Origin of the sequence: Methylosinus sp. LW4, from assembly GCF_000379125.1 — a bacterium.
Taxonomy (GTDB): Bacteria; Pseudomonadota; Alphaproteobacteria; order Rhizobiales; family Beijerinckiaceae; genus Methylosinus.
Genome location: NZ_KB900626.1, coordinates 649,433 through 764,775, shown reverse-complemented (window position 1 = coordinate 764,775; position 115,343 = coordinate 649,433). Strand labels below are relative to the sequence as shown.

General features: G+C 62.8%; 77 protein-coding genes, 1 tRNA gene, 5 pseudogenes and 1 other annotated feature (1 of these 84 cut by a window edge). Of the genes and pseudogenes, 55 read left to right on the top strand and 28 right to left on the bottom strand.

The features are described from left to right. The 4 genes from METLW4_RS0103820 to METLW4_RS27615 all read left to right on the top strand — a co-directional run. On the top strand, nucleotides 1-452 hold the 3' end of the coding sequence (locus tag METLW4_RS0103820) for a pyruvate kinase (protein WP_018264878.1). Its footprint begins 1,039 nt before the window's first position; only the last 452 of its 1,491 coding nucleotides appear in the window; its start codon lies off the left edge, out of view; it ends in the stop codon at nucleotides 450-452. Nucleotides 453-531: 79 nt separating this feature from the next. Continuing rightward, nucleotides 532-606, top strand: a tRNA-Gln gene (locus tag METLW4_RS0103815). 97 nt (nucleotides 607-703) lie between these two features. Then, nucleotides 704-2,839, top strand: coding sequence for a DUF6538 domain-containing protein (locus METLW4_RS0103810; protein WP_157234876.1), 2,136 nt, complete (start codon nucleotides 704-706; stop codon nucleotides 2,837-2,839). Nucleotides 2,840-2,918: 79 nt separating this feature from the next. After that, nucleotides 2,919-3,602 carry a hypothetical protein gene (locus tag METLW4_RS27615; RefSeq protein WP_157234874.1) on the top strand — a complete coding sequence of 228 codons (684 nt, stop codon included), beginning with the start codon at nucleotides 2,919-2,921 and terminating at the stop codon, nucleotides 3,600-3,602. A 204-nt stretch (nucleotides 3,603-3,806) separates the two neighbouring features. Here METLW4_RS27615 and METLW4_RS26965 read toward each other — a convergent pair whose 3' ends face one another. The 4 genes from METLW4_RS26965 to METLW4_RS0103790 form a co-directional block, all read right to left on the bottom strand. Then, nucleotides 3,807-4,562, bottom strand: coding sequence for a DUF4274 domain-containing protein (locus METLW4_RS26965; RefSeq protein ID WP_083919213.1), 756 nt, complete (start codon nucleotides 4,560-4,562; stop codon nucleotides 3,807-3,809). A 370-nt stretch (nucleotides 4,563-4,932) separates the two neighbouring features. Next, nucleotides 4,933-6,189, bottom strand: coding sequence for a C2 family cysteine protease (locus METLW4_RS0103805; RefSeq protein ID WP_018264876.1), 1,257 nt, complete (start codon nucleotides 6,187-6,189; stop codon nucleotides 4,933-4,935). Between the two features lie 391 nt (nucleotides 6,190-6,580). Further along, entirely contained in the window at nucleotides 6,581-7,711 is a 1,131-nt protein-coding gene (locus tag METLW4_RS23935; protein WP_018264874.1) for an NAD(P)/FAD-dependent oxidoreductase, read from the bottom strand. 5 nt (nucleotides 7,712-7,716) lie between these two features. Then, nucleotides 7,717-8,373, bottom strand: a complete 657-nt coding sequence (locus tag METLW4_RS0103790; RefSeq protein WP_018264873.1) for an NAD(P)-dependent oxidoreductase — start codon at nucleotides 8,371-8,373, stop codon at nucleotides 7,717-7,719. A gap of 229 nt (nucleotides 8,374-8,602) precedes the next feature. On the opposite strand from METLW4_RS0103790, the gene METLW4_RS0103785 reads away from it, so the two are divergent. Together METLW4_RS0103785 and METLW4_RS0103780 are read left to right on the top strand one after the other, a co-directional pair. After that, on the top strand, nucleotides 8,603-8,989 hold the full coding sequence (locus tag METLW4_RS0103785) for a winged helix-turn-helix transcriptional regulator (protein ID WP_018264872.1): 387 nt from the start codon (nucleotides 8,603-8,605) through the stop codon (nucleotides 8,987-8,989). 391 nt (nucleotides 8,990-9,380) lie between these two features. Continuing rightward, nucleotides 9,381-11,444, top strand: a complete 2,064-nt coding sequence (locus METLW4_RS0103780) for an ATP-dependent helicase (RefSeq protein ID WP_018264871.1) — start codon at nucleotides 9,381-9,383, stop codon at nucleotides 11,442-11,444. A gap of 238 nt (nucleotides 11,445-11,682) precedes the next feature. On the opposite strand, the gene METLW4_RS27610 is transcribed toward METLW4_RS0103780, so the two are convergent. From METLW4_RS27610 to METLW4_RS0103750, 4 genes are all read right to left on the bottom strand, one after another. Further along, nucleotides 11,683-12,282 carry a hypothetical protein gene (locus METLW4_RS27610; protein WP_157234872.1) on the bottom strand — a complete coding sequence of 200 codons (600 nt, stop codon included), beginning with the start codon at nucleotides 12,280-12,282 and terminating at the stop codon, nucleotides 11,683-11,685. Between the two features lie 1,060 nt (nucleotides 12,283-13,342). Beyond that, nucleotides 13,343-15,223 (bottom strand): AAA family ATPase, encoded by a 1,881-nt coding sequence (locus tag METLW4_RS26960; protein WP_157234870.1) that lies wholly within the window; start codon nucleotides 15,221-15,223, stop codon nucleotides 13,343-13,345. A 548-nt stretch (nucleotides 15,224-15,771) separates the two neighbouring features. Next, nucleotides 15,772-17,730, bottom strand: a complete 1,959-nt coding sequence (locus METLW4_RS23920) for an AAA family ATPase (RefSeq protein WP_018264867.1) — start codon at nucleotides 17,728-17,730, stop codon at nucleotides 15,772-15,774. After that, on the bottom strand, nucleotides 17,727-18,608 hold the full coding sequence (locus tag METLW4_RS0103750; protein ID WP_245258403.1) for a hypothetical protein: 882 nt from the start codon (nucleotides 18,606-18,608) through the stop codon (nucleotides 17,727-17,729). Before METLW4_RS0103750 ends, METLW4_RS23920 begins: the two co-directional genes overlap by 4 nt. Nucleotides 18,609-18,710: 102 nt before the next feature. On the opposite strand from METLW4_RS0103750, the gene METLW4_RS0103745 reads away from it, so the two are divergent. The 4 genes from METLW4_RS0103745 to METLW4_RS0103725 all read left to right on the top strand — a co-directional run bounded on the left by METLW4_RS0103745 (nucleotide 18,711) and on the right by METLW4_RS0103725 (nucleotide 25,632). Further along, entirely contained in the window at nucleotides 18,711-18,959 is a 249-nt protein-coding gene (locus METLW4_RS0103745) for a helix-turn-helix domain-containing protein (protein WP_018264865.1), read from the top strand. 82 nt (nucleotides 18,960-19,041) lie between these two features. Continuing rightward, nucleotides 19,042-20,580 (top strand): type I restriction-modification system subunit M, encoded by a 1,539-nt coding sequence (locus METLW4_RS0103740; RefSeq protein WP_018264864.1) that lies wholly within the window; start codon nucleotides 19,042-19,044, stop codon nucleotides 20,578-20,580. Then, a complete protein-coding gene (locus METLW4_RS23915; protein ID WP_018264863.1) occupies nucleotides 20,577-21,740 on the top strand; it encodes a restriction endonuclease subunit S in 1,164 nt (387 codons plus the stop codon). The genes METLW4_RS0103740 and METLW4_RS23915 overlap by 4 nt, the downstream gene beginning before the upstream one ends. Nucleotides 21,741-22,182: 442 nt before the next feature. Beyond that, nucleotides 22,183-25,632, top strand: a complete 3,450-nt coding sequence (locus METLW4_RS0103725; protein ID WP_018264861.1) for a DEAD/DEAH box helicase family protein — start codon at nucleotides 22,183-22,185, stop codon at nucleotides 25,630-25,632. 374 nt (nucleotides 25,633-26,006) lie between these two features. On the opposite strand, the gene METLW4_RS27605 is transcribed toward METLW4_RS0103725, so the two are convergent. After that, nucleotides 26,007-26,486, bottom strand: coding sequence for a hypothetical protein (locus tag METLW4_RS27605; RefSeq protein ID WP_157234868.1), 480 nt, complete (start codon nucleotides 26,484-26,486; stop codon nucleotides 26,007-26,009). A gap of 153 nt (nucleotides 26,487-26,639) precedes the next feature. On the opposite strand from METLW4_RS27605, the gene METLW4_RS0103715 reads away from it, so the two are divergent. The 4 genes from METLW4_RS0103715 (at nucleotide 26,640) to METLW4_RS0103700 (ending at nucleotide 30,086) form a co-directional block, all read left to right on the top strand. Then, nucleotides 26,640-27,257 carry a hypothetical protein gene (locus METLW4_RS0103715; protein WP_018264859.1) on the top strand — a complete coding sequence of 206 codons (618 nt, stop codon included), beginning with the start codon at nucleotides 26,640-26,642 and terminating at the stop codon, nucleotides 27,255-27,257. Then, nucleotides 27,244-27,618 (top strand): transcriptional regulator, encoded by a 375-nt coding sequence (locus METLW4_RS0103710; RefSeq protein ID WP_018264858.1) that lies wholly within the window; start codon nucleotides 27,244-27,246, stop codon nucleotides 27,616-27,618. Before METLW4_RS0103715 ends, METLW4_RS0103710 begins: the two co-directional genes overlap by 14 nt. A 208-nt stretch (nucleotides 27,619-27,826) precedes the next feature. Continuing rightward, complete coding sequence (locus tag METLW4_RS0103705; RefSeq protein WP_157234866.1) at nucleotides 27,827-29,569, top strand: linalool dehydratase/isomerase domain-containing protein; 1,743 nt, start codon at nucleotides 27,827-27,829, stop codon at nucleotides 29,567-29,569. Between the two features lie 10 nt (nucleotides 29,570-29,579). After that, nucleotides 29,580-30,086, top strand: a complete 507-nt coding sequence (locus METLW4_RS0103700) for a diacylglycerol kinase family protein (protein ID WP_371212317.1) — start codon at nucleotides 29,580-29,582, stop codon at nucleotides 30,084-30,086. A 73-nt stretch (nucleotides 30,087-30,159) separates the two neighbouring features. On the opposite strand, the gene METLW4_RS0103695 is transcribed toward METLW4_RS0103700, so the two are convergent. Next, nucleotides 30,160-31,260 (bottom strand): hypothetical protein, encoded by a 1,101-nt coding sequence (locus METLW4_RS0103695; protein ID WP_018264855.1) that lies wholly within the window; start codon nucleotides 31,258-31,260, stop codon nucleotides 30,160-30,162. Between the two features lie 205 nt (nucleotides 31,261-31,465). On the opposite strand from METLW4_RS0103695, the gene METLW4_RS0103690 reads away from it, so the two are divergent. From METLW4_RS0103690 to METLW4_RS27600, 3 genes and pseudogenes are all read left to right on the top strand, one after another. Beyond that, on the top strand, nucleotides 31,466-34,084 hold the full coding sequence (locus tag METLW4_RS0103690; RefSeq protein WP_157234864.1) for a MobA/MobL family protein: 2,619 nt from the start codon (nucleotides 31,466-31,468) through the stop codon (nucleotides 34,082-34,084). A gap of 707 nt (nucleotides 34,085-34,791) precedes the next feature. Further along, nucleotides 34,792-35,796: pseudogene (locus METLW4_RS23910) on the top strand (aldo/keto reductase). A gap of 75 nt (nucleotides 35,797-35,871) precedes the next feature. Then, a complete protein-coding gene (locus tag METLW4_RS27600; protein ID WP_157234862.1) occupies nucleotides 35,872-36,126 on the top strand; it encodes a hypothetical protein in 255 nt (84 codons plus the stop codon). Here METLW4_RS27600 and METLW4_RS0103680 read toward each other — a convergent pair. Genes METLW4_RS0103680 through METLW4_RS26270 form a run of 5 tightly spaced genes read right to left on the bottom strand, consistent with a single transcriptional unit; the run spans nucleotide 36,121 to nucleotide 46,086 of the window. Continuing rightward, nucleotides 36,121-37,872, bottom strand: coding sequence for an SWIM zinc finger family protein (locus METLW4_RS0103680; protein ID WP_043331680.1), 1,752 nt, complete (start codon nucleotides 37,870-37,872; stop codon nucleotides 36,121-36,123). The two genes, METLW4_RS27600 and METLW4_RS0103680, sit on opposite strands and share 6 nt — an antisense overlap. Continuing rightward, nucleotides 37,869-39,020 carry a VWA domain-containing protein gene (locus tag METLW4_RS0103675; protein ID WP_018264852.1) on the bottom strand — a complete coding sequence of 384 codons (1,152 nt, stop codon included), beginning with the start codon at nucleotides 39,018-39,020 and terminating at the stop codon, nucleotides 37,869-37,871. The genes METLW4_RS0103680 and METLW4_RS0103675 overlap by 4 nt, the downstream gene beginning before the upstream one ends. After that, nucleotides 38,999-41,362 carry a DUF5682 family protein gene (locus METLW4_RS23905; protein WP_018264851.1) on the bottom strand — a complete coding sequence of 788 codons (2,364 nt, stop codon included), beginning with the start codon at nucleotides 41,360-41,362 and terminating at the stop codon, nucleotides 38,999-39,001. The genes METLW4_RS0103675 and METLW4_RS23905 overlap by 22 nt, the downstream gene beginning before the upstream one ends. 9 nt (nucleotides 41,363-41,371) lie before the next feature. After that, on the bottom strand, nucleotides 41,372-42,466 hold the full coding sequence (locus METLW4_RS0103665; RefSeq protein WP_018264850.1) for an ATP-binding protein: 1,095 nt from the start codon (nucleotides 42,464-42,466) through the stop codon (nucleotides 41,372-41,374). After that, nucleotides 42,466-46,086: a DUF4132 domain-containing protein gene (locus tag METLW4_RS26270; RefSeq protein WP_157234860.1), complete on the bottom strand. Its 3,621-nt coding sequence runs from the start codon at nucleotides 46,084-46,086 to the stop codon at nucleotides 42,466-42,468. The genes METLW4_RS0103665 and METLW4_RS26270 overlap by 1 nt, the downstream gene beginning before the upstream one ends. Nucleotides 46,087-46,568: 482 nt before the next feature. Here METLW4_RS26270 and METLW4_RS0103650 point away from each other — a divergent pair, with 482 nt between their 5' ends. Then, nucleotides 46,569-48,590: a tyrosine-type recombinase/integrase gene (locus METLW4_RS0103650; RefSeq protein WP_083919209.1), complete on the top strand. Its 2,022-nt coding sequence runs from the start codon at nucleotides 46,569-46,571 to the stop codon at nucleotides 48,588-48,590. A 398-nt stretch (nucleotides 48,591-48,988) separates the two neighbouring features. On the opposite strand, the gene METLW4_RS23890 is transcribed toward METLW4_RS0103650, so the two are convergent. After that, nucleotides 48,989-49,678, bottom strand: coding sequence for a TetR/AcrR family transcriptional regulator (locus METLW4_RS23890; protein ID WP_018264847.1), 690 nt, complete (start codon nucleotides 49,676-49,678; stop codon nucleotides 48,989-48,991). 172 nt (nucleotides 49,679-49,850) lie between these two features. Here METLW4_RS23890 and METLW4_RS0103640 point away from each other — a divergent pair, with 172 nt between their 5' ends. From METLW4_RS0103640 to istB, 5 genes are all read left to right on the top strand, one after another. After that, nucleotides 49,851-50,513: an outer membrane protein gene (locus METLW4_RS0103640; protein ID WP_018264846.1), complete on the top strand. Its 663-nt coding sequence runs from the start codon at nucleotides 49,851-49,853 to the stop codon at nucleotides 50,511-50,513. Between the two features lie 287 nt (nucleotides 50,514-50,800). Next, nucleotides 50,801-51,478, top strand: a complete 678-nt coding sequence (locus tag METLW4_RS0103630; RefSeq protein WP_018264844.1) for a DUF3313 domain-containing protein — start codon at nucleotides 50,801-50,803, stop codon at nucleotides 51,476-51,478. Between the two features lie 124 nt (nucleotides 51,479-51,602). Then, the gene (locus tag METLW4_RS0103625; protein WP_018264843.1) at nucleotides 51,603-52,439 is read left to right on the top strand and encodes a TauD/TfdA dioxygenase family protein; all 837 of its coding nucleotides are present in this window, start codon (nucleotides 51,603-51,605) and stop codon (nucleotides 52,437-52,439) included. A gap of 292 nt (nucleotides 52,440-52,731) precedes the next feature. Beyond that, nucleotides 52,732-54,261, top strand: coding sequence for an IS21 family transposase (gene istA, locus METLW4_RS0103620; RefSeq protein ID WP_157234838.1), 1,530 nt, complete (start codon nucleotides 52,732-52,734; stop codon nucleotides 54,259-54,261). Beyond that, a complete protein-coding gene (gene istB / locus METLW4_RS0103615; RefSeq protein WP_018264842.1) occupies nucleotides 54,251-55,033 on the top strand; it encodes an IS21-like element helper ATPase IstB in 783 nt (260 codons plus the stop codon). The genes istA and istB overlap by 11 nt, the downstream gene beginning before the upstream one ends. A gap of 952 nt (nucleotides 55,034-55,985) precedes the next feature. On the opposite strand, the gene METLW4_RS0103605 is transcribed toward istB, so the two are convergent. Genes METLW4_RS0103605 through METLW4_RS0103595 form a run of 3 tightly spaced genes read right to left on the bottom strand, consistent with a single transcriptional unit; the run spans nucleotide 55,986 to nucleotide 58,158 of the window. Then, the gene (locus METLW4_RS0103605) at nucleotides 55,986-56,318 is read right to left on the bottom strand and encodes a DUF3325 domain-containing protein (RefSeq protein WP_018264840.1); all 333 of its coding nucleotides are present in this window, start codon (nucleotides 56,316-56,318) and stop codon (nucleotides 55,986-55,988) included. Next, nucleotides 56,315-57,829 (bottom strand): PepSY-associated TM helix domain-containing protein, encoded by a 1,515-nt coding sequence (locus METLW4_RS23885; protein WP_198290172.1) that lies wholly within the window; start codon nucleotides 57,827-57,829, stop codon nucleotides 56,315-56,317. The genes METLW4_RS0103605 and METLW4_RS23885 overlap by 4 nt, the downstream gene beginning before the upstream one ends. A 20-nt stretch (nucleotides 57,830-57,849) precedes the next feature. Continuing rightward, nucleotides 57,850-58,158, bottom strand: a complete 309-nt coding sequence (locus METLW4_RS0103595) for a DUF3649 domain-containing protein (protein ID WP_157234856.1) — start codon at nucleotides 58,156-58,158, stop codon at nucleotides 57,850-57,852. A gap of 329 nt (nucleotides 58,159-58,487) precedes the next feature. Between METLW4_RS0103595 and METLW4_RS23880 the strand changes: the two genes are divergently transcribed. Beyond that, a complete protein-coding gene (locus tag METLW4_RS23880) occupies nucleotides 58,488-60,725 on the top strand; it encodes a TonB-dependent siderophore receptor (RefSeq protein WP_157234854.1) in 2,238 nt (745 codons plus the stop codon). A 45-nt stretch (nucleotides 60,726-60,770) separates the two neighbouring features. On the opposite strand, the gene METLW4_RS0103580 is transcribed toward METLW4_RS23880, so the two are convergent. Continuing rightward, entirely contained in the window at nucleotides 60,771-62,144 is a 1,374-nt protein-coding gene (locus METLW4_RS0103580) for a sensor histidine kinase (protein WP_018264835.1), read from the bottom strand. Then, the gene (locus tag METLW4_RS0103575; protein ID WP_018264834.1) at nucleotides 62,141-62,818 is read right to left on the bottom strand and encodes a response regulator transcription factor; all 678 of its coding nucleotides are present in this window, start codon (nucleotides 62,816-62,818) and stop codon (nucleotides 62,141-62,143) included. Before METLW4_RS0103575 ends, METLW4_RS0103580 begins: the two co-directional genes overlap by 4 nt. A 528-nt stretch (nucleotides 62,819-63,346) precedes the next feature. Here METLW4_RS0103575 and METLW4_RS23870 point away from each other — a divergent pair. Continuing rightward, on the top strand, nucleotides 63,347-65,356 hold the full coding sequence (locus METLW4_RS23870; RefSeq protein WP_157234852.1) for a TonB-dependent siderophore receptor: 2,010 nt from the start codon (nucleotides 63,347-63,349) through the stop codon (nucleotides 65,354-65,356). Between the two features lie 483 nt (nucleotides 65,357-65,839). Here METLW4_RS23870 and METLW4_RS0103560 read toward each other — a convergent pair whose 3' ends face one another. Beyond that, a complete protein-coding gene (locus tag METLW4_RS0103560; RefSeq protein WP_018264830.1) occupies nucleotides 65,840-66,553 on the bottom strand; it encodes a FadR/GntR family transcriptional regulator in 714 nt (237 codons plus the stop codon). A 242-nt stretch (nucleotides 66,554-66,795) separates the two neighbouring features. On the opposite strand from METLW4_RS0103560, the gene METLW4_RS0103555 reads away from it, so the two are divergent. The 17 genes from METLW4_RS0103555 (at nucleotide 66,796) to METLW4_RS0103470 (ending at nucleotide 94,488) form a co-directional block, all read left to right on the top strand. Beyond that, complete coding sequence (locus METLW4_RS0103555) at nucleotides 66,796-67,545, top strand: class I SAM-dependent methyltransferase (RefSeq protein ID WP_018264829.1); 750 nt, start codon at nucleotides 66,796-66,798, stop codon at nucleotides 67,543-67,545. Between the two features lie 13 nt (nucleotides 67,546-67,558). Next, nucleotides 67,559-68,860: an MFS transporter gene (locus METLW4_RS0103550; RefSeq protein ID WP_018264828.1), complete on the top strand. Its 1,302-nt coding sequence runs from the start codon at nucleotides 67,559-67,561 to the stop codon at nucleotides 68,858-68,860. 349 nt (nucleotides 68,861-69,209) lie between these two features. Beyond that, on the top strand, nucleotides 69,210-69,509 hold the full coding sequence (locus METLW4_RS0103545; RefSeq protein WP_157234850.1) for a hypothetical protein: 300 nt from the start codon (nucleotides 69,210-69,212) through the stop codon (nucleotides 69,507-69,509). Beyond that, nucleotides 69,506-70,111 (top strand): RNA polymerase sigma factor, encoded by a 606-nt coding sequence (locus tag METLW4_RS23865; protein ID WP_371212313.1) that lies wholly within the window; start codon nucleotides 69,506-69,508, stop codon nucleotides 70,109-70,111. Before METLW4_RS0103545 ends, METLW4_RS23865 begins: the two co-directional genes overlap by 4 nt. A 161-nt stretch (nucleotides 70,112-70,272) precedes the next feature. Continuing rightward, the gene (locus METLW4_RS0103535) at nucleotides 70,273-71,217 is read left to right on the top strand and encodes a FecR family protein (protein WP_018264826.1); all 945 of its coding nucleotides are present in this window, start codon (nucleotides 70,273-70,275) and stop codon (nucleotides 71,215-71,217) included. Between the two features lie 224 nt (nucleotides 71,218-71,441). Then, complete coding sequence (locus tag METLW4_RS0103530; protein WP_018264825.1) at nucleotides 71,442-73,904, top strand: TonB-dependent siderophore receptor; 2,463 nt, start codon at nucleotides 71,442-71,444, stop codon at nucleotides 73,902-73,904. Nucleotides 73,905-74,143: 239 nt separating this feature from the next. Beyond that, entirely contained in the window at nucleotides 74,144-74,353 is a 210-nt protein-coding gene (locus tag METLW4_RS0103525; RefSeq protein WP_018264824.1) for a hypothetical protein, read from the top strand. A 128-nt stretch (nucleotides 74,354-74,481) separates the two neighbouring features. Further along, nucleotides 74,482-74,715 carry a hypothetical protein gene (locus tag METLW4_RS27590; protein WP_198290171.1) on the top strand — a complete coding sequence of 78 codons (234 nt, stop codon included), beginning with the start codon at nucleotides 74,482-74,484 and terminating at the stop codon, nucleotides 74,713-74,715. A gap of 433 nt (nucleotides 74,716-75,148) precedes the next feature. Continuing rightward, entirely contained in the window at nucleotides 75,149-81,838 is a 6,690-nt protein-coding gene (locus METLW4_RS0103515) for a two-partner secretion domain-containing protein (protein ID WP_018264822.1), read from the top strand. Between the two features lie 31 nt (nucleotides 81,839-81,869). Further along, the gene (locus METLW4_RS0103510; RefSeq protein ID WP_018264821.1) at nucleotides 81,870-83,597 is read left to right on the top strand and encodes a ShlB/FhaC/HecB family hemolysin secretion/activation protein; all 1,728 of its coding nucleotides are present in this window, start codon (nucleotides 81,870-81,872) and stop codon (nucleotides 83,595-83,597) included. Between the two features lie 67 nt (nucleotides 83,598-83,664). Further along, a complete protein-coding gene (locus METLW4_RS0103505; protein WP_018264820.1) occupies nucleotides 83,665-84,327 on the top strand; it encodes a CDP-alcohol phosphatidyltransferase family protein in 663 nt (220 codons plus the stop codon). A 170-nt stretch (nucleotides 84,328-84,497) separates the two neighbouring features. Continuing rightward, complete coding sequence (locus METLW4_RS0103500) at nucleotides 84,498-84,899, top strand: hypothetical protein (RefSeq protein WP_018264819.1); 402 nt, start codon at nucleotides 84,498-84,500, stop codon at nucleotides 84,897-84,899. Nucleotides 84,900-85,006: 107 nt separating this feature from the next. Beyond that, on the top strand, nucleotides 85,007-85,510 hold the full coding sequence (locus METLW4_RS0103495) for an RNA polymerase sigma factor (RefSeq protein WP_018264818.1): 504 nt from the start codon (nucleotides 85,007-85,009) through the stop codon (nucleotides 85,508-85,510). A gap of 96 nt (nucleotides 85,511-85,606) precedes the next feature. Next, the gene (locus tag METLW4_RS0103490) at nucleotides 85,607-86,542 is read left to right on the top strand and encodes a FecR family protein (RefSeq protein WP_018264817.1); all 936 of its coding nucleotides are present in this window, start codon (nucleotides 85,607-85,609) and stop codon (nucleotides 86,540-86,542) included. A 196-nt stretch (nucleotides 86,543-86,738) separates the two neighbouring features. Then, nucleotides 86,739-89,312: a TonB-dependent siderophore receptor gene (locus tag METLW4_RS23860; RefSeq protein WP_018264815.1), complete on the top strand. Its 2,574-nt coding sequence runs from the start codon at nucleotides 86,739-86,741 to the stop codon at nucleotides 89,310-89,312. Between the two features lie 476 nt (nucleotides 89,313-89,788). Beyond that, nucleotides 89,789-91,033 carry a metallophosphoesterase family protein gene (locus METLW4_RS0103475; protein WP_018264814.1) on the top strand — a complete coding sequence of 415 codons (1,245 nt, stop codon included), beginning with the start codon at nucleotides 89,789-89,791 and terminating at the stop codon, nucleotides 91,031-91,033. Beyond that, nucleotides 91,030-94,488, top strand: coding sequence for an ATP-binding protein (locus tag METLW4_RS0103470; RefSeq protein ID WP_018264813.1), 3,459 nt, complete (start codon nucleotides 91,030-91,032; stop codon nucleotides 94,486-94,488). The genes METLW4_RS0103475 and METLW4_RS0103470 overlap by 4 nt, the downstream gene beginning before the upstream one ends. 225 nt (nucleotides 94,489-94,713) lie before the next feature. Here the strand turns inward: METLW4_RS0103470 and METLW4_RS0103465 are convergent, their stop codons facing one another. Then, the gene (locus METLW4_RS0103465; RefSeq protein ID WP_018264812.1) at nucleotides 94,714-97,032 is read right to left on the bottom strand and encodes a TonB-dependent receptor; all 2,319 of its coding nucleotides are present in this window, start codon (nucleotides 97,030-97,032) and stop codon (nucleotides 94,714-94,716) included. An 86-nt stretch (nucleotides 97,033-97,118) separates the two neighbouring features. On the opposite strand from METLW4_RS0103465, the gene METLW4_RS27585 reads away from it, so the two are divergent. From METLW4_RS27585 to METLW4_RS26260, 7 genes are all read left to right on the top strand, one after another. Continuing rightward, nucleotides 97,119-97,616 carry a hypothetical protein gene (locus METLW4_RS27585; protein ID WP_157234848.1) on the top strand — a complete coding sequence of 166 codons (498 nt, stop codon included), beginning with the start codon at nucleotides 97,119-97,121 and terminating at the stop codon, nucleotides 97,614-97,616. Between the two features lie 849 nt (nucleotides 97,617-98,465). Continuing rightward, nucleotides 98,466-98,963 carry an RNA polymerase sigma factor gene (locus tag METLW4_RS0103450; protein ID WP_018264809.1) on the top strand — a complete coding sequence of 166 codons (498 nt, stop codon included), beginning with the start codon at nucleotides 98,466-98,468 and terminating at the stop codon, nucleotides 98,961-98,963. Nucleotides 98,964-99,105: 142 nt separating this feature from the next. Then, nucleotides 99,106-100,062: a FecR family protein gene (locus METLW4_RS0103445; RefSeq protein ID WP_026191214.1), complete on the top strand. Its 957-nt coding sequence runs from the start codon at nucleotides 99,106-99,108 to the stop codon at nucleotides 100,060-100,062. Between the two features lie 177 nt (nucleotides 100,063-100,239). Next, nucleotides 100,240-102,756 carry a TonB-dependent siderophore receptor gene (locus METLW4_RS0103440; protein ID WP_018264807.1) on the top strand — a complete coding sequence of 839 codons (2,517 nt, stop codon included), beginning with the start codon at nucleotides 100,240-100,242 and terminating at the stop codon, nucleotides 102,754-102,756. 94 nt (nucleotides 102,757-102,850) lie between these two features. Then, nucleotides 102,851-104,071 carry a PepSY-associated TM helix domain-containing protein gene (locus tag METLW4_RS0103435; RefSeq protein ID WP_018264806.1) on the top strand — a complete coding sequence of 407 codons (1,221 nt, stop codon included), beginning with the start codon at nucleotides 102,851-102,853 and terminating at the stop codon, nucleotides 104,069-104,071. A gap of 655 nt (nucleotides 104,072-104,726) precedes the next feature. Then, nucleotides 104,727-105,983, top strand: coding sequence for an IS110 family transposase (locus tag METLW4_RS26955; RefSeq protein ID WP_018264804.1), 1,257 nt, complete (start codon nucleotides 104,727-104,729; stop codon nucleotides 105,981-105,983). Between the two features lie 140 nt (nucleotides 105,984-106,123). After that, nucleotides 106,124-107,116 carry a right-handed parallel beta-helix repeat-containing protein gene (locus METLW4_RS26260; protein ID WP_018264803.1) on the top strand — a complete coding sequence of 331 codons (993 nt, stop codon included), beginning with the start codon at nucleotides 106,124-106,126 and terminating at the stop codon, nucleotides 107,114-107,116. A gap of 218 nt (nucleotides 107,117-107,334) precedes the next feature. On the opposite strand, the gene METLW4_RS0103415 is transcribed toward METLW4_RS26260, so the two are convergent. Next, complete coding sequence (locus tag METLW4_RS0103415) at nucleotides 107,335-108,255, bottom strand: hypothetical protein (protein WP_157234846.1); 921 nt, start codon at nucleotides 108,253-108,255, stop codon at nucleotides 107,335-107,337. A 383-nt stretch (nucleotides 108,256-108,638) separates the two neighbouring features. Continuing rightward, nucleotides 108,639-108,914 (bottom strand): hypothetical protein, encoded by a 276-nt coding sequence (locus tag METLW4_RS0103410; protein WP_018264801.1) that lies wholly within the window; start codon nucleotides 108,912-108,914, stop codon nucleotides 108,639-108,641. A gap of 213 nt (nucleotides 108,915-109,127) precedes the next feature. Here METLW4_RS0103410 and METLW4_RS0103405 point away from each other — a divergent pair, with 213 nt between their 5' ends. From METLW4_RS0103405 to METLW4_RS23840, 4 genes and pseudogenes are all read left to right on the top strand, one after another. After that, entirely contained in the window at nucleotides 109,128-109,592 is a 465-nt protein-coding gene (locus METLW4_RS0103405; RefSeq protein ID WP_018264800.1) for a hypothetical protein, read from the top strand. Next, complete coding sequence (locus tag METLW4_RS0103400; protein ID WP_018264799.1) at nucleotides 109,589-110,308, top strand: hypothetical protein; 720 nt, start codon at nucleotides 109,589-109,591, stop codon at nucleotides 110,306-110,308. Before METLW4_RS0103405 ends, METLW4_RS0103400 begins: the two co-directional genes overlap by 4 nt. Nucleotides 110,309-110,479: 171 nt before the next feature. Continuing rightward, nucleotides 110,480-110,842, top strand: a complete 363-nt coding sequence (locus METLW4_RS0103395) for a hypothetical protein (RefSeq protein WP_157234844.1) — start codon at nucleotides 110,480-110,482, stop codon at nucleotides 110,840-110,842. A 259-nt stretch (nucleotides 110,843-111,101) separates the two neighbouring features. Beyond that, nucleotides 111,102-111,462: pseudogene (locus tag METLW4_RS23840) on the top strand (GDP-mannose 4,6-dehydratase); the annotation flags it as partial. 61 nt (nucleotides 111,463-111,523) lie between these two features. Here METLW4_RS23840 and METLW4_RS23835 read toward each other — a convergent pair. The 3 genes and pseudogenes from METLW4_RS23835 to METLW4_RS28490 all read right to left on the bottom strand — a co-directional run. Continuing rightward, nucleotides 111,524-111,916, bottom strand: a pseudogene (locus METLW4_RS23835) (transposase); the annotation flags it as partial. A gap of 290 nt (nucleotides 111,917-112,206) precedes the next feature. Further along, complete coding sequence (locus METLW4_RS0103380; RefSeq protein WP_026191213.1) at nucleotides 112,207-113,424, bottom strand: IS256 family transposase; 1,218 nt, start codon at nucleotides 113,422-113,424, stop codon at nucleotides 112,207-112,209. A gap of 58 nt (nucleotides 113,425-113,482) precedes the next feature. Next, nucleotides 113,483-113,617: pseudogene (locus tag METLW4_RS28490) on the bottom strand (IS110 family transposase); the annotation flags it as partial. A 187-nt stretch (nucleotides 113,618-113,804) separates the two neighbouring features. On the opposite strand from METLW4_RS28490, the pseudogene METLW4_RS23830 reads away from it, so the two are divergent. Continuing rightward, nucleotides 113,805-115,038 (top strand): annotated as a pseudogene (locus tag METLW4_RS23830) (IS3 family transposase). After that, nucleotides 114,095-114,211 (top strand) — a sequence feature (AL1L pseudoknot). Its footprint overlaps the pseudogene before it by 117 nt. Nucleotides 115,039-115,048: 10 nt before the next feature. Next, a partial coding sequence (locus METLW4_RS23825; protein WP_018264791.1) for a transposase occupies nucleotides 115,049-115,343 on the top strand: 295 nt, incomplete at its 3' end.

The following is a 115,343-nucleotide window of genomic DNA, read 5'->3' as shown; positions in this document are numbered from 1 at the left end:
ACCATCTCGCCGCGCGCCGCGGCGCTCTGCCCAAGCAGACGATCGTGCTGAAGATCGAAACGCCGCTCGCCGTGCGCAATCTGCCGCGGCTCATTCTGCGCTCAGCGCAGCATCATCCGACGGCGGTGATGATCGCCCGCGGCGATCTCGCGGTCGAGCTCGGCTTCGCCCGCCTCTCCGAAATGCAGGAGGAGATTCTCTGGCTCTGCGAGGCCGCCCATGTGCCGGTGATCTGGGCGACGCAGGTGCTCGACCAATTCATCAAGGACGGCGCGCCGAGCCGGGCCGAGACCACGGACGCCGCCATGGCGCAGCGCGCCGAATGCGTGATGCTGAACAAGGGGCCGTTTCTCGCCGAGGCGGTGACATTCCTGCGCGACGTGCTGGCCCGCATGGATCGCCACCAATCGAAGAAATTCGCCCGCTTCACCCCGCTGCGCGCCTGGGACTGAAGCGCGCGAGACGGTTGCGGAGGCGACGCCGGGGCATTATGGGATAGCCGCCGCCCGGCGACTCGGCCGGTCGGCGCATTGGGGCGTCGCCAAGTGGTAAGGCAGCGGATTTTGATTCCGCCATACGGAGGTTCGAATCCTCCCGCCCCAGCCAGAATTCCGCAAATCATTGGAATCGCTAGAAAGTCGCCTCAGCTGGGGCGCGTTTCCACATCCGTGTGACACATGGCTGGTACACCACGGAGATTTTCGTGCCCGCCATACCCCATGTCGTGCGTCGCGGAGCGTTCTATTATTGGCGGCGGCGACTGCCATCGGCGCTTGCCGAATCGAGAAATTCTGCGACGCTGATTCTCGGCCTGCGCACCAGCAACCCCGGGAGAGCGCGCTTCCTCGCCGGCCAGATTTCCGCGCTCGCCGATCGTTGTTTCTTTCCGGCCGCCATGACCAGTCGCCTCTCACAGCAGCAAATTCAGAAGGTGTTCCGCATCGTCTTCACGCAGCACCTCGACAAGCTCGAGGCCGTGGCGGCGCGCGAACGCACGGAGAACGATTTCGATCCCGAGAAAAGCCGCCGCAGCGAGCGCGTGATGGGGCACGTCTATCGCCTGCTCGAGACGCGCGGACGCGCCGCCGCCGTCGACGAGCGCTCCGCCGCGCAAATGGCGGCGCAGGGCATGAGGCCGGACGAGATCGCCGAGATCGCCTTCATGCTCGATCTCATGCAGCGCCAAAACGTCTCCGCCGAAAAGCAGGAGCGGCTCGCGACGCTCGTCGCGGAGGTCGGCGGCGAGCCCAATCCGATGAATCTCGCGCTCGCGCAGGAGACGGTCTACCGGGCCTTCGCCGAGGCGAATTTTCAGTCGGAGCGCCGGCATGACGGCGTGCGCGTCGAGATCGAGAAGACCATCGCCGACATTCTGAAGGATCACGCCAAGGCGCCCCACGACTCGGTCGGTCACGCCGAGACGAGGCCCGTCGTTGCGCCCCTCGCCTCATCCCCGATTGTCGTCCCTCGAGAAGCGACCGCGACGGTCGAAGGCGCCCGAAACGAACATGCGCCGCCGTCTGCCGACCCCGCGCCCACGCCGAGTCCCGCCAAGGCGGCGCGAACGAAGCCGTTGTCGCTCGACGAGCATCCATTCGTCGTGCTCGCCGAGGGGGTCATCCAGAAGAATGCGGACGCCAAGGCCTGGGACACGAAATCCCAGCGTCAGGTGCGTCAGATTTCGCGGCTTTTCGCGAGGCTCCTCCTCGAGCAGGGCGTCGTCGAGTTCGAAGACATCCACCAGAAGCACCTGGGCGATCTCGACGACCTCTTCGGCGCTGTCGCCAAGAGCTACGGCCGCAGCCCGCGAGACAATCACAGGACGCTCGACCAGCTTCGCGCGATCGGCGCGGCCAAGCCGCCATCGGAGCGCGGCTTGGTCGCCGGAACCGTCAATCGGCATTTTTCATTTCTGGGCCAAGTCCTCGCCCATATTCGAAGCCGCGGCCACAAGCTCGACCGGGACATCGACATGACGCTGATGCGTCGCAAGTCCACGGAACGCGGGCGCAAGAAGCGTGGACTCCTGACCGAAGCCGACGCCGGCGCCATCTTCCGCCTCGCCTTCTTTATCGGCTGCGCCGGTTGGAAAGACGACGAGATATTGATCCCAGGCCCGCACGTCTTTCACCGCGCGCTGTATTTCGCGACGCTCATGCTCCACTACACCGGAGCGCGGCGCGAGGAGATCTGCGGCCTCTCCGTCCGTGACGTGGCCTACGTCGACACGGTGATCGACGGCAAGTTACAACGCCTCCACTATATAAAGATCAGAACGAGCGAAATTCGGCGCATCAAAAATCTGTATTCCGAACGCTCGGTCGTTCTGCACCCGGAGCTCATCCGCCTCGGCTTTCTCGATTATGTCGCGGCCGTGAGAGCACTCGGCTATGAGATGGTCTTCCCCGATCTCAAATCGCCGACATCCTCGTCACCTCTGGGCGATCGGCTCTATGACGAGCTGATCGACGGGCTGCACCAAGCCATTCCCGACGCCAAGGAGCGCAAGAAGGTCATCCATTCGATGCGCAAATCTTTCGGCAATTCATTGAAGCAGAAGGGGATTCATAGCGAGATTCGGAGCGACATCATGGGGCATTCGGGCGCCACCCCGACCGAGGAAATCTACTGCGACGCGATCGCGCTCGCCAACATGCTGCCGAGCATCATGAAGATTCCGATCGTGACGGCGCATCTACAGCCTCACCCGATCCGCCTGCTGCCATGGGTGCAGGACAAGCTGCGGCCGCCATTCTCGCGGAAGCGGAGGGGGACGGATGGCGCGGGTCCGGGACGCAGGCGGGCGAGAAAAACGAAGGGAGCACCGGACCGCTCGTGACCCGAAGCGGTCATTGTCACGGCTAAGATCGAGCTGGACTCCCGAAGAGTACGACCGATAAATTCATGTATGATGAAATATGATTGCGCTTCTGACATTGAATGGCATCCCGCCCCGTATTCTCGGCTCGTTGACTGAAGAACAACGAAAAGCCGTGGCTTCTTACGCTTCCAGCGATCGGCGCGAATCTTACGATAGTTGGTGGCAAAACGGCGTCGCAGAACCAATCCGCCCATTTGCAAAATTTGTCAGTGGCGCAGCAAATAGTTTTATACGTTGGGGAGCGACCATCATCGACAATAACAGAATCGGTATTATTTCGTCGCGAGTCGGAATTGGTCAATCAACATTTGACGGCCTCGATACAAAACTGCACTCGGATATAGTGGGTGCCTCAGAGTGGCTTAGAGAAGAGCGAATTATTTGTTTGCGATTGCTCTGCGTTTCCAGCGCAGCAGCAACTTTTATCGATTTGACAGATAAAGAAGATATGGAATCTATTCTCGATTCACACAGGATCGACGATGGCCGCACTTATAAGACCGAGCTGCTAAGTCTATCGCAGAAGAATGGATGCACCGTAAACCAGAAACCTTGGGATGTTATCGTGTTCGACGCAAACACGCCACACATTCCTCCGGGCGCGCTCGAATCCAATCGGCGTGTCTTTCAGCAGGCGTGGATAGAAATGCAGTTGCCTCCAGATTGGCGCCCGCGCCTGAGAAGCGATGATAGACCTTTGTTTGTGTTTCCTAATTTTTGATCTTCGCAACAGTCTGCGCCGTGCGAGCCGAACTGAAAGTCGCCTTCGAGGCATCGGGCGAAGGTCGGCCCGTGGCGCGACCTCCCCGTTCAGGACGGCGAGCGTGAAACTATGACCCATAGCGACGTTCCCATCCCTGCGGCCCGAGCTATAACGTGACATAGCTCTCAAGCTCGCATGTGTCGGCCAGAGCCATAATCGTGCTTAAGTTACTTTTTCCATTAGGTTATCTGTCAATACAACCTCTGTGCCATTATCCAGCAGCACCAAATACAATACTTTGGATACGCCGTCGTTCACATTGAGTATTGTCCCAGTGCCATTATAAATTTTGTTTGCTTGATACCATATGTTGGTCACGCGCTCGCCGATCTGAAATTTTTGCGGTCGCGGCGGTGTTGGTTCCGTGGAGACGTACGTGCCTAGTGCGGCAAGAAGGGCTTGAATCTCGGCACCTTGCTCAGGGTCTTCCTCAGAGGACATCAAAGGTGCGCGACCCGGAATCGGCGGTGTCAAAACAATTGGAAGTTCCCACGGGAATGATCCTGAACATTTTTCTTTGAAGCGGCGCTGCGCCTTCTCCACACTGAATTTCAGATGATAGTCGACTCCTCCAATCATGTTGCAAGGATCACCTGCGAAAGCCAGCTCTTGTCGATTATAGAGCCCAGATTTAGCTCGGTTCACTATGAGTGCAGATATATTGAAGTATTCAATAGCAAAATCAGGAATTGTGTCTTTTGTCTGATATTTAAGCCACTGTTCTGGATCTCCAGTCCAAAATAGAAGCGCCGCTGTAGCCAAATCACATTGAGGTTGGGACACGATCCATTCGAGAACATCGATGGCGAAATCCCAATTAAGATGCCCTGCAACAACGTGCCACACGTCCGGCGAACGGCGTTGTAGCCACGAAATCATGGCTTTCTGCTCTTTTTCATAATCTTCAAAATTTGACATGCGTGCTCCCGTCGGTTTGTCCGTTTCCCAACCTCGAGACAAGATCCCGGTTCGTAGAGTGGCTGAATAGGAAGAGACGGTAGGCCGACAATCCGGGCGTGACCAATACTACGCATGAGCGATCAAGCTTTGCCAGCGAATGTCCGTTCCTGGCGCATCCGCCCCATAGGCGAACGTGAAATTTCGACCCGACGCGACCCTTCCAAATGCAATGCCGAGCGGGCGAAACCGACTGGTTTCTGCAATCTCTTGCATCGCGAGGGCCCGGAAAACCATCGGTCGACGCTTTATCGAAGCGCGAGGTCGACCGAATCGTTCGCCGCCCCGGCGCAGCAGATGGGCGGGATTGCGACCCCGTTCCGCGAAAGCTTCACTCCTCGCCGACGATCAATTTCGTCGACCCATGCGTCACTGTCTCGAAGTTTTTGGTGAAATCGCCGAGCTCCAACACAAAGCGCGGCTGGGCGCAGGGGACGGGGCGCAAATATCGCTTCCCGGCCTTGAGCCCGCTCGCATGGACGCCGCGTTCGTATTTGACGCCGTTCATATTGTGGGGGTTGTGCAGCTTGATCCAGCAGAGGTCGACGCCGTGCTCATGCGTTTCCTCGACGCCCAGCACCGCGTAGCAATGGTCGCGCACGAGTCCCATGGAGGCGATGCCTTCTCCCGCCGTGCCGAGATTTTTGGTCATGATCGATTTGCCGAAAGGCTTCGTCTCGGCCACGATCGGATCGCGCTTGGAAGGATCGCCTTTCGGCAGGCACAAATTTCTGATCGCGTAGAACACCTCCAATTGTTTGCGGGAATAGACGCCGCTGGACCGTTTGCCGGGAAGGATGGAGTTTTTTGCCGCCCAGGACAATATCTGGTCTCTCGTTCCCGCGTGAAGGCCGCTCTTCTTCAAGAACTCTTCGAAATGCTCATATTTGTATTGACGATGCAGGCTGTAGTCGTTGGCGTACCAATTGCCGAAGCGAGTCTGCGTCCACCAATTTGTCCAGTGGTTGAAGAGAGTGGCGTCGTCTTCGAAAACCATCGTCTCGATCTTGGCCTTGATGTCGGGCTTGCTATTCGCGAAACAGGCCATCAGGCACGCCTCGCCTTTCGTGTTCAAGAAGGCGACGTCGTCGACGTCGGCGTTGTTCAGGATGGCCGTGGCCTGCGCGCCGAGCAGCATGCCGAACGCCTTGTCGGCGTTGACGCCGCCTTTTCCGAGATTTTCGTAGCTCGAGCTTCCGTGCAGCGCCGCGGCGGCTTTTTCGATGAGCTTGACCCAGACGAAACTATGCGCGCCGAGGCCGGAAACGACGCTTTTCGAAATTTTGACGTAGTGAGGAACCCCTCCTTTGTATAGCCGCACGACCACCGATCCCAATCCGACGTCCTTCATGGACCGCTCGATCAAGTCGGGTCCATTCGGCAATTCGAGGATGGAGATGAGCGCGGAGAGCAGCCAGCAGTCGCCGATTCCGCCCTGCCGAACGTCATAGGCGCTCGGCGGCGACGGAAAGAGGTCCTTGAACGTGCGGTGATGGAAGTCATTCCAAGCCGGCGTGCTCGGATTTCCGCAAGCGACGATCTGGGCGCTTGCCGGAATGGTCAGAAGTCCGTCCTTGTGATGAGCCATTTTCGCCTCCCGTGGATCAACGTCCATTCGACATAAACCCGACGGCCGGCCGTGTTTGTGGCGAATCCCACAGGGCACGCAGAGCGACAGCTCTTCTGGCGCGGCTGGGATGAGGCATTCGAATGCGGCGTCATCGGCGCGAGGAGCGACGCGACGAAGCATTCCAGAGCCGAACTCCGAGCTTCGACAGCGTATGGCGCGGCAATCTGGATGAGATTTTTCGGTCGCGGTGACAAGGTGTCGAGCCGATTCGCACCGGTTTGCTTCGCAAAATTCATCGACGACTCGACGTCGGTATGTGAGAGCCACGAGGTTCGAGCTTCGTGAGCATGAACTTTCAAGGCATGGACATCCTTACTGCACATAGGCGAAGCTGGAATCGGTATGGATCCTATAGCCCAAAAGCTTTGCGAAAGCGGGGCACGAGCATATCGCGGGTCTTGATCATGCGGTTCAGCCAGCCGGCCTTGACTACGCCAAAGATCGGCAGATGCGACACGCCGGTCTGTCTCCCCAATGCCAGCAGCATCATCGGGTTGCCCGTCTTGGCTTTATAGGCGGCCAGCGCGCCGCGGCCTGTCAGGATTGCTCTGATATTGGTTTCAGCGGTCTTGGCCTGGCCGAGGATGTGCACCGCCATCTTGTTCTCCGCCACATCGTTGATGTCGCCTACCGCGAACACATTGGTCAGGCCCTTGACCCGCAACTGCGGATCGACCCTGAGCCGGCCCGCCTCATCGAGGAGCGCGGCATAATGCTCCCTCATAAATGCGGTCTCCGGCTGTCCTCCTGTCGCCCAGATCAAGAGGGCATAATCAATGACGCGGCCCTTGTTGGTCATCACTGCGCCGCCCTCGGCGAAAGGATCGGTGGATGGCTGCGAGGTAAGGCTCTCGCCGGTGATGACGGTGACCCCGCGCGCCTCGAGAATGCGCGTTGCCTCACACGCCAGTTCTTTGGAACTGCCCTTGAGGAAACGTTCTCCCCGTTCGATCAGCGTGATGGACTTCTCCGGCCAAGCCTCGCTGATCTCGCCGGCGATCTCGACGCCTATGGGACCGCCCCCGACGATCAGTATTTTTTCAGCCTCCATAATCCGCACATTGTATCGGCGATAGAGCGTCCGGCGTTCCTCCATCGTGCCCGCGGATGCGCGCATGAGTGGATTGGCGTGGCGACTACCTGTGGCCAGGACCGTCACATTTCCGCTGATCACGGCCTGTGCGCCATCCGCGAGCTCGACGCGTCCGCCGTCTCGCGTCCATTCCGCAAGGCGGCCTTGCACATGACGGACACCGACCAGCGCTTCAGCGAAAGCGATCGTTGCCGGCCCCGCCAAATCCGGATCAACGATCACACGCGTCGCCGCCATAGGAACCTCGATGAAATCTCGAGGGTCGACCAGCATGACCGAAAAGTTTCTGACGAGGGATTTCGCGAGTGTCGCTCCGGCGATGCCGCCGCCAAAAATGACGACAGTCTCATGCGTGTCGATGAGGTTGGGTGTGGGGGTCGCGCTCATGCCGGTTAATAGGCCACGCCGATCTGCGCCCTATGGCGTGTCGGGCGTTCGATCTCATCGAGCACGGCGCGGGCAAAATCGATGCCGCTGATTGCCGATTTGCCGTTCTCGTCGAAAAGCGCAACTTCATCGCCGATACGATAATGGCCGAGATCCTCGCCCGGCGTCCAGGCCGAGAATTCCAGACCGGGAGAGACGAACAACCAGTCGACGCCGGTCGCGTCGGTGAGAAGGTTGTTCAGAACATCGAGATTCTCCTTTGCTTCGGCGACGATCTCGGCCGGAATTTCGGAAGAAAAGCTCTCAACCTCCAGCATGCGCGGAGCGCCGGGCGTACGTCGCAGACACGAGAAGCCGCCGATCAGAATGAGACGCGCGCCTGCATCGGCGACTTGCCTCGCGAGCTGACCATAGGTTTTGGCGAGAGCGCCGACGTTGGCGCCTCGCGGCGATAGCGCGCCAACGACGACATCGGCTCCGACAATCGTCGAGCCGATATCGGCCACGTTCGACGTGAAATATGCGACGCCCTCTATCCGTTCGACCGGGTTCGAGCGGCTGACCGAGCTCACTGTATGGCCGCGCTTCGCGCCCTCCCGCGCGATGGCCGAGCCAGCATAGCCGGTGCCGCCGATGACGATGATCTTCTTCTGTGTGGTCATGCAAATATCCTTGCTCTCGAGCCGAATCCGCCGCCCTCGCCCGGTGACTGGGCAATTTCAATGCGTACGGAAAGGCATATGCGGTGGAGGTCCCAACTCTGATCGTGGTCTGCATTTGTCACTTAGTCTAAAAATAGATGACAGAGCTCGCAAGGAGGCATATTATTCTGACCAGGTCAGGACAAAGTGATCTACGGCGGAAAGGGCTCGGATGACAGGATCGCGAGGATTGTTGCCGCCCGACGGCGTGGATTTCAGTCAGCCCTGCGTGGTGCGGGATGTGGTGGACCGAGTGGGTGACCGATGGAGCCTGCTGGTGCTGGCTCATTTGGCCGACATGCCGCAACGGTTCAATGCGCTGCACCGCGCCATCGGCGATATCTCGAAACAGGTGCTGTCGCGGACGTTGCGACGACTGGAGGAAGACGGGTTCGTCAGTCGCACCGTGCATGACGTGACGCCCCCGCAGGTCGAATATGCGCTGACTGAAATGGGATCGTCCTTCCTGGAACCGTTGAGGGCCCTGATCGGCTGGGCCGAGGCGCATCATCGAGCGATTGTCGGGGCCCGTGAGAAATTTGGCTCCGCGCAAAAGGCTGGAGCCGCTCGCGCATGAGAGAGGGCTGCTCGGACACGCGTCCTTGGAGGTTCCTTCTCACGAAAGCATGACCCTGGGCGGCGGCGCAACGTTCTGGGTGCAGTTTTCGCTTTGCGAGGCCTCGACCGCTCCGCGCGGATATCGCCCGCAGAACGAACAAGTGCATCGTGATCGCTTGGTCGGCGCGTGAGATTTTCTAAATTTGACCGATCCTGGCGCGGCGAAGGTCCGCGAAGTCGAGGGAAGGCAGACCTTCTCGACGCCCAGACGAATGGCCGCTCCTGGCGCTCACGGAAATTCGAACCGGGCCGCCAGCTTCGCCTTCCCCTCCCCCGAGACACGCCGCCATTGCGAACAAAACAAGAATTATGGTTCAGTCTCCGGGCCCGCTCACCCTGCCGATTCGCCCATGACCGCCGTCGCCTATCTCGAAAAGCTCAACGCCGCACAGCGCCGCGCCGTCGAGCACGGGCTCCATGACGGCCTGTCGGCCTCCGTCGGCGGTCCGCTGCTCATCATCGCGGGCGCCGGCTCCGGCAAGACGAACACGCTCGCCCATCGGGTCGCGCATCTCATCGTCCGGGGCGCCGATCCGCAGCGCATGTTGCTGATGACCTTTTCCCGCCGCGCCGCCGCCGAGATGGCGCGGCGGGTCGAGCGCATCTGCGCCGAGGCGCTGGGCGCCACAGGCGGCGGCGATGTCCTCGCCTGGGCGGGCACGTTTCACGCGATCGGCGCCAGGCTGTTGCGCGAATATGCCGGCGCCATTGGCCTCGATCCCGCCTTCACCATCCATGATCGCGAAGACTCCGCCGATCTGATGAATCTCATCCGCCACGAGCTCGGCTTCTCCAAGACCGAGAGCCGCTTCCCCACCAAGGGCACGTGCCTTGCGATCTACTCCCGCGCTGTGAACGCCGAAACTCCGCTCGAGCAGGCGCTTCTCGGCGCCTTCCCCTGGTGCGCACGCTGGCACGAGGAGCTGCGCCGCTTATTCGCCGCCTATGTCGAGGCGAAGCAGGCGCAGAATGTCCTCGATTACGATGATCTCCTGCTCTATTGGGCGCAGATGACGCAGGACGACGCGCTCGCAGAGGAGATCGGCGGCCGCTTCGATCACATTCTCGTCGACGAATATCAGGACACCAATCGCCTCCAGGCCTCCATCCTGCTCGCCTTGAAGCCCAAGGGCCAGGGGCTCACCGTCGTCGGCGACGATGCGCAATCCATCTACTCCTTCCGCGCCGCCACTGTGCGCAATATTCTGGAATTTCCGAAAAGCTTCACGCCGCCGGCGGAGGTCGTCACGCTCGATCGCAATTATCGCTCGACCGAGCCGATCCTCGCCGCGGCCAACGCGGTCATCTCGCTCGCCGCCGAGCGCTACGCCAAGAACCTCTGGACCGAGCGTCGCTCATCGGAACGGCCGCAGCTCGTCGCCGTGCGCGACGAGAGCGATCAGGCGCGTTTCATCGCCGAGCGCGTGCTCGAGGCGCGCGAAGCCGGTATGACGCTGAAGCAACAGGCGGCGTTGTTCCGCGCCTCGCATCACAGCGCCATGTTGGAGCTGGAGCTCGCGCGCCGCAACATTCCCTTCGTGAAGTTCGGCGGGTTGAAGTTCCTCGACGGCGCGCATGTGAAGGATCTTCTTGCCCTGCTGCGCTTCGCGCAGAACCCGCGCGATCGCGTCGCCGGCTTTCGCATTCTGCAAGTCCTGCCCGGCGTCGGCCCTTCCTCCGCGCAGAAGATTCTCGACTTCCTCATCGAGCGCCCGGACCCGCTCGCCAGCCTCGCCGAGGCGCCGACGCCGCCGCGCGCTGGCGAGGAGTGGCGCGGCCTCGTCGCGACGCTGCAAATGCTGCATGCGAGAGAGGGCTGGCCGGCGGAAATGGAAGCGGCGCGCCGCTGGTATGAGCCGCATCTCGAGCGCCTGCACGAGGATGCGCCGAGCCGCCTCGCCGATCTCGTCCAGCTCGAGCAGATCGCCGCCTGCTATCCCTCGCGCGAGCGCTTCCTCACCGAGCTGACGCTCGACCCGCCGGACGCGACCAGTGACGAGGCCGGCCCGCCTCTGCGCGACGAGGATTATCTCATCCTCTCGACGATCCATTCCGCCAAAGGGCAAGAGTGGAAGTCGGTCTTCGTGCTGAACGCCGTCGACGGGTGCATCCCCTCCGATCTCGCGACGGGAACAGCGGCGGAGATAGAGGAGGAACGCCGGCTGCTCTACGTCGCGATGACGCGCGCGAAGGACAGCCTGCGGCTGGTGACGCCACAACGATTTTTCACCCGTGGCCAGCCGGCGCAGGGCGACCGGCATGTCTACGCCGCGCGCACGCGCTTCATTCCGGCGGAGCTGCTGCGGTTTTTCGAATACGTGAGCTGGCCGGCCGCGGCGGCCGTGGGCGAGCGGCTCGCCGAAGGTGAGCTACGAGTCGATGTGCGGGCAAAGATGCGGGGGATGTGGGGATGAACGATGAGGGAAGCTGTAGATGAAGCGCGACGTCTATGCCGCCTGACGGAAAAAGGATGCGGTTGGAAAGGCTCTGCTCGCCGTGGGCTTCTCACGTCGAAAGGAGGCGCCGCCGGTTCCAAGGTTACGCTCTCTCGTCATCTCGGCTGAACTCGGCCCCTGAAAAAATCGGGTCAGAATATTGGAGTTCGCCTGATTTTCTTGGCGGCCCCTCCGCTCCTCAGCGCAACAAACGCCATCATATTTTTTGGCCTAATTCGTATAAACTACGCATCGTCTCCGAAATTGTATCAAGAACGACCTGCTCAAGCACTCCAGTTGACTTTACGATCACGACCCCCAAAGCGTTTGAGCGCACGAACATCCCGTAGCGCTCACCGAATATTATAACCTTTCTAACTGTTTCGGTCGACAACTCCGTCGCCATAAATCTTGCAATATTAGACTGATCAATAGAGTATGAATATTGATTCCACGTGAAAGCAAGCCTGGGCATAACGTCAGATGTAAATATAGAACGAAGCAGAGCCTCGCGCCTTGCTGTATGAAAATAAATCTTATTAGACAGCAAATCAGATACACGCGAATTATGTGATTCAGCAAACGACTCAATTGAAAAATGCTCATCCTTAGTTGCAGCAAATAGCCTAAGATAGAATATCGCTAACTTATATAGAGATTCAATACTCACATCTGCCATATCAGAGGCATTTATGCAAAATTTATCTACAATTTTGTTTCTAAAAACGTAAATATTTCTGCTTATGATGTCATTAGCTTCCAACGCCAGCGCTAGAACACCCTTGGATTCTGTTTCATCGACACCATAAAGCGGCATTGCCCTACTCCATCGGAGGAGCCACCTTACCAAAGGACCGCCATACATTCAATCAGATTGGAGGCCTCCAAATAAATTGAAACGTTTGCGACTCGGCGAGGGGGTAGTAGTATCGACACTGAAGCAGGAAAGCGGTCGGGCTAGGGGAGTGTTACGTCACACTTGAAACGATTGTGGTCAAAAAAAGAGGCCACGTAAAAAAAGAGGCCCCGTAGGGCCTCTTAGCAGTCAGAGTTGGATGGCGAGTAGGATGTGAGCCACTGCCAAACCAATGTAAAGGGCTGCGATAAGGTAGTGCATAACACGCTCCTTCCTCTAGTGGGAAGTGTGCGTGTTTTACCATGTCAAAATTTGACCGTCAAGGCAGCGCCCCTCCTCACCCCTGACCCTATGGGGCAAGCGACGGCCGAGAGTTGGGAGGCTTCGGTTTGTCGTTCGAACCGAAAGGATCTCCGAAGATGCGCCCGACTGTTTATCAAGCGCCTGCGGCCGCTGCTCTGGTTTATGTAGCACGCTGATCGGAGCATGAGCCGAGTTCGAAGAATTGGGTCGTCGCGGTCCAAGTCCCGGGCTCGCGGAAGCACTCGAAATATACGGGGAGCCGAACGAGCGGCTCTGGCGCGCTGCTTGAGACGATCAAGGCGCGCCGCGGCCGGCAGGCCGATCGCGCGGGTGATCGGCAAGCGTTGTCCGGGCGCCCTGCTGCCGACGAGCCCATTGGGCCCCTCGGCGTTAAACGCAGCACCCAGTCGCGAACGACCTGGCGAGTGACGCCGCCGATCTTCGCCGCCTCGCTGCGAGCGGTGCCGTCGTAGATCGATGCCAAGGAGAGGAGACCGCGCGCTTGCTGGACGTCCCTCGAACGCTTCGCGATCGCCCGCAAGGAGCGCGCATCGTAATCGACCCGAAGCCCAATCGCTGCCGCCATCGCGAACCTCCTAAAGTTCCCATGTCGAATTAAATTTCAGCCGATTCTGGAAATCCCTTGACTTGAGTCGGCCTCTCAGAGGGTTGGTATTACGTGAATGGGGCCATCCTAAAAGACGGCCTATTTGCAGGCTTAGATTAGACGCGCTTTCAAGGCACTCAACACGGCTTTACCGTTCATGACAAAGCCGCTACTTAGGGCCTCAACCTTATCAGCAGCTAAGCGCTCTTGAAAGAATCGCTTAATTTGGCTCTTGCTCGGAGCCTTTGGAAGCCCCAACTCCTTCTGAATGAAACTCAGCGCTTCGCTGTCAAGCATATCTTCAATAACCGTGACCGTAGGAACAAGGTCGCTCAGCGTAAAGATTTGACTGATAGGTATTCCAAATTCCTTGACATAACGGTCGCGTTCCTCTTGCCCTTGGCCATCACCGTCCAAAACAAAAAGGAAACGCAAATTCCAACCTATATGTAAAGCCGCAAGCGCCCCGAACGTCCCCGCACCTAGCGCAGGAAGCAACGGAAGCTCCTTTTCATTACAAACTTTTACAATATATCGCAGAATATAATAATCTGACCTCCCTTCTAATATAATAGAGTTCTTATGCAGGTCAAATTTTGAAGGAACAACCTCAAGCCTGTCAATAATTGGCTGAAAATAGCTTGTTTGATTTGGATGCTCGTTGACGAACGAGCGATATGTCGTAACCTTGATATCGAGCGACTCATCATCAAGTGAAATATCATCAAGAATAGATGTTAGCGGCGTATCAGCCCGATTGGTCACAATAAAAGTTTGCTCAAGCCATTTCGGCTCGATCATGTAGTGACTATGGGTCGAATACGCCAAAGTATGATCACCAGTGGCTATTTCTGGAAAGCTATCGATTAGCTTCTGCTGTGCGGCAGCGTGTAGATTTGAAGCCGGTTCATCAAAAAGGAAAAGCAGAGGCCTCGTACTCCTCCTGGCGACCCTAAATTGAGTAAACAACATGAATGCGAAGAACCAACGAAACCCAAGCGAGCGATCGTTAACAACAAACCGACGCGTCCCATCCCTGATTTGAAATTTTATGTATAAATCATGCTCATTTGTCTTTGTTACAACACCCCTCTCGTCTTTCTTTTCGCCTTCAACGACCTCATACGAAACCTCAACCTCTTTACCCTTAACATCTTCTCCAAAAATTCTATTCCATCGCCCGAATACAAGCTCTGTAACTGCGGCGCTCGCCCTATCCATTACATGCTTTATTTTATCACGGTCATCATCCTTTATCCAAAGCTCAAAGAAGCTGGGCCAAGGCAATACCTTCTTTTCTCCACGGATACGCCTAACGATATCTTTTTCGATTGTATTACCTTTTCCATCGTAGTCAAGAATATCTTGGAATACGCGCCTATAAAAACGATCGATCTCGTCACCTCGTTCTGTCAAAAAGATCGTCTTGGGGAAGTCAAAAACGAATGTAGGAAAATATGCTATGTTCGGCGTGTAACCATAAACGATATCTCGAACAGCTACTCGCTCGTCACCAACTAGATCCCGAAATTTTCTCTTTGATTTCTCACGCACTGACGGCTGAGTCAACAATGAAAAATACATGCCTTTTAAATCGCCATCTTTAAACGATTGCTTTCTTTCAAAAATGATTTCATCTGGGATCGACGCGTCATCGACAATAAGTTTTGTTGCGCTTTCAATTGCGCGAATTATCGTCTTTTTCTCCTCTTCTGACAACGACAGTGTTGCGATAACAGAAACATCACCAGTAAATGTGGATATTAAATGCCGCGGAACACGCTTGTTTATTGCTCCGGTTGACTCGCCTCCTACCAGCTCCTTCGTTGCCGCGTCGGGCGAAAAACTGTGGATCGCCTCCAGGATCGTGGTTTTCCCGCTCTCGTTCAAGCCAACGAAAGCAAACACAGATGCTCCAGCAACTGCTGTTAGGTCTACCGTCGTATCTTTTATGCCCTTGAAGTTTTTAATTTGGAATCTTTTGTATCTCACTTCCCACCTTCCATATGAGGCGATAGCCCCGTAATTGTCCAGCGATTGACCTTGTGGCTGCGCCGCATCTCAGCGAAGGCTTCCTCGGGATCAATGCCAGAGGCGTCTTCGCACTTCTCAAACCCCGAAAACTTGCGTCTGATTCGACTTGTCCGCCGACACGAGATGAAATTAAACGATGCACGTGCGGCACGCCAGAGCATCGATCAGTTGACAGTGGCCAAAGCGAAACAGACGAGCCAATAGGCAACTAACAAACGGCAAGCGCCCGAAACGTTCAATTCCAAGCGACGCCAGCCACCAACTTCGCGCATCAGTTAAGATTTCAAGGAAACCGCCGCTCTTGAGTCTGCGGCCCGGCCGGAAACACGATCACGAAGCATCGGTGGCGACGGCGCAAGCCAGCGCGAAACTCCGCCTCGTTGAGAACAGCCCTTGCGATCACAAGTAACGCTTCGCGCGTGGCGGCGCGGCAAACGTCGGGTCCCAGCCGCTTGCGCATCCGCCAAGGCGCGCGACGACGTAATCGAGAAGGTCGCCGGCTTCGCTCATGCGTCCCTTCCGCGCGTTTTCGGGCCGCGGCCGCGACCTCCAGAAGCCGTGACGAGGGCCGCGACATCCTCGCCGCTGAGAAATCTCCGCGCGAGCAGCGCCTCGGCGATCCGCTCGACGTCGGCGCGCCGTCTGCGCATCAGGGCGCGCGATCGCGCATAGAGACGGGAGAGGTCGGCCTCGACGATGTCGCGCAGCTCGCGGTCATAAGCCAGTGATCCGGCCACGTCGTTTCGATGCAGCAAGGTCTCCCCAAGCCCATGCGCGGCGTGGCCCTCGGCGAGCGCGCGCGTCGCCATGGCCAGATCCGCCACCGCGCCAGTCGATGCCGCGCCGAGAATGGCTTCTTCTGCCCCCCGCCCGGCGAGCAGGATCATCACGCCGGCGTCGAGATCGGCCCTCGTCGGGAACGCTGGTCGTCGCCCGACGGCGCGCGTCTCCCCTCCCGATGCGCCGCGCGGGATGATCGAGGCCGAGGCGATTTGCATTCCGGCTTCCCCATAGGCGACGCAGTGACCCGCCTCATGAATGGCGGCGACTCGGCGATCCGCCAGGGTCCGTTCGTCGGGCGGCGCGATGATGCGCAGCAAATCGTCCAGGGCCGGCGCACGCCCGGCCTCGCGGGCGGCCTGGAGCATGTCGCGCGCCCAGTCGGCGGCCTGCGCAGGCGTCGCGGCCGGCCCGGCGAGGCGAAGGACCGCAAGGAGGTCCGCATCGGCGACTGTCGAAAGCGCGCCGCCGAGCCGCCAGCGCAGCACGCGCATGAGCGATTCCGCGCCCGGCGGGCCGACGTCGACGCGTCTCAGCCGCCCGGGCCTGGTGGCGGCGGCGTCGATAGCGTCGCCGCAATTCGAGGCGGCCACGATGATCACGCCCTCGTGATTTTCGAGGAGAGTCAGAACAAGAGTCACCAGCGGCGCCCAAAAGTCTCGCGCACGGCGGTCCATCGACGCTCTGTCCGGACAGGCCGCGTCGAACTCGTCGATGCTCAGAATGCAAAGGCCTGAAATGGCGGCGGCGGTGCGCGCCGCATCGAAGCAGTCCTGCACCGCGCGGGCGATCGTGCCGAGATGGCCGGCCTCGCCGCTTCGCGCGAACATTTTCCCGCAAGAATCGGCGACCAGCGGCGCCCCTAAAGCGCGAGCGAGGACGGAGGCGAAAGTCGTCTTTCCGGCGCCGGGCGGGCCGGCGAGCAGCACGGCGGCCGTCGGCATGTCGCGCCAACGGATGCGGCCGGCGCGATAGTCGGCGACGCCCGAGACTATATCCTGCGCCAGCCGGCGAAGATCGGCGGGAAGGCAGTCGAGCGGCGGAACGTCGGCAACGGCGCCGCCGACGTGCGCTTTCTTGGACTCCGCGGCGCGGAGGAGATTGGCGACGACATCGCGTGCGGATGCGCCGGCGCGGAAAGCGCTGACCGTCTCGGCGAAAGTCAGCGCCGTCGCGGCTCCGTCGGGAATCTCCGTCGGCGCCTTGCCGCGCGCGTGCTTTCTCAGGAGCCGGCGGAGCACATTCGCATCGGGCGGCGCGACGGAAATGCGCGCGTCCGCCGCGGATAAAAGCGCGGACGGCAGGAGCGATTGCGGATTCTGCGAGACGCCGATGACGGGACGCCCGCCCGCGAGGGCCAAGGCCACTTCGTCATTGCCTTTCGCCTGGTCGTGCTCGCGACGGGAGGAGCCGTCGCGCGACACACAGAGGATTCGCGCCGAGTCGCGCCGCAGCGCGCGCGTCAGCGGGCCGCACCATTCGGCGCCGGGCGCCTGGACAATGATGGCGACCGGGTCGCCGCGTCGGATGCGCCGGCGCAGGTCGGACGGCAGCGCCGCCCGCAGACATTCCCATGCGAGCGCATCGGCGACGGAGCCTGCCTTATTCGCCGACGCCTCGTCGGCGTCATCATCGGCCGTGTCGAAAATGTCGCCGTCGTCGTGAAGATTGCGCAGCCCGCTCATTGCTCGCTCTCCTCGGAGGACAGGCTGTCGAAGGGGCGGCCGCTCATCGGCGGCTTCACCGGGACGCCCTCCCGGCGGCGGCGCGAATGCGCATGGAGCCCGAAGGGCGTCGGTCGGACCAGGGCGACCGAACGCTTCGGCAAAACGGGCCTTTCCATGCCGCGAACGACCGGCGCGAGCAGGCGCGCCAACTCGGCGTCGAGCGCAGCCTTCATCGCCTGCGTCATGGCGTCGATCGACGCCATGATCGGGAGGCGGAATGTGTCGTCGATTTTCTCGCGGGTCAGCGTGATCGCTTTCGAAAATCCCGCCGATCCCAGATAATCGACCACGAAGGCATGCGCCGTCGTGACCCGCGAATAGCCCTGCTGACGCAGATAAGACGCGAGATTCAGCCTCAGCGCCATGAGATCGCGCTCGATCGCGCGTCGCTTTTTCGTCTCGGTGGCGCCGCCGCCGCGCTTGATCGAGAGCGCCCAGGCGACCTCACGCTCTTCATCGATCGCGAGAATGTCGATATCGACGAAGCTCGCGATCTTGCCATCGACGAATCGGATCTGCTGCGTCGCCGTCGTGGCGTATTCATGCGATTCCGCGAGTTCCAGCGCGCCCTGCGTGACGGGAACGCCGAGATTGCGGAACACAGTGCAACCGGCGCTCTCGAGGCAATCGCCGATCGCGCGCTCGATGAGCGGGCCATGCCTTTTGGCGGCGGACGCATAGGCCGAGACCAGCCTCGACACCTCGGGGCGGAACAGCGGATCGACCGCATGATCCGCCTCGATCGCCGCCTTCACGGCCTCGCGCGCCGCCTTGTTCAGCGAGTCGTCGATTTCGGTCGCGCCCGAGCGGCGCATCGTCATTTTTGTCTTACGCATTCAAAACACTCCTCACAGGAACAACGTTGTCCCATGAGCGGATATTGCCATTCTATGATCGTATTGCTACTAGATGATAAGACCATGGTTAATGGAGACTGAATGATCACCCCCGCCCAATGCCGCGCGTCGCGCGCCTGGCTGCGCTGGACGCTGGACGATCTGGCTGCGAAATCCCGCGTGTCGAAGGCGACCCTTCACAATTTCGAGCGGGAGACGCGCGTTCCGCACGATCGCACGCTCGCGGATATTCGCCGCGCGCTCGAGGAGGCCGGCGTCGAGTTGGAGTTCGACGGCGCCGCCGGAATCGGGATACGAGTCGCGCGGCCGGGCCAGCCGATCGGCGGCTAGACTTACGCAGACGCGCCGGCACCTCCGCCGATTGCTCGGCGCGGAGCGGCCGGCTACTCTGCCGCCGCTTTCGGGGGGAGATATGCTGACAGGCGAATTACGCGGCAAGATCGACGGCGTCTGGAATGATTTCTGGTCTGGCGGCCTCGCCAATCCGCTCCAGGTCATAGAGCAGATCACCTATCTCATTTTCATCAAGCGCCTCGACGAGATGCAGGAGCTCGAGGAGCGCAAGGCGACGACGCTGAAACGCCCGCTCGAGCGGCGCATCTTCCCGGATGGCGCGGACGCGCGCGGCGAGCGATACGAAAACCTGCGCTGGTCCCGCTTCAAACATTTCGCCGGACCGGAAATGTTCCGCATCGTCGACGAGCATGTGTTTCCCTTCATCCGCTCGCTCAATGGCGACGGCGGCGCCTATGCGCGGCACATGCGCGACGCGCGCTTTCAAATCCCGAGCCCGCAGCTTCTCGCCAAGGTCGTCGACAAGCTCTCACAGATCGACATGGGCGATCGCGACACCAAGGGCGACGTCTATGAATATATGCTGGCGAAGATCGCCTCCGCCGGGCAGAACGGCCAGTTCCGCACGCCGCGCCATATCATCGCGCTGATGGTGGAGCTGACCCAGCCCAAGCCCGAGGATGTGATCTGCGATCCCGCCGCCGGCACCTGCGGCTTTCTCGTCGCCGCCGGCGAATTTTTGCGCAAGCATCATTCCCGCCTCTTCCGCGACGAGAAGCTGCGCGCGCATTTTCACGAAAAGCTGTTCAACGGCTTCGATTTCGATCCGACAATGCTGCGCATCGGCGCGATGAACATGGCGCTGCACGGCGTCGAGAACGCCAATGTCGCCTACAGAGATTCGCTGGCCGAGGATCATTCCGAGGACGCCGGGCGCTATTCGCTGGTGCTCGCCAATCCGCCCTTCGCCGGCTCGCTCGATTATGAGACGACGGCCAAGGATTTGCAGCGCATCGTCAAGACCAAGAAGACCGAGCTCTTGTTCCTGGCGCTGTTCCTGCGGCTGCTCAAGACCGGCGGGCGCGCGGCGGTGATCGTGCCGGACGGCGTGCTTTTCGGCTCCTCCAAGGCGCATAAGGATTTGCGCCGCCTGCTGGTCGAGGAGAACAAGCTCGAGGCGGTGGTGAAGCTCCCCTCGGGCGTGTTCCGCCCCTATGCGGGCGTCTCGACGGCGATCCTCGTCTTCACCCGCACCGGCGTCGGCGGCACGGATCATGTGTGGTTCTATGACGTTCAGGCGGACGGCTGGTCGCTCGATGACAAGCGCCAGCCGCTGCTCGCGCCGGAAAAGCTCGGGCCGACGCCGGAGGCGACGCTCGAGGAGAGCGAGGAGGAGAAGAACAATCTTCCCGATGTGCTGATGCGCTTCGAGGAGAGGGATGGCGCCGAGCGCGAGCGCCTGCGCACGGCGCAGAGCTTTTGCGTGCCCAAGGCGGATATTGCGGCGGCGGGCTATGACCTCTCGCTCAATCGCTATCGCGAGGTGGAGCATGAGGAGATCGAGCACGAGAGCCCAGCGGCTATCCTCGCCGATCTGCGGCGGCTCGAGGCGGAAATTGCGGAGGGGATGACGCGGCTCGAGGAGATGATGGGGTGAGAGTCGCTTCTATCGGCGAGATCTGCGAATTTAAATACGGAGCATCACTTCCCGACCGCCAACGTGCGCCTGGGGACATTCCTGTCTACGGCTCCAACGGAGTCGTGGGGCGTCATACTGCTTCGCTGACCGTCGGGCCTACGGTCGTCATCGGTAGGAAAGGATCGATCGGAAAAATCAATTTCTCGGAACATTCCTGTTGGCCGATCGACACGACCTATTTCGTCGATAGCTCCAGCACGAAAGAGGATATCCGTTGGCTATCCTATGCTCTCGCGAGCATTGGGCTCGAGAGCCTAAATAAAGCCACTGGCGTCCCTGGGCTTAACAGAAATGATGCATACGCTAAACTCCTGAGGGTGCCGCCCCTCGACGAGCAGCGGCGGATCGCGGCGATCCTCGATCAGGCCGACGACCTGCGGCGCAAACGGTTGGAGGCCATCGCTAAACTCGCCAAGCTATCAACCGGACTCTTTGTCGAACTTTTCGGAACACCCTGGATTTCCTCTGCTTCCTCGTCCATCAGCGATTTGGGAAGCATCTCCGTGTTTGAAAACGGGGATCGCTCAAGCAATTACCCAAGCGGGGACGACATATTGACGAGCGGGATTCCATTTCTGAGCACAAAAAACATTGTCGATGACAAACTCGATCTCGGGAGCCTTCTTTTTATTTCGCCGAGCAAATTTGTATCTTTATCCAGAGGCAAGGCGCGCCCTCATGATCTCATCATCACGCTTCGAGGCACTCTCGGAAATTGCTGCATATTTGACGGTCCATTTTCGACGGCTTTCATCAATGCACAAATGATGATCATAAGGGCGAAGCCAGATATTTCCCCGGTATTTCTTCATGCATACCTGACATTGCCGGCGACCAAAGAGCATCTACAGCAAATAGGCAACGGCGCTGCGGTTCCTCAATTGACCGCCAAACAGCTGGCAGGACTGCCTATTCCTCATCCCCCTCTCGACCTCCAACGCGCCTTCGCCGCCCGCGTCGCCGAGATCGACCAGCTCAAAGCCCATCACCGCGCCCATCTCGCGCGGCTCGACGCTCTGTTCGCCTCACTGCAACATCGCGCCTTCCGCGGCGACCTCCGCGCCCCTTCCTTCTCCCGCGCGCGGGAGAAGGTGGCCTCGCGAAGCGAGGTCGGATGAGGGTCCCGGTAGAAGAGGCGAATTTTCAAGCCATTGTATCGTCGCGAGCCCTCATCCGACCCGACTTCGTCGGGCCACCTTCTCCCACAAGTGGGAGAAGGGGACGCGCCCGGTCGGGGTCGCTTATTCGACGAGTTACAGAGACTGAAATGACAAAGGTCATCCGTATCGAACGTGTCTCGCCTCGGCCCTGCGGCGTGGGAAGCCCCCATCGGTCGAGACGCGGCTTTCAGCTCGACGATCCCACGATCGGCTCCGACAAGCATCATGCTGAGCACGCCCATTACGTCCGAACGCTGGACGAGGCCGCCGAACTCGTCGAACGCGGCTTTTCCCTCTGGATGTCCCGGCGCGGCAAGAGGGCCTCGCTGATCTCGCCCGGCAGTCTTCGGATCGTGAGGGCCTAGACACGAGCCGAGCAATATCGTCGAATTGACCCGCCATGTCCCAATTTACATTCCTCCAAGCCGAATTTCCCGAGGTCTTCGCCCACGCCTCCCGCGCGGAAGCATTGGCGCGCAGCGACTCGCGCGGCGCCGCCTTTTATTGCCGGCTGGCGCTGGAGACCTCCGTCGAATGGCTCTATCGGCATGACGGGACGCTGCGCAGCCCCTATGAATCGACGCTCGCCGCGCTGATCGCGGCGCCGAGCTTCCAGACGCTGCTCGGCCGCACGCTCTGCGTCAAAGCCCGCTTCGTGAAGGATGTCGGCAACGCCGCCGCCCATGGCAAGCCGGTCGCCCCGACGCAGGCGGCGACGGCGCTGCGCGAATTCTTCGACATCGCCTATTGGCTCGTCCGCACCTACGCCCGGGACGAGAAGCCAGCGCCGGATGCGGCTTTCAGCCTGGAGGCGCTGCCGAAGCTCGCGCAGGTCCAGCAGACGACGCTGGCGCAATTGCAGGAGGCCGCGCGGCGCTTTCAGGCGAGCGTCGAGGAGCGCAAGGCGGTCGAGGCCGCCCTCGCCGCGAGCGAGGAGCGCCGCGCCGCGATCGAGGCGGCGCATGAGGCGCTGCAAGCGGAAATCGCGCGCATCAAGGCGGCGAACCAGGCGATCCCCGACCGGCGCGACTATCGCGAGAGCGAGACGCGCGATCTCTTCATCGACACGCTGCTGCGCGAGGCGGGCTTCGATCCGCAGGCACCGGATGTCGCCGAGGTGGAAGTGCGCGGCATGCCCAATGCGAGCGGCGTCGGCTTCGTCGATTATGTGCTGCCCGGCGCCGATGGTCGGCCGCTCGCGCTGATCGAGGCCAAGCGCAGCCGCCGCGACCCGCGCGACGGGCAGCAGCAGGCCAAGCTCTACGCCGATTGCCTCGAGGCGCGATATGGCCGGCGGCCGGTGATCTTCTATACGAACGGCTACGAGCATTGGATCTGGGACGATACGCGTTTCTCCCCGCGCCCGATCCAGGGCTTTCTGAAGCGCGACGAGCTGGAGCTGATGCTCCAGCGGCGCGAGACGCGCAAGACGCTCGCGCCGGAGAATATCGACAAGGCGATCGTCGATCGCGCCTATCAGCAGCGCGCCATCCGCCGCGTGACGGAGGCCTTCGAGCGCGACCATGCGCGCAAGGCCTTGCTGGTGATCGCCACCGGGGCCGGCAAGACGCGCACGGTGATCGCCCTCTGCGATCTCCTGATGCGCGCCAATTGGGTGAAGCGCGTGCTGTTCCTCGCCGATCGCAAGGCGCTCGTGACTCAGGCGACGAACGCCTTCAAGAAGCATCTGCCCGGCGCGGCGACGGTCAACCTCGTCGACGACAAGACGCAGGAGGGCCGCGTCTATGTCTCGACCTATCCGACCATGATGCGGCTGATCGACGAGGCGGACGCCGAGGGGCGGCGCTTCGGCGTCGGCCATTTCGATCTTATCGTCATCGACGAAGCGCATCGCTCCGTCTATCGCAAATACAAGGCGATCTTCGATTATTTCGACAGCCTGCTGGTGGGGCTGACGGCGACTCCGAAGGGCGAGGTCGATCGCGACACTTATCGGCTGTTCGATCTCCAGACCGGCGTGCCGACCGACGCCTATAGCCTGGACGAAGCCGTGCGCGACGGCTTTCTGGCGCCGCCTCGCGCCGTGTCGCTGACCACTGATTTTCTCGACCGCGGCATTCGCTACGACCAGCTCTCCGAGGACGATCAGGAGAAATGGGACGCCATCGAATGGGAGGAGGACGGCGCCATACCCGGCGTCGTCGAGGCGCCGGCGATCAACAAATGGCTGTTCAATGCCGACACGGTCGATCGCGTGCTCGCCCATCTCATGGAGAATGGGCTGAAGGTCGCGGACGGCGACCGGCTCGGCAAGACCATTATTTTCGCGAAGAACCGCGACCACGCCAATTTCATCGCCCAGCGCTTCGACGCGCATTATCCGCATCTCGCCGGCCATTTCGCGCGGGTGATCGATCATTCGATCTCCTATGCGCAGACGCTGATCGACGATTTCTCCGACGCCGATAAGGCGCCGCATATCGCCGTGTCGATCGACATGCTCGACACGGGGATCGATGTGAAGCAGATTGTGAATCTCGTCTTCTTCAAGCCCGTGCGCTCCAAGACCAAATTCTGGCAGATGATCGGCCGCGGCACGCGTCTTTGCGAAAATCTCTTCGGAGATAAGCAGGACAAGGAGTTCTTCTATATTTTCGATTGGTGCCGGAATTTCGAATTCTTCAATGAGCGCCCGAATGTCGCGGACGGCAAGGCGGGCGACTCGCTGGGCAAGCGCCTGTTCGCCGCACGCGTGGAGCTGATCGGCGAAATAGACCGCTCCGCGCCACAGACGCCGGGCGGCGACTATGCGCAACTGCCGCCGGCAGTGCTGCATGTCGGCGAGAGCGGATCGGACGCCGATCGCGACGCCGCCATCGCCGAGATCCGCGCATCGCTGGCCGGCGCGCTTCGGTCGGAGGTCGAGGGGATGAGCCTCGACAATTTCCTCGTCCGCCCGCATCGTCGCTCGGTCGAGACGTTTTCATCGAGCGCCGCCTGGGCGCGGCTCGACGCCGACGCGCGCGCCGAATTGATCGAGCATGTCGCCGGCCTTCCCTCGTCGGTCGGCGACGATGATCTCGCGGCCAAGCAATTCGATCTCCTTCTGTTCCGAACAGAGCTGGCCCTGTTGCGTGTGGAGCCCTCTTTCATTGGCCTCGCCACGCGCATTCGCGAGATCGCCGCGCTGCTCGAGCCGCTCGCCAATGTGCCGATGGTCGCGGCGGAGATCGCGCTGATCGAGGAGGTCCAGACCGACGCCTTCTGGCAGGATGTCACGCTGCCCATGCTCGAGAGCCTGCGGCGACGGCTACGCGCGCTCGTCAAGCTGATCGAGCGCGAGAAGCGGCCGATCGTCTATTCCCATTTCGAGGATCGCGCCGGCGCCGGCGCCGAGGTGGCGATACGCGGCCTGCCACTGGGGGATATGGACGCCTTTCGCCGCAAGGCGCGCGTCTTCCTGCGCCCTCATGAGAACCATATCGCCGTCCTCAAATTGAAACGCACCGAGCCCTTGACCGCGACCGATCTCGCTGAGCTCGAGCGCATCTTCAAAGAGTCCGGAGCCGACGACGCCTCCCTCGGCCTCATCCAGTCGGAAGGCGGCCTCGCGCGTTTCGTTCGCTCGCTGGTCGGCCTGGACCGCGAGGCGGCGAAAAGGCTTTTCTCCGAATTCGAGGATGGAAGGCGACTGACCGCGGACCAGCACGAATTTCTCAATCTCGTGATCGACCATCTCACCGAGCGCGGCGCGATGGACCCCGCGCTCCTCTATCAGACCCCTTTCACCGATTTCGACGCCAAAGGCGTGGAAGGCGTTTTCGAGACCGCCGATGTTCTGCGCCTCGTCGACATTCTCCGACGCGTGGACGAGCGAAGCGCGGCGTGAGCAGTGGCGGCCTTCCAACCGGCCGTCCCCGAGCCGAGGCGGTCCCACGGTTCCGACTCGACGCAATTCAAGGCACTCGAAATGGATTGGCCCGCGCTCCGCAGAGCGAACGCGAAACGAGAGCCGAGTGAGCACGATCAATGACCGAGAATGCGTTCTCCCGCTATGTTGGCGTCGACTATTCCGGCGCGAGGACGCCGACCGATAGCCTGCCAGAATTGCGAGTCTATCTCGTAGATGAATGCGCACCGCCTCGCGAGATCACGCCGCCGCCGTCGCCACGAAAATATTGGACGCGGAAGGCGCTCGCCGAATGGCTGGTCGAACTTCTGGCGGAAGATCGCTCGACATTGGTCGGCATCGATCACGGCTTCTCATTCCCGCTGTGCTATTTCGAGCGCTACGGGCTGTTGCCGGAATGGCCGCGATTTCTCGAGGGTTTCTGCCGCCATTGGCCGACCGACGAGGATCTCGTCTATGTCGATTTCGTTCGAGACGGCCTTGCCGGAAATGGCGCCGCTCGGACAGGCAATTCCCGCTGGCGCCGTTTGACCGAGGAACGTGTCGGCCGCGCGAAGTCCGTCTTCCATTTCGACGTTCAGGGTTCGGTCGCAAAGTCGACCCATGCCGGAATTCCCTGGCTGCGGTTCATTCGCCGCAGCCTGCCGGATCGTGTCCACTTCTGGCCTTTCGACGGTTGGAGCATCCCGTCCGGCAAATCGGCGATCGCGGAGGTCTTTCCCGCGCTTTGGAGCCGCGGCTTCGCTCGCGAGGACCGAACAGGCGATCAGCATGATGCGTATAGCATAGCGGCCTGGCTCGCCCGTGCGGATCGAGCGGGCAAGCTCGCTCATTATCTACACCCCCGCTTGGCGCCACCGGAGCGCGTCGTCGCAGAAGTCGAGGGATGGATTTTAGGAGTCCCGGGTTCGTTCGACTGAAGGGAGACGCCCTTGACATGGTCTCTCGAACGCCACATACTTTGTATTGCAAAGTATGAGATCCCGATGACAGACCTGGACAAGGCCCTAGCCGACATCGCCGAGATGCGCGAACGCGTCGCGCAATCTTTGGAGTTTCACGGATATGGACCGCAGGCGCTCGCGGCGACCGCGATTCTTGCCGGCGCCGGCGGCATCACGCAGATTTTCCTCGTCCCCGCGCCAGACGCTGAGCCTCTCGCCTATTTCACTGTTTGGACGATCGTCGCCGCCTGCGCGATCGCAATCATCGGCGTCGAAGCGGCGCGCCGCGTGGGGAGGAGCCATGGCGGCTTGGGCGGAGAAATGCTCCTTTCGGCAGCGTGGCGTTTCGCGCCCGCCGGTCTCGCGGGGTTGCTCACGAGCCTCGTCATTCTTCGCCATGCGCCGGAAGCAGCCTGGATGCTTCCCGGCCTCTGGCAGATCATGCTGAGCCTTGGCGTATTCGCCGCGGCCCATTCTCTGCCGAGAGCGATGATCCTCGTCGCCGCATGGTATCTTTTGACCGGGCTCGCCTGTCTCGTCTATGCGTCGGGGCCGCACGCCTTCTCTCCTTTCGCAATGGCTCTGCCATTCTGCGGCGGCCAGCTTCTCGCCGCCGCCGTAATGGGTCTCAGCCGAGGAGGCGATCATGACGAAGAGTGAGCAATCCGCCGGGCGCTTCGCCTATGAAGGGCTCGACCGCGTGATCCATGAGAAAGCGCGCCTCGGACTGCTGACCTCGCTCGTCGCCCATCCAAAAGGACTTCCGTTCGGCGAATTGAAGCGACTGTGCGGCCTGACCGACGGAAATCTGAGCCGTCATTTGCAGGTGTTGCAGGAAGATGGGCTCGTCGCCATCGACAAGCGGTTCGAAGGGCTTCGTCCGCTGACGACGTGCCGGATCACACCCTCTGGACGGAAGCGTTTCCTCGGCTATCTCGAAGTGCTCCAGCAGGTCGTCGAGGACGCCAAGAGCGATGCTCGGCAAGACGGCGAGAAGATCGGCCGCCTATCGACGGCCTGAGCGCTCTCTTTTTTTTGTCGCCATACTTTGTATTACAAAGGTATTTGCATTGAGAAACACAACATCCTCAATACCTCCCCTCCTGCTTCCGGAGCGAAACCATATTTGGAGCCCGACGCTGCGGCGGCGCCTGCTTCGGACATCGGCGGCCTATGCAGGCGTGCTTCTAGCGGCTGTCGTTCTCGCTTCATTCACGCATGACGACAAGATGCACGCGTTCGCTCTCGGCCTCATGGGACCCGGCTTCGGCTTTCTGATGTGGGCGACGCCCGGCACACCATCCTTCGCGCCTCATCTCGCTCTATGGATCGCCGGCATGGCCGCCTTCGCCGGCGCCGTGGTCTTCTGGTTCGCGACCGGCGCCATCGTCGCGCCGATCCTGATCTGGGTGGCCGAGGCCGTGCTCGCAGCCAATTGCGGCGACGAGCGCGCTTGGCCGACGGCCGTGTGGATCACGCCTGTCGGCATTATCGCCGCGCTCGATGTCGCGCTCGTCCTCGCTGTCGTATCGGGCCAGCATGCGACAGCCGAGCGGCGCCGCGCCAACGCTTATCTCGCAGGCTGCCGCTGTGAGCCGAGCCCTGTCTCGCCGCCGCCCGCGGGGGAGCTTTCGCGCGACGATCTGCGCCGTATGCGCCTCCTCCTCGATCGCGCCTTGCAGCCGATCGACGACTTCGAGGGGTTCGAGTGGATCGATCAATTCCAGACCGCGGCGATCCGCTATCAATCGAATTTCATCTCCTATGCTCTGTCGATCGCGCAGGCCGAGCGGCTTCCGGCCTTTCAGGCCTACCTCTCGAAGGCGCAGGAGAATCTCGTTCTCAAGCAGATGGACCACCGAGTCTGGCGCTATTGGCGGCTCGAAAGCCTCTGGGGAAATCTGCGCGACGACATCGATCCCGTTCCGCGTGACAACATCATGTTCACCGGCTTTCTCGCAACGCAGATCGCGCTCTTCCAGGCAGCGAGCGGAAGCCGACGCTTCGATGCGCCGCGCAGCCTGTCCTTTCGCCATCCGTCTGGACGCGTCTTCACCTATTCCCTGCCGGAGCTCGTCGACGTGCTGGCGGCTGGGTTTCGCCGAGCCGAGCTCGGCCTCCTCGCCTGCGAGCCCAATTGGGTCTACCCACTCTGCAATATGATCTCCGCCTGTTCGATACGCGCCTACGACGCGGGCTCCGGCGGCGCTCATTGGACGAGGATCGCGCCCACATTCCGCGAAAGCCTCGAAAGCGATTTTCTCTGCTGTGATGGGCGGATCGTTCCCTTCGTGTCGAGCGCCGTCGGATTGGCGCCAACCGTGGGCGGCGCGGTCATGCAGTCATTTCCCTGCTTGTTCCTCGACGCGCTCTTTCCTGACATCGCGCGGCGGCAGTGGCTTCTCGCCCGCCGCGAGCTCACGCCGGCACGCCTGCGCCGCGCACTCTGGCCGATCGACGTCGGCAACTATCGTCTCACGCGTGCGTCGAGCTATGCCGCGAGCGCAGCCGCCGCGACCGAGATGGGCGACGAGGATATCGCGACGCATCTGCTCGACGTTCTCGAGCGCGATTGTCCCGAGACGACCTGTGAGGATGTCACTCATCGCCCACGAGCCTCGCTCTGGGCGCATGCCGTCGAATTTCTTGCGCGCGCGGGACGCGAAGGATCATTGCATCGTCTCGTCGTCCAGCAGCCACTCACCGCGCGCGGTCCTTTCATCAGCGAGGCGGCCTATCCGGACATTCTGCCCGCGAGCGCTCATACGAGCGGCGGCGCCCTTCATGCCGTGCTCTATCCCGGCCGCGGCGCCGGCATTCGGATGCTCACCATCGGCGGCCTCGACCCCGGACGTTCTTATTTCGTCCGGGCCTGCGATGAACGGCGGATCATAGCGGATCATTCCGGCGAAATGCGGATCGACATTGCGCTCGAGAACAGAACCGAGCTTCACGTGGCTCCATCCGACTGAGGGAACATCCATGATCTGCTGCGCTCTTATCGCGTTCCTCTTCGCGCCTCTGCTCCTTCTGGCGCGCGCTTGCCGTGGGGCTTCTCGCGATCCTCTCGCTTGGCGGTTCCATGCGCCTATCCGCCCTGCTCTCTCATCGGACGCGCTCTCATGGCGCGCCCGGATGCGGAGCTTTTCTTTCGCCTTCGCCGGCCTCGCCTTCATGTTGCGCACGCAGCCCAATGCATGGGCTCACCTCGTGGCCACGCTGCTGGTCATCTGCGCCGGCCTCCTCCTGCGCGTGAGCCTATCCGATTGGCGCTGGCTGATCGCCGCCATCTCATCCGTCTGGATGGCGGAGGCGATCAACACCGCTATCGAACATGTCTGTGACGTCGTATCGCCTGGGTTCGACCTGTCTGTAAAGCGCGCCAAAGACATCGCCGCCGGCGCCGTCCTCGTAGGCGCGATCGGCGCCGCGGCAATCGGAGCTACAGTCTTTTTGCCCTATCTCGACGGATCGACCATGGTCCGATGAAGCGCCGAGGCTTTTGCGTGACGTCGATCGCCGCCGCCATACACGAAAAGCCCCACAATGATCCTCCGTCGGCTTAGGTCGACGCCTGCGGCGGCCCCTTGACCATGGCTGCATCATGTGGCGCATTTTCCGGCGCGGGCGAAACTCGGGCGGCTTCAGCAGCGGCGGCACGAGCTTTCCCAAATGCAGCGTGGTTAAACCTAGCCCCCTGCCGCAGGAGAGGTGCGCTCGAAGCCGCGGCTGCCTCGTTTCCGCCGCTCACGTTGAGTGACGCGGGCTCGGAGCGACAGTCGGGCTCTTCCGAACCTATGTCGGCAGCGAATAGCGCCGCCGGTGGATCGATTTGCTTTTCATCGCCGCTCAAATCGGCAAATCCACCCGCGCCCACGACAGGCGCGTCGAGGTTCGCATTCGTTTCGCCGTTTGTCTTTTCTGGATCGCCGTTCGGAGCATCAACTCCGGCCCTCTCCAACGAAGCGCCCGCGTGTTCCGCCACGCCGAAGACGGCGCGTAGATCGCTTGACGCGGAGAGCATGTTGTCGGCCGACTTTTCCGATGTCGGCTCTTCGTTCAGCACAATCGCCGATATATCAGGAGGAGCCGCGTCGACGAGCGACGACGAAACTCTCGTATCCTCCAACGGGGCGACATCCTCGATCGTCACACGGTCGCCAAAGCGCCCTCGGAGGATCAACGCCGCGTCACGGCTCACCTTGCCGCACCAAATCCCTTTGCGACCGTTCTTCGTCAAACCATAGGTCCTGAGTTCCTCTTTGACCACAATCGTCGGATTGGTGAGACGATGGATCGTGACGAGACAATGATCCACGCCACCGAAATTCGCCAGCGGCTCGCCGGATCGTGGATCGCCGTCCTCTCGCTGCGCCGGCGCGTGTAATTCGCCGCGCCCGGTCAACGTGGACTCAGAATGCCTCAACTCGCGATCCACGCGACCCAACATCTCGAAAAATGCCTCAGGCGCCGCAGAGAACATCCCGCGCCTCTCGTACATCGCCACGATCAGCGCCTCTTTTTCCCGGCGAAGCATCTGCGCCTTCGTTCGCAGGCGATCTTCCAGAATCTGAATTTGCGCCGCATCGGCGTCCACGCGTTCCTGCTGCTGCTGAATCCCGCGCATCATCGCGCGAATGTCCTTGTCGATTTCATCAAACATGGATGACGGCTCGCTGCGTTCGACACCTACGCACAGAGCATGTCATGACACCACACATCGTTCTACGATAAAGATTCCTGGACATTTTCTGGCGTCATGGCAATGCTCAATATGCAATGTGAATTTTCTCCCAAATTCGGAACGAACGGCCATGGCGATTGCGTATGTACGGGCGCGTCCAATGCGCATGCGGCGGCAGGTAAGCATGAGTGCGCTCGTGTCCTATTGCGGGCGCGGCGCCGTCGTCGACCCACGTTCAAATCACAGCTGGGAGTTCCGAGGCGACGGCTCCGATATGGTGCATGAGGAAGTCGTGCTGCCAATAGGCGCGGCCCCAGATTTATCGACTCCGGCCGCCTTCGCGCTCGCAATCGATTATGCCGAGGCGCGGCGAATGCGCAAAATGGACGGCCGAACCCGCTGGCCTCAGATCTGCTGGACGCTCATTGTCGCACTTCCGCCGGACGACGAATTGACGCTGGACGAAGCGATCGAGGTGACCCGTCGACTGGTCCAACAAGCATGCAGTCCGCATGCGCTTCCCGCACATTTCGCGATCCACGACCCGGCCCAACTCGAAGCGAGCCGCGGATCTCGGAATCGGCACGCCCATGTGTCGGTCGGGCTGCGGGCGAGATTTGAAGGTCCAAAAGTTCGCGATCTCTGGGCCCGTCCGCGCCATGGGCGGAAGCACGGTCTACCGGCGACCTATGTCGCCGAGGGCATTTCCTGGCCCGAGAAGGCCCGCGATCTGCTTATTCACTTCTTTGACGAGCTAGGGCTCGACAATGTCGTCGATCCTCCGGCGCCGGCTCCGGATAGGCATTGGAGCGACCGCGACCTGCTCGGCGACGCCGATAAGGTCGACAATTACCGCCACGCGCAGCGTGCAACGAATCTCGCGCTGATCTATGGTGACGCCTCGATCCTGATCGAGACATTGCTTCGCGGTCGATCCACAATGCGGATCGGCGAAATTCACCGCCTACTGGCGAAATTCGTGGATCGGGAATCGGATCGCACAATCCGGGCGAATGAGATTCTCGCAGATTCGGAAATCGTGACGCTTGGACGCCCGACCCATGATGGCAAGACGACTCCGCGCTTTGCAACCACCCGGCGCATTTTTGATCTGATGTCGGCGGCGAGTGATGCGATAGAGGATGCGAGACACACCGCCGCGATCCGAGTAATAGCCGATGATGACCATACGGCTGTTCTCGAGCAGATTCGCGAGGATCGCACTGAACAAGATGTAATCGTCGTAGGGAACCATCACTCGGAGTGTGAAGAATGCGCGGCGCTCCTGAACGTGAAGCGGCCACAAATCGTGACCGTCGCCAAAGCAATTAACCGCGAGTCGGCTCCCGAGCTAATCGTGGCTCCACGAGCGGAAAACCTCGCGGACCAAGATCTCGCCGCTCTGATCCTCTCCGCCAGCGAGAACCGAATTCGTCTTGTCCTTGGGTTGGACCTCGGCTCACAGGCCGGACATTGTCGAAGCCTCGCCTCCTATATTGTGGATCGCCTCAGCGAGCCGTTGAGCGACGCCCCTAATGACGCTGCATCGTTGGCCAGATCTGGACTGGTGGATCGAGCTCTACGCAAGCTTCGTAACCAGGTCGTCTTCGGCTTCGCCGAGGATCACGCACCGTCTTGGGGAATACATAGTAGCATCGTTTGCGACGATCCTGATCGCTTGCTCCCTCTAATTCGGCGGATTCACGAGACGCGAGCCCTGCTGGATCCACTCCATCATCCACATGTGATCCACGCGGACGGCCGGGAAATCAAATTCGACGTCGATGAGTGGATCGTATTCGAGCGCACACTCTACGGTCCGAAGCCGCCCGAAGTCCGCGCCGGCGGATTCGCGCGCGTTCTTGCCATCGACGAGGAGCGTGGATCGCTCGACGTCGACATACCAGGGCTTGGCGCGCGAACAGTGGATGTCCGGCAGGCACACCCCCGATCCGCTGCGGCGATCCGCATCCGCGAGGCTAAGCAAGCGCCTTCTGAGGTGGAACTGCGCGTCGAGATCACAACGCCCCGCCATGCCTGGGCGGCGATATTGCTCGCGGCGGAACGGGACACGACTCTTTTCGTCGACCCCGCTGTCGCACGAACTCTCGAAGAGCTCGTGGAAGTCGCCCGCAGTTCTCTTCCATACCCTGCGCTACGCTCATTGGCTCCGATGCGCGATCCAGACGCCGAGATGCATGTGACCTTCGAGGACATTCTCGCGAATTCACATAACATCACGTGGCGAGCGGACGACTTCGATGTTTTCCCAGAGCCGGCGAACTATCCAAGACGTCGAGGAGAAGCGTATCGCCCCGCTGTGACGCTAGACGAATTTCCAACGCCGAAACCGGCCCCACGGCATCCGCCTGTCGCCATAGGCTTGCCATCGCTGCATGAACGCATTCGATCTGCGATCGCCTCCGATCCTCATGCGGTCGAGGGTTTGCGTTTCGTACGACGGTCGATTCACGAGACGAATCCCAGTCGCGCTGAAGCGTACGATAAGATCATGAAATTCATCGGATCGGAGAAATCCGTCGCGGCAGCCGTGGTCCGCGCGGAATATAGCGCGTCGACGCGAGCGCGATGCCCCGACTCGCTGGACGATGAGTTCGATCTACCCCAATCGCTGTTGGACGAATTGCCTGCCGCTTCGGAAGAGATCGACATCTTCAGAGCGTGCACCGTGTTGTCGCTCCTCGCACAGCGGATCACACAAGCGCAGATTACGCCGCACATCACTATCGAAAGCGACACGAAGGATCCGCTCTCGTCCAACCCCTACAAATGGAAGAAGTAAACTATAGTTGCAACGCACGAAGATCTCGGCCTATTCTCCATTTTGAAATTATAGACTGGCCAATCTTCCTCGACGCCAGGAGGTCTGATCAATCGAACACAAGGGGTCTGAGGCGTGAATTCGATTGGTTAAGTTAGCGCTTCCGCGGCTGACGTCGGACCTCGCGCCCCCTTGGGGGGATCGCAGGCTTAGCGCCTCACGACAAGCCTCCTTTTTATCGAGAGCCGCCTTTCGATGGCGTCGAATTTCAATGCATGTTCGGATGCGAGCATCGCGCGGACAGGAGGGCATAGCCCCTGCGGGGAAGGTTTCTAGCTAGAGTTTTTTGGCGGCCGAAAAATGTCAAAACCGTGTCTACGCCTAAAACGCCCGCAAATGGCCCTCCTGTGGCTCCGAGGGCGCGGACGATACAAAAGTCCCTTCGGGTGACAGATGGCGTCTATAGGCCAACCAGACGGCTCGGTTTCGAAGAGTGGCCCCCAAAAAACGACCTGGAGCGCAAAAGAAGGTCGCCTGCCGAGCGCGACCTCCCTCCAACGGAGTCGTGTCGCCGACAGGTAGCACGAATTCGCACACGCGATTGGACCCACCGACCTTCGCACGCGTTCACATCGCAGCGCGATCACCACGGTTGTCGTCAATATCGTCGCAGTTAATTGACGCCGGCCCATGTCGCAGCCGCCGCGCCGAACGAAAGGATCGAGCTCATGAGCATGGAGAAGATTCTCCAGAGCGAGCTCGGCTTCGGCGCCGCCCCGCTCGGCAATATGTTTCGCGACATTTCCGAGGAGAAGGCGCGCGCGACTGCGGAGGCCGCCTGGAACGACCGCGTCCGCTACTTCGACACGGCGCCCTTCTATGGCGCCGGCCTCGCGGAGCTGCGCTTGGGCGAGGCCCAGGCAGGCAAGCCGCGCGAGGATTATGTCGTCAGCACCAAAGTGGGCCGAGTTATTCTCGACGAGATCGAGGACGTCGGCGCCCGCGATCTCGGCGAGAAGCGCAGCGTCTTCGCGCACGGCGATCCGAACCGCATCGTCAATGATTATTCGGAGAGCGCGACGCTCGCTGGAAGCAGCCTGAAGCGCGAGGACAGACCATATCGAATTCGTCTTCGTCCATGACGTGGCGCAGGACTTCTATGGCGACGAGTGGCTGGCCATGTTCGAGAGCACACGCCTCGGAGCATTTCGCACGCTCGATCGTCTGCGCGAGGAGGCGTGATCGCGGGACGGGGCCTCGACGTCAATCGCGTCGAGCCGATCGAAATCGTTATGGAGCTCGACGAGCCGCATCCCGACATATTTCTGCTGGCCGGCCGCTACACGCTACTCGACCATGAGAAGGCGCTTCAGCGTGTGATGCCAATGGCGGAGGAGCGCGGTCTGCGCATCATCGTTGGCGGCCCCTACAGCTCGGGCGCGCTGGTGGGCGGCCCCAATTTCGAATATGCGCCGGCGACGCCTGCCGTTCTCGACAAGGTGCCGCGGATCAAGGCGATCGCCAACGAGCACGGCGTCGGCATGAAGGCGGCCGGGCTGCAATTCTCGCTCGCTCATCCAGCGGTCGCGGCGGTGATACCCGGCACGAGCCGTCCGAGCCGAATTGCAGAAGATCGCGCCGCCATGGATGAGATCATTCCGGTCGAGTTTTGGCGCCGTCTGTGCGACGCCGGCCTCATCGACCCCGCCGCGCCCACTCCTGCTGCACGGTGACAGGACTCGCCGGCTCGATCCAAGCCGCGCGCGTCGTTCAATTCTTCGTAGTCGAGCACGAGCCCGACCGGCCGCATGCTCGATCAGCGCGAGATTGCTGCAATCGATGAAGCAGGCCACGAGGAGTTTCGCCAATTTCAAGGCCTTATCGACCTTGCCGAGCAGCAGCGCGCCGGCGTTCGAGGTCGACGTTCCACCATCGAAGCGGGCGTCGCGGCGATCGTATGTCGTTCCGATTTCTCCGGCGCCTCGGGACGCGTTTTTGGAAACGGCTTCCACTGCAACCGGTCGAAACTCCGCGCTCGGTCGAAATCAGACGCATTTTCATAGAGCCGGCTCGGCCCATGCGAGCTCGAGATCGGCTCTGCGCAGCGTCGCGCAGGCGTAGGCGGCGCGCAGCCAGAGGCCGTGCGCATCCGACGCTTCGGCCGACGCCACGCGGTCCATGACGTCGGCCGCCGCATAGAATCCCTCTCGCCTCAACGAGGCGGCCAGCCGAGTCGCAGTTTCTAGGCGGCGTTCGGTCGAGATATTCCCCGCGCTTTCGGCGAAAGCCGCTATGCGCAAGAGCGCGTCGGCCGGCGCCCGTCGCCCGGCTCGGCTTAGCGGCGACAATGAAAATCGTCGTATGCGGGTCTTGCGTCGCACGAGCAGGCCTTTCGCGCGCTCGACCATGCCGATCCGTCGACCCGACTGTTCGGAATCGATGAAATCGAGCGTCGTGATCGTCGCGCCCAGAAGCGACAAGGGCAGAAGACGTATCGCGCCGTCTTCGACGGTCGCCTCGACGACCAATGGGTCGGCTCGTCCCGTCAGGCGTCCGTCGAGCTCTCCATCCGGCCGGCGATCGGCCGGCGCCTCGAGAGCAACGAACCGCCCGTGTCGATCGGACGCCGGCCAATAGCTTCTTTGCCGGAGCTCGTCGAATTCTATTGCATGGATCGCTTTCGGCATAATCACGAGATAGGTCCGCGCGGCACCCGGACGCATCAGTCGTCCTCCGAGCGCGAGACGGCAATGGTCCTGCAAGACGCGCCAATCGTCGAAGGCGACTGGCCACGCCGAAACGACGGAACGCGACGGGCGCCAGGGCCTCGCCTCGTCGACGCGCGCGGCGCTCGCGACCGCAATTCGACCGACGTCGTCGACTTCGGCGTTTCGCAGTATGAAGTCGCATCCGGTCAGGCGACCGAATGTGGCGCCCCACGTCGCGGCGATGCGATAGGCAGTCGCCGCCGCAAACATCGGGTCCATTCCGACGCGCCGGGCATGCGTCGCATGCAGGATTCTCCTCTCGGATGGAGAGTAGAAAACAGCCGTCACGCCACGCGCGGAATCATTCTCCCAGAGCCGGGCGCCGAGCCCGATCAGGCGCAGGCCGGCGACACACGCCTCTGCATCCGCCGGGCCGGCCACGCTGCTGGCGCCGAGAGCGGCGGCATGGGCGGCCGTAGCGGCGAGATCGCACAAGAGCGCGGTCGCGGAATAGGTCGGGTCGCGATTGCGGCCGGCCTCGAGATGGCCGGCGATCATCTGGAGACGGGCCGCCAGAAGCGCCTCGCCGACCGCGCGCGCGACGGTCGACAGCGCCGCGAGATCGGCGTCGAGCGACGCGGATGCGCGCGAGAAGCCGATCGCGAAGACACGCTCGGCGAGCGCCGTGGCATCGGCGAGCAGCGCCCGGCGCGTTTCGACGGCCGTTGAAACGCCACGGGGAAGTTCCGGTTTCGATGCATCCGGCGCGGACTTGCGGCGCGACCGACCAACGATGGGCGCAAGGGTAGTGGGTGCGGCGTCGACAGGAGCCAGCGAGCGGATCAGCAGGGCCGCCGCGATCCTGTGCCGGCAAAGTCGCGGAGACCGGCAGGTGCAGCTCGAACGCTCGACGCCGAGAGCAACGAGCGTGACCGTCTCCCCATCCGCTGTGACGCGCACAGCCGCGTCAGAGGCCTCCGCGATCGCGACCTTCCCCTCGGCTATATCCGCCTCGGCGCGCCGCACGAGGCCGGGAGAGGCGAGGTCCGCCAGCGCCGTCGCGTCGAGCCGCGCGTGAGCGGCGATGATCGCGGCGCTCATCGCATGATCCCGCTCAGCCATTCGGCGAAACGATCCGGCGTCATCGAGGCGATTTTCATCCCCGCGCCGGCGAGCTTCTCGGCGACGTCGCGATTATAGGCGGGGGCCGCGTTCCCATCGAGCGCCGCGATTCCGATCGTCGTCACCCTCGCCGCAGCGAGCCGTTTGACGACGCGCAGCAGGTCCGAAACCGGCCCGCCTTCATCGAAGTCGCTGACGAGCGCCACCACCGTGCGGCTCGGATCCGTCACGAGAGACTCGCAATAAGCGAGCGCGGGCGCGATCAGAGTGCCGCCGCCGAGTTGCACCGAGAACAGCAGCTCGATCGGGTCGGACAGGCGGTCGGTCAAATCGACGATCGAGGTGTCGAACACGATGAAGCGCGTCACGACCGAGGGCATGCCCGACAGAATCGCGGCCATGACCGAAGCGTGGATCAGATTATCCAACATCGAGCCGCTCTGATCGACGGCGAGGATCACCGTCCAGGGCAGCTTTCGCCGCTGACGCGCGGTAAAGACCAATTTTTCAGCGACGAGCACGCCGCGGCCCGGATCGTAATTCTTCAGATTGGCGCGGACGGTGCGCGCAATGTCGAAATTGGCCGCGCTCTTCACCGCGGCGCGCGCATGCCGATTCCGCGCCCCGGAGAGCGCCCGCTCGATCTTCGGCTTCAGCTTTTGGACAAGCTCTTCGACGACACGCGCGACAATTGTCCTGGCGGGCCCGGCGACGCGCGGATCGAGCCGCCCTTTGAAGGCGAGCAGCGCCTTCATCAGATCACGATTGGGCTCGAGCTTCGTCAGCGCTTCCGGATCGGACAAGAGCTCGGCCATTCCGAAGCGATCGAGCGCATGGCCCTGCACCTCCTCGAAAACACTCGCCGGAAACAGCGCGCGCATCTCGCCGATCCAGCACGGCAAGGCGAGCTGCGCGGCGTCGAGCGATCCCGCCGCCCTCTCCCGCCCGGTGGCCCGCAGCCGTCTCTGCATGATTCCGCGCCCATAGACGAACTCCAGCGCGCGGTCGATGCGCCGCTGCTGTTCGGTGAGCGCATCCTGGATGCGGCTCTCGGCCGAGCGGCCGAGCGCCATGCGCCAGCGAATGAGAACGTCGTCAGGGGGCGTCACGGCGAAAGGCCCAGCCATTCGGCGAGGCCGTCGGCGCGCCACTGCGCCGCGACCTCTTCCATCAATTTCTCGTTCTCGGCGCGCTCGGCCTCCGAGATCGCCTCCTCGTCCACGGCGTCACTCTCGGAGACTCCAGGGATCAGCTCGGCCAATCGATCGATCTCAGACGGATCGAGCTCCGAGAAGGCCGACCGCAATTCTGGGAGAACCGCGAGAAAATCCTCCTCTGTGAAGCCCGCGAGATATCGATGAACCGCTGCGATCAGCGGCCGGCTTCCGACGAAGATGCGTGGCTCGGTCGCCAACAGACCGGTCAGCGCCTCGGCTCCACGCGACGGCCGCTCATAGGCGCCAGCGAGGACGGAAGCGATGCGACGCTCGAAGCCTTCTTCGTCCAGCGCGCCGAGAGTGAGCGCGACCGCTCCGATCGATCCGATGAAAAACGGGTCGTCGCCGGAATCGAGCGCTTCCGAGACCGCCTTCGAAAGTATCGCCGGATCGAGTCCGAGCGCCGCCGCCTCCGGTCCGACGACGAAGCCGGCCAGCTCGCCGAGATCGCGCGCGACGGCGAGCGCCGCCTCACGATCCAGCCGCGTGAGCGAAGCGAGATGACGCGTCATGCCGCGATAGGCGATGTCGATGAGACGGCGCAGAGCTGCTGGTTGCTCGCCCGCGCGGGAGTTCGGCAGGCGCATCACGACGAGCAACAGTCGAAAGGCCTCGGCGAGCCGTCCTATGTCGGGACATTCGGCCAGCATGGGCAGCATGGCGTCAGCGACGCAATCGAGCTCGCCTTGGAGGCCGGCCATCGCGGCGGCCAGGAAGAGACGCGCGGCGCGCGCGGCGTCGCGTCCCTCGCCCGCAGTCTCCAAGGCGGCGAGCCGTCTGCGGATTTCCGCCGCGCAGACGGCGAGCAGCCGATCGCCGTCGAGGGAGCGATCGACGAGCGCCGCCTCGACCGCGGGTCCCCACATATAGCTCCATTGCTCATGCAGAAAGCCGGATCGCTGGCGGATGGCGAAATCCGGGCCGGCGAGCCGCTGCGCGAAACCGGCTCCGATCAGCTCCAGCGCATGGAGAAAGCGGCTGGCGGCGGCATGACGCGGCTTGCGATAGATATCCAATTCTTTGGTCGCGGGCGCGACGCGCTCGAGCGAGAAGCCCAGCGCCACTGCGGCGGCGCGCACGGCGGCGACCAGCGGCGGAGCGTGCGCGCCGAGCGGCAGCTCGCCGAGGGCATCGCCAGTGAGCCAGTCCGAAAAGGCGGAGGTGAGCGGGGCGCCGAGTTCGGCGGCGTCCTTCACGCCCGTCGACAGCACCGCATCGATCAGCTCGGAGCGGCCGGGTCCCGGGAGGTTGCGCAAGTCCGCGAGGTGAAAGGCGCATTCGGCCGCTGCGAGCCGCGCCGCGACCGGAAAGGAGAGGCCGCTGTCCGTTTCGGCGAGGCGCCGTGCGAAGCCCTCGAGGCAGCGATGCGTCGTCTCGCGCCAGAGCGCATCCCCGGCGTCCTTCGCCTTCCACAACAAATCGTAGTAGCCAGGCGATGGCAGGCCTGCGCCATAGCCATTGGCCAAGTCGAGCTGCGGAAAGCCGTAGCGGATGAGATAGATCCGCGCCCGCCGGGGCGCGTCTTCGCGCGCGCCGCTCGGCCGCGCGCCGCCCGCTTCGCGGAGCACGGGCGTGTGGAAGCCTCCGGTGACTACGGCGATCCTCGCGCCAGCATGGCGCTCGGCGGCCTCGGCGATTTTTGCGGCCATATGGCGCTCGCGGGCGAGCGTTCCGTCCGCCTCGATATCCTCCGGCCGCGCCAATTCGCGCAAATGGCCGCAATAGGCGTCGAGCGCGCGGAAGAATGCATCCCAATCGCGCTCGCCGAGGCGGCTCTCGAACAGTCGGTCCCAGAGCTCGACGCCATCGCGGGCGCCCGTGCGCTCGCACAAGGCGTCGATATAGTCCGAAACGGTCAAGCGCTCGTCATTGGTCAACAAGTGCGGGCGGTCCGCCGATTTTTGCGCGCGGAGCATCGCCTTCGAGCGCGAGGGAAGATCGATCGCCTCGACCGGAATAGCGAGCTCTTGCGCGATGCGCAGAGCGACCAGCTCCGGCGCATGGTCGCAGAGCGGATAATAGCTGGCGCGGCCCTCGTCTTCCTCGTCGATCGCCTCGCGCTCTGGCAGCGAGACGACGGCGATCGGCGGCTTCACGTCCGGCGCGACGAGGTTCGCGAGAAGAGGCCCGAAATCCTCCGGCGCCTCGAGGAGGATCGCGGCGGGACGCAAGGCCCGCAGCGCCGCCGACAAATGCGCCGCGCAGGCCGGGCTGTGATGCCTTATGGGGAAAAAATCGATCGGCGCGCGCAAGGTCGTCGCTCAGGCGCCTTTGAGCGTCGCGGAGGCGACGCGATGGAACTCGGCCCAGGCGCCGCTCGATTTGCCGCGCTGGCGCGCGATCTGGTCGAGATAGGCCCGCGTCTTGCGAATGTCCTCGGAATTGTCCTTGAGCACGACGCCCTGCAATAGCCGGCCGATATGCGCGGGCGAGGCCTCGCCGTCGCCGAAATAAACGGCGTCGAGCACGGCCGCATGAGCGACATTGACCGCCTCCGCCGTCGACATGACGGCGTCGGGCCGCGCCACAGGAGCGCCGTCGCGCGTGCGTCCATGGCGCAAATCCTGAAAAGTCTCCACCAGCACGTCGAGCGCGTCCTCCCGCATCGACGGGGCGGCGGGAAGGTCCACGAGCCGCGCCGCCAATTGCTGAGCGACGAGCGCGCGCTCCTGCTCTGGATCGGCGAGCGGCTTCACCGTCTCGAAATTGAAGCGGCGCTTCAGCGCGCTCGACATCTCATGCGTGCCGCGATCGCGCAGATTGGCGGTGGCGATGACATTGAAGCCGGGCCGCGCGAAGACGGCGCGCTCTTCGCCGATCTCGGGAATGGCCATGACCTTCTCCGACAATATGGAGATCAGCGCGTCCTGGATTTCCTGCGGACAGCGCGTGATTTCCTCGACGCGCACGATGCGTCCCTCGGACATCGCCCGCAGGATCGGCGAGGGCGTCAGCGCCCGCTCGCTCGGCCCTTCGGCGATGAGCAGCGCATAGTTCCACCCATAGCGAATGTGATCGTCGGTCGTGCCGGCGGCGCCCTGCACGACGAGGCCGGAGGCGCCGGAAATCGCCGCCGCCAAAAGCTCGGAGAGCATGGATTTGGCCGTGCCGGGCTCGCCGACGAGAATGAGGCCCTGCTCGCTCATGAGACTGACGATGGCCCGCTCGACCAGCGCGTCGTCGCCGAAGAACTTGCGCGTCACCTCCTTCTTGCGGTCGCCGAGAATGAAGCTCCGCACTGCCTTGGGCGACATCGCCCAGCCCACCGGACGCGGCCCAGTATCCTCCGCCGCGAGGCGCGCGAGCTCCGCCGCGAAGCGCTTTTCGGCGGGCGCGCGCAGAATCCTCGTCTCCATCAGAAATAGTCCTTCTCTTTCCATTTCGGGTCGAAGCCGGAGCCCTTGGCGGCGCAAGCGTGATAATCGTTCCACGCTTCCATCAGCAACGGCCGCGGCGTCTCGCGCAGCGCCAACACGCGCCCATGATGGATCGCGCCATCCGCCTCGCGGCGGATGAAACGCACGCCATGCAGAGCACTCCCGCGATTTTCCTCCGGCAGCGAATTGCCGCTGAATTCCAACACCACCGCGATTTTCGCGGCGGGGAAGATTTTGACGTAATCGGTGAACCAGCCGCCATCCCCCGCCTCGCCACGCAGATAGCCGCGCTTCTTCAATTCGCCGCCGAGCTTCAGCGCCTCGATCTCATGGCCTTTGCGATCGTCGATCTCGTGCGATTCGAGGACATCGTCGGTCGTGATCGCCTGCGGCATGACCAGCTGCGCGAATAGCGGCTCGACGCAATAATCGCCGAGATGAGCGCGCCAGGCGGCGACCGCTCCCTCGTCCAGCGCGCAGGCGTGGACGACGCCGATTTCGACGACGCTGTCCAGGACGACTTTCGCGTCATTCGCATCGGTGAGACTAAGATCGTCGAGCGGGCGGAATGTAAAAACGAGCGCTCCCTGGTCGTCGAAGGCGGCCCAGATCAGCCGTTGCGCCAGCGCGCCCAGGACCGGATGCTCGAGCACAAAGCGGAGCCAGACCTCTTTGCGCCAGCGGCTTTCCGCGCACATGGCGTCATGGAGTCGGATCGTCTGGGAGCCGATGACCTGCTTGACCTCCTTGCGCGTCTGCGACAATTGCCGCTTGGCGTCGGCGGCGCCCTCCTCCTCGCTCGCCGGCAGGTTTTGAATGGGCCGCCCATGCGGATTGAAGAGGACGACCTTCAACTCCTCGCCGAGCCGGGCGGTGTAGATCCGCTCGCCGATCGGCAATTCGAGAACGCCGGTCTCGTCGAAACCCGCTGTCGGCACGGAGCGGTCGGCGAGTTCCTCGCGCGTCCAGCCCTTGCGGCTCGCCACGGCGTCGATGAGATCGCCGGCCAATTGCTGCACGGTCTTCTGGCGATAGCGCCCGGCGACGACGAGAAGCTGCTGCACCGCCGGCGCGCTCCCGTTTCCCGCGAGACATTCGAGCAGCGCTTTGCATTGGGCGACGCGGCCGTAATGAGCCTTCAGATAGGCGCGAACCGCCTCCGCCAGAGCGACGCCATCGACGCGCGTCGCGAGCGCGAGCAGCCCTTTCTCGTCGATCGCCGAATGGAGATATTCGCCGAGCTTGGCGGCGCGCAGCATCGCGAAGATTCGCTCGCGCGTCGCCTCTTTGTCCCACCGCTGGATCGCCGCGAATTGCCGATCGGCTTCCGCCTCCGCGAAGGCGTTCGCCTCCGCCTCGCCGGGCCGCTCCGAGTCCCGGGCAACGAAGCAGCGTAGCGCGAAAAGGCCGAAGGCCTCTGCGCAGGCGGGCTCCAGCAGATCGAGATAGAGGTCCAAAAGCGCATTGCCGCCCGGCTGCTTGAGCTTGATGGCGAGCGTCGTCCACCAAAGCGCCACGTTGGCCGCGAGCGCCGTTCCGTCGCGCAATCGCAGCGGCGGCAGCGCGTTGATCCGCATCCATTCCGGCAGCTGCTTGGCCTTGGCTAGTCCGGCGTCGGCCTCGGCCCCGAGCCTAGCCGCGGAGACATAGGCGGAAATGTCTTCACCCAGCTCCCGCAAAGCTCCGAGCAGGCTCGCGCGAACGGTCTCGTTCTTCTCCCTCTCGATCTGCGTGCGGAGCGCCTCGCGAGAGCCGAGAAAGCCGATCCGCCCCAGCAGAGTCGCGGCCTCCGCCCGCTGTTCGGCCTTGGACGCGCGAAGATAGGGAATGAGCGTCGAGCCGACGCCCGGCGTCTTGCGCAACAGCGCTTGAGCCTCGCCGCGCAGGACCTTGCGCTCGCCAAAGGCGAGGTCGACGACAGGAGCGAGAAAGCGTTTCGGAAGAACCGGAAAGGTGGACAGCATGTCCAAGGCTTTGAGCGGCGATAGCGGGCGCTCGCCCTCGTTCGGCGCGAGGCCGAGCGCTTGATCGAGCAGGTCGAAATGATCGCAGAGCGCCGGCCAGAGGAGGTCGGCCGGACAATCCCATCGCGACGATGACCCCGATAATTCGTCGGCTTGCAGGGCGAGCCGCAAATAGGGCCGAAACTCCTGTGCGCCATAGGCGAAAGCATGGCGGATATCCCGCCCCTCCGCCGGCAGGCGCTGCTGGAACTGCTCGCCGAGAACGGAATCGACGGATAGAAAATGTCGATACCAATGAATATTGAGAGGCGCGTCGACATGGGCGACGCGCGCGATGTGCCAGAGTGTTATTGCCGGAGAAGACCAGAGCTTTCGCAGCTCTCTGCACTCCTCGGCCGTTGGAAACAAATGGAAATGGCCGACCCGGCCCCCACCGCCTCCGCGGCCCTCCATATCTCGAACAAGTCGCTCGACCGCATCTTCGCCGATTTCCCCCCGCTGCCAGGCCGGCCCGGTTCGGCCCGGATTTCGCGCGCGAGCCGCCGCGTTGTGGCGCAAGACATAAGCGTCGAAAGCGGCGCGGACCTCCGCCTTGACGGGCGTGTCGGGCGGCGGCTCGCCCATCGGCGGAACAAGGATGCGCGAGCCGTCCGCGCCTTCGTACCAGCCCCCCTCCTCCGCGTCGCCGGCGGCGGCGACGGCCGTCGCGTCCGCCTGCTCGATAAGGCGTAGCGCCGCATCGATTTCCTCGACCACGCGCAGCGCTTTCTGCCCCTCGCGCGCCGCGGACAGTAGCGATTTTGCACGATCGCGCATCACCGACATCGCCACGGAGACGGCGGCGAGACGCTCCTTCTGCGCGCCATCGGCGAGCCGGTCGACGAGGCGGCGCGCCAATTCATCCGGCGCGGCCGCCGTTAGCGAGGCGACCGCTGCGGCGCGCAAAGCCTTGCCGCCGTCGGCCGCGCAACCCAGGCTGAAATCGAGCAGCCGGCCGGTCATCAGGTGCGAGCGGGCGAGAAAGCGGAGCGCCTCGGCCTTGCCCGCCGAGCTCAGCCCATCCAATCGCTCCGCCATCACATTGGCTTCAGCGGCGAAAATCTGCGGCAGATCCGGGAGAACGGCGAGATTGTAATGCGTCCAGGCAACGGAATGCAGTCGGGGCGCCTCGAAGACGAAGCGCAGCAGAGAGGCTTCTCCGTCTCCGGCGACTGCCGCGAGATCCCGCAGCCGGGCATAGGTCAACGTGCCGGGCCAGGGCGTGCGCATCTTGTGACTGTCGTGGATTAACCCGAGCGTCGCGACATAGGCGACAAGCCATTTCGGCGCGCTCTCGTCACCGACGCCGTGGAGACGCCAACGAATAGAGCCGAGATAGCTCTGCTCGATGACCCGGATCGAGCGAAAGACGATATCGGGCCTCCATTTGCGGGGCTCCGCCAAGAACGAGGCGATGGACTCGAAATTCGCGCCGATGGCGCAGTTGGTGTTGGACTGGAAGGCGCCGCGGACCTCGTCGAGGACAGAAGCTCCTTCACCAGTGAACACGTAATCGATCAATCGCGACGCCAATCCAGGCGCGATTGATGGAATGATTTTTTCGAGCGCCTCGAATTGCCGCAGATATTCGGCCACGCTGGCTTCGTCTTTGTCGTCGAGACCGGAGTTATACTTTTTACGAAAGAGCGTTGAAAGAAATCCAGCCATGATCCGACCCTGGCAAAGTGACGCCGACAATCGATCTGAGGCCAAGCTAGAAGAGTCCTGAGCGAAAAGCCAGCCGGTCGGCCTTCGAGTAGAGGCCGTTCCGCGCTGCCGTCCGACCGCGAATTCGTCGAAGCCAATCTCGCCCCGCGAAGCAGCGGCCACGAGGCCAAGCGCGCGAAAGATCACAGATTGCGTCGCGGCGCCAGCGTGCTACAAATGCGCGCGACACCACTCGGCCAACATCGCCGGACGTGATGCGACGCCAATGACTTGCGCATACTGGCGCCCGGGGGCAGTATCCTCCCGCCCCAGCCATAGCCACATAACCATCTGAAAATTAAGCAAAATCTCCCTTAGCTGGGGCGGTTTTGCGGTCTGTTGCACATGACTGTACTACAAGGGTGTGCCACATGCCGGCCGTCTCTCACGTCTTTCGTCGCGGCGCCGTATACTATTGGCGACGGCGAATCATAGGCGTCCCCGCCGGCGACGCTGGCGTCGTCGTCGTCAGCCTGGGCACGAAAGACCAGGATGTAGCGCGTCGGCGTGGAGCAGCGTTGACTCATATGAGCGAGCAGCTTTTCGAGGAAATCCGCCTCGCCCGTCTCAGCCCGGAGGCGGCGCGGGCGATTTTGATCGCCGCGGCGCTCGAGCAGTCGGACCTGCTCGCCCGGGCGGCGACGGCGGATCGCGCCCGCTCCGAGCCGGAGCCAATGAGCGGCGCCCGCGCCGACCGCGTTGTCGGCGCCGTCTATAAGCTGCTCGCGGAGCGAGGGACGTCGGCACAGCTCGACGCCGACTCGGCGGCCTTTCTGGCGCGCTGCGGCCTCCCGGCCGAAGAAGCGTTTCAGATTCAGGCGACGCTCGAGGTGTTGCGGCGGCAAGGTCTTGTTCCGGCGCCGGAGTGGAAGCTTCGCAAGCTGCTCGCCGAGCATGCGCCGGACGTCGAGCCCTCCGCGGTCGTGCTCGCCGAAACGGCCCATGCGCTCTATCGCGGCAAAGCGGCCGCCTGCCTCGACACCGATGAACGCTGGAGCGACACGACGGCCGACGATGTCGAGCTGTTGCGCGCCGCGCGCCGAAATCGCGCCGCGCCCGCTCCTGCGACCACGGAACCGAAGCGATCGACGACCGCTCCGCCGCCGCCTGCCGTTCCGACAGCTCCAGCGGATTTGGAGCCAGCCGCCGATCTCGCGACAAAAGTCTCGCCCGCCCCCGTCGTCGTAAGCGCCGCGCAGGACCCGGACATACCGACAACGATCACCGGCCACACCGCGAAGCTCGCGGCGACTCGGCTACAATTGGGAAATTGGGACGAAAAAACGGCCGGCCAGCACATCTCCGTCGCGCGCCTGCTGACTCGCATCGTCCAGCACGACGAGTTCGCGCGCCTGCGGCAATGCGACGTTGCGAAATATCGTGACGTGCTGCTCGGCCTGCCGAAATCATACGGAAGATCATCGAAGGACGCGCAAAGGTCGGTCGCCGAGCTTCTCGCCCGAGGCCAAGCGCTGCCGAAGGAAAAGCGTGGGCTGATCGCGCCGACGATCAATCGCCATATGACCCAGCTCGGCAATATTCTCAAATCTGCGGCGTCCTACGGTCTCCGCACGGCGGAAACGATCGACCTGTCCGGCTTGCGGGCAAAGGAAGGGGAACGCGATCGCGACCAGCGACCGCCCATGACGCTCGACGATATTCAGGCCATATTGAAGGGCGCGCCCTGGCAAGGATGCCTCAGCGAGGCCGAACGTCTGAAACCCGGTCAGATGGTGATCCACGACTCGCTCTACTGGGCGCCGCTGATCGCCATCTACTCGCTGATGCGGCGCGAGGAGATATGCGGCCTGATGATCGTCGACGTTCATTTCGACGTCCCCGTTCCGTATTTCGATGTCGTCCGCAACAAATATCGCCGCCTCAAGAACCCACAGTCCAAGCGGAAAATACCGATCCATCCCGAGCTGCTGCGTCTTGGTCTTCGCGCCTATATCGAAGCGATCAAGGCTCTGGGATATGATCTGCTGTTTCCAGAATTGCTGCCCGCCAGCGGAAGGGCGGTGCTCGGCAACCAGTTTCACCGAGACTGGCTCCCTCTGCTGACCCATACGGCGCCTGCGGCGGTCAAAGCGCGTAAAGTCTTCCATTCCATCCGCCATTTCGGGAACCAGCAGCTCGTCGAGGCGGGGGTGATCCCCGACTGGCGACAGGACATCATGGGCCACAAAGGCACGAGTGAGGTCGAGGAACGTTATCGCGACGACGTCGCCCTGCGCAGGAAGCTGAGAGCGCTGAAGAAGATTCCGAATGTCACCGCTCAATTGCAGGCTCACCCGATCCTTCTGCGCGAGAATGTGGTCAAGAAAATCGGCAGGAAGCCGAGGCGAAAGAACGGCAATGCCGGTGGTTCCGTCCCTGCTTCTGGTTCATGAATCGGATGGCCGACGTCCTGGTGGCCCCGCCGTGGAAGGTCTGATCGAGCGAGGCTTCCGCGCTGGATCCATCGACCCGGAGCCGCTCGGCCGCGAGCGCCGAGAGCGCTCGTGTTTCGGCTTCGCGCAGATCGGCGCTGCTTCCGGTCGCCGGCGCCGCTCGGTCCAAAGTCGTCGAACTGCTGAAGTCGCGCATCGCCGACGGCCGCGCGTCGAGCGTTTCGATCGGGTCCGCGCGCCGCCCTGGCGCCGCTTTCCGAAGCTTCTCGAGTTCTGCGACGACGGCAATAGCCGATTAGAGCGCCATTGCCGCCACGGACCGGTTCAAAGCGAAGTCTCGATTTGTGGCATTGTCGTTCGGCGATCGCGATTCCTGACGGCTCGGGCCCTGGGTGAGGTCAGGCATTGCGCGTTTTCGTCGGCGCGCGTCGTCTACCCACCTTCGTAGTCGCCGGCTTCTCTATTGTCCTCCTCGTTCGACGAGGCGCCTTTGTCGAATCATCCTCTTTCGGCTCGGCGGCGCCGCCCTCGGCGAGGCAAGCGGCTAGAATCCTCTCGATCAAGGGCCGCGTCTTGGCGCTATTGTCGTCTTGCAGAGCCTCCGCCCCCAAGACTTCGCGAAAGATCGCCATTCCGACGAGGCAGGCGTTGAACAAGGTCGCGCGTTCGTGCGCCGACGGCCCCTCGAGCGCGGCGGCGACGGGTCCGATGAACTCGGTGAGACTGCGAGCGCGCAACACTTCCCGCGCTTGCGGATTGGTCAGCGAACGCACGACGATCTGAAGCGTCTCGTTCTGGCCTGCTGCGCTGAAGAATCCGTCCGCGAAGTCGGCGCTGAGCCGGCTCGCGTCGAGAGCAGACCGCGACTCGACCTCCTTGGAGGTCGAGAGAACCGCCGAAAACAGCTGCTCCTTGGAACCGAAGGCGCGATGGACCAGCGCCACATCCACTCCGACCTCGGCGGCGATGTCGCGCAGCTTCACATCTTCATAGGAGGCGGTGGAGAAGCGCGCGCGCGCCGCTTCGAGTATGCGCCGCCGCGTGATCTCTCCGCCGCGCTTTTCCTGAAGCTCCGCCAGCGTCGCCATATCGATCCGCCTCCCGTTTCCGCGCAGATTATTCGTCTCGTGACGACCGTCAAATGGGTCCCGAAGGCGCTTGTGTCAACATCGTTGTGTCAACCTTGTTGACATTCGATCGGTCTCGCGTATTTTCCTTCTCGGCGGCTCGGACGACGCCCGAGCGCAGGGGAACGAAAACATGATCGAGAAATATTCGACGTATTTGGCGGGGGCGCTCTGCGTCATCGCGGCGGGCGCGAGCGCAGCGCGCGCTGCCGATCTGCCGTATATGAAGCCGGCTATCGCTTTCGAACCGCCGCCGCGGGCGTTCACCTGGACTGGCCTATACGGCGGCCTGAACGCAGGCGGCGCAGTGGGCGCGGGCTTCGGCGCCGATGCGTATAGCGACAAATCGCCGAGCGGCGTCGGCGGCGGTGGCCAGATCGGCTTCAATTATCAATTGACGCCACGTTTCGTCATCGGCGCGGAAAATGATTTTCAGGCATCGAGCCTGAAGGCGCGAGACGACGGCCCCTATCATCGCGACGCGTCGCTGCCATGGTTCGGAACCGCGCGAGCACGCGTCGGCGTCGCGCTCACGGAGCCGCGCCTGTTGATCTACGGCACGGGCGGCATGGCCTTCGGCGAGCCGAAGATCGCCGGCGACGGAAAGCTGCGCGTCGGCTGGACTGCGGGCGGCGGCGTCGAATGGGCTTTCGCGCCCAAATGGTCCGCGAAGCTCGAATATCTCTATACGGATATTTTTCGCGACATCAGGAACAACGCCTCGGATCGGCACGCGCGTTTCCACACGATCCGAGTCGGCGTGAACTATCACTTCAATCTGTTCTCGCAGCCGTGACGATGCGAGGGCGAGGATGAAATGGCGAAGCCGCTGAGGCGGCCATCGCTGTCGCCGCGCCGAATGCAATCATGAGCTTCGACTCGATACGGCCAGATGATCGGGCGCCCTGCCGCCGATAGCTCGGCGGACGCAGCTGCTTATTCGTTCCTGCGGCGTGGCGCAAAATCGGAGTGCGTCTCGGATCGGTCCGAGGTTCCGACTCGGGCGCGCTCTCACAAACTTCGAAAAAACGAAAGACGACGCCGGGCCGCAAATGCGCGGCGCCGAGCGCAAAGGAGAATAGCATGGCGACACTGGATAAAGCGCTTCGACCGACTGTCGCGCTGCTCTGCCTCGGAGCGAGCGCCTGTTCGAGCGTGGAGCCGATCGCTTATGCCGGGCTTCCATCCTCGGCGCATTTGGCTCCCAATCGGCAAGGCGACGCCAAGCGCATCCCCTTTCGCTATGCCGCCGTGACCGACTGGCGAGCGTATAATAAGATCATCATCGATCCCGTCGCGATCTATCGCGGCGCCGATCATCAGTTCGGCGATATGGCCGAAGCGGACAAGGCCTCGCTCGTCGAGCACATGCAGAGCGAATTCGCCGAAAAGCTCAAAAGCCGCTTCACCATCACGGACAGGCCAGGAGCGAATACGCTGCGGCTGAAATTGACGTTGACCGGCGCTGTGACGAGCACGCCCGTCCTCAGCACACTGTCCCGCTTCGATCTCGCGGGCGGCCTCTATAATGGCGTGCAGACGGTGCGCGGCGGCGAAGGTCTGATGACCGGCTCGGCGATCTATGCGGTCGAGATACGCGACGCCTCCGATAACCGACTGCTCACGGCTTTCGTCGCCAAGCAATATCCCAGCCCGCTGAATATTCCGGCGAGCGTCGGCGCGCTATCCGCCGCCCGGACGGGGATAGAGAAAGGCGCTGAAGACCTGTTGGAGCAGCTTTCCCGCTCGGCGAAGTCCTGACGCCGTTTCCGCTGCGGGTCGCAACGAGACAGCGCGGCCCGAGCGCTCACATCGTCTTCGGCGAGCCGAGCTTCTTTCCATGTCACGGGCGGGGGGCGCTCGATACATACATGAGGAGGCGAGCATGAACGCCATCACCATTCGGCGTGGCTTCGAGATGTTCGATTTGACGCCGCGCATCGGATCTTCGATCGAGATGGATGTCGCGGCCCTAACGCGCGGGGAATATGCGGCGGAGATTCGCGACATTCTGGAACGACGCGGCGTGATCGTCTTTCCTCAGCTGCACCTCGATGATGCGCAGCACCTCGCGCTCTCCCGGACGCTCGGCGAGATCGTCCCCTTGCGCGGAGACGGACTTGTGCCGATCACGCTCGACAAACAAGTCGACGCATTCGCGGCCGAATACTTGAGAGGATCGTTCTTTTGGCATTTCGACGGGGCGAGCGACGATATTCCGGCGCGCGCGGCGATATTGAATGCGAAGCGTTTGTCGCCGACCGGCGGTCAGACCGAATTCAGCAATTGCTACGCAGCTTGGGACGAGCTGCCGGTCTCGGTCAAGTCGTCCATAAAAGGACTCCGCGTCGTTCATAGCGTCGAAGCGGCCCAGCGTCTCGTGAACCCCACGCCCACGGAAGACGAGCTGCGCCGATGGCGACGCCATGCGCCAAAGACGCATCCGCTGGTCTGGACCCACAAATCAGGACGCAAGTCGCTCGCGCTCGGATGCACGGCGTCGCATATCGAAGGTCTGACGCCCGATGTCAGCGGCGCGCTTCTCGCCGAGCTCACGGAATGGGCGACATCGAAGCGCTTCGTCTATCGGCACGAATGGAGCCTCGGCGATCTGCTCATCTGGGACAACGCCGGAACCATGCATCGCGTCACGCCCTATGACGCGGAGAGCGGCCGGCTGATGACGCGAACGACCATCGCCGGCGAGGAGCCTTTGAAGTGACGAGCGCCTCGGCTCGGGCGCGTCGGAGCGGGCCGCTGGGCGTCGCCGCCCGCTCCGCTTTGGAATGCGGGCGCCCCGAGCCGAGCTAATAACTCGCACGAGCGGTGGTTGGTCGCCTCGATCCCTCTAGCCAAATTTTCTATGCGCCGCGCCGCCGCTCGGAACTCGAAGACGCGGCAATGTTGATTTCCACTGAGAGCTGACCCAGGCAGCACGGGTTTTTCCACCGAGAACTGACCCATGTTCGAACCTTTCCCCCTCGACCGTCGCGGGGGACCTGGGAGTGATCGACATGGAGTTATTGAGCGTCATCCGACGCTGGCGATATCGGCAGGAGTTCTCGATCCGAGAGATCGCGCGACGCACGGGGCTGTCGCGCAATACCGTGCGCAAATACCTGCGCTCGGACAGCGTCGAGCCGCGGTTCGCCACGCCCGATCGACCGAGCCGGCTCGACCCGTTCGCCGACAAGCTGGCGCACATGCTGCGTCACGAGGCCGCAAAGTCGCGCAAGCAGAAGCGGACGGTCAAACAGTTGCACGCGGATCTGGTCGCCCTCGGCTACGACGGCTCCTACAATCGCGTGGCGGCCTTCGCGCGGGAGTGGAGGGCGGCGCGGCATCGGGAGCAGCAGACCTGCGGGCGCGGCGCGTTCGTGCCGCTGACGTTTCTACCCGGCGAGGCGTTCCAGTTCGACTGGTCGGAGGATTGGGCGATCATCGCGGGCGAGCGGACGAAGTTGCAGGTCGCCCAGTTCAAGCTCTCCTACAGCCGCGCGTTCTTCCTCCGCGCCTACCCGCAACAGACGCATGAGATGCTGTTCGACGCTCACAATCACGCCTTCCGCGTGCTGGGCGGCGTGCCCCGGCGAGGCATTTACGACAATATGAGCACGGCGATCGACAAGGTCGGGCGCGGCAAAGAGCGCCAGGTCAACGCCCGCTTCGCCGCCATGGTCAGCCATTTCCTGTTCGAGGCCGCATTCTGCAATCCGGCCTCCGGCTGGGAAAAGGGGCAAATCGAGAAGAACGTTCAGGACGCTCGTCACCGCCTCTGGCAGCCGATCCCGAGCTTTCCGTCGCTGGCGGCGCTCAACGACTGGCTGGAGGCGCGATGCCGCGAGCTGTGGGCCGAGATTCCGCACAGCGCGCAGCCGGGGACGATCGCGGACGCTTGGCGCGAGGAGGTTCCGCAGCTGATGCAGCCTCCGCGGCCATTCGACGGCTTCGTCGAACACACCAAGCGGGTCACGCCGACGTGCCTGATCCATCTGGAGCGCAATCGCTACAGCGTGCCGGCCTCGTTCGCCAATCGCCCCGTCAGCGTGCGGGTCTACCCCGAGCGCGTCGTCGTCGCCGCCGAGGGGCAGATCGTGTGCGAGCACGCCCGCGTCTTCGCCCGTTCGCATAACGACAAGAGCGTGACGGTCTACGACTGGCGGCATTATCTCTCCGTCATCCAGCGCAAGCCGGGCGCGCTGCGCAACGGCGCGCCCTTCGCCGAACTGCCGGTCGCCTTACGGACGCTGCAACAGCGCATGCTCGAGAAGCCGGGCGGCGACCGTGAGATGGTCGAGATTTTGGCTCTGGTCCTACAGCACGACGAGCAGGCCGTGCTGACCGCCGTCGAACTGGCGTTGGCGGCCGGCGCGCCGACCAAGACGCACATCTTGAACCTGTTGCATCGCCTGGTGGACGGCAAGCCGGTCGACGCGCCGCCCGTGAAGCCGCCCAATGCGCTGACGCTCACCACCGAGCCGCAGGCCAATGTCGAGCGTTACGACGCGCTGCGCAAAGGTCGGGAGGCGCGCCATGCGTCATAATCCTGCCGCCGGCGCCATCGTCATCATGCTGCGCAGTCTCAAAATGCACGGCATGGCGCAAGCCGTCAGCGAGCTGACCGAGCAAGGCTCCCCGGCCTTCGAGGCGGCGCTGCCGATCCTGTCGCAACTCTTGAAGGCGGAAACCGCCGACCGGGAGGTGAGATCGATCGCCTACCAGCTCAAATCCGCGCGGTTCCCGAACTATCGCGATCTCGCCGGCTTCGACTTCGCCAGCAGTGAGGTCAACGAGGCGCTCGCGCGCCAGCTTCATCGCTGCGAGTTCCTCGAAGATGCGCATAACGCCGTCCTGGTCGGGGGACCTGGCACGGGCAAGACGCATCTGGCGACAGCAATCGGCGTCCAGGCGATCCAGCATCACAGAAAGCGCGTGCGGTTCTTCTCCACCGTCGAGCTCGTCAACGCGCTCGAAACTGAAAAGCACCAAGGCAAGTCGGGCCAAGTCGCGGCGCGGCTCGTTCATTCCGATCTCGTCATCCTCGATGAGCTCGGCTACCTGCCGTTCAGCGGCTCCGGCGGGGCGCTGCTGTTCCATCTGCTGAGCAAGCTCTACGAGCGGACCAGCGTCATCATCACGACGAATCTGAGCTTCGGCGAATGGGCCGCCGTCTTCGGGGACGCCAAGATGACGACGGCTCTGCTCGATCGCCTCACTCACCGCTGCCACATCCTCGAAACCGGGAACGACAGCTTCCGGTTCAAGGACAGCTCGGCGACGGCGGACAAACCTGCAAAGGAGAAGACCAAAACTTGACGACCGACTGACCCGCAAGCCATCTTCAACCCGGGTCAATTCTCAATGGAAATCCTGGGTCAAATCTCGACGGAAATCGACACCTGGTTGGCCTTCACACGCTTGAAGGCTTCCCAGACCTCCCGTTTAGGGATGTCGAACGGCTTTACCTTGTCCACGGACTCCTCCCGTCGCCGGTTGGCCCGCGGCCTCGGCTGAACAACGCAGCCCCTTCGCTCCAGTCCCATTACAGAACCTTCATCACTACTACGGGCTGCTCCGTCCCTGTGCTCCGCATAGCTACTCTCACCCTCGCGGTTGGAGCCGCTTGTGGCTTGTCGCTTCACGCCATCGGCGTGACGGAGCCCAGGTTCTCACGTTCCATACGAAAGCCTGGTCGAGCTTCGCGCCGCCTACATGCCGGATGCCGTTCGGGCCGTATCAGGTATCTCCCGAACTTATCCCGGAGGAAGGGTCACCCCCCGGTTTCGACATCGCCTAACCGCTTTCGACACTTCATCGACGGTTTGCTTTCGCTCGCCTCTCTCGACCTTGCCTGCCGGAATCATGTCCCGGCGTTTCCGCAACGCTCACAACCACGGCTCTTGACCGAAGCTGCTTGCGGTGGCTTGAGATCGGCACCTGATTGCCGAACTCGAAGGGCCCTCCTTCATCTCTCGTATAGTTGAGCGCCGCCGATACTCGCGACGGCGCGCTCGTGACACACGACCCCTTGCAGACCTGTCGCGCCGATAGGCCCAACGTCGGGTTAGGCCGAAGGGCGACATTTCCGGGCAGGGGTCACGCAACGGCCACCAGGACAGCATCCCTTGCTTCTTTTTCGTATTGCGGCTCCGCAATAGAAAAAAGTCCTTTCTTCCCCCTCAGCCGTTGCTATCTCGAAGGCCGCACGAACGCGCCGAGGAGAGGGACACACACGTTCGAGCGAGGTTGGGCGATCACTTCAGTGACATCACGCTGAGTCCAAGATCATCTCGAGAATTGCGATCAGACTCGCGAACGAGGCGACGGCCGCCGCAAATCGGGGAGCGTAGGCGAGCAGGACAGTAGCCAGTAGCGCTCCGACGGAGGCTGCAATGACGAATGCGACGACGCCGATCGAGCCGCTTCGCGCCAATGTCGCGGAAATGAAAGTAGAGACAAAAAGCACACAGCTCAGGCAACGCGCGGCTACCTTGTTTGTCTTGCTGGCGCGCCGTCCGAACACCTGCTGATGGTGACGGTTCATCGCCAGCGCTGCGGCGAAAGAGCCGCAATAGCCGAGAACGAAAACAATCGGAGTCATGGGACGAACTCTCTCGTAGGAATCTGATCGATGATTTTCGCGCTCGTGCGTTCTTTACGCAGCTTTCTCGCGATCGCTGCGAACGTGCATCCGATTACCGCCATGGCGACGTCGAATCCGAGAAAGACTCGATCATAGGAAGCGATCTCTCCCTTGCGATAGGCCACCGCGTCGGCGAGCGGCAAAGCGGCAAAGGCTACGGCGGCGACGAGCAGCATCGTCTCCCAGGGCGCACGGCGCCAAGGGAAAAGCGAGACGAGGAACACGGCGAGCCAGGTCGAGAAAAACATCATAGGCTCGCCTAGCAGGCGACCGGGATAGGCGGAAGGGAGCAGCCTGTTAGCCCAGAAATACGCCGCCACAGCGATCGGCAATCCGACGATCACGCCAATATTCAGCCTCTCGATGAGAAGCATTCCCATGCGCGACGTCTCGCGCCGGCGCGCGCTGACCGACCACAGCACGAGACCCGTTCCGATCATCGCTGTCCCTGCCGATCCGCAAATGAACAGGCCTGCCCGCAGAGTCGCGTCGGCGAAGCGACCGACATGCAGCCCGTACATTGTCATCTGAGTGGTGACGACCGCCGACGGCGGCGGCTGTGGCATCGATCTCCCGTCTGGTCCGATGAAACGCAGCTTGTCGTAGCGATAGGCTAAAGTTTCGGAGGCGTCGCGCGTCAACTCGATGAGCGTTCCGACTTCGCCCGGCCGATAGATATCGATCACTCCGGCGCGACCGCCGGCCCAACGTCGCCGCGCTTCCGCGAGTAGCGGCGCGATGGGCGCGAGAGGCGCAGGATCCGAGATTGCCGGCGTCGGAGCGCCGAGACCGGCCTCGGCGAGTAACGCCTGCGCGCGGCCCTGATACGCGACATGTATTCCCCAGGGCATATAGAGGAACATCAAAGTGACCAGTCCCGTATAGGTGATGACGAGATGGAACGGCAGCGCCAGCACGCCGGCGACGTTGTGGCCATCGAGCCAGGCGCGCTGCCGCGTCGCATCGGGCCGAAAGGTGAAGAAGTCAACGAACAGGCGCTTATGCGCAACGACGCCGCTAACGAGAGTGGCCAGCATCACGATCGCCGCGAGGCCAACGAGCAATCGTCCCCAGATCGACGGCATCTGAAGGTCGAAGTGGAAATAATAGAGAAAGTCACCGCCGAGCGTCGCACGCGCCGGTGAGGGCGCGCCGCTCGCCGGCTCGAGCCATTCGTGAACGAAGCTCGGCTCCTTTCCGGATTTACGCCAGAGATGAATCTCCGTCGCCGGCTCGCGCGCATTCGGCAAGGTCACCCGCCATCGCTCGGCGTCGCCGCCAATCGCTCGAAGACGGCGCAGGGCCGCGTCGGCGATTTGCGCATCATCCTTCGTATCGGCGGAAAAACTGAGCTCCGGCCGCATCCAATGCGAAATCTCGGAGCGGAAATAGGTCGCGCTGCCCGTGAGAAAAATCGCGTAGAGAAGCCAGCCCGCTAGCAGCCCCGCCCAGCCGTGCAGCCATAGCATCGATCGAAAAAGCGATCCATTCACCATAGGCTCCTCGACACTGACAGCGCCGCCGCCATCGCCGCGAGCGGCGCAGCGCAGACCAGAAGCCCGAGCCATGCCCGAAGCGCGCTCGACGCCGCAAAGCACCAGAGGAATGCGCCGACATAGACGGCGAAGCTCGTCATCATGCCTGTGAGCACGGCGTCGGCGCGGGCGGCGTGCGAGGAAACCGAGACAGAGACGACGAATAGCGATGCGAGCGCATAGCCGCCGACGATCGCCGCAAAGATTCGGAAAAAAATCCCGAGACGGCGATTCGCCGATACGCCATGAAACAATCTAGACAAGACGCTCTTGCTCCTTCGTTGCTCGCTCCTGCTCGCCCTTTCGTGAATGGAGGCCAAGCGCTTTCGATCCTCGTCAAAGCACGAAGCGCGCGCTTGCGCGCCTTGCTACGATCGTGAAACCTAGCGCAGAAATCCGATGATTGCGCTGCTGGCGATCGTGCGAAGCAGCTTGTTTGGAAGAGTTCCGTAATAGACCTTTCGATGCATAGATTGGAAGCATTCCTCGATCGTGATCGTCATTGCTCGTGATAGAGCGTGATCTCCGCCATATCGGCGTCGTTCGCGCATTCGCTTTCGACGCACACGCAATCTCGGGGGAGTTTTGCGCCATGTTTCTCAAAAAATCGCATCGCCTCCGTGCGATCCGGCGTGGACGCCTACTCGAAACCATCGCGATCAATTGTCTGCCGATCGGTCTCCTTTCCGTTACCCCCGTCCTTGCCGAAGAACAGCCGATCGCTCTAGATACGATCGATATCGGCGCCGAGAAAGCAACGGGCGAGAAGCGCAAGACCGACGATAATTCAGCCGTTGTCGCGAGAGGCGGGTCCGCCGCCACCAAGACGAACACGCCGCTGCTCGAGACGCCGCAATCAGTGACGGTCGTCACGCGCAAGCAGCTCGATCTCCAAGGTTCGCCGACGATCTACGACGCCTTGCGCTACACGACCGGAGTCAGCGGCGAGCGCGGCGTAAATCTCACCGACGATTCCTTCAATCTTCGTGGCTTCGCCGCCGGTCTCGCGAGCGCGCCGATGGCGATCTATCGTGACGGGCTCAAGCAACTTGGCGGCACTTATGCGGAGCCCTCCGAACCCTACGGATTGGAGCGCGTCGAGGTCATTCGCGGCCCGGCCTCGGTGCTCTACGGCCAGATCGCGCCCGGAGGGCTCATCAATCTCGTGACCAAGCGTCCGTCGACCGAGCCGCTTCGTGAACTGGAAGCGGAGCTCGGCAGCTTCGATCGCAAGCAGATCGCTGGCGACTTTCGCGGCGCGATCGATCCAGCAGGCGTCTGGTCCTATCGTCTGACTGGCCTCTTCCGTGATAGCGACACGATGGTGAGCCATGTCCCGGATGATCGCCGCTACATTGCGCCGGCGCTACGATTCGAGCCATCGTCCGACACGTCCCTCACGCTTCTCGCGCGCTATCAGGACAGTCGCACCGCGTTCAATTGGGGACTGCCGGCGGCCGGTAGCGTCGCGTACAACCTCAACGGCGTCTTGCCTCGACACATGTTCACGGGAGAGCCCAATTTCGACAAATACACGACCGAGGTCTATGCGGTCGGCTATCAGTTCGAGCATCGCTTCGGTGACATGTTCACCGTGCGGCAAAACTTCAATCGCTGGGGATCGGCGCTCGCATGGGATTCGGCCTATGGCAGCTCGCTACAGGCGAACGGGCGCTATCTCAACCGCTTCGGCTACAGCCGCCGCGATACATATGGCAGCTGGACCGTCGACAATCAGATCGAGGCGCGCTTCGACACCGGCCCGCTCGAGCATAAGGCGCTGGCAGGACTCGATTATCAGAACTATCGCTGGAATTATAAGACCTGGCGCGGGACGGTCGCGGCGCTCGATTTGTTCAACCCTGTCTCTGGCTCGCCGGTCATCCTCAATTCGACGCCGACCATCGACAGCCTGATTGTCAACGATCAGCTCGGCGTCTATTTCCAGGATCAGATCAAGCTCGACGGGCATTGGCTAATCACGGGAGGCGGTCGTCAGGACTGGACGACGCAGACCACTTACGCCTATCGGGCCAGCACGGTCACGCCGTCCAAGCAGGACGCCTTCACCGGTCGCGCAGCGCTCATGTATCTCTTCGATGAAGGCGTTTCGCCCTATGCGAGCTACTCCAGCTCTTTCGAGCCGCAAACGGCGATGGATTACACAGGCGCGCTGCTGAAGGCGAAGACGGGTGAGCAATATGAGGTCGGTTTCAAGCTCCAGCCGCCGGGCTCCGACTATATGCTGAGCTTTGCGGCCTATCAGCTGACGCAGCAGAATGTGCCGAGCGCCGACCCCGATGCTTCGCATCGTCTGATCAATCCGTCGGCGCAGATATCGATCGGCGAGGTACGCTCCCGCGGCGTCGAGCTCGAGGGCAAGGCGACGATCGACCGCAATCTCGATCTCCTCGGCTCCTACACTTTCACCGAGAACAAGATCATGCAGAGCGCCACCAGCACGCAGGGGCAGTCCATGCCGGGCGTCGCCCGCAACGCTTTCGCGGTCTGGTTCAATTATCGGCCGGACTTCGCCGCGCTCGGCGCGCGAGAGACGGAGCTGCTGCAAGGGCTGAGCTTCGGCGCCGGCTTGCGCTACACCGGCCCGAGCTTCTCGCCGCCGCTCGCCGCCCCCGCCGTCGTCTACCGGGTTCCCGATTATGCGGTGCTCGACGCGATGATCGGATATGAGCGCGACAATTGGCGTCTCGCATTGAACGTCTCCAACCTTCTCGACAACGCTTATGTCGCCGCCTGCTATTACAGCGCGCCAGAGTGCTTTTATGGCGAACGCCGCAAGCTCGTGGCGACATTGCGCTATCGTTGGTGAAGAGCCCTCACAGTGAACGTTCACGTCCAAGCTAGATGAAATGGGCTAATCGATGTCCGCCGCCGCAAAGGACAATTTGAATGTAGCGCCGCCGCCGGGCGTCGCCTCGAGGATGACGCCGCCGCCATGCGTTTCCATCAGCTCCTTGACGATTGCGAGCCCGAGCCCGGCGCCGGGCTTGGTATCGGTTTTGCGCCAGAACGGCTCGAAGATCAGCTCGTGATCGGCCGCGGCCACGCCGTCTCCATGATCGATCACGGTTATTGTAGCGTCGCAGTCGACGCGCACGAGCACTGTGCCTCCTTCCGGCTCGGCGCGCAGCGCATTGTCGATGAGATTGCAGATGATGCTTTCCAACGCCTGCCGATCTCCGACGACGACGACCGACGCCGGCGGCGTCTCCAATGCGAGATGGCGCCGGCTCTTGAGCGCCAGCAGCGCATAGTCGTCAACGGCCGCCCGCGCGACCTCGGCGAGATCGACCGAGGTCGCCGCCTCGGGGCGGCCCTGCAAACGCGCAGACGCTAGAAGCTGTTCCACTATCGAGCGAATCCGCCTTGCATCGCGTTTCATGTCGCCGATGAACCCGGCCTCCTCCGGATGGTTCAGGCGTTCGGTGAGAATAGCAACTGGCGTCCGCAACTCATGCGCGGCGTTGGCGAGGAAGCGGCGCTGGCGCTTGATGTCGTCGTCGAGGCGCTCGAGCGCCTCGTTCAACGAGGCGACGAGTGGCCGAATTTCGGATGGCGCTGTGGAGAGCGACAGGCGCCGGTCGAGCGACACGAGATCGATCAGCCTGGTTTGTCCGACGAGTGCATCGAGGGGCGAGAGCCCGCGCTTCAGCGTCACCCATCCGATGATCGCGACGATGACGATCTCAATGAGATGATATCTGATGTCTCCCAGCCCGGCTACATACATCCAGTAAGGAAAGTCACGCCATGACGATGCGTATCCATAAGTCGCGATCTCCAAAGCGCCGTGTCGCGTGTTCGTCATTACGAGCGCTCCTTTGAAATCTGTTCCTGCCTCGCCATCGATCCGATAGGACAGGCTGATCGGCCTGACGCCGTCCTTGGCCTTGATGCGCGACACGAGCTCCGGCGACGATCCTGGCAATTCTGCCGCCGTTCTCGGATCAATGATCGCTATGCGAAGAGACGGCATGAGCTCCATGGACGCCCGCAATTCTGGCGTCGGATCGAGACGCAAAATTCCATCGGGCACACGCGTGACGGACGCCGCCGCCAACGCATGGATTTTCGGAAAGGCGAGGTCGTTCCAATATTCGGGTCCGCCGGGAATCACGCCGAACGCGCCGAGAATATGAACGCAGACATGCGTCACGACATAGCCGGCGACCTGCGCGATCGCGACATAGACCGAAAGCCGCGCCGTGACCGAGCGGAACGGGATCATGCGCCGGCCTCGCTCAAGAGATAGCCGCGCCCTCGCACGAGATGAATCTCGACGCGCGCGTCGGCGTTTTCGAGCCGCTTGCGCAGACGGGAAACCAGCGTGTCGAGCGCACCCGGCGACACGATGTCGTCGAAACCATACACTTCTTCCATCAAAATGGAGCGAGCGACCACGCGGTCGATGCGCAGGATAAGCGATTCGAGGAGGGCGAACTCTCGCTTGTGGAGTTTCATCGGATTTTCGGCCACGCGAAACTGCTGGTCGCCAGGATCGAAGGACAAGGCGCCGGCCGTGATCTCTGGAGACCTCGAGCCGCTCGGCGATCTCAGACGCGCCCGCACGCGCGCCATCAGCTCTTCTCCGTCGAAAGGCTTGACGAGATAGTCGTCGGCCCCCGCGTCCAGCCCTTCCACCCGCTCTCGAGGCGCATCGAGCGCGGTCACCATCATGATGCGCAAGCCCGGCCGCAATACGCGCAAGGCCGGAACCGCCTCCACGCCGTCGCCGTCCGGCAAGCGCCGATCGAGCAATGTCAGCTGATAGGGAAATTGCTTCAGCGCTTCGAGAGCGTCGGCGAGATTGCCGACATGGTCGCAAGCATAGCCGGCCTTCTCCAGCCTCTTGCCGATGAGCCGAGCCATATCGGCCTCGTCTTCGACGATCAGAATTCGCATTCGCGCGCTACCCGGCCGCGGCGGACGCGGCACAAACCCCGGCAGAGACTAGACCGCGAACTCTCGCCTCGCCACCCGAGGGGCTTCTTTCTGGAAACTTTCCGAAGCCTTCAGCTTGGCAGATTGGTGTAAGGTTCATCAGCGTAACCATGGCTGTCATGATCGGCAGCCGCGCCTCCAAGGGTTTGGCGAGCCGGACGAAAATCTCGCCGGAGGCCATGTCTGATGTCTGTTCTGCTTCGTCATGCGATTTGGGCCGCCGCCGCATCTCTGCTGACCACGACCGTACTCTCGAACGATCCCGCCTTCGGGCAACAGACGGCGTCGTCGGTCTTGCCCGCCGTGAGGGTGGAGGCGCCGCAGCCGAAGCCGCAGCAAAGAGCCGCTGCCCGCGCCGTCGCGCGAGCGGCGAAGTCGCGTCCGGCTCGCGCGCCATCGCGCGTCGCGCCGAGAAACGAAAGCGCTTCGGCGACGACGAGAGGCGGTCCCACGACAGTCGGCGGAGGACAAAGCGATGCGGCGACGGGCGTGCAAGGCTATGTCGCGAGCCGGAGCACGGCCGGAACCAAGACGAATGCGTCGATTCTCGAGGTTCCGCAGTCGATCTCCGTCGTCACGCGCCGACAGATGGAGGTGCGCAATGTGCAGCGTGAAGGCGAGGCGTTCCGCTACACGGCAGGCGTCTTCGCGGAGCCTTATGGCGCTGACTCGCGTCCGCTGTTCGACGCGCCGATCATTCGCGGATTCGATGCGACCACCAATGGGCTTTATCGCGACGGCTTGCGCGAGGCCAATGGCGTGTGGGGACGCTTTCTCACAGAGTTCTATGGCCTCGAGCGCGTCGACGTGCTCAAAGGGCCGTCCTCGGTGCTCTATGGGCAAGGAGGTCCCGGCGGCGTCATCGACAAGGTCACGAAGAAGCCCACAGACAATGCGCGGGGTGAAGTCTACATGCAGGGCGGAACCTTCGATCGCAAGCAAGGGGCCGTGGATTTCAGCGGCCCGTTGGACGCGGACAAACGATTTCTCTACCGCATCGTCGGCATGGTTCGCGACAGCGAGACGCAGTTCAGATATGATGGCGACAAGTCAGTTCCCGACATTCGCCAATATGTGGCGCCGTCTTTGACGTGGCGGCCGACGGATGACACCAGCCTGACCATTCTGGGAGACTGGCTGCACAATAGATCCGCCGGTCCTTTCACCCTCACATTCGCAAATCAGAGCTACACGCGGATCATGACCGGCGATCCGAGCTTCAATAAGAGCGACGTCACGCAAGGAACGGTCGGCTATCGCTTCGAGCACAAGCTCGGCGACGCGATCACGTTTCGGCAGAACATGCGCTACGGCGCTCACGATCTGCAATACAACAATATGACCGCCTCCAGCATCACCGCGACCGGAATCGTCAATCGCAGCGCCACTATGATCGACGAGCAAATCTATTCCTTCGCGCTCGATAATGCGGCCGAGACGAAATTCGCCACGGGGCCGCTCGAGCATACGGCGTTGGCGGGAATCGATTATCAATCGGCGACCTACACGACGCGCACGCGCGCCGGCGGCGGACCAACGCTCTCCTTGGTCTATCCCGTCTATGGGCAGCTCGTGACGCAGCCGACGACCGTCACGAGCTATTCGCATCAGACGGCGACGCAGCTCGGATTCTATGGCCAGGACCAGATAAAATTCGACAATTTCGTGCTGACCATCGGAGCGCGGTACGACGACGCCCGCTCGACGACGACGAATTATCGCACCAGCGCAGTCGCCATCAAGACCGATAATGAGCCGAGCTATCGCGTCGGACTGAATTATCTCTTTGCCTTCGGTCTCGCCCCCTATGTCGGCTATTCGCGCGCTTTCCTTCCGACGGCGGGAACGGATTTCGGCGGCAATCCCTTCAAGCCGACTTTCGCCGAACAGATCGAAGGCGGCCTCAAATATCAGCCGCAAGACTTTCCCGGCATGTTCGCGATCGCCTATTTCGATCTCACGCAGCAGAATGTGTTGACGCCGGACCCTGCGCGCCCGGCGACGACCTATAAAGTGCAGACGGGCGAGGTGAATTCGAATGGCCTCGAGGTCCAGGCGACGCTCAATCCGATCCCAGGCCTCGACATCGTCGCCGCCTATACGCACAATCCTGTCCGAGTGACCAAAGACAACGCGAATTCGCAGGGCGTGAGCTTCATCGGCCGGCGCCCGGCCTATATCGCCAAAGACTATGGCTCCCTATGGGCCGACTATACGATTCAGGATGGGAGCGCGAGAGGCTTCGGCATAGGCGCAGGCGTGCGCGCCATCGGCCCGACTTATGCGGACTCCGCCAACACGGTGCAGAACAAGGGCTACACGCTGGTCGATCTCACCCTGCACTATGAACCGAAACACATTCCCGAGCTCGAGCGCTTCAGGTTGCAATTGAACGTCAATAATTTGCTGGACAGGCTGCACATCGTCTGTACAGCGACGACGAATTGCCAATGGGGCGCAGAGCGATCGATCGTCGGAACGTTGTTCTATCGTTGGTGACCCTGGCCCTGGCGATCGAAGCACGCGCCACGATCATCCGGTCCCCGGGCGAGGCATTTTGAATTGGGTTGAGGTCGGGAATTACCGCGCCATCGTGGGTCACGCGATCTTTTCCAACAACGATCCAGAAGCCGGTCGGCGACGGCCGCCGGATTCACCGCCTCATCACGTTGTTCGCGCTGCAATCGGACGTGGAAAATTTGGTGCGCCCGGAAGCGATGCATGAGCCGGCCTCGAAAGTGAAGTCATGGACGCCGCCGCGCCGCGGGGGATTCGTCGTGACGAACGTCCGCGACATCTAGGGAAAGCGGACCTCCGATCGTCGGCGACGAATGGCTGGTTATGGCGCCACGTAGCCGTTCGGGACGGTGAACGTGCAACTCTGACCCACGCGGACCTTGCCATCACTACGGGCGTGGCCTCGGCCGCTCGATAGCGTATAGAGGCAGCGGAACGTCAATTTCCGCTCGTCCCGAAGCACCCTCATCCTTTCGAGGGCTTCGCCCGCTCCATCGAAAGCGCGGCGATCACGGGAGCCGCCACCGCGCGCGCCGCTGCGGCCGCCGCGTCGCCGTCGCGACGCTCGATCGCATCGATGATGATGGCATGGACGTCGAGCCCCGGATTGGGGAGGTCTCCTTCGTCCAGCGCCTCCGACATATAGACGCGCACGGAGCCCGCGAAATAGCGATAGAGCTCGGCGAGCGCCGCATTGCCCGACATGCGCGCGATAGCTCCGTGGAACTCTATGTCAGCGTCGACGAAATCCTCACGCGCCACATGGTCCCTGCGTTCGCCGCGCCGGCTCAGCAGCTCTCTCAAGAATGCGACGTCGGCCTCCGAGCGGTGCGTCGCGGCGAGCCGAGCCGCCTCGGCTTCTAGCATCGCCCGTAGTTCATAATGCTCTCGCAGGCTGGAGCGGCCGATCCGGCGCATCGTCTCGGCCGCATCCACATTCGTTCGCACATAAGTGCCGTCGCCCTGGCGGACTTCGAGAACCTCAGCGTGGGAGAGAACGCGGATCGCCTCGCGCACCGTGTTCCGGCCCACATTGAGCATGTCGGCGAGCTCCTGTTCGTTGGGGATCTTCGAGCCGACTTTCCAAGCGCCGCTTTCGACCTGAGCGCGGATCAGATCGATCGTGGACTCGACGAGCGAACGCCGAGGCGCCTGCGGAATCGTGGTCGGGGACGACATATTCGACCTCATATCAGAAGACGCCGGTCCTCCCCAGTCGATGACGAGGCGGTCTGGAGCTTGACGGCGGCAGATAAACATAGGATGATCCTATCAACCTATGAATAGAATGTCGAAGCCTCGCATGGGGAGTCGATATCGAGACGACTCGGGATTAAGCGTCCCGGCTCGACGCGATCGGGTCGGAAAAGGCGCCGGGAGGAGTCTGCCGCAGAAGCAGACGGGCAAAAGGGACGACGATCATGGCTTCGGCGGGCGACAACAATCTTTTTACCGGCCCTATCGGCGAGGAATATGATTTCCTTCCGATGATCTGCCCCAACATCGTGACGGTGACGACGAATCTCGGCGCGACTGTCGCAGCCTGGCGGCCCGGCGCCGCCCTACGGGGACTGGAGATCGGCTGCGGCACGGGAACCAGCACGCGCTCGCTGCTCTCGCAGCGTGATGATCTGAACCTTCTGGCGGTCGACGCCTCGCCGGCGATGTTGAATCAGGCGCGCGAAAATCTCGCCTCCTATGCCCGCGCCGGCCGCGTCGAATTCATCGAGAGCGATGCGCTCGTCTATCTGAGAGCGCTGCCCGACGAGAGCATCGACCTCGTCGCCTCCAATTACGCCATCCATAATTTCGATCATCGCTACAGGCGTGAGCTCTTCGCGGAGATCCTGCGAGTCCTCGAGCCGGGCGGCCTGTTCGTCAACGGCGATCGTTTCGCGCTGGATGATTACGCTCTTCAGCTCGCATCCACCCAGGCGGACGTCCGCAACATGTTCAAGGTCTTCGGCGAGGCGAAGCGCTACGATCTCCTCGAGGATTGGATCGTGCATCTCTTCAGCGACGAATCCGCCAGTCGTCTCATGTATTCTTCGGCGACTCTATCGACAATGCGCGCTCTCGGATTCGCCGATGTGCGGTCGAATTATCGCGAGGGCGTCGATATGCTGGTGACGGCGACGAAGCCTTCGAGCGCGGCGCGCGACATCGATTGATCGGAACAGACCCATGACAATCCAAACCCGTCCTCTGGCGTCCGACGAAATCGAAGCGTTGCGCGGTCTCTCTCGTGAACAGGCGAAGACGCTGGCGCTCGCGTCTCTCGGCGGCGCGCTCGAATATTATGATTTCATCGTCGGCGTTTTCTTCGCCAAGACCCTCGCCGCGGTCTTCTTCCCGCATGACAGCCCGCAATGGCTCTCGCAGCTCCAGGTCTTCGGCATTTTCGCCGCCGGCTATCTCGTGCGCCCGATCGGCGGCGTCGTCTTCGCGCATTTCGGCGACCGCGTCGGCCGCAAGAGAATGTTCGCGCTCGGCCTCTTCCTGATGGCATTTCCCACGCTGTTGGTCGGCCTGACGCCCGATTACCAGACGATCGGCTTCGCCGCTCCGCTCCTCTTCCTGTTCTGCCGGCTGCTGCAAGGGCTGTCGGTGGGCGGAGAAGTGCCCGGCGCATGGATCTTCTGCGCCGAGCATGTCCACAAATCCCGAGTGGGCTTCGCCTGCGGGCTGCTGATGGGCGGGCTTTGCTGCGGAATATTGATGGGCGCGCTCACCGCCAAAATACTGACGGCGAGCCTCGCCGCCGATGATCTCGTCGCCTGGGGCTGGCGCATTCCTTTTATCCTCGGCGGCGTCTTCGGCCTGATCTCGGTCTATCTGAGGAAGCATTTGCGAGAGACGCCTGTCTTCGAGGCGCTTCGTGAACGACGTGTCGCTGACGCCCGACTACCGATCTCGCTCGTCTTCACGCGCTGCAAGAGCGAGGTTCTCGTCTCCATGGCCGCGACCTGGGTATTCGCCGGCGTCTTCGTGACCTATTTTCTCTATTTGCCCACCTATCTTCAGTCGCAATTCGACTATCGGGCGGCGGATGTCTTCACCGCCAACTGCTGGTCCATAACGCTACTGATCCTCGGCAGCGTCTTCGTGGGCCGCGTGACGGATATCATCGGCGGCGGGAAAGCCTATGCGATCGGCGGCGCTGCGATGACGGCGGTTGTCGCCGCGCTCGGCTTCTCCCTCGGCAACGGCGGCGCATGGACGCTGCATCTCTATGCGATCGGCGGTTTCGCGATAGGGACGATCACGCTCACCCCCTATCTGATCATCCGCAGCTTCCCGCCCGAACTGCGATTCACGGGATTCGCTTTGTCCTACAACACGGCCTACGCCGTCATCGGCGGAACGACGCCGCCTTTGATGGCGTTCCTGGTAGGAGAGCGCGCCCTTGCCATGGCGCCCATCTATTACATGTCGGCACTCTGCCTGTTCGGCGCGGCAATCGGCTTGCTACGGAGCGAAAGGTGAGGCAATAGGCTTATAGCGGAGGCGCCTCGGCTCGAACGTCCACTCCTCCGCATCCTTACAGTAAACGAACGTGAAAGTTGGCCCCAAAGCGGGCCCGTCGCGCCCGAACGGCGAACGACTGGTTTTTTCGGCGGCAGACATTCCCTCGCCGTTCAAGCGCTGTTGCGGCTCTGCCACAGTGAATGGATTTTCGTCTCGCTTCCTGTTGTCTGCCTTGACTACCGATGGGCTTCAGCGGTTCCGTGGGCGCATGGACAAGCTCGCGCCCTGGTCGAAGGGGATAGCCCGCGCGTTGCTCGCGGGGCTCCTGGCGTGGGCCCTCGTCATGCAAGGCGCGGCGGGAGCCGTTTTGTCCCGAGCCGCCGTGGTGGGCGTCTCCTCTGGAGACCTCGATCGTTGCGTCGCCGCCGATCATGCCGACGAGCACAGGCATTCTCGAGGGCCGCACGCCTCTTGCTCCTGCTGCATTCCTTGCCGCTCTGGCGATCTCGACGAGCTCACCGGCTTTCTCTCGGACTTGCCGAAGAACGTCGGCCTTTCATTTCCGGCCTCTGAAGCCTTTCTCGCCGGCGCGCTCCCGATCGTCGAAGCAGCGCCGCCCGCCGGCTGGATCAGCTCCTGGTCGTCGCGCGCTCCGCCGATGGTTTGACTGCGCGAGGCAATCACAACGCCTCCTGGCCTCAGCAAACGGCCGCTTCTCATTTTGAATATCCGCCCGCCCCTCGGAGCGCTGAATCGACGGTCGCACGCCCGACCTCGGCTAGCGATTCGATATGTCGCCGGAAACCGCATATGCCGGATAAGAAATCAGCTTGGTTCCACGAGCTGTTCCTGCGCAACAGGCATGGATTGCTCCGATATCTGACGCGCCGGGTGGGCCGCGAGGACGCGTCCGATCTGTTGCAGGAGACATTCGTTCGCGCGCTCCGACGCGGCGAATTCGACGCCATCGCCGATCCGCCGGCGTTCCTGCGACAGGTCGCGGTCAATCTCACCCGTGATTTTGCGCGGCGCCGCTCGACCGAGGCCGCATGCCTCGAATTCGGCGATGCCCCGGTGGAGGCGCCGTCCGGCGCCGTCCCGGCCGACGAACGACTGGCGCTGGAAGAAAAGAAGCGCAGATTGCGCGCCACCGTGGAAACGCTGCCGCCACGATGCCGGGAAGTGTTCGTGCTGTTCATGTATGAAGGCTTGCCCGTGGAGGAGATCGATCGCGTCGAGACTGGGGATCGCCCGAAATACGGCGCATAAGCACATGCGCCTCGCCCTTCAGCGCTGCCGCGCGGCCTTGGATTGATTTTTTCCATGAGACCGCCCTTTTTCCCCGCCGGCGCGTCGTACTATATGCGAGCGTCTGCTTGCCCCACGCGCGGAGCGCGTGGCGAAGCGCAGCCGATCGGGCGGTCGTCGAGATGAACGAAAGCAACGGCAATTCACGCGGTGAAGACCCGCGCGACGCGGCCATCGAGTGGTGGCTGCGGAGAAAGAACCGTGCGCCGACGAGCTGCGAGCAGACGGAATTCGAGGCTTGGCTCGCAGCGGATACGGCGAACCGGGCAGCTTTCGATGATATCTCGGACATGTGCGGGCATTTGATCGACATGGATCCCGCTCAGTCCAAAGGACTCGTAGGCGTCCGAACGGGGCGGAGTCGGCGTCTCCCGGCGGCGGCGCTCGTCGCGGCGTCGGTCGCCTTCGCGGTCTTCTTCGACGACTTGTCCTTATTCCTGCGCTCCGATTATCGCGCCGGAACGGGAGAGACCAAGCGCATCACGCTCGAGGATGGCTCGCGCGTCGAGCTCGACTCCCGATCGGCGATCGCGGTTCGTTATAGCGCCGGCGAGCGGCGCCTCGCCCTTCTCGCGGGGGAAGCGTGGTTCGAGGTCGCGCCCGATCGCTCCCGCCCCTTCGTCGTCGAAGCGGCCGGCGGCTCGACGACGGCGCAGGGCACGGCTTTCGACGTCGCGGTCGTGGACGCGCAGGCGCGCGTGACAGTCACCCAGCATCGCGTGTCGGTCGCGAGCGGGGGGCGGAAGGTGATCGTCGATGAGGGTCAGCAGAGCGCCTATGCGACAAACGGCGCGGTGCAGCCGGCGGAGCCCGCCAATGTCGAGCGCGTCACCGCCTGGCGGCGCGGCCGGCTGATGTTCGAGGACAGGCCGCTCGGCGAGGTGATCGAGGCGCTCGGACGCTACCATCGCGGCTTCGTCTATTTCGCCAATCCAGCGCTGCGGGCGCGCCGCGTCACCGGCATTTTCGGCGCGGACGATCCACTCTCGGCGCTGGAGGAAGTCGAAGCCTCGCTCGGACTACATGCGGTGAATCTCACCAACTACCTGATACTTATATATGAGTGACTTTCGCTGAGCGCTGACGCCGTTTGCTTCGCCACGCCCGCGAAAATTTTTTCTCCTTTTTCGACGATCGACTGCCCCGATTCCCGATTGCTGCGTCAATCCCAGTGAGGGGCGTTTCGCCCCAAGCGAAATGCGGGGATGCGGCAATGTCGAAACCGGGACTGCGGAACGAGATCCAGGGCGCGGGCAAAGGAGCGATGGGATCAACTCTGGCGATCACAGCCATGGGGGTCGTTGCCTTCGGGGCGGGAGCGTCGGATTCGCCGGCGCAGGCTTCCGTTTCGCCGCAGGAACGGGCCGGCTGGGTGCAGAGCTATCGGATTGCGCCCGGGCCCTTGGCCGCGGCGCTGAACAGCTTCGCCGACGCGAACGGCCTCCATGTGCTCTATGACTCCTCGGCCACGCTGGGGCTGAAGACGGAGGGGCTCTCCGGCGCCTATTCCGTGAAGGACGGGTTGGAGCGTCTGCTCGCGGGCTCCGGTCTCTCCTATCGCATGGCGGCCACTAGCCGCACCGTGACGATTGTATTGGCGCAGGCGGACAATGGCGTGCGCAGCGACGCCTCTGGCGCGACGCCGCTGCCGACAATTGATGTGGGCGCGGCGGAGAAAGAGCGGCCCATGAGTGGGACGGGCGGCGCGCCGCAGGGGCCGGGCGACCGCTACACTGGGTATAATTCTCAGAGCGCGTCGCAGACGTTGAAGACAGACACGCCGCTCCTCCAGACACCAATATCTGTCCAGGTCGTGACGCGTCAGACGATGGACGATCAGCAGGTGATCAGCGTGAAGGATGCGATCGTCGGCAACGTCAGCGGCGTAACGCTGCTGCCGAATTTCCTCGAACAGTACAAGGTGCGCGGTTTCGCCAACGCGGCGAATTCCTACAAGAATGGATTGCTCGAATACGGCATGCGAAACCTCGACACGACCAATCTCCAGTCGATCGATGTGCTGAAGGGCCCGGCGGCTATGCTCTATGGGCGCGTGGAGCCCGGCGGAATCATCGATCTCGTCGTGAAACGGCCGCTCGAAACGCCCTATTATTCCGTCCAGCAGCAAGTGGCGTCTTTCAGCGGCACGCGGACGACGATCGACGCAACCGGCCCAGTAATCGCCGACAAGAGTGTGCTCTATCGCCTCAATGCCGAATATTACAGCATCGATTCCTATCGAAATTTCGTCACTGACAAGAACTTCTTCATCGCTCCCACCATCACGCTCCATCCGATCGAACAATTTCGGATGAATATCGATTTCGAATATCAGCGGCGAGACAATGTCGACGACTACGCCTTGCTGCCGGCCGTGGGTGGAGGGCCTGCCTATCTCCCGCTCGACCGCTATCTCCAGGAGCCTTCGCTCACGACATGGCTGCACGACAATGTGGAGCGCAGACGCATCGCTTACGACTGGACCTACCGATTCGACGAGGATTGGAGTCTGACGAGCAAGCTCGCCTATTCGAATTTCGGTTATCGTCTCACCGATAGTTTCGGCTCGAGCTTCAATCCGGCCACCGGCGTGCTGACGCGCACGATGAATTACTTCACCGGAAACACCACCAAGAACTTTGTGACGAGCCTCGACCTCAAAGGCAAATTCGAAACCGGTCCCCTCAGCCATTCGATATTGGTAGGTCTCGACTATTTCAACACGTCCACGCCTCTCTACAACGTGTACTCCTATGGCATCAGTCCGATAAACATCTACTCACCAAGCTATTGGAATATAGAGAATCCTTTCCGGGGGCAGACATTTCGAGTGCTCGGTCAGAGTTGGAAGGGGATATATGGTCAGGACATGATATCCTTCCTCGACGATTCCGTGCATGTTCTGCTCGGAGGGCGATACGACTGGGCAGAATACGGAATCAACTCCAACGCCACCTCGCCGTATATGGCGCAGGCGACCTATGCGCTCCAATACGCCAAGGCGTTCAGTCCGCGCGTCGGCATTGCCTATCAGCCGACACCATGGTTGACGCTCTACGGCAATTTCAGCCAGTCCTTCGGCACGAACAACGGCTTCAACCAGGGCGTCACGGCTCTCGATCCACAAAAGGGCGAGCAATATGAAGGCGGCCTCAAGGCCGAATTCTTCGACAAGCGCCTTTCGTTGACGATGTCCTATTTCGACCTGACGAAAACCAATATTCCGACGCCGGACCCGACCATCGCCGGCAATACGCTGCTGATCGGCAAAGCGCGCAGCCAGGGCTTCGAATTCGATCTCACGGGCCGCGTCGACGACAATTGGAGCATCATCGCGAACTACACGCATGACGATGTGCGCACGGTCATCGGATCGCCACTGAATCCCCTGACGGAAATAACGACGCAACGTCCGGTCGCCGGCTTCAAACTCGCGGGAAGTCCACGAAACTACGGCAATCTCTGGATCAAATATGATGCGGACGGAGCGTTTCGCGGTTTGAGCCTCGGAGCGGGAGTGTTCGTCTCGGAAAGCTCGTTCGGTGACAACGCCAATTCTTTCGTCTTGCCGGGCTATGCACTGCTCAACGGCATGATCGCGTATACGACAAAGATCGAGGGCTACAACGTCACCGCTCAGCTCAATGTCAGGAACATAACTGATGTGGTCTATTATCCTTCCTCGACCGATCGCTACACGATACAGACCGGAACGCCCCGCACTTTCCTCGGCTCGTTACGCGTAGAATTCTGAGCCGCCTTCGGCGGCATGCTCCAGATGAGTGCGCCGCCGCTCGGCCACGGTGTCGATTTCCGTCGAGATTTGACCCAGGATTTCCATTGAGAAGTGACCCGGGTTGAAGATGGCTTGTGGGTCAGTCGGTCTTCACTTTCCAATCATTCCGGCCCGCCATTGCGGCACCATATGCAAAGAAGTTAGTCATCACACGGCAAGATCGAAGTCAAATAATACACACAGCAATCGTTAGTTGCATGGATGCCCTCTGCGACGACGGGCTGACGATCGTGATGACGACGCATCACCCACATCGCGCTCTCCCTTCGCCGACGTGGCGCTATCGCTCGCCACTGAAGCGCGTCGACGTCGAGCATTACGAACGCGAGACCGCGACGAACGCGCCGATCCTCATTCTGGCCAAGACGGCCCGCGATCATTCGCAAAGGACCGTGGGAGCCGAGTAAGAGACGCGAGAATGGTCGACGATCCTCCGCTCGACGCGCCGCTCGAGAAACATTCCGCTGCGCAGGCACCGGTCGTCCGGCCGGCCTAGCCGCGCCCTTTGGCGATCGGACACGCCCTCGACGCGCATATGGCAATATTGATCAGCTTTATCGTTTACATCGTCGACAAGCCCACGCCTCTCGGAGATGTGCGCGCAGAGGTGCGAGAGGGCGCCGACGAAGCGCCGCGCATATCCAACGCCGCTTTTGCCGCGTCGGTCTCGGCGGAAATCAACAGCCACAAGCATTATCCTCTGAGCGCCCGCCAAAATAGCACGACCGGCTCCGTCGGCGTCGTCTTCACGATCTCCCGGCAGAGGTGATATTTATCTGGTTTATATAAGAAGATAGCACTCCCCTGTGCGTCGTAGGGCACGCGCATTCTCTCATCGCCGACTCGTTCAATAAGAAGTTTTGCAAATTTCAAACAAGGACTCTGTCACATGCAGGGATGCTTACTATTTTAGCGCCATTGGGCGCCGATCCTGGCGTAAAAACGGGCCGAAAGCCTGCCGTTTCAGCATTGCGTGAATTTGCATTCGTAATGTAACCTTAGCACATAGCAAAGGCTACGTTGGTTGAAAGCCTCGAAAAGCGCCTGCGACGCGTCCGAGTCGACACTCAGAGACTGCTCGAGGTTGCCTCGGCTTGCTTCGATACGGGGGATTTATGCGTTCGAGCTGCAATGCAAGACAAAAAGCGCAAGCACATCCAGCGATGCTCGATCCCATCTCCTTTGGACGACCTGCGCGCTCCATGGGGGCGCTTTCCGCGACGACGGCAATTGCCGCCATCCTCGCTCTACCCAGCTTCTCCCTCGCCAATCCGACCGGCGGCGTCGTGGTCGATGGCGCGGCGACCATCTCCTCCACGACCAACGTCACCAACGTCGTCCAATCGACCAATCGCGCCATCATCAATTGGCAGGGCTTTTCGATCGGCGCCGGCGAGACAGTGAATTTCTTGCAGCCCACGGCGATGTCGGTGACGCTGAACCGCGTCGTCGGCAATGAGCAGAGCGTCATATCCGGCGCTCTCAACGCCAATGGCAAGGTGTTTCTCGTCAACTCCAACGGCATATTGTTCGGCAAGGACGCCCAGGTGAATGTCGGCGGACTCGTCGCCTCGACGCTCGATATTTCCAATGCCAATTTCATGGCCGGAAATTACATCTTCTCCGGCTCCTCCGCCGCCGCGGTCGTCAATAAGGGCACGATCAACGCCGCGGACGGCGGCTATGTCGCGCTGCTCGGCAAGACCGTCTCCAATGAAGGAACGATCAAGGCGAAGCTCGGCACGGTCGCACTCGCCTCCGGTGAGCAGATGACGCTCAATTTCGAGGGCGATTCGCTCATCGACGTCACCATCGACAAGGGGACCTATAACGCGCTCGTCGAGAACAAAGGGCTGATCAAGGCCAATGGCGGCCAGGTGGTTCTGACCGCTAAAGCGGCGGACGATCTGCTCTCGGCGCAAGTGAACAATAGCGGGATCATCAAGGCGCGAACCCTCGCCGATCTGACCGGCGGCTCCACATCGAGCGGCGGCTCGGTGAAGGTCGGCAAGATCAAGCTGCTGGCGCAGGGCGGCTCCGTCAATGTGACCGGCAAGCTCGACGCCTCGGCGCCCAAGGGCGGCGACGGCGGCATGATCGAGACGTCCGGCAACAAGGTGACGATCGCCGACAGCGCGACCATCACGACCGCGGCGGCCAATGGCGCGACCGGCAGCTGGATCATCGATCCAGATGGGTTCACCATCGGCCTCGGCGGCGACATCACCGGCGCGGCGCTGACCACGCAGCTCGCCACGAACAATGTCACAATATCGTCGACGAGCGGCAAGGGCGGCGACGGCAATATTTATGTGAATGAGGCGGTGAGCTGGTCGGGCAACACGCTCACTTTGACGGCGACCAATAATATTTTCGTCGACAATGTGATGACGGCGACGGGGACCGCCTCTTTCGCCGCCAATTACGGAACCGGCTTCAATGCGGACGGCTCGCCCAAGGGGCTCTACACGCTGATGGGAGTGAGCGCTGGGGCCTACACCTATGCCGGCAAGATCAATTTCAGCGGCACGGGCGCGGTGACGCTGAATGGCGACGCCTACACCGTCATCAGCAACGCCGCGGGATTCGCAGCGGTGGCTAATAATCTGGGCGGGCGCTTTGTGCTCGGCGCCGATGTCAGCTTCGGGAAGACGCTCGGCGAGACGAGCGTCTTCACCGGAACCTTCAACGGCTTCGGCCATTTGTTCAATTCACCTTCGCTCTCTGCGACCGGCCTGTTCGGGATCGTCGGCGCCGGCGCGACCATCAGCAATCTTGGCCTGTCCGGCGGATCGGTCGGCGGCGTCGCAGCCGCGAAATCGGCGGTCGGCGCGCTCGCCAATGTCAATCGCGGGACGATCGTCGACAGTTTCGCCGCAATGAATGTCGCCAATACCAATGTCGCCATCGCGGGCGGCCTCGTCGGCGATAATTTCGGCTTGATCGCGCAGAGCTATTCCGCCGGCAATGTCTTCACGATCGGAATCAGCGGCGGCCTCGTCGGCGTGAATGAGGCGAGCGGCAAGATCGTCGACAGCTTCACTCGCCTCAATTCGGCGAACACTGGCCTCATTTTCTCGCAGGACACCACCACCCCGACCTACGCCGGCGGCTTCGTCGGCGTAAACGCCGGCGAGATCGATCGATCCTACACTATCCTCACCTTGCGACTGAACGATGCGACCTCCATCGCCGGCGGCTTCGTCGGCAAGAACACCGGCGTCATCGATCAGTCCTATGTGTTAGCCCCGCCATTATCCACCCTCTATGCGCAAGGGCCTCACGTCGGCGGCTTCGTCGGCGAGAACGCCGGCAGCATCACCAATTCCTACACCAACGCGCTCAACACCACCAATGCCTCCGCTGTCTGGACTGCGGGATTCGCCTATAAGAACTCGGGTGCGATCAGCAATGTCTATGCGATGGAATATTCGGCCAATAGCGGCTCGACGCCGCTTTATGGCTTTGTGCTCGACAATACCGGCGGCACGATCAGCAACGCCTATTGGTCGGCGACCAGCGCCTCCGGCGCCACTGTCCCCACCGACAGCTCCAGCGCCAAGAGCCTCACCGCGACACAGGCCGTGACCTCCGCGAGCTATATCGGATTCGACTCGTCCATCTGGGCGGCCTCGACCTCCGGCTTCCCGATACTGGCGCAAATCCCCGTCTATGTGGCTACGACCACGGCGCCGTCCTATGGCTCGGCTACTTCCTCTGCCACGACCCTGTCGCTGACGACGCTCGGCTTGCAGGGTGGCGGCGGGACGCTCACCACCGTTGATAGCGCCGCCTCGACGACCAATAACCCCTTCACCGCAGCGACGAGCAATGGCTTTGTCGACGCCGGCGCCTGGAACGCCTCGAGCCTATTGTCATCCGTCTACAAGAATGTGAAAGGCGTTGTGACGATCGCGCCGAAGGCGATTACCATCTCGAGCGCCGTGGCCGATAAGGTCTATGACGGCGCGACATCCGCGACCTTGGTAAGCGGCGTCGCCAATGGCGGCCTTGTCGGTCTCGTCGGCAATCAGACGCTGAACATCAATTACACCTCCGCGGCTTTCGCGGATAAGAACGCCGGAACCGGCAAGACGGTCAACATCGCCTATACGTTGGCCGACGGAGCCAGTGGCGGCAAGGCGAGCAATTATTCCGTCGCCAAGACGACGACGGCGACGATCGGCCAAAAGCCCATTACCGCGACCGTCGCCGGACAAAACAAGGTCTATGACGGCACGACGGACGACACGATCAGCTGGGCGTTGCCCGGCACGGTCGCCGGCGACAGTCTCGCTCTCTCCTATGCGACGCCGCAATTTTCCGACAAGAATGCAGGAACTGGAAAAGCCGTCACCGTCGCCGGCCTCACGCTGACGGGGACCGACGCCGGCAACTATCTGCTCCAGAGCACGACCGCGCAGACGATAGCCAATATCGCGCCGCTGCCATTGACGATTTATGGAACGAAATCCGTCGACGGCTCCGCCACGATCAACGGCGGCAATCTGACAGCGATGAATCTTGTCGCGGGCGATTCGGCCAGCCTCGGCGGCTCTGCGAAGCTCGCCGGCGCAGCGGCCGGCGTGCAGACGATCACCGACTTCAGCGGCCTTACCGTCAGCAATCCGAATTACACGGTCGTCGGCGCCGTCGGCTCGGCGGTGCTCGGCTCGCAGAGCCTGGCGCTCGATCATGTCGTCAGCGGCTCTGTATCGATCGCCACATCCGGCGCGACGACGACGGTCACGCAGACAACCGACCGTGCGATCATCGATTGGTTCCGCTTCTCGATCGCCGCAGGCGAGACGGTGAATTTCGTCCAGCCTTCGGCGAGCTCGGTTGTGCTCAATCGCGTCACCGGCAATGAGCAGAGCGTCATCGCCGGCGCGCTGAATTCCAATGGCCGCGTCTTTATCCTGAATTCGGCTGGCGTGCTGCTCACGGCGGGATCGAGTATAAACGTCGGCGCGCTGGTCGCGAGCACGCTCAACGTCAGCGACGCCAATTTCAACGCGGGCAATTATCTCTTCGTGGCGGCCGGCGGGACCGGCTCGGTGGTCGCTGCGGGCGACATCGTCATCGTCGACGGCGGCTTCCTCGCGCTCGCCAGCAATAATTCTGTCGAGCAATCGGGCAATGTGACGGCGCGCGGCGGCAAGGCTCTGCTCGCTTCGGCGAACACGCTCAATCTGACGTTGAATTCCGCCAATTCGGGATTGAGCAGCTATATTGTCGGCAATCTCGCCGGGACGACGAAGGTCGGCGGCAACATCAATCTCGCGGCGACGAGCGGCAATGGCGGCTTGCTCGAGACCGCGGGCCCGAATATTTCCGTCGCGAATAATCTGTCGTTGAACACGGGCACGAATGGAACATGGTCCTGGACGCAGCCGACCGTGACGATCGGCTCCGGCGGGGTGACGGCGCAATTCGTCGCGGGAACGCTCGCCTCGCGCAATTTCAGCCTGAACGCCATCAATGGCGACATTACGATCAACGATCCGGTGAGCTGGTCCGCGAGCACGACGCTCGGGCTGACGGCGAGCAACAACATCAACATCAACGCCTCTCTCACTGCGACCGGCGCGAGCGCCGGCCTCGCGATGAATTACGGCGGCGACTATAATATTCTCTCGCCCGCGACCTATAGCGGCGTGACTTTCGACTCCAATGGCTATCCGATCCCGCTGCTGGCCCCCGCCGGCACGCAATACGCCAGCGTGACGCTGAGCGGCGCCAACGCCGGCCTGAAGATCAACGGAACCAATTACGCGCTTATCCAGAATGTCGCGCAGCTCGACGCACTCGACGGCCATGACGCCACCGTCCTGCCCGGAACCACGGCGGCGAGCGTCACCGGAAATTATGCGCTGGGGCAGAATATCGATGCGTCTGGGACGACCTACACCGATGCATTGATCGAGAAATTTTCCGGAACGCTGGCCGGCCTCGGCCATACGGTCGCGAATCTGGCGATCAATTCGACAGCGACGGTGAACAATGGCGCGATCTCCAATCTCGGGCTCATTGGTCAGACGACGGCGGGCAGCCTAATTCGCGACATCGGCGTCACCAATGCGAACATCGGCTCGACGGGCACGACGAATGGTGCAGCGGTTAACGGGAGATTTATCGGCGCATTGGTCGGCTCGAATCTGGCGACGATCAGCAAAGCCTACAGCACGGGCTCGATCCGCGGAGATAATGCAGGCGGCCTGCTCGGGCAGAGCGGCTCGGCCAATGGCGTGTTCACGAATATCATGGACAGCTTCTCGACCGCCAATGTCACGGGCAACGGCATCGGCGGACTGATCGGCTATTCACAGTATGAAAATATCTACCGTTCGCATGCGAGCGGCACGATCACTGGCGGAGGCGCAGGTCTCGTCAATTATGCATCGAACACGAACGTATATGATTCTTATGCGACCGGCGCAGTCATCGGCAATGCTAGCACCAGCTCCATGGGCGGATTGATCGGAACGATTCCGAGCAGCTCCGCGCCGACCATTATCAGGAATTCCTTTGCAACCGGAGATGTCACCGGTGGCGCAAGCCTCGGCGGTCTCATTGGAATCATTTCGGCGTCGAGCTCCAACATCACGATCGACAACACTTATGCGACGGGCAATGTCACCAGCCTCCAGAACATCGTTATCAGTACGACGCCGGGCATCGGTGGACTGATCGGCGACATGAGCGTCTTCACCAATTCGGCGATCGTCATCACTAATTCTCACGCCACCGGCAATGTGGGCTTCACAGGCTCCCTCGGGGATGCTGCGGGAGGTCTTGTCGGCTATATTTCGAACAGTGGCGGCAACGCCACGATTTCCAGCTCCTACGCCACCGGCAATGTCACCGGCTCGACGACGGGCGCGGGGACAGGCGGGCTCGTCGGCACCTCCGCCGCAACCATCACCAACTCCTATGCGACAGGCAATGTGACAGGCAACAACAACTCCGGCGGTCTTGCCGGCTCCAGCACGGGCGCAATTTCGAATTCCTACGCCACCGGCAATGTCGTCGCGAATTCGACCGCAGGCGGCCTCGTTGGAACCAACACTAGTGTGGCGTCGATCACGGGCTCCTACGCCACCGGCAATGTCACGTCGAACGGCCTCGGGGTGACGAATGCTGCCGCTAACGCGGCTGGCGGTCTCGTTGGGGCCAATTCGGGCTTCATCGGCAATTCCTACGCGAGTGGCGCTGTGACCAGCGTAGCCGGACAGGCTGGCGGAATCGCCGGCGTCAATTTCAACAACAGCGGCAACCTCAACAGCACGACCGCTGGCGTTATCAACAATAGCTACTTCAATTCGGAGGTCAATCCGGGCCTGAGCCTGACAAATACTCCGACTTTCCTCATCGCCGGTCAGATCGTCGTCGGCAAGGTGACTGGCGGCGGCGGCCTGACGAGTGCGCAGATCAAGGACGCGCCATTCTATATCAACGGCACGATCAACCAGGTATTGGCGGCGCGCACGGCGGCGGCGGATGCCGCCGCTGCCGCCAGGGCGGCGGCCGCTCGTCAGGCCCAGACGCAGCAAGCGGCGAGCGGCGCCGGCAATGTGATCTCCAATCGTGCGGCGGCGCCGACCGCGGCGCCCAACGGGTCGCTCGCCACGGCGGGCAGAGCGGCGGTGGCGGCCGTGCCCCCTGCCGATGTCGACGCCATCATGCAAGGCGTCGAACCCACGCAGACGCCTCTGCCGGCTGTCCGCACGCATGCGCAGCACGCTTCGACGACGAGTGGGCCTCACAAGGTTCGCGCCTCATCGCCGGGCGCCCACTACCGCGCGCGCATTCGCGGCATCGACGTCGACGGCCAGCATTTCGACCTCGGGACAGACGGCAAGAATTCCGCGGCCGCCCCGAAGGCCCAATAAGACGCACAGGACCAGAAAGGTCGATCCTCAAATGTATTTCCGCCGTCTGCTCCTCTCCTGCGCCGCCGCGCAAGTCCTCGCTCTCGCCGCGCCCCAGGCCTTCGCGCAGAGCGCCCCTGCTCCCGTGCTGCCCTACAATGTCGGCGCGGCCGTGCGTGAGGCCGATGACGCCCGCCAGGCGCCGCCGCCACGCGAGAGAGCGGCGCCCGTGCTGCCGCAGCTCGCCGAGCCGCGCTTCACCCTCGCGAGTAAAGAGACGCTCCTCGTCAAGCATTTCATCGTCGAAGGGCCGCTGCTCGTCGAAGAGGCCGAGCTGCGCGAAATCCTCGCGCCCTATGAAGGCCGCAAGCTCACGCTCGGCGATATTTATGGCGCGGCGGATAAGGTCACTCTGCTCTATCACGCCAAGGGCTATCTCGTCGCCAAGGCCTATGTGCCGGCGCAAGACGCCCGCAGCGGCTTGTTGAAGATCAAGCTCGTCGTCGGAAAATATGGCAGCGTGCTCGTCAAGAATTCTTCCGCCGTCGACACGGGCTTCCTGCAAGGCGTTGTCGATACGGCGCTCGAGGACGAAGCGCTGATCCACAGGGACGCGCTCGAGCGCGCGCTGCTGCTGGTCTCCGATCTCCCCGGCGCCGGTGTGCCGCGCATCGTGGTCTCGCCCGGCAAGGCACAGGAGACGTCGGATTTTCAATTCGCCGTGCCGGAAGGAAAGCGCGTCGAAGCCTATCTGCTCGGCGATAATTTCGGCTCGCCCTACACGGGCCGCGATCGTCTGAACGGCGGCTTCAACATCAATTCGCCACTCGGCTTCGGCGATCGATTGTCGGGCTCCGCCATCGTCTCTGAACGCGCCGCGCTCGCCAATGGCCGCGTCGCCTATTCCTTCCCGCTGGGCTATGATGGGCTGCGCGCGGAGATCGGCGCCTATCGCACGACATACGCGCTCGGCGGCGCCTATAAGGACCTCGACGCCACCGGCAGCGCCTATGCGCTCACCGCCACGCTGAGCTATGCGCTGATCCGCCATCGCGAGGAGAGCATCTCGCTCTTTGCGAACTTCACGCATAAATGGCTGAACGACAAAATCGCCGACACATCGACCGCCAATCGCAACATAGCGCTCGGCACGATCGGCGTGACGCGCGATACGGCGCAGGACTTCTTCGGCCTGCCGCTGGCGACGAGCTCGACGCTCTCCTTCACCTCCGGCTATGTGAATTATCTCGACGTCACGCAGAAGATTCAGAACCGCGCCGGCGCCGATACGGTCGGCAATTTCTATCGCATCAATCTCTCGGTGAATGCGACCATCGCGCTAGATGAGAAATTCTCGCTGTCGACCTATCTTCGCGCACAAAAGGCGCTCTACGGCAATCTCGACAGCAGCGAGCAATTCAGCCTCGGCGGCTTCTGGGGCGTGCGCTCCTTCGACGAAGGCCTCGCCGGCGACAGCGGCTATATCGTGACGCCGGAGCTGAAATATGCGCTGCCGCAGATCGAGAATTATCGTCATGCGCTGGGCGTCTTCACCGACATAGGCGGCGTCTGGCTGGAGAACGGCTCCTACACGACGACGCAGCGCAGCTACACGGGCGTTAATGACGTCGGCGTCGGCTATTACGCGACCTATGACATAGGCGGCGGCAGCCTGCTTGTTCTGAAGGCGCAGGCCGCGCATACCTATGGGACCAACAGCGGCGCGACGGCCTATGACCGCCACACCAAGGGCCTGTTGCAGGTCGGATTCACCTTCTGAGGAAGCACGTCAGAGGACGAGACGAACGAGGCAAAAGCGGCGACGGCAAAAAGAGACGGAGTGAAGCGTGGCGTATCTCTTCAGTCATCATAGCCCGCAATTCGATCGGAGCTTCCTCGCGGCGAGCGAGCAAAGGCTCGTTGACGCAATCCTCTCGGCGCTGCCCGCGTCAGTGACGCCGCGGCGCCTGACGAAAGTCGGCGTCATTGGCGCCGTCATCGCCGCGGCGGCGCTCATCGGCTGCCGTTGGTCGCCCGCGTGGCTGCCAGTCTTCGTCGCCGGAATAGCTCTCAATTGGATCGGCATGGCGCTCGACGGGCCGCTCGCGCGCAGCCGGAACGAGACCAATCGGAAGCTCGAAGTCTTCGGCCAAACGAATGATCTCTTGTCGCACATCCTGCTGATCGTGACGTTCGGCGCCTCACCGTTTCTGTCGCTCCAATCGGCCTTCGTCATTCTGGTCTGCTATCTGCTGTTCTCGGCCTATAATTACGTTCGCACGATCGCGCATCATGCGCGGCCGATGGCCTATATCGGCCTCGGCCCGAGCGAGTTCCGCATCCTCATGGCGGCATGGCCCTTCATGGCGCGGGTCTCGGGCGTCGACGAGATGGCGTCTGACGGCCTGTCGCGGCTGGACACGGCGATCCTCATCCTCGCCGCCTTCGCAGTCATCGGCCTCGCCGCGAAGGCTCTCGCGGACGCCCGGGAACTCGCCGCGGGGGAATGACGTTCCGCACAACGTGTCGATCTCTTCGACAACGGGGGCTGTCCCGTTGCCGGGAGTGGCGCACCTTGTTCCCCGGCCATGTGGCGCTTCTGCAACAGAGAGAGGGCTTTCGCTGCTTCGCCGTTCCCCGCCCTTGACTCCTCGTGGGTTCCAGGGGTTCCGTAGGGGATATGGACAAGTTCGCGTTTTGGCCGAAGGGTGTCGCCCGCTTGTTGATCGTGGGCCTCTTGGCTTGGGCTCTCGTCTTGCCGGGGCTGGCCGCCAGCGTATTGGCGCAAGCCCTCGGCGACGGGGTCATCTCCGCGAATTTCGGTCACTGCGCCGAACCAAGCGGCGCCGATGACCAACGCCGTGAGCCGGGGACGCATCTCTCTTGTTCTTGTTGCATCCTCTGCCGCTTCGGCCAAATCGACGGCCCGACCGGATTTCTCTCAGTCCTACCTAAGGACGACGATCTCTCGATTTGGGCCGCCGCGGATGTTCCGGTCGGCAGTTTTTCGATCGTGGGGACATCGTCCCCAGAGGGCTGGATCAGCTCGTGGTCGCAACGCGCGCCGCCTTTTTCAACATGAGCCGGCTCCGCCGCGGCAGCGGCGAAATTCGCATCCCGGATTCATCCTGAGTCGTCCTGCCGGCGCCGAGCGCCGCGACGCGCCAGGCCCGCGCGGAAATCGAGAAGATGTTCGAGACAAAACGCCGTCTCGTCGGCGCGCTCTTCGAGCGTAACAGCCATGCTTTGTTGAGATATCTGACGCGCCGAGCCGGTCGCGACAACGCGCCGGACCTGCTGAACGAGACATTCATTCGCGCGCTCGGTCACGACCATCTGGAGGAGATCGTCGATCCTCCGGCGTTTCTCCAGCGGATCGCGATCAATCTCACACGAGATTTCAAACGCCGCGCGAAGTCCGAGGGGAAGCGTCTGGAATTCGGCGAACCGCCGACGGGGGTCCCGGCGGACGAAATCCCGGTCGACGAGCGCATCGACCAGGAACGCAAGCGGCTCCTCGTTTCGGCGGCCATCGAGGCCTTGCCGCCGCAATGCCGGCGAGTTTTCGAGATGGTCATGCAAGAGGGCGTGCCCGCGAAAGAGGCCGCCAGACGGCTCGGCATCACCGACACCATGGTCCGCCGACACTTGAATCTCGCCATCCTCCGGTGCCGCAATTCGCTCCCGGAATAAAAAATTTGCGCCCGTGACGTTTCGTTTCCGGGCGCCGACTCGTCGTACATATCGACAGCCCGAGCGCGCTCGGGAATCTGGGGCCCGGTTCGAGTGATGGCAGACGAACGCAATACAGGCGATCCGCAGGATATCCGCGCCGCGGCGGTGGACTGGTGGGTGCGCGGCAAGATCGGCGCCTTGTCCCGGAGCGAGCGCGCCGCCTTCGAGGCCTGGCTCGCGAGCGATCCACGCCACAGCGCCGCGTTCGAGGACATCGCCGGCTTCACGGGCTATCTCGAGACATTCGGAGCTCCTGTTCCGCGAGCGCGCGGCGCACGCGCTCTTCGGCGACTGGGCGCGGCGGCGCTGGTCGCCGCCTCGCTCTTTCTGACCGTCGATTTCATAGATCTGGTCGCCCTGCTGCGCTCGGACTATCGCACGGGAGTGGGGGAAGCCCGGTTGGTGACGCTCGACGACGGCTCCGTCGCCCATCTCGCGCCGAAATCCACGCTCGCCATCCGCCGCTCGGCGTCGGAAAGACGCGTCGCGCTTCTCGCTGGCGAAGCCTGGTTTCAGGTCGAGCCCGACGCCGCCCGGCCCTTTGTCGTCGAAGCCGCGGGCGGGACAGTCACAGCGCGCGGGACGGCGTTCGACGTCGCTCTGGACGATGACGAAGCCAAAGTCGCCGTCACCGAGCACAGCGTCGAGGTGGCGAGCGGCGGCGCCAGAACGCTCGTCCGGGAGGGGCAGGAGAGCGCCTTCGAGCGGGACCGCGCCGCTCGGCTCCCGGAGCCGGCCAATCTCGCGCGCGTGACGGCTTGGCGACGCGGCAAGCTGATCGTGAACGATCAGAGGCTCGGGGACGTCTTGACAACGCTCGGGCGCTATCGGCGCGGCCTTGTCTTTTGCGTCCCGACCTCGGCCTGCGAGCGCCATGTGAGCGGCGTGTTCGGCGTCGACGACCCGTCACAGACCCTCGCCGAAATCGAGGCCAATCTCGGCCTGCGCGCCACCTATTTCTCCAATTACCTGATTTTCCTGCACGAATAGCGAGGGTTACTGCGCGTCGCGCGCAATCCTGCGCGTTCGCTGAAATTTTTTTGCATGGGCGACGTTTCGTTTCTCACCCCGGCGACGTCGATCGATTCAGGGGCCGCTCTCGAGCCGCGGCCCCGCAATGAGATCGAGGGGCGGGCAAATGGCGAAAAGACGGTTTCGTCGAGGCGAGGCGAAGAAGGGTAGCGAAATGGGTTCGGCGATCGCGGCGGCGGCGCTCGGCGCATTCATGACGGGATCAGTTCCGGCCGCTTCGCCCGCTCATGCGGCGATCCCGCCAGACGACGCCCTCGGCGTCGCTCGTCCCTATCGAATTCCGTCCGGATCGGTGACGGAGGCGTTGAACAGCATCGCCGACGATAACGAGCTGCATATCCTCTACAACGCCGCGATCACCCGCGGACGGACGACGCCGGGCCTTTCCGGCGACTTCACGCTGCGCGAGGCGCTCGACCATGTCCTCGCCGGAACAGGCCTCGGCTATCGTTTCACCAACAACGGTCAGGTGGTTTCGATCGTTCTGGCGCAGGCGGACAATGGCGTGCGCAACGACGGCGCGGAGCCGCTGCCGCCGATCGACGTCGGGGCGGAGCGGCCGCGGGTGGACGGGCCCAGCAATGACAAGCCGGGCCTCACCTCGCAGAACTCCTATGTCGTGCCGAACGCGACTACGGCGACGAAGACCGACACGCCGGTCATGAACACGCCGATCAATGTGCAGGTGATCACGCAGAAGGTGCTCGAGGATCAGCAGGCGACGACATTGAAGGATGCTCTGCTGAACGTCAGCGGCGTCACCGTCCCTAGCGGCGCGGTATCGTCCAACACTTCGCGAGCCGGCGGCATTTTTGTGCGCGGCTTCCAGACCAAGGATTTTTACCAGGACGGCTTTCGCATCAACGGCGCCTTCGCGGCGCAAGATATCGTCGGCTCTCAGCAATTCGCCAATATCGGCTCGATCGAGCTGCTGAAAGGTCCCGCCGCCATTCTCTACGGGCTCTCCGAGCCCGGCGGCATTATCAATATCACGACCAGGGCCCCGCAGGACACGCCTCATTACGCCATCCAGCAGCAGGTCGGCGCGCTGGCGCTCTACCGCACCAGCATCGCCGCCACGGGCCCGGTGACCAACGACAAATCCGTGCTCTACCGGGTCGACATGTCTTATGAGAACAATGGCGCGCCTTTCGGTTCGTTCGTGGATCGAACACACAGCCAGAATTTTTTCGTGGCGCCGGTCGTCAAATGGCAGATCGACAATTCTACCTGGGTGAAGGCGGAAGCGAGCTACAGCAACGACCAGTCGCCGATCTATGGATTCTACGCTCCGATGATCAACGGCTTCTTCGTGCATACACCGCGCAACAATAGCTACTTCGGCTACAGCCCGGCGCTCCAGCCGACAGTCAACGTGGCGTTGACGGGAGCGCATAATTTCAACGACGACTGGTCGCTCAGATCGCGCGTCGCCTTCTCCAGCACGAATTGGATCAGAAGCGCCACCCAGCCGACCATAATAGGCGCGGGACCCACCCCCCTTATCTCGCTGTCGACCAGCTATAGCAATGTACTTCTATCGTCATGGCAAACAAACCAGGATCTCGTCGGCCACTTTGAGTTGCTAGGAACGAAACATACGCTGTTGCTCGGCGGCGACTATTCTCGTTTCACCTACGACTCGGTCGCACAAAATTACGCCCCCTGGGGCTGGTCGACCATCAGCCTGCTCGATCCGATCTTTCCCGGAGTCCCCGTCTCTCCACTGGCTTCGACCAGTCACCAAGAATCATACAAACGGCAGGATACAGCGGGTCTCTACATGCAGGAGCAGGTCGAGCTGCCTCATGGCTTCCATGTGATGGCCGGGGCGCGGTACCAGTATGTTTTCAATTGGAACACCAGCGCGAGCCGATCGGGGTCGTTCGTATCGGGGCCCGTGTCGAACTCCGCCATACCGGCCCATCAGGCCCGCTTGACGCCGCGCTTCGGACTGCTCTGGCGTCCCCAATCCTGGGTGAGCCTCTATGGCAATTACACGGAGGGGTTCGCCGCGAATTCCGGAACAGTGTATCCGAACACCTTCGCGCCGCCGTCGAACGCCGAGAGCTGGGAGGCAGGCGCGAAGTTCGAGCTCTTCGACGGAAGGCTGCGCGCCAATGTCGACTACTACAATCTGGTCAAGACCAATATTCCGATCAGCGATCCGGATGTGACCCATCTCTGCAACGGCACGCCGTCGTGCGTTACTCTCGTCGGCAAGGCGCGCAGCTCCGGGCCCGAGATCGACATTCAAGGCGAGCTGCTGCCCGGCTGGAACGTGATCCTCAACTATGTGAACCAGGACGTTCGCGTCGCCGAAGGCACGCAACTGAGCGGTTTGCGGCCCGGCCAGCGTCTCCCCAATGTGCCGCGCAATCTCGCGCGGCTCTGGACGAGCTATGAATTTCAGGAACCGCTGCTGAAGGGGCTCAAGGTCGGCGCGGGCTATACGTACCACGGCTCGCAGCCGATCCAGGACGGCAGTGGCGGAAAGCTCGGTGCGATTCCCCTGCTCTCGTCATACGGGACTGTCGATTTGATGGCCGCCTATAGCTTCGATCTCGACGGGGTGAAGACGACGGCTCAAATCAACGCCACCAATATTTTCAATCGGAGCTACTACACGGATGGCGTCGCCGCCCCGGCGTCGTCGAACTTCAGCCTCGGCACCCTCAGCAATGGCGCGCCCTTCAACATCGTCGGATCGCTGAAGTTCGAATTCTGACGGGGCCGTCCAGTGGATAGATGTGGCGTCTCCTACTCTCGCAAGCAGGAGAAGGAGACGCATCGCAGCCGGCTCGGATGAAGTCGACGCCGACAATTGAAGCAGGACGCGAACCGACGAACGGCGGGCGCCCCGTTCGACCGTCGCTGACACGAGGGCTGCCTTCTCGCACGAAAGGCGAAAGGGTCGAGCGGCTCTCTTCCCACGCGCGCGCACGCTGCGCAGGCCGCCCAACACGAGCTTGCCGGCGTGGTCGAGCGACCGGACGGGGACGTTCTCGACAGAATACGGACGGCCGGCCGTGCACCGGTTGTGAACGACAGACATTCCCGCCGCGCGCCGCTCTGCTTGCCCGAGCCGCGCCCGGTGTGACGCAATCGAGCGGATCGGTTACGATGATGCGGCGCGGCGGATTCGTCTGCGCCACAAAGGCATGCTTCGTTCGGCCCGGCTCCCAAATCTGAGATCTGTCCCTCATGCGGTTCTGTTTTCTTCATGCGGCCGACCTCCATATCGACAGCCCGCTCGCCGGTCTCGGCGTCAAGGACCCGGCCGTCGCGGCGCGCTTCGCCCAGGCCGGGCGGCGCGCCGTCGAGGCGCTGATCGACGAGGCGATCTCGGCCGACGCCGCTTTCGTCGTGATCTCGGGAGATATTTTCGACGGCGATTGGAAGGATGTGACCACCGGCCTCTTCTTCGCGCGCGCGCTCGGCCGGCTCGACCGCAAGGGAATTCCGACCTTCATCGTCAAGGGCAATCACGACGCCGACAGCCTCATGTCGAAGTCCCTGCCCTATCCGCCGAGCGTGCGAATCTTCTCCTCGGCGCGCGCGGAGACGCTGCTGGTCGAGCAGCGGCGCGTCGCTCTGCATGGCCGCAGCTTCGGCACGCGTCTCGTCGACGGCGCCTTCGTCGCGAGCTATCCCGAGCGGCGCGAGGGCTGGCTCAACATCGGCGTTCTGCATACGGCGCTCGACGGCTCGCGCGGCCACGCTGCCTATGCGCCCTGCACGGTCGAGGATCTCGCGCGCTTCGGCTATGATTATTGGGCGCTCGGCCATGTCCATGCGGCGGAGATCGTCGCGCGCGATCCATGGATCGTCTATCCCGGCAATATTCAGGGGCGGAGCGTCAAGGAGACCGGCGCGAAGGGCGCGATGCGGATCACGGTCGACGACGGACGCATCGTCGAGGCGACGCCGGTCTCGCTCGACGCCGCCCGCTGGGCGCATGAGAGCGTCGAGATCGACGATTGCGCCGACGAGGCCGCGGCGCTCGCCCGCATAGAGGCGCGGCTCGGCGCAATTCATGCGCAGGCCGAGGCGCGGCCGCTCGCCGCCCGCGTCCGCCTCGTCGGCGCGACTCCGCTGCACGAGCGCCTCGTCGCGGGGCGCGAGACGCTGGAGCAGGAAGCGCGCGCGCTCGGCTTCCGCCTCGCCGAGGATTGCTGGGTCGAAAAGCTGGAGATCGCGACGCGCCCGCCGGCCCGCGCACGAGCGCCCGCCGCGCCGGACGCGCTCGACATAGAGACGCTGCTGCGCGAGGCCGCCGCCGACCCTGGCTTCGAAGCGACGCTCGCCGAGCTGGCCGAGCTCGTAGGCGACAAGCTGCCGCGCGGCCTGCGCGCCGAATTTCCGGCCGATCCGGCCGCGCTGGCGCAGCTCGCCGAGACCGCCCGCGATCTTCTGCTGGGCGCGCTCGAGCAGGAGGACGCCGCGTGAGGATCGAGGAGCTGCGTTTCGAGCGCTATGGCGCCTTCACCGACCGCGCGCTGACCTTCCGGCCCGACGCGCGGCTGCATATCGTGCTCGGCGCCAATGAGGCGGGCAAGACCTCGGCGCTCGCCGGCATAGGCGATCTTCTGTTCGGCTTCGGCAAGCGAACCGCCTATGATTTTCTGCATGAGAGCCGGACGCTGCGGATCGGGGCGCGTCTGCGCCTCGTCGACGGCGCGGCGCTGAGCTTCCGGCGCCGCAAGGGCGACAAGAACACGCTTCTCGACGAGGCCGACAAACCACTCGACGACGAGCTGCTGGCGCCGCTGCTGGGCGCCGCGACCCGCGAGAGCTTCTTCGCCGAATTCGGCCTCACCGCCCGCGCGCTGCGCGAGGGCGGTCAGGAATTGCTGAAGGCGGGCGGCCGTCTGGCGGAGACGCTCGCCGCCTCCTCCGCGCAGCTCTCGGCCTTGTCGCGGCTGCGCGCCCGGCTCGACGCCGAGGCGGAGGCGCTGTTCGGAGCGCGCCGCGCTTCCTCGAAAGAGTTCTATATCGCCGAGTCTCGCTTCGGCGAGGCGGAGAAAAGTCTGCGCGACGCCATCGTCACCGCCGACGCTCTGAAGGCGGCCGACGAGGCGGTCGAGGAGGCGCGGCGCAAATGCGATGCGCTGCGCAGCGCGCATGAGGAGATCGGCCGCGCCCTCGCCCTTCGCCGGCGCGCAACGCGCACCCGGCCGCGGCTGTTGCGCCTCGCCGCCTCTAGCGAGGAATTGGCGGATTTCGCCGATCTTCCCCCGGTCGCCGTCGAGGAGACGGCGCGCTGGCGCGCCGCATGGAAGGACGCCGAGGCGCTCGATGAGAAGCTCGCCGGCTACGCCGCCGACGACGCCGAGGATCGGGCGACGATCGCCGCCCTCGCCGTCGACGAGACGCTGCTGGCGCAGGACGCCGAAGCGCAGAAGCTGCGCGAGCGGCTCGGCGCCGTGCGCAAGGCGCAGGCCGATCTGCCGAAACGGCAGGGCGAGCAGCGCATCGCAGGCGACGCGCTGACCGAGACGGCGCGCCGGCTCGGCTTCGCCTCCTTCGAACAGCTGCTCGCGCGCATGCGGACCGATCCGGCCCTGGCCGCCGCGCGCGAGGCCGTCGACGGGCGCCGGCGCGCCGAGGAGAAATGCGCCGATGCACTGGGCGAGCTGGAGCGGGCGCTACAGAAGCAGCGGGATCTGGAAGGCGCCGAGGAGAACGGAGCCTATGTCGCCGATCCAGAGCCGTTTCAGCGACGCTTCGAGGCCTTCGCCGAAGTGGCCGGCGACGCCGATCGGCTGCGCCGCGACCGCGCGCAGGACGCGCTCGAGGAGGCGCGCATCGCGGAGGATGCGGCGCGGCTCGACCCGCCCGCGAGCGCGCTCGATGAGATCGCGCGCCGTCCGCTGCCGAACGAGGCCGCGATAGAGGCGGCGCGCGTCACGGCGGCCGATATCGCCGAGAAAGAGAAGCGCTCGGCCGCCGACATTGCGGCCTCGCGCGCGACGCTCGCCGAGATCGAAAGCGAGATCGAGCGGCATTCGCGCGCTGGCGCAGCGGCGACGCGCGACGATCTGCTCGCGGCGCGCGCCCGCCGCGACGCAGCCGCCTCGGCGCTCGAAGCCTCTCTCGACAGCGCGCCATCCGAGCGACGCGAGAATTTCGGCAGGCTGCGCGCCGAGACGCGCGACATCGACGCCGTGACCGATGTTCTCCTTTCCGACGCGGACCGCGCCTCACGTCTCGAAACCGCGCGCGAGCGGCTCGCGCAAGAGCAGCGCAAGCGCGCCGAGCTGCTCGACGCGCAGGCGGCGCTCGACGCGCGAAACGCCGCGGCCCAGGCCGCCTGGATGGAATTGTGGAGCCGCAGCGGCGTCACGCCGCGCGCGCCCGCGGCGATGGCGCATTGGCTGACGCAAATCGGCGAATTGACGGAGCGGCGGCGACGTCTCTCGGATCGCGGATGCGAGGCGGCGGCGCTCGAAGGCAAGCTCGCGGCGCATCGCGGCGCCTTGGCGCGGCTCGTCCTGGACCTCGGCGGCGTCGACGATCCGTCCATGCCGATCGAGCTGCTGCACAAGGATGCGTCGAGCCGACTCGCTCGCCTGCAACGAATCTGGACCGGGGCGCGTGAACGCGCCATTCGCCGGCAGCATGCGCAGGAGGAGGTCGAGCGACGCGAAGCCGCGAAAACGCGCGCGCTCGAGACGCTCGAGACGGCGCGCGCGCAATGGCCGGCGCGAATGAGCGCGATCGGGCTCGCCGCCGATGCGACGATCGCCGAGGCGGAGGCGGCGCTGGCGATCTGGCGCGACGTGCCCGTGCAAAAGAAAGATTTCGAGGAATTGAGCCGCCGCATCTCCCGAATGGAGGAGGATATGGCGGCTTTCGCCGCTGATGTCGCTCGCCTGGTCGCGGCGACGGCGCCGGACATAGACTGCAACGCGCCATTGGCGGCTCTCGACGCCGTCATCGCGCGCCTCGAAACGGCGCGCATGATGCAAAGCCGTCGCGACGCGCTGACGGCGGCGATCGACAAGCGCGAGGTCGCGCGCGCCTCGCTGATGACGCAGAAAGCCAGGATCGACGTGATTCTGGAGCGAGCGCGCCTCGCGCTCGGCCTCGACTCTCCCGCCTCCCTCGCCGCTGCGCTGCCGCGTCTCGACCGGCGGCAGACCGTGGCGAAAGAGATCGAATCCATTCGCCGTGATCTCGTCGAGATCGGCGACGGCTATGACGAAGAGGCGTTGCGCGCCGAGCAGGACGGGCTCGACGCCGATCTGCTGCCGACGGAGATCGAGCGCCTGAGCGTCGATCAAAGCCAGCTCCTCGCCGATATAGAAGCGGCCGCCAAGCTTCGGCACGAGGCGGAGACGGCGCGCGAGCGGCTGGCGGCGGGACGGGACGCCGAGGCCGCAGCGCATGAGAAAGCCGAGGCCGGCGCGGAGCTGCTCGGCGTCGCCGAGCGCTGGATCACGCGCGCCGCCGCCGCGCGCCTCGCCGCGCGAGCCATAGAGCGCCATCGCGCCGCGGTGCAGGACCCGCTGATCCTGCGCGCCTCCGCTCTGTTCGCGCTGGCGACGGCCGGCGCCTTCACGGGGCTCTGCGTCGATTATGACGAGGGCGACGCGCCGACCTTGGCCGGGCTGCGCCCGGACGGCGTGCGCGTGCCGGTCGCCGGAATGAGCGAGGGCGCGCGCGACCAATTATTCCTGTCGCTGCGCCTCGCCCTGCTCGAGCTGCGCGACGCGCAGCCCCTGCCCTTCGTCGGCGACGATCTGCTGGCGAGCTTCGACGAGGCGCGCGTCGCCTGCGCGCTCGGGCTGCTCGCCGAATTCGGCCGCGCGCGCCAGGCGATCCTCTTCACCCATCACCGCCATGTCGCCGAAATAGCGAGAGACACGCTGCGGGATGCGGCGGATGTGGTCATGCTGTAGTGGGCCCGAGTGGGATCCAGAGTCGTGACGATCATGTAAAATCCCGCAGGAATTCCGAGCCCGGCCGTCGATTTAGAACTTTTATTGCGCCCCGTGACGCTGCACGGCGCGCCGGGGATCCCGATGAGCGTCGATGAAGTCGGACCATTGTTTTTCGAGCGGGCTGGGAGCGCGTTCGATCGTCGATCGAACGGCGCGCCGTAGGCCGACGCGCCGTCCGCGTCGTCAATATCGGACCGAAAGCGACGATGTGATCGTCAGGCCCGGTTGCAGATAATATTGAAAGTAGCGCTGATTCAGCAGATTGTTTCCTGCGACGGAGAAAGTGACGTTCTCGTCGAATTTGTAGCTGATCTTCGCATTCACCAACGTATAGGGGTCGTAGGTTCCGAATACCCCATTGGCCACGCCTTGGTTCAGCGTGTCGCTATTGCCGAAAATCTTGCCCGTGTATTTGACCTCCGCCGACGCGGCCCATTCGCGCCATTTCCATTCGCCGCCGAACACGAAGCTGGTGCTGGGCACGTCGCCCAGCACCTTGCCGACCATGGCGATCTGGGAGTCGTTCTTGGTCACGCGCGGATCCTGCCGCGTCACCACGCCGAACAGCGCGAGCTCTTCGGTGACCTCCTGACGCACCGTCGCCTCTATGCCATGCACATAGGCGCGGCCGACATTGACGTTGCGATTGAGGTCGTTCGCCGTTCCTTGAATGATGACCTGCTGGTAGATGAGATCGCGCAGATCATTCTCGAAATAGGTCGCCTGAATCTTCGTGCGCGTCGGCAGACGGAAATTGGCGCCGATCTCCCAGCCGAACAATTTTTCGGACTTCAGATTGGGATCCGCCTCCGTGGTGCGCACGCCGACAGGACCGGTCTTGGTCGTGAAGGCGGTCGAATAGAGCTGGCTGAGCGTCGGCGGATGAAAGGCCGTGCCGACCGAGCCGTGCAATGTCACCCATTCGAACGGCTCATAGACGGCCGAAAACTTCGGGCTGAAGCTATTCTCCTGACGCAACGAATTGCTGCGATAGAAGCCGAGCAGCGTCGGCTGGTAGGGCGTGGGCGACTGGAAATTGGCGCCATGCGCCTCCCACATGTCATAGCGCCCGCCGAAATAAAGATCGAAGGCCCGCACATAAGGGAGCTGGAAGTCCTTCAGCGGCGAGACCTTGTCCTGGAAATAGACAGAGGTCATCGTCGAATCGCCATTGGCGGAATAGCTGGTGGCGACGCGCGAATCGGGATTGCGCCAGAACCATGTGTCGTCATTGTGCCGGGCGAGCGTGCTCTCCTCGAAGGAGCCGCCCAATATGATGTCGTTGTATTCGAGAAGCTGCGCGTGGAGCTGCATGCTCGAGTTGAAGCGCGTATTGGGCGAGGTCGATATCTGACCGACGCCGCCGTCGTAATAGGACTTGCCGCTGATGAAATTCACATACCAATTCGTCAGCGTCGCATAGCCCACATCTCCTTCGAGCGTGAGCCCATCGGCGATCTTCGTCTCGAAACGTCCAAAGCCGCGCAGGCTCGTTTCCTCGGACGGCTGCAAGGTCACGAAGTCGGTCGGCGCGACGGAGAATTGCACGCCCGTATTATTCGCCGCTCCGCTCAGGAAGGAGCCGCCACGGCCCGCGATATAGTCGTTATTGTGCGTGTAATAGGTGTGATAGCGGTCGTAGCTCACGCCGGCCGAGAGCTTGGTGTCGGCGGAATAATCGTAATAGAGACGCAGATTGCCGTTCTGCTGATCCCAGGGACGGCGGCCCTTGTCGCCGATGATGATCGAGGGATTGCCATTCTGGTCCGTCGTCGGAATCGCGCCGACGACGGGCGTCCCCGCGGCGCCGGCCGCTGCGGTCTTCGTCACAAAGTCGCCGATGAAGCTGTGATTGCCGATATGGCCCAGCGCAACCGCGATCCCGAGCCCATTGTCGAAGCGATCACGATAGCCGACATTGGCGAAATAGGCGACGGGCGATCCCGCCGTCACGCCGGCCTCGCCGGTGAGCTCGCGCTTGGTCGGCCGCTTGGAAATGACATTGACGACCCCGCCCATGGCGTCGCCGCCCCAAAGCGCCGAAAAGGCGCCCGGAACGACCTCGATGCGCTCGACGTCGCTCATCATGACCGATGACCAGTTGACGCCGTTCGAATAGCCGGAGTTCAGAGTCTGGCCGTCGATCATGATGCGCGAGCGATTGCCGGCGATGCCGCGCATGGAGAAGCCGCCCTGGCCGCTGCCCGGAGTCGTATTGCCGAAGGCGCTGCCGCGGAAGAAGAGGCTCGGCGACTCGGTGAGCGCATCCGCGAGGCGCCGCGAATTATGCTGCTCGATGGTAAGCAGAGTGCCTTTGCCTTTTTCCTTATCGTCGTCGGAGACGGCGACATCGACGGCGGCGGGCGCCTCCTGGAGCTTCACGGAAGTACGAGTGGCGCTGGAGATATCGATGTCGGGCAGTTCTTCCTGCGCTCGCATCGGCGATGCGGCCAGAAGCAGCGCGAGCGCTCCCGCGCCGCGCAGCAGATCGTTGCGGTTCATGAGGTGTCTCTCGAAAAAAAGATGCGTGAGGTCGTTGCGCGGCCGTTAGGCCTCGCGACGCGAGAATGCGAATGTTGCGGGCGCGAATGTCCGCCGCGCCGCATGAGATCGGGAGGTCAGGAAAAGCTGGGCCCGGCGCGGGCGAAAACATTGGGATCAGCGAGCGGCCGACCGGGTGGCGCAGCGCGCGCGCGCACCAAATTCTTCGCTGGCGAAGCGTGACGCGCAGGGGCGACCCGCGAGAGGGCGAAGGGCGGCGGCCCGAAGGCGACGCCATCGCACTGGAGGCAACGCTCGTGCGCGTGGCTCTGCGAGCGGTCCGTATCGGTTCGTCCGCTCGCGTCGACAGCGGGATCGATCGCTTCCGCGCGCGAGCAGGAAAGCGAGCCGACCATTTCCACGAAAGCGCGTTCGGCGGGAACGAGCGTGATCGCCTGCACCAGCAGGACGAAGCCGACCAAGAATCTGGTCAGACCAACAAGCACGCCGAGGCCCCCACGTCGCGTCCACCGCCGCCGCATGCGGATATGGCCACGCTCGCGCAACATGCTTTAGCCATAATTCATTTACAAGCGGCTTTTTGATCTCGGGGCTCTCGCAGAACGCCAGATGCGCGACGTCCGCTTTGTAAGGTCTCGCGCCTGCTCGGCATCGGCCGCAAGGCGTGACGCGACACCGAGCGGCGCGGCGAAAGCGAGCGTCGCGCCGACGACCAGCGGCTCACGATCGGACGTATTGCTGGAGCCGCGCGTCTATCCATCGTCTCTCGGCAAAGGCATATCCGCCAGCGGAAGACGCAACTGCTTTCGCCTTTGTCGGAGAGAATGACTGAAAAATGAGTCGGCGATCGCGCCATGTTGTAATTCCGCCACAGAGAAAGGGCTTTCGCCGAGCCGACGATTTCTCAATCTTGACTCCGCATCGCATCCGGGCGTTCGGTGTGAGAAATGGACACGTTCGCGCTCTGGCCGAAGGGGATCGCCCGCCTATTGATCGCGGGCCTCTTGGCGTGCGCCTTAGTCCTCCAAGGAATGGCGACGGCCGCCGCATCATCCCGCGCCGTCGCCGTCTCCGCTGGAGGTCTCGAGCATTGTGCGGGCGAAGCCGACGACCACCGGCATTCGCACGGACCACACCCTACTTGCTCATGTTGCATTCCCTGTCGGGGCTTTCAAATCGACGGCTCGGTAGGGCATTTAACGCTTCTGCACGAGCACTTCGAGTTCTCGCCTCGCCGCGACATCAAACGCGTCGACATGTTCCCAGGCGCGGACACGACGCCGCCGCTCGGCTGGATCAGCTCGTGGTCGCAGCGCGCGCCTCCGGGCCTTTCATAATCGCCGTCCCATCATCCGTCGTCCGCGCATGAACGCTCTGCCCGAGTCGGGCGGCCGCGTGGATTCGAATTTCCTCCGCTCCGACCGGAGCCACCGATGTTCGACGACAAGAAGTCGCTCATTCGCGATCTTTTCGAGCGCAATCATCGCGCAATGCTACGCTACTTCACGCGCAAGGTCGGACGCGAGGCCGCTCCCGACCTGCTGCATGACGCCTTCATTCGCGTCCTGCGGCGCGACCAGATCGAAGCCATCGCCGATCCGCCCGCGCTTTTGCAGAAGATCGCGCTCAACCTCGTCCGCGACTTCATGCGCAAGCGCAGGACGGAAATCGTCCATCTTCGCCCGAGGGAGCTTCTGGACGACGCCCCATCGGAGGAGACGGCGCCCGAGGACCGCCTGGAATATGAGCGACAATCCCGTCTGCTCGACTCTGCCGTCGACTTGCTTCCGCCACGGTGCCGGGAGGTGTTCGAGCTCAGCATGGAGAATATGACTGTCGGCCAGATCGCTGCACGGCTGGGCGTCTCCGACCGAATGGTGCGAAAACATCTCGCCCATGCGATGCGCGTCTGCCGCGCGGCGCTCGATTGACGGTGAAGAAGAGGATGAATCTTTTCGCCCGAGAGGTTCCGTTTTCGGCCCGGCGTCGTCGTAGGATATATCGGACCGGAACGCGTCGGCCCGTCGCCGGAACAATCTGGCGCGAGACCGGGCAGGTCCAATGGGCGTCTCCATGACAGAAGACAGCGCCCCCTCGCCCGCGGCGACCGCGCGGGAGGCGGCCATCGAATGGTGGGTGAGCTCGAGGGCCGGCTTCTCGCGCGAGGAGCGCGCCGAATTCGACGCTTGGCTCGCCGCCGATCCTGCGAATGCGGCGGCCTACGCCGATATCGAGCGGACCTACGCGCGCGTGAAACGCGTTCGGGGCGGTCGAAGCCGAGCAGACCGTCCCCAGTCGGTCCGTCCCGAGGCGGCGGCGCATCGCGGACGTCGCGCGGCCATCGCCGCGCTCGCGGCCGCCGCCGGCCTCGCCCTGTATCTCGCGGTCGATCCCGCGCTGCTCTCGCTGCAATCGGATTTTTCGACAGGAAAAGGCGAGCTCAAGACCGTGACGCTCGACGATGGCTCCGACGTCACGCTCGACGCGCGCTCGGCGATCGCGGTTCGCTTCGACGCCGATCGGCGACGCGTGGCGCTGCTGCGCGGGGAAGCCTGGTTCGCTGTGGCGAAGGACGCGTCGCGGCCTTTCGTGGTCGAGGCCGGGGGTGGGACCGTCACCGCGCTCGGCACGGCCTTCGAGGTGGACGTCGGCGGCGGCGTTCGCGTCGCCGTCGGCGAGCATTCGGTCCGCGTCGCGAGCGCCGGCGGCAGCGTCGTGGTCCCGGAGGGCCGGCAGACGATCTTCGACGCGCAGTCGCCGCCCGAGGCTCCATCCGTCGCGCCCCATAGCCTCGCGGCATGGCGGTGGGGCAGCCTGATATTCGAGGACCGGCCCCTCGGCGAGGTCCTGGCGGCGCTCGGCCGGTATCGCCGCGGATTCGTCTATTGCCTGTCTGCGGCGGTCTGCGCACGGCCGGTGACGGCCGTCCTCTCCGCCGACGACCCTTCGCGGGCGCTGCGCGAGATCGAAACATTTCTCGACCTGCGCGCGGTTCGCCTCACCGATTATCTGATCGTCCTCTACCAATGAGCGGGGTCGACGCGGCCTCGCCTTTTTTTAGAACTTTCTCGCAAATCGAGGTTCCGAATTTCCGACCTCCCCGTGGAGTCTTTTAGGAGCGCTCGCGCTCCCGAACGACAAAAGGCGGAGGAGCAGGCGATGGGACGAGGCGCGGCGCGGTCGAAGGCGTATCGTGAGGGCGGCAACATGGGATCGATTCTGGCGGCGACGGCGATGAGCGCCTTCGCGCTCGGATCGGGGGCGACGTCCACTCCGGCCGAGGCGGCGCTCCCGCCGCAGAACATTGTCTCGGACACGATCGCGACCTATGCGATTCCCGCCGGCTCCATGGCCGGAGCGCTCACGGCCTTCGCGGAGAAGAATCATCTGCATCTGCTCTATGACGCCCGCACGACGCGCCATCTGCGGTCGCCGGGCCTCGTCGGCAGCCATTCCCTGCGCGAAGGGCTCGACCGCCTGCTCAGCGGCACGGGCTACACCTATCGTTTCGCCGATGTGGACGGCGGCGTGTCCATTGTGCTGGCGCAGGCGGACAATGGCGTGCGCAGCGACGCCGGGGCGGAGGCGCTCCCGACAATCGAAATCGGGGCGGAGAGCGGCGCGCGTAATGCTCAGGGCCGGCCCGGCGGCGGGCAGCGCGGCGCGCCGCAGGATAGAGAAGCATACAAAGTCTGGAACGCGACCTCCGCGACAAAGACCGACACGCCCATCATGAACACGCCGGTTAGCATCCAGGCGGTGCCGCGTCAGGTCATCTCCGACCAGCAGGCGGTGGTGATCGACGAGGCGGTCAGAAACGTCAGCAATGTCTACACGGTTCCTTATGTTGGGCTTCAAGGTGGGTGGAACATTCGAGGGTTTCTCGACTACGCCTATTATCAGGACGGCGTGAGGGTCAATCCCTTCATGGCGCTGCCGCCGCGCGACACGGTCGACGTGCAGCAGGTCGAGGTCGTCAAAGGCCCTGCATCCATCCTCTACGGGCGCATACAGCCGGGCGGCCTCGTCGAAGTCACGACCAAGCGGCCCGAAGCCGAACCTCATTACGAGGTGCAGCAATTGTTCGGCTCCTATGGCCAATATCGCACGCTGCTGAGCGCGACCGGCCCCGTGACACCGGACAAAAGTCTGCTCTATCGCCTCGATGTCGCCTACCAGAACGAAAACTCGTTCCGAGACGGCCTGCACGATTATCATATCTATGTCGCGCCGAAGATTTTCTGGCAGCCGACGGAAGACACCTCGGGCACTTTCTATCTTCAGTTCTACAATGGGCGTGATGCGATCGACACCGGCATTCCCGCCCTCTACGATCCGAGCGTTCCCAAGTCCTGGAACGTCGTCGCCGCGGTCCCGAGATCGCGCAACTACGGATCGGTCGACTCTGCGATGAGAAGCAAATCCGACTTCCGTGTCGGATATAATTTCACGCATGCGTTCGACAAGGACTGGAAGATCACGCAGCGTCTCGACATCAGCCTCAGAGACATTCCCGAATCCTGGATCGACGTCTATCCTCCAACGGCCGCGGGTTGCGCACCGGGAGCCTGTCCGGTCTTCCGCGACGCGGGATTGCTGACCGGGAGAGAGCAGAGCTATTTCGGCAGTCTCGAGCTCACGGGGCAATTCGATACTTATGGCCTCGCCCACACCCTGCTGACAGGCGTGGACGGCTATCGAACCAATGACGACTATGCCTATCCGTTCAACTCGGGGCTCGTTCCTGCGACCGACCTGTTCAGTTCCGCCTATCCTTCGAGCCTGATGCAATTCGCCACTTATCCAGATTCCAAGGGGCACGACACCTACAAGGAAAGCTGGTACGGCGTCTATCTTCAGGACCAGATCGAGCTGCCGTACAACTTCTATCTGCTCGCCGGCTTCCGATACGATTCCGCCCGCAACAATCAAAATTTCACGACCTTGTTCCCGGATCCATCGGCGAGCTCCAAGACGTTCGCCGCCGACGCCGTGAAGCCGCGCGTCGCGCTGCTCTGGCGCCCGCTCCCCGAACTCAGCTTCTATGGAAATTACGTGGAGGGCTTTGGAGTCGGGAACGGAGCCAGCGTCGACGGCAGTCCGCTGCCGCCCGAGGAAGCGAGGCAATGGGAGGCCGGCGCCAAGGTCGAACTGCTCGACGGCCGATTGACGGCGACAGCCGCCTGGTTCGACATCGTGAAGACCAATGTTCGCTCGCCAGTGGGCGGCGTCGGAGGAGCGATCGGAATAGCGCGAACCACCGGCGCTGTGGAGAACACGGGCGTCGAGTTCGACGTCCAGGGTCAACTGCTGCCGGAACTCAAGATCATCGGCAGCTATGCGAACATCGATTCACGAATTATCTCCGACACGCGGAACGGAAGGGTCGGCAATCGCTGGTGGGGCGTGCCGCGCAACGCCGGTAGCCTCTGGGCGGTCTATGAACCGCAATTCGAGCTGGTTCGAGGCTTCGCGTTCGGCGCGGGCTTCGTGACGCGCGGTCCCGTGGAGATCGACGAGGCCAACAGCTTCACATTGCCGGGGTACACGGTCGTCGATCTCATGTCGCGCTACAGCTTCGACTACGACAAGAAAAAGATCACATTCCAGCTCAACGTCGGCAATCTCCTGGATCAGACCTATTACATCTCCTCCGGCTGGACCGGCAATTTCATCCCCGGCTCGCCACGTCATTTCAGAGGATCGGTGAAAGTGGAATTCTGACGGTCCACGATCGAAGGACACGAAGGTCGTCGGATTGCGCCGCCCTTCGCCCGACGATCTCCCGATGGCAATTTTAAAAAGGGACGAGCCGCCCATGACGCGCGCATTCTTCGTGTGGTTGCATCGTTGGATCGGCCTCGCCATGGCAGGCTTCCTGGTCATTGTCGGCCTCACCGGAAGCCTGCTCGCCTTCAACAGCGAGCTGGAGCGCCTGATCAGCCCGCAGCTCTTCGCGCAGGCCCGCGCCAGCGGCCCGCTCTTCGATCTCGCCACTCTCGCCGAGCGCGCCGAAACACTCGTCCCGCGGGGTCGCGTGGAGGAGGTGTCTGTCACGGCGCCGGATCAGATCCTCGTGCGCATGAGTCCGCGCGACGAGGCGGCCCAGCAGCTCGGCTTCGACGAGCTCTTTCTCGATCCCTGGACAGGCGCGGAGCTCGGCCGCAGGACCGCAGGCGATCTGTCGCAAGGCGCGATCAATCTAATGCCCTTCATCTACGACCTGCATTGGCGGCTGGCGATGGGGAATGTAGGCTTCTGGCTTCTCGGCATTCTCGCAGTCTTCTGGACGATCGACTGCTTCATCGGCTTCTATCTCACCCTGCCGGTCTCGCGCGCGAAATTCTGGAGCCGATGGAAGCCGTCCTGGCTCGTCAAATGGCGAAGCGGCGCCTTTCGAGTGAATTTCGATCTCCATCGGGCGAGCGGACTATGGCTCTGGCCGATGCTGTTCGTCTTTGCCTGGTCGAGCGTGATGATGGACATGCGCCCAGTCTATGAATGGGTCACCAGGAGGGTCTTCGACTATCGATCCTTCCGGGACGTGGTCGCGATATTGCCAAAAGGACAGGACGAGCCTCCGCGCCTCGGCTGGCGCGCGGCGCAGGCGCGCGGCGAAGCGCTGATGTCGGAGCAAGCCGCCGCCCATGGCTTCGAGACGCGCGAGCCGCTCGTGCTCGCCTATCATGCTCGCTTCGGCGCCTATGCCTACGAGGTCCGAAGCAGTCGCGACCTGGAAGATCGACCTCGCCCGGGCGGCGCCACAGTCATGTTCGACGGCGCGACCGGCGCGCCGATCACGCTCCTGACGCCGACCGGCCAGCGCGTCGGCAACACGGTGGAGACATGGCTCTACGCGCTCCACATGGCGCACGTGTTCGGGACGCCCTATCAGATTTTCGTCTGCGTCATCGGCCTCGTCGTCGCGATGCTGTCAGGCACCGGCGTCGTCATTTGGTGGAAGAAACGATCGGCCCGACTCTCTCGCAAGGCGCGCGTCGCCGCGGGGGCGCCTCCGCAGCCGATGATCGTTAAATAGCCACGGCCATCGAAATGGCGGCCTCGAGGCGCCGAGGCGCATTCGACAAGGTCGCCGAGTTCGCCTTCGACCGACGACATCCGATCGCGCGAAATCGCCGACTATCGCCGCCACCGCGCGCAGACCTGCGTCGCCGACTCGGCATAGCGAACCCCGACGGCCGGAAAGCGAAACTTGTCATGAGAGCCACGGCCAGAGATCAAGCGTGGCGAATAACCTCCCACAAGGACGAGCTCCGGCGCCGAGACCAGGCCGCCGCCGCCCGTAAGGCCAGCGGAGACCGACGTCGCCGAGCGCATCGAAGCCTCGACCCGAGTGACGATGACTGCGGCGCCGTCCTGGTGATTTGCCCGCCCCCCTGTACCGTTTCCAAGGTTCATGACGAATAGCGCGCGGTCGGGAGCGCGACGCGGAGCGTAGCGCAGCAAAGCGCTTCCGACCGCGCGCGCCCGAAAGACCGAGTTCGAGCTACTCTCCTGGATCGAGCCGACCCGCCGGGAGCGACCAATCGCCCCCTGTGTCCTGAACACCTGGGGGGGACCTGTGCCCCGGCGGGCGGCCGCGATGGATGCCCCGTGGGGAGTCCGCGCCTTCGAGCGCCAGTACAGGGAACGGCTGACATCGCGGCGGCTCCGTGGCAACGGGGGGCTTCGACATGGAGGATGAGAATAACTGGTTCGTCGGCGTGGACTGGGCTTCGCAAACGCACCACGTGCGCCTGTCGGACGCCAGAGGCGCCAAAATCGGCGAGCGCGCCTTCGAGCATGGCGGCGAAGGGTTGAAGGAGATGGCCGACTGGATTCTCGAGTCCACCGGCGCGCCGCCCGAGGCCGTGATGATCGCCATCGAGGTTCCGCATGGCCCCGTCGTGGAAAGCTTGATGGAGCGAGGCTTCCGCGTTCACGCCATCAATCCCAAGCAGCTCGATCGCTTCCGCGACCGCTTCTCGCCCGCCGGCGCCAAGGACGACAGCCGTGACGCCGAGGCGCTCGCCGATGCGTTGCGCACCGATCGGCGCTGCTTCCGGTTGTTGGCGCCGCTCGATCCAACGGTCGTCGAGCTGCGGGAATGGTCGCGCATCGCCGACGAGCTGCGTGTCGAACGCACCCGTCTGTCCAATCAAGTCCGCGAGCTGCTCTGGCGTTATTATCCGCAGCTTCTCGAACTCTGCGACGACGTCGCCGCCGATTGGGTTCTCGAGCTGTGGCGTCTCGTTCCGACGCCCGACAAGGCCAGGCGCGTGCGCGAGGCGACGGTCGAGCGTCTGCTCAAACGTCACCGTATCCGTCGCCTTACCGCCGCCGCGGCGTTGGAGCGGCTGAGGGCGCCCGCCATCTCCGTCGCGGCCGGCACGGTCAGCGCCGTGACCGGGCATATCGAAGGAGCCGCCCAGCGCCTCGCGCTCGTCAATCGCCAGATCCGCGAGGCCGACAAGCGCCTCGATCGCCTGACCGAAAAGCTCGCCGGCGGCGAGGACACAGCCGAGGGGCAGACACAAGAGCCGCGCGACGTGACGATCCTACGATCCTTGCCCGGCGTCGGAAGGATCGTCCTCGCCACGCTGCTCACAGAAGCTCAGCACGCTCTGCAACGCCGAGACTACCATGCGCTGCGCTGCCTGTCGGGCGTCGCGCCGATCACGAAACGATCGGGGAAGAGCAAGATCGTGCTGATGCGCCAAGCCGCGCACGTTCGACTGCGCAACGCCGTCTATCACTGGGCGCGCACAGCCGTGCAACACGACCCACGAAGCCGGGCCAAATACGCCGCCCTGCGCGCCAGAGGCCATGGTCACGGACGAGCCCTTCGCTCGGTCGCCGACCGCCTGCTCGCCGTCGCCTGCGCCATGCTCCAGACCCGGACTCTCTTCAATCCAAGTCTCCCCGAGAAAATCGCCAATCCCCGCCCATGATCGGGCTTTACAAACGGTGGGGAGTCCCCCCCGTCTCTCTTGTGAGCAACGCCACATTCCGAAGCCGCGGACCGGGCTATCCAAAAAGCCGCGCCGATCGAGCGGCGCCCGACACGGACTTCTCGGCTGGGACAACGACCATGACGAAAATATCGGCGCTCGCCTTCACCCTCGCTCTCTCATGCATTCCTCTGGCTTCCAGCGCCGCACTCGCGGCCGGCTCGCAGCCTTTCGCCTTTGTCGGATCGCTCGGAAACAACTCCGGCGGCTGCGGCGCGGCCACGAGCCCTTGCCGCACGTTCCAATTCGTCCATGACAATATCGTCGCGCCCGGCGGCTCCATTTATGTCCACGACGCAGGCAGCTACGGACCGATCACCATCACGCACGCCCTCTCGATCATTAACGACAGCGCCGGCGACGCCGCGATCTACGCGGCCTCCGGCGACGCCATCGACATTCAGGCAGGGCAGAATGACGCTGTCTTTCTCAAAGGGCTCGTCGTCGACGGCGGCGGCTCTGGAGCGAATGGGATCAAGCTGACCTCCGGCGCCAGCCTCACCATCGCGAATTGCACGATAAAGGGGTTCGCCGCGACCGCGCTATCGACAGGAGCCGGCGTGCAGGTGATCCCGGCGTCGGGAACGACGCAGGTCAATGTCTACAACTCGACGATTTCCAACAATAGGCAATGGGGGCTGCTCTTGTCTCCCCAGGGGCCATCCACGCCGGCCAGCTACGGCGCCAGCAAAGGAGCCGGCTCGGTCGTCGCCCATCTGAAGAATGTCGACATCAGCGCCTCATTCTACGATCTATATGTCTCCAACCACTACACGACGGGAGCCGTCACAGTCACGATCGACGACAGCAGCTTCACCAGCGGGACGTATGGAATTACCGCCAACGGCGGGACCGTCGTCGCGAACAGGACTGTCGTGAGCAATAATTTGGAAGGACTATACGCGGGCGGTTCCGCCGCAATCTATCTTTCGAACGCAACCATTTCGGGCAATCAAACCGCATTCGGCAATTTCGCGACCATTTACAGCTATCGAAACAACATCATTCGCGGAAATACGAGCGGCAGCGACTCGAACGGGCACTCCTTGACGTATTTGTCGGCCGCCGATTGAGGCGCGAAAGAAGGTCTCTTCCGTCTGCTCGAGCTCGGCATCGACGCCGAACCTGCTGTGTCCCTTCGCCGCTCGCGCTCCATGATACGCAAGCAGCCGAAGCCCGATCGCTCGGCCGGTATAAGCTCGAAAGCTCGAGCGGAAGGAAGTGGCGGAATGGCCGGACACTCTCCTGACGGCACCAAGCATGCCTCTACAGGACTCGGGACTGACGGTGGTCACATCGAAAGATCGGAGCCTACCATCTCGGCGAACATCGCGCGCAGCCGCTCGATCTCCTCCTCGGCTCGCTCGGCGCGCGCGCGCTCGTGTTCAACGTCGCGGCGCGCCTGATCGAGAGCATTCTGCGTCGCACTCATCTCCTCACGGACTCTCTCACGCCCTTGGTATTCCGCGTTCAGCAAAGCCTCGTGTTCGGCCGTCCGAACTTCGTGCAGCATTGCCGCGCGCTCTGCCTCCAGCTCAATCTGCGCCTTCCGCTCCATACGTGACACCCGCGCGCGCCGAGGACCAAAACGCTGATGATGGAAAAAGTCGCTGACGGCATTGTAATACGCGTCCTGGAATGCACGCATTGCCCCGCGATAAGCTCGATCCTGCGATTTCTTGTCCTGTTTTGCCTGCGCAGCGCTCCGCTTGGCGGCGAGACCCGGATGGGCGCCAGACCAGTTCAAAGTGTTGTTTTGTGTGAGCGAAGGCAAAATAAAAAAGTGGAGATGAGCTCGCGGTTCGTCCTCGTGTTCGACGACGGAACGGAGCGATGCGCCGAATATCGATTTCAGCCACTTTATCGTCTCGGACCGCCACAGATAATAGGCGTCTTTCTCGACAGGATCGACGTGCAATTCCTCGACGGTCGCCGGATAGCTGGCGACGCCGGCGATGAGGACCGCGCCGTCGCATCGAAGCTTCCGACCCTTCGCGTCGACCGCGGTGTGAGCGAGCCCTTCGGCTTCATCGAGGAGGGCTTCCGGTGCGACGCCATACAGAATCGCCGGAGGCACGGGCGTCGCGATGTGCCCTACCGCGCCCGCCACTCGACCGGCCTCCGACAGGACGCCGCTTATAGTCGCCCATTTGGGCGCATTGGCCCGGGGCGATCTCCCAAAGTTATCGAGGTGGATGAATTGTGCGCTCATTGCGATGCTCCTCTGTTCCGCCGAGAGCATCCAGCTGGGCAAAGAAAGAATCAAATGCGGAAATCATCATCTGCGGTCACCGACATGCTACTGACCGACTAGGATATCTCTCCTGCATCGAGCGCCATCCGCCGGACGTATGATCGGACGATTGCGGCTATCCGCCCACGATAGCGCGTTCCGGCCTACGTAGACTCGTGAGCGCGCGAGGGCATGCCGGACCACGATTGGGGATCACGTCAGCCACTGGTTCGAATGAATGCCAAAAAAGTTGTAGGAAGCCACATTGAGCCGCATGGTATGGTCGTACTTCTCGACCAGCCTTATGAAAGCCTAGCGATCGTGAAGATGCGCGCACGGGATCATGTCTGCGAAATCGAGCGCTACCACTCGATCACCAATGTCGTCGGCGCATTCCGACATTGTTCGGCGACGCCGTAGGCGATCCGATCGGCCGACGGCAGCAGCGCCGCCCTCCAGTTCCATGCAAACGCCACAGAAATATCACGCCGACCGCGCGCTGAATGCCAAAGTACGGTGTCGATGGCAAACTCGATGGCAAACTCGATGGCAAACTCGATGGCAAACTCGATGGCATCGTACGGCAACCAAATGGCAATCGCAATGGCCCTCGACAGCTCCTGGTAGGAATCTTCCAACTCTCATTTGTTCTACAGAAATGCAGTTGAAAACGCGCACGACCTCGCCCATCGTTAATAGACGAGCATCGTCGATATGCGGATCGCCATGAGAAGGCGAGCTCACTCGGAGCGACTGCTCGGGTACAGAACTGCGGTGTTGCAATCTGGTCGACGTCACCGCGGATTGATGCTCACATCGCAAGTCGACATCGTCGTAAGGGTGAATAGGCCATGCCACTGAATCCGATAGCACTCGCCGAGTACGCGCTGCGTCGTGAAGAAGCGGATAAGAAATGCGCGTCTAACGGGACCGGCCTGACAGCTGCGATCCGCGCGGCCCTCCCTATAATCGAAAACCTCCGAAGCGGAGATAAGGTGCGATGGTCTTGCATCGCGGCCGCATTCGCGAACCAGGGGTACACACAGGGCCGTGATCGACTGCCGGTCACAACGTCTCGCCTGACTGCGATCTATTCCCAAATCCGGAAGCAGGAGCGGCGCGGCGCATCGTCGACCCCTCTCGATGTCGCACCGCGGGACCGTGCGCCCGATGTCAAAAAAGGACGACTGAAGTTGTCCCCTGAGCTCGACCACCGAGTCGACAAGTCGCCGCCTGAGATTCGAGAGCTGGAAGATTTCATCCGGCGGTCTCGTCTGGCGGATATGGAGCAGTTCATCAGCGAGGGCATCAAATGACGCGACATCTGATCATAGCCCAAGACAAGGGCGGCGTCGGAAAATCGACTTTGACCCGCGCGGGCGCGGAGGCCGTTCCGGAAGCAAAAATCATAGAAATCGACATGTCCTCGCGTCTCAGAGAGCTCGGCGCGCGAGTGACATTTTTTCCGATGCGGGCAGACCGCGACGCGATCGAGCGCACCGGAGGTCGTGCGGCCCGCGGTGAGTACGACGCCGTAATCGATGCGATTGCGAGCGCAACAATTCCGACGATCATAGATGTCGGCGCCAACACGTCGAACTCGTTTTTCCACGTCCTGCAAAATCTCTCTGACGACCTCGCGTCTGCGGGTGTCGAAATGGGGGTGGTCATCGTCGTCACCTCCGAACCCGGGGCGCTCGCTGAAGCGCCGTCCCTGCTCGCCTCCGCGAAGACATTCGCGCGCGCTCGATTCGTGGTCCAAAATCAGATGCGCGGCGCAGTCGACGAGTCGTTGTTGCGCAACATCGCCGATGGAGCCGAGATTTCGACACTCCCGGAGCAGATCCTCGACGAAGAAGCCGTCGCGATCGCTCGCGACGGAGGATTCGCCACCGTCGCAAAGCTCGACCCCGGGAAATTGTCGCGCAAATTCGGAATGGCGCGGGCGTCTCGAATCCGAAGAGATCTCGCGCGCTTTCGGCTCGACGCCATGCAGGCAATTTGCTCGCCCGCGAACTGGCTCATCGGTTGAGTCATGTCAGTTGCAAAGCGCTTGGCGTGGGCAGAGAGGGAACTCGTCGCATCGGAGTCGGCGATACGATTCGCAAGCGCGGTCCGACGTAACAGACTATTGAAGCTTCCGTACAGGGAAAGGCTCCGCTTTTTCGACGATCCGGCTTTGATTCCGAGGGACAGAGAGTTCTTGCAGCAGTCGATAATAGAAGCGCTTCCGGACGAAAGAGCGGACCGCCCCTGGCTCCGTTTCTTTCATCCGCGCGTGGCGCTGTGGGCTAGCGGCGCTTTTCTTTTCGCTTACGCTTTTGTCTGGGCCACCGGTTCTGATCACGAAGCCGGACACCGCGCGTATTTTGTCGATGACACCGTGGTCGAATGGACCTTTCCGAATGGTAGAATCGTGCGCGTGGCGCATCCTGCACATACCGTAACCGAGATGGCGAGGTCGCGGGGTGATTACGCGCTCATCCGCGTATGGACTGGCGAAGGTGATTTTGCGGTCGCTTGGATTCCGATCACATCACTCTACCTGGAGCGAAAACTCCAGTAGCTCTTTTCGGGTGACCGCAATATCTTGCAGGCTCTCGGCCTGTTTGTCGCGCGGCGGTTCGCGCCATCACGAGCAAGGCGCCGTCGAGCCGATTGTCTGCCAGCGGCCGCCGTCGGCGTGCGGGTCATGCCGCGTCAGGGCGACAGGGGCGGCAGAGACGAGTCTTGCGGTCTCGAAGCTGAGGGCGTGCTCACGCTTATTCGTGCGGTTCTGTTCATCGCTCCGAACGCAACTCCAACGCCCTCCGATGTAGTTACACCATGGTAGCTCGGGCATTCTCTTCGACCATGAAAGCGCCTTGCGCGGCGTCGAATTCGTGACGCGCAAGGCGTCACGCGAATAAAGCTCGGGTGGCCGGCGAATTGCGCCGCGGCAATGTCGACGCCGAGTGCGACGGGGGACAGGCGCGCGACTATGTCTGGGCGATGTGGATGATGCTCCAGCAGGAGAAAGCGGACGACTATGTCGTCGCAACGGGCGTGACAACGACCGTGCGCGATATGTGCAGAATCGCCTTCGATCACGTCGGGCTCGCGATGGACGAATATGTCATGATCGATCCGGCATTCTGTCGTCCCGCCGAAGTGGACGTGCTTCTCGGCGATCCTGCACGGCCGCAAAGTCAATAATAAAATCTTGGCGCCAAGCGTGGCGCGACGCCATGAGCGACTGTGTTCTCGGTCAAGCGTTTTGAACGACCCACGGAGTTGCGTCCCTTACGATGGCGTTGAGGATTGTGAGGAGCTGGCGGAGGCAGGCGATGACGGCGACCTTCTTCGGCCTGCCGCGGGCGACAAGTCGCTGATAATTAGCCCGGATGACGGGATTGAATCGGATCGCGGCGAGCGCGGCCATGTAGAGCACATTGCGCACGCTGGTTCTCCCGCCGCTGATCATGCGGTGGCCGCGCCAAGTCCCAGAGTCGCGATTGAACGGCGCGACGCCGACGAGAGCGGCGAGTTTACGCCGATCCAGTTGGCCGAGTTCCGGCAACTCAGCGATGAGAGTTCTCGCCGTGACCGGCCCCACGCCCGGCACCGAGGTGATCTGCTGTTCGGTCTCGCGCCAGACTGGCGAGGCGCGCACATCCGCGTCGATGTCGCCGTCGACTTCGGCCAACTCTTTCTCGAAGAAGGAGAGATGGCGGCCGATACGCTTGGCGAGGTGTTTGTCGGTCGCACGGCTGCGGCGGTTCTGCTCCATGCCGATCATTTCGACAATTTGGCGTCGCCTGGCGACGAGGTCGCCGAGCTACGATGCAGGAAAAAAGATCAAGGGCAAGAAGCGGCACATTCTCGTCGATACGATAGGCTTGCTGCGGGAGTGTCAGGAATTTCGTGTGTGGGCGGGCGGGTTGAACATCGTCAGACCATCGCTCTTGTGAAGCGCTCGCCGAAGAGGATGGCGAATTGCGCCTTGGTCAGGCTCCACTCACGTGCCGGCATCGTCCACTCATTCTCGGTCCGGTTCAAGACCAGGAACAGCAGCTTCAGCGCGGCCTCGTCGGTGGGGAAGTGTCCCCGGGCGCGGACGGCGCGCCGCAGCTTCGAATTCAGCGCCTCGATGGCATTCGTGGTGTAGATGAGCCGGCGAACCTCCTTCGGGAAGGCGAAGAACGGGACGACCTCGCCCCAGGCGCGGCGCCAACTCTGGGCGATCGCCGGATATTTCCGCCCCCATTCGCTCGCTTCGAAGGCGCCGAGGGCTGCAACGCCGGCCTCGGCGTCGAGCGCCTGGTAGATCGGCTTCAACTCGGCGACCACGGCCTTGCGATCCTTCCAGGATACGAAATCGAGGCTGAGCCGTAGCAGGTGGACGATGCAGGTCTGGACCATCGTCTCGGGAAAGACCGCCTGGATCGCATCGGGAAAGCCCTTCAAACCGTCGACGACGGCGATCAGAATATCCTCGACGCCGCGATTGCGCAGTTCGTTCATGACCCGCAGCCAGAATTTGGCGCCCTCGTTCTGCTCCAGCCACAGCCCGAGGATCTCCTTGACGCCGTCGGCCCACACGCCGAGGGCGACGTGGACCGCCTTGTTGCGGACCAGGCCCTCGTCGCGGATCTTCACCCGGATCGCGTCGAAGAAGACCAGCGGATAGGTCGTCTCCAGCGGTCGCGCCTGCCAGGCGGCGACCTCGTCGAGAACGGCGTCGGTCACCGCGCTGATCAGATCGGGCGAGACGTCGACGCCGTAGAGTTCGCGCAAATGGCCGACGATCTCCCGCGTGCTCATGCCGCGCGCATACATCGAGATGATCTTGTCGTCGAAGCCGGGGAATCGCCTCTGGTATTTGGCGATCAACTGCGGATCGAAGGTCGCCTGCCGATCCCGAGGTATCTCCAGATCGATCTTGCCGGTGTCGGTCACCACCGACTTCCGACCGTAGCCGTTCCGGCTGTTCGCCGCCTCGCCGGTCGCAAGGTGGTGATCCATCTCGGCGTTGAGGGCGCGCTCGGCCAACGCCTTCTTCAGATCGTCGAGCAGGCCGTTCGGGTCGAAGGCCGTCTTGGGATCGGCGCCGGCCAGCAACTGGTCCAAAAGCGCGTCAGGGATGCGGGGCTCTTTGCGTCGGGCCATGGAGGATCTCCTTCTTCTCCATCATGCCCGCCCACACACGAAATTCCTGACACTCCCGGCGCTCAACGAGATTTTCGAGGCCTTTGCCGTCGCGCGCGACGGCAAAGGCCTCGCGCGACGGGAGCAAATGCACGTCGAGACGATCTTTGGACACATCAACACCAACGCAGCACGCGGGGCGAGGCTCGTCCATGACCCATCCTTGCAAATGCGGGCTCGATCGGCCCTTGCGACTGTTCGGGCGTTCGGACAATCGGACGCAAGCCGCGCCGTGCTCAAGGACGGGCTCAACGACCCCAGAGGTGTCCGGGCTGGCTTGCGTCCTCATCCTCGCCGGCTTCACGCCGGTTGGCAATCGAGAGATACAAGAGGATGGAGCCATGGATACGAAGAAGAAGACATCGAACAGATTTTCACCTGAGGTTCGGGAACGGGCGGTTCGGATGGTGCTGGAGCACCGGGGCGATCATGCGTCGCAATGGGCGGCGATCGCCTCGATCGCGGCGAAGATCGGCTGCACGGGCGAGACATTGCGGAACTGGGTCCGCCAGGCGGAACGCGACTCCGGCGCCCGCCCTGGCGCGACGACGGATGAGCGCGATCGGATCAAGGCGCTGGAGCGCGAGAACCGCGAGCTGCGGCAGGTCAATGAGATCCTGCGCAAGGCGTCGGCTTATTTTGCGGCGGCGGAGCTCGACCGCCGCTCGAAACAATGATCGCCTTCATCGACGCTCAGCGGGAAGTGCACGGGGTCGAGCCGATCTGCAAGCTCTTGCCGATCGCCCTTCCACCTATTGGGCGCATGCGGCGCGCCGGCGCGACCCTGCGAAAGCCTCGGCCAGAGCACGCCGGGACGCCGCCCTTCGCAAGGAGATACGGCGCGTCTACGACGAGAACTTCCAGGTCTATGGCGTGCGCAAGGTATGGAAGCAGTTGGGCCGCGAGGGCGAAAAGGTCGCGCGCTGCACGGTGGCGCGGCTGATGCGGAGCATGGGGTTGCAAGGAATCGTGCGCGGCCGGCCGGTCAAAACGACGGTGAGCGACCGCAAGGCTCCATGCCCGCTCGACAAGGTGAACCGGCAATTTCGGGCGGCGCGGCCGAATACGCTGTGGCTGTCCGACTTCACTTATGTCTCGACTTGGCAGGGCTTCGTCTATGTGGCTTTCGTGATCGACGCCTTCGCTCGGCGGATCGTCGGCTGGCGCGCCTCGCGCACAGCGCATGCGGGCTTCGTGCTCGACGCGCTCGAGCAGGCGCTGCATGATCGTCGGCCGGTTCGCGGCGGCCTCGTCCATCATAGCGACCGCGGCGTTCAATACGTCTCTATAAAATACACAGAGTGCCTCGCCGAGGCCGGCGTCGAGCCTTCGGTCGGCAGCGTCGGCGACAGCTACGACAACGCGCTCGCCGAGACGATCAACGGGCTCTACAAGGCCGAGCTGATCTGGCGACGAGGGCCTTGGCGAAGCTTCGAGGCGGTCGAGTTCGCCACGCTCGAATGGGTCGACTGGTTCAACAATCGCAGACTGCTCGAGCCGATCGGAAACATTCCGCCGGCAGAAGCCGAAGCGCGCTACTATGCGCAACTCGAGGAGCCCGCCATCGCGGCGTGACTCAGACGAAATGGCCTTCGACGATCCCGGCACGGTTCAGCCCCGCATCCCTGACGCGCTTTTGGACCAGTTGCTGGCCGGCGCCGATCCCAAGACGGCCTTCGACCCGAACGGCCTGCTCGACGATCTGAAGAAGGCGTTGGCCGAGCGCGCCCTCAACGCCGAGATGGATCACCACCTTGCGACCGGCGAGGCGGCGAACAGCCGGAACGGCTACGGTCGGAAGTCGGTGGTGACCGACACCGGCAAGATCGATCTGGAGATACCTCGGGATCGGCAGGCGACCTTCGATCCGCAGTTGATCG

Excerpts from the sequence above, each read along its gene's own strand:
- METLW4_RS27615 (WP_157234874.1), top strand. The coding sequence starts at position 2,919 with ATGATTGCGCTTCTGACATTGAATGGCATCCCGCCCCGTATTCTCGGC.
- METLW4_RS26965 (WP_083919213.1), bottom strand. The coding sequence starts at position 4,562 with ATGTCAAATTTTGAAGATTATGAAAAAGAGCAGAAAGCCATGATTTCG.
- METLW4_RS0103805 (WP_018264876.1), bottom strand. The coding sequence starts at position 6,189 with ATGGCTCATCACAAGGACGGACTTCTGACCATTCCGGCAAGCGCCCAG.
- METLW4_RS23935 (WP_018264874.1), bottom strand. The coding sequence starts at position 7,711 with ATGAGCGCGACCCCCACACCCAACCTCATCGACACGCATGAGACTGTC.
- METLW4_RS0103790 (WP_018264873.1), bottom strand. The coding sequence starts at position 8,373 with ATGACCACACAGAAGAAGATCATCGTCATCGGCGGCACCGGCTATGCT.
- METLW4_RS0103780 (WP_018264871.1), top strand. The coding sequence starts at position 9,381 with ATGACCGCCGTCGCCTATCTCGAAAAGCTCAACGCCGCACAGCGCCGC.
- METLW4_RS27610 (WP_157234872.1), bottom strand. The coding sequence starts at position 12,282 with ATGCCGCTTTATGGTGTCGATGAAACAGAATCCAAGGGTGTTCTAGCG.
- METLW4_RS23920 (WP_018264867.1), bottom strand. The coding sequence starts at position 17,730 with ATGAGCGGGCTGCGCAATCTTCACGACGACGGCGACATTTTCGACACG.
- METLW4_RS0103750 (WP_245258403.1), bottom strand. The coding sequence starts at position 18,608 with ATGCGTAAGACAAAAATGACGATGCGCCGCTCGGGCGCGACCGAAATC.
- METLW4_RS0103745 (WP_018264865.1), top strand. The coding sequence starts at position 18,711 with ATGATCACCCCCGCCCAATGCCGCGCGTCGCGCGCCTGGCTGCGCTGG.
- METLW4_RS0103740 (WP_018264864.1), top strand. The coding sequence starts at position 19,042 with ATGCTGACAGGCGAATTACGCGGCAAGATCGACGGCGTCTGGAATGAT.
- METLW4_RS0103725 (WP_018264861.1), top strand. The coding sequence starts at position 22,183 with ATGTCCCAATTTACATTCCTCCAAGCCGAATTTCCCGAGGTCTTCGCC.
- METLW4_RS27605 (WP_157234868.1), bottom strand. The coding sequence starts at position 26,486 with ATGAGCGAGCTTGCCCGCTCGATCCGCACGGGCGAGCCAGGCCGCTAT.
- METLW4_RS0103715 (WP_018264859.1), top strand. The coding sequence starts at position 26,640 with ATGACAGACCTGGACAAGGCCCTAGCCGACATCGCCGAGATGCGCGAA.
- METLW4_RS0103710 (WP_018264858.1), top strand. The coding sequence starts at position 27,244 with ATGACGAAGAGTGAGCAATCCGCCGGGCGCTTCGCCTATGAAGGGCTC.
- METLW4_RS0103705 (WP_157234866.1), top strand. The coding sequence starts at position 27,827 with ATGCACGCGTTCGCTCTCGGCCTCATGGGACCCGGCTTCGGCTTTCTG.
- METLW4_RS0103700 (WP_371212317.1), top strand. The coding sequence starts at position 29,580 with ATGATCTGCTGCGCTCTTATCGCGTTCCTCTTCGCGCCTCTGCTCCTT.
- METLW4_RS0103695 (WP_018264855.1), bottom strand. The coding sequence starts at position 31,260 with ATGTTTGATGAAATCGACAAGGACATTCGCGCGATGATGCGCGGGATT.
- METLW4_RS0103690 (WP_157234864.1), top strand. The coding sequence starts at position 31,466 with ATGAGTGCGCTCGTGTCCTATTGCGGGCGCGGCGCCGTCGTCGACCCA.
- METLW4_RS27600 (WP_157234862.1), top strand. The coding sequence starts at position 35,872 with ATGCTCGATCAGCGCGAGATTGCTGCAATCGATGAAGCAGGCCACGAG.
- METLW4_RS0103680 (WP_043331680.1), bottom strand. The coding sequence starts at position 37,872 with ATGAGCGCCGCGATCATCGCCGCTCACGCGCGGCTCGACGCGACGGCG.
- METLW4_RS0103675 (WP_018264852.1), bottom strand. The coding sequence starts at position 39,020 with ATGGCTGGGCCTTTCGCCGTGACGCCCCCTGACGACGTTCTCATTCGC.
- METLW4_RS0103665 (WP_018264850.1), bottom strand. The coding sequence starts at position 42,466 with ATGGAGACGAGGATTCTGCGCGCGCCCGCCGAAAAGCGCTTCGCGGCG.
- METLW4_RS0103650 (WP_083919209.1), top strand. The coding sequence starts at position 46,569 with ATGCCGGCCGTCTCTCACGTCTTTCGTCGCGGCGCCGTATACTATTGG.
- METLW4_RS23890 (WP_018264847.1), bottom strand. The coding sequence starts at position 49,678 with ATGGCGACGCTGGCGGAGCTTCAGGAAAAGCGCGGCGGAGAGATCACG.
- METLW4_RS0103640 (WP_018264846.1), top strand. The coding sequence starts at position 49,851 with ATGATCGAGAAATATTCGACGTATTTGGCGGGGGCGCTCTGCGTCATC.
- METLW4_RS0103630 (WP_018264844.1), top strand. The coding sequence starts at position 50,801 with ATGGCGACACTGGATAAAGCGCTTCGACCGACTGTCGCGCTGCTCTGC.
- METLW4_RS0103625 (WP_018264843.1), top strand. The coding sequence starts at position 51,603 with ATGAACGCCATCACCATTCGGCGTGGCTTCGAGATGTTCGATTTGACG.
- istA (WP_157234838.1), top strand. The coding sequence starts at position 52,732 with ATGGAGTTATTGAGCGTCATCCGACGCTGGCGATATCGGCAGGAGTTC.
- istB (WP_018264842.1), top strand. The coding sequence starts at position 54,251 with ATGCGTCATAATCCTGCCGCCGGCGCCATCGTCATCATGCTGCGCAGT.
- METLW4_RS0103605 (WP_018264840.1), bottom strand. The coding sequence starts at position 56,318 with ATGACTCCGATTGTTTTCGTTCTCGGCTATTGCGGCTCTTTCGCCGCA.
- METLW4_RS23885 (WP_198290172.1), bottom strand. The coding sequence starts at position 57,829 with ATGCTATGGCTGCACGGCTGGGCGGGGCTGCTAGCGGGCTGGCTTCTC.
- METLW4_RS23880 (WP_157234854.1), top strand. The coding sequence starts at position 58,488 with ATGTTTCTCAAAAAATCGCATCGCCTCCGTGCGATCCGGCGTGGACGC.
- METLW4_RS0103580 (WP_018264835.1), bottom strand. The coding sequence starts at position 62,144 with ATGATCCCGTTCCGCTCGGTCACGGCGCGGCTTTCGGTCTATGTCGCG.
- METLW4_RS0103575 (WP_018264834.1), bottom strand. The coding sequence starts at position 62,818 with ATGCGAATTCTGATCGTCGAAGACGAGGCCGATATGGCTCGGCTCATC.
- METLW4_RS0103560 (WP_018264830.1), bottom strand. The coding sequence starts at position 66,553 with ATGTCGTCCCCGACCACGATTCCGCAGGCGCCTCGGCGTTCGCTCGTC.
- METLW4_RS0103555 (WP_018264829.1), top strand. The coding sequence starts at position 66,796 with ATGGCTTCGGCGGGCGACAACAATCTTTTTACCGGCCCTATCGGCGAG.
- METLW4_RS0103550 (WP_018264828.1), top strand. The coding sequence starts at position 67,559 with ATGACAATCCAAACCCGTCCTCTGGCGTCCGACGAAATCGAAGCGTTG.
- METLW4_RS0103535 (WP_018264826.1), top strand. The coding sequence starts at position 70,273 with ATGAACGAAAGCAACGGCAATTCACGCGGTGAAGACCCGCGCGACGCG.
- METLW4_RS0103530 (WP_018264825.1), top strand. The coding sequence starts at position 71,442 with ATGGGGGTCGTTGCCTTCGGGGCGGGAGCGTCGGATTCGCCGGCGCAG.
- METLW4_RS0103525 (WP_018264824.1), top strand. The coding sequence starts at position 74,144 with ATGGATGCCCTCTGCGACGACGGGCTGACGATCGTGATGACGACGCAT.
- METLW4_RS27590 (WP_198290171.1), top strand. The coding sequence starts at position 74,482 with ATGGCAATATTGATCAGCTTTATCGTTTACATCGTCGACAAGCCCACG.
- METLW4_RS0103515 (WP_018264822.1), top strand. The coding sequence starts at position 75,149 with ATGGGGGCGCTTTCCGCGACGACGGCAATTGCCGCCATCCTCGCTCTA.
- METLW4_RS0103510 (WP_018264821.1), top strand. The coding sequence starts at position 81,870 with ATGTATTTCCGCCGTCTGCTCCTCTCCTGCGCCGCCGCGCAAGTCCTC.
- METLW4_RS0103500 (WP_018264819.1), top strand. The coding sequence starts at position 84,498 with ATGGACAAGTTCGCGTTTTGGCCGAAGGGTGTCGCCCGCTTGTTGATC.
- METLW4_RS0103495 (WP_018264818.1), top strand. The coding sequence starts at position 85,007 with ATGTTCGAGACAAAACGCCGTCTCGTCGGCGCGCTCTTCGAGCGTAAC.
- METLW4_RS0103490 (WP_018264817.1), top strand. The coding sequence starts at position 85,607 with ATGGCAGACGAACGCAATACAGGCGATCCGCAGGATATCCGCGCCGCG.
- METLW4_RS23860 (WP_018264815.1), top strand. The coding sequence starts at position 86,739 with ATGGGTTCGGCGATCGCGGCGGCGGCGCTCGGCGCATTCATGACGGGA.
- METLW4_RS0103475 (WP_018264814.1), top strand. The coding sequence starts at position 89,789 with ATGCGGTTCTGTTTTCTTCATGCGGCCGACCTCCATATCGACAGCCCG.
- METLW4_RS0103465 (WP_018264812.1), bottom strand. The coding sequence starts at position 97,032 with ATGAACCGCAACGATCTGCTGCGCGGCGCGGGAGCGCTCGCGCTGCTT.
- METLW4_RS27585 (WP_157234848.1), top strand. The coding sequence starts at position 97,119 with ATGTCCGCCGCGCCGCATGAGATCGGGAGGTCAGGAAAAGCTGGGCCC.
- METLW4_RS0103450 (WP_018264809.1), top strand. The coding sequence starts at position 98,466 with ATGTTCGACGACAAGAAGTCGCTCATTCGCGATCTTTTCGAGCGCAAT.
- METLW4_RS0103445 (WP_026191214.1), top strand. The coding sequence starts at position 99,106 with ATGACAGAAGACAGCGCCCCCTCGCCCGCGGCGACCGCGCGGGAGGCG.
- METLW4_RS0103440 (WP_018264807.1), top strand. The coding sequence starts at position 100,240 with ATGGGATCGATTCTGGCGGCGACGGCGATGAGCGCCTTCGCGCTCGGA.
- METLW4_RS0103435 (WP_018264806.1), top strand. The coding sequence starts at position 102,851 with ATGACGCGCGCATTCTTCGTGTGGTTGCATCGTTGGATCGGCCTCGCC.
- METLW4_RS26955 (WP_018264804.1), top strand. The coding sequence starts at position 104,727 with ATGGAGGATGAGAATAACTGGTTCGTCGGCGTGGACTGGGCTTCGCAA.
- METLW4_RS26260 (WP_018264803.1), top strand. The coding sequence starts at position 106,124 with ATGACGAAAATATCGGCGCTCGCCTTCACCCTCGCTCTCTCATGCATT.
- METLW4_RS0103415 (WP_157234846.1), bottom strand. The coding sequence starts at position 108,255 with ATGAGCGCACAATTCATCCACCTCGATAACTTTGGGAGATCGCCCCGG.
- METLW4_RS0103405 (WP_018264800.1), top strand. The coding sequence starts at position 109,128 with ATGCCACTGAATCCGATAGCACTCGCCGAGTACGCGCTGCGTCGTGAA.
- METLW4_RS0103400 (WP_018264799.1), top strand. The coding sequence starts at position 109,589 with ATGACGCGACATCTGATCATAGCCCAAGACAAGGGCGGCGTCGGAAAA.
- METLW4_RS0103380 (WP_026191213.1), bottom strand. The coding sequence starts at position 113,424 with ATGGCCCGACGCAAAGAGCCCCGCATCCCTGACGCGCTTTTGGACCAG.